Genomic DNA, 85,427 nt, shown 5'->3' with positions numbered 1-85,427 from the left:
TGTGGGAGAGTAGGACACCGCCGGACTTCTTTTGAGCGAAATGGCCACCCAGTGCTGGGTGGCCATTTCGTGTTTATCGGGTCGTTTTTGCCGAGGAGCCATGCTCCGCAGCGTCGCACGTCAGGTGCGGCGCTTTTTTTATTCGCGTTTGTCGTCGTCCCAGGGGCCTTGCCACCAGCCGCGGTCGTCGGTCTTGCCGTTGCGGCTGCGGAAGGCCTGGACGATGATCACCACCAGCGATGTTGCGGCGATGGCGATCATGACGAGGAACATGATGTCGCGTTCACTCATCGGGATACACCTCCTCTCGGTGCCGTGGCGCCCCGCGGGCGCCCGACGTCAGAGAGCCCGTTCGCGGTGCTGCTGATCCAGATGGCGTCAGCGGCCTCGGCCGGAAGCGGGCAGCGCCTGCCGTCGTCGAGCTCGACGCCGTGCTCGCGCACGACGACCCGCTCGCCGACGCGCAGGCCTGCTGCGTGCAGAGCACGCAGCAGGTCCGGGTCGCGGTCGCTGACCCGCAGCACGCGACCGGTATGGCCGGGGTCGGCGTCGGAGAGGCGAAGGAACGGCTCCCGCACGATGCGTCCGCCGGCGTCCGGAATGGCATCGCCGTGGGGATCGAACAGCGGCCGGCCGAGACGATCGTCGATGCCGTCGAGCAGTCGATCGCTGATGGCGTGCTCGAGGACCTCGGCCTCGTCGTGCACCTCGTCCCACGCATAGCCGAATTCCTCGACCAGCCACGTCTCGATCAGCCGGTGACGTCGGATGGTCGCCAGGGCGCGGGCCTCCCCCTCGGGAGTCAGGCGCACCGCGCCATAGGGCACATGGCTGACGAGGCCGGCGGCGGCGAGCTTCTTGACCATCTCGGTCACCGACGACGGGGAGACGCCGAGCGCTCCGGCCAGCACGGACGGCGTGATCGGCGCGTCCTGCCACTCGGTGTGCGCGTACACCGTCTTCAGGTAGTCCTCTGCTGCGGGGGATGCCACGCTCCCAGCCTACGGCGCCGCCGCGAAGAAGGCGCCCCCGCCTGATCAGCGGGGGCGGTGCGGAGTGAGATCTCGGTTGGGGTTACGCTGGCCGGATGCGTGACGAGGTGAAGACCCCGGCGGAGACGGCGGAGGCCGGAACGTCCCCGGACGATTCCGGGGGAGACCTGTCCCCCGCGCACGGCGTGGGACCGTGGCCCGGCGGGACGGCGAGCTGGCCGGACGACCCGCGTTACGACCCGGAGCTGCTGGCCGCCGGCGACACCCGGAACGTGATCGACCGGTACCGGTACTGGCGGATGGACGCCATCGTCGCGGACCTGGATGCGCGACGCCACCCGTTCCACGTCGCCATCGAGAACTGGCAGCACGACATGAACATCGGCTCGATCGTGCGCAGCGCCAACGCCTTCCTCGCCGAGACCGTGCACATCGTGGGCCGGCGGCGGTGGAATCGGCGGGGCGCGATGGTGACCGATCGGTACCAGCACGTGCTGCACCACGAGGACGTCGCCGCGTTCGCCGCCTGGGCGGCTGAGGCGGGCCTGCCGATCGTCGCGGTGGACAACGTTCCCGGATCGGTGCCCGTCGATGCCGCAGACCTTCCGGAGCGTTGCGTCCTGCTCTTCGGACAAGAGGGGCCCGGCCTGTCGTCCGAAGCGATCGCGGCGGCGTCCCTCGCGGTCGAGATCACCCAGTACGGATCGACGCGCTCCCTCAACGCGGGAGCAGCGGCCGCCGTCGTGATGTACGAATGGTGCCGGCGTCACGCCTGAGATGCCTGACGTGCGTGGTGGCGCGGCGGTCAGTGCCACCCGGCGATGGCGGGGGCGACGTTCTCGTTCCACACGTCGAAGCCGATCTTCGCGACCAGCACGAAGACGACGACGAGGAAGATCACCCGGATGAACGCACTGCCGCGGGCGATGGCCATCCGCGCGCCGAGATAGCCGCCCGCGACATTCGCGCAGGCCAAAAGCGCCCCGAGCACCCAGAGCACCGCGCCGTGCGGGATGAAGAGCATCAGCGCTCCCAGGTTCGTGGCGAAGTTGACGATCTTCGCCTTCGCGCTGCCCTGGAGAAAGTCATACCCGAGGATCGAGACGAGCGCCAGGACGAGGAACGTACCGGTGCCGGGCCCGATCAGGCCGTCGTAGAAGCCGACCCCCGCGCCGATCCCCATTGATGCGGCGAGATGGTGCCGGCCCTGGTAGCGCAGCTCCGTGCTCTGACCCAGCTGGGGGCGCAGCGCCGTGAAGATCGCGACGGCCATCAGCGCCACCAGGATGATCGGCTTCAGCAGTGCGCCCGGCAGGACGGTCGCCACCGCCGCGCCCCCGAAGGACGCGGCCAGGGCGACCACGGCCATCGGCACGGCCGTGCGCAGGTCGGGTTTCGCGCGCCGGTAGAACGTGGTCGCCGAGGTGGCGGTGCCGAAGATCGAGCCGAACTTGTTCGTCGCGAGCGCCTGCAGAGGCATGATGCCCGGCAGAAGGAGAAGGGCCGGGAGCTGGATCGCGCCGCCCCCGCCGACCACGGCGTCCACCCAGCCGGCGGCGAAGCCCGCGAGGAGAACCAGGATCAGGGTGAGCCAGGTGAGCTGCTCGAGGCCGATGATCGCGCCGATGTCCATCGCGCCTCAGACCATCCGGCGCGGGGGGAGGGGGCGTGTCACCACAGAAGCCTACCCCCGTTCCCGGGGCACCCCGCGGGGCTAGCTGCGGGCTGCCGGTTCCGTTCGGCGGCCGTGCCGCAGCCGGGACACGACCGAGACCGCGCCCACGATGCCAGAGCCCCACACCAGACCGAACACCGCCGAGAGGCCGCTGTCGATGAACCAGGTGACGATGCCAGGTGCGTGCACCGCATGGGTGATGGCGTGCAGGATCTCATGGGGAACGCCCACCCCGACCTCGGCGAGGTTGACGATCAGGATATGGCCGCCGACCCACAGCATCGCCAGGGTGCCGATCACCGTGAGCGCGCGGAACACCACCGGCATCGCCTTGACCAGCCACGTGCCGAGGACCTTCACCCAGCGCGGCCGGCGACGCCGCATCCAGAAGCCGATGTCGTCCATCTTCACCAGGATCGCCACGGTGCCGTACACCGCGGCGGTCATCAGGATGCCGACGGCGATCAGGATCGCCAGGCGCATGCCCCAGAAGTCTGCCTCGATGTTGGCGAGGGAGATCAGCATGATCTCCACGGACAGCACGAGGTCGGTGCGCACGGCACTCGCGACGATGCTCTTCTCATCGACCTCGGTGCGCTGGGTCACCTCCTCGACGGTCGGGTCGTGGGCGACGCCGCGCAGTTGCGCGATCCAGTGCCACACCTTGTGTGCGCCCTCATAGGCGAGATAGGTGCCGCCGATCAGGAGCAGCCACGGGAAGACCCAGGGCGCCCACACGCTCAGCAGCATGATCGCGACGATGATGACCGCTTTGTTCGCGAGCGAACCGCGGGTGATCCGCCACACCACCGGCAGCTCGCGCGCCGGGCGAATGCCCTGTACGTACTGCGGTGAGACTGCGGCGTCGTCGATCACGACACCGGCGGACTTCGCCGAGGCCTTCAGCGCACCGGCGGCGACGTCATCGAGGGAGGCCGCGGCCGCGCGGGCGAGAACGGCGATGTCGTCGAGCAGGGCGAAGAAGCTGGATGCCACGTGTTCTTCGATCGGGACGGGAAGCGGTGTGCGGGGTGCGCGCCGTGCGATAACACTACCCGGCGGACCCGGGCCCGACGGGCTGCGCCGCAACTCCGGCAGAATCCGCGCCCCGCCCCCCGGCACGCCGGTTTCCGGCCGCCGCGCGGGATCGTGCCTGAGTTCGGAATACGGGGTTGGTGCGACCGTGCCGCGGTGCCGGTGTCAGGCGGGCGGCACGACCGTGAACTGCCCCATCATGCCCTGATCCTCGTGCCAGAGCAGATGGCAATGGAACATGTACGGGATCTCCGGGTCGGGGTTGTCCGCGAACCGCATGGCCAGCCGCAGCACCTTCCCCGGTGGCGTGTAGACGGTATCCTTCCAGCCGGTGAGCGCGGGCGGCGGATCTTCTCCGTCGATCTTCAGCACGAGGAACTGCACGTCGTGCACGTGGAAGTTGTGGGGCTTCGTGTGGGTGTTCTGCACATGCCACACCTCCACGGCACCGGCAGGGATCTGCATGTCAATGCGGTGCATGTCCATCGGGCGCCCGTTGATACGGTTGTCGCCGAGGTTGAACACACGAGGAGTCTCCGCCCCGGCGGGGTCGATGCTGCCACGGACGTCCTGCTCGTCGGCCAGTGTCGCCGGCAGCGCCAGGCCGGGTCGCAGCTCGCTCCCGGCACGCAGCAGCAGGATATCGAGCTCGTCCTTCGCGCCGGTGCTGTCGGCGAGACGGTCGGCGATCCCGAGGTCCTGCGGGTACGAGCGGAGCACGACCTCCTCGGCGGCTCGCATGCGCACGATCACCTCGGCGCGTTCGCCCGGGGTGAGCAGCAGCCGGTCGAGCTCCACGGGCGTCGAGAGCAGGCCGCCATCGCTCGCGATCATGGTGAAGGCCCGATCGTCGGCGAATCCCAGCAGGTAGCTGCGCGCGGCGGAGGCGTTGAGCACCCGCAGCCGCGTGAGCTCGGCGCCGACCGAGAGCACCCCGCCCACCGTCGCGTTGACCATGACCGTGTCGCCCAGCATGCCGTTGTCCTGGCGCTCGGTCTCGACGATGTCGCCGCGTTCCGAGAAGGTGCGGTCCTGCAGGATCAGCGGGATGTCATCGACCCCGTATTCGCGGGGCAGATCGAGGGCGCGCTCGACCTCGTCGTCCACGTAGAGCAGGCCGCCCAGCCCGCGCAGGACGTGCAGCTCGGTGCGCCCGTGGGGGTGGGGGTGGTACCAGAGGGTCGCGGCGGGCTGGTCGACCCGCCAGGCGGGCGACCATGTCGCTCCGGCGTCGATCATCTGGTGGGGGCCGCCATCGGCCGATGCCGGCAGGCGCATGCCGTGCCAGTGCAGTGTGGTGTCCTCATCGAGACCGTTCGTCACGTCGATGCGCACGTTCTCGCCGCGCTCCACGCGCAGCGTCGGCCCGAGCACCGGTCCATTGATTCCCCAGGTCGGGGTGTCGCCCTGCGGCACGATCGTGCTGTGTCCGGCCTGCAGGGCGAGGGAGAACACGCGCTCCCCGCCGACGACCCGGGACTCGGCGAGCGGCGGGATGCGCAACGGCCTGTCGAAGGCGACCGTGTCGACGGTGCTGATCGGACGGCGTCCGAGGAGGGTGCTGCATCCGCTGGCTGCCGCGACGACGATGGCGCCCATGCTCCACCCCGCTCCGCGGAGGAGAGTGCGCCGGTCGATCATCCAGCCCGGCGAATGTGCGGCGGGTGTCATGATTCCTCCTGCGTGGCGAGCGTCGAAGCCGCCGACCATCTGGGCGGTAGGCTACCCGACGCGCTGATGAGCCGTTCCGCGAAGCCGCACCCCGTGCGGGTGACGTGCGGTTGCCGATCGGGTGAACTCTCGGGGTTTTCGGGCGGATGCGACGCCGCGCGGGGCGCGGGCTGGCCACCATGGAGTCGTGAAGATCGCGATCCTCGCCGAATCCTTCCTGCCGCACATGAACGGCGTCACCGGCTCTGTCCTCCAGACGGTGGCGCGCCTGAGGGAGCGCGGCCATGACCCGATGATCGTCGCCCCGGATGCCGGCCCCGTCGACCGCGATGCCAGAGCCGATCTGCACGGGGTCGATCTCGACGGCGTCCGGATCGAGCGGGTGCGCTCCCTGCCGCTTCCGGCGTACCCGGAGGTGCGGGTCGCGGCGGTCACCGCAGCGCGGCTGGAGCGCACGCTGCGTTCCAGCGGGGCGGATGCGGTGCATCTCGCGTCCCCGTTCGCGCTCGGGTGGGCCGGTGTGCGGGCCGCGGATGCGCTGCACCTGCCGGTGGTCGCCGTCTATCAGACCGATGTCGCGGCCTATACCGAGAAGTACGGCCTCGCGGTCACGACCGCGCTGGCCGAGGCGCACATCACCCGGCTGCACCGGCGCGCGACCCTGAACCTGGTGCCGTCGGCATCGGCCCATGCGGTGCTCGCCGGGCTCGGCGTGGACCGTCTTCGCCGCTGGGGGCGCGGCGTGGACGCCGACCGCTTCGCTCCGGAGCGCCGTGACGACCGCTGGCGGCGCGCGGTCGCCGGCCAGCGCACGATCGTCGGCTATGTCGGCCGGCTCTCGCCCGAGAAGCAGCTCGAAGACCTCCGGGCACTGCACGACCTCCCGGGCGTTCAGCTGGTGATCGTGGGAGACGGGCCGAGCAGAGCCGATCTGGAACGGATGCTTCCCGCCGCGCACTTCACCGGTTTCCTCGCCGGATCCGACCTGGCGCGTGCGGTGGCGAGCTTCGACGTGTTCGTGCACACCGGGGAGAGCGAGACGTTCTGCCAGACGGTGCAGGAGGCACTGGCCAGCGGTGTTCCGGTGGTCGCCACGGGGCGGGGCGGACCGCTCGACCTCGTCGACAGCAGTGTGAACGGCTGGCTCTACCGGCCCGGCGACCTCGCGGACCTGCGGGCCCGCGTGGTCGATCTCGTCGGCGACGACGCCAAGCGGGCGGCGTTCGCGCGAGCGGCGCGTCTGTCGGTGCGCAACCGCAGCTGGTCTGCGGTCTGTGATCGTCTCATCGATTACTACGCCGAGGCGATCGAGCTGCGGCGGATCGACGACGGCCTGCGCGTGCGGCCGACGGTGCGTCCCTGCAGCGCACCGACGGCGCCGGTCGCACCCCCGCCGCGGCGCGGGCGTTACATCGCTCTGGGCGACTCCATCACCGAGGGTCTCGGCGACACCTCGCGGATGCCAGAGGGGGAGCTCCTCGGGTGGGCTGCGCGGCTGGCGATGCTGCTCGCCGACGGGACCGGGGATGAGAACGAGGTCGCCTTCGCCAACCTCGCGGTGCGCAGCCGCCGCACGCGGCACCTCGCCGATCAGGTGGATCGTGCCATCGCCCTCGAGCCGGAACTCGTCTCCGTGCTCATCGGGTCCAATGACCTCGTCAAGGCGCGCGTCGACGTGCCGGGGCTGCTGAGCGCGGTCGAGCACGAGGTCGTGCGGCTGCGACGGGCCGGTGTCGAGGTGCTGCTCGCCACGCCCTTCCTGCCCCGTCGCGCCGTCGCGCGGGTGTTCGCGCGACGGTTCGCGCAGTTCGCTGCGGGGCTGCGGGGTATCGCGGTCCGGCACGACTGCGCTCTGCTCGACACCGACGCGATCCCCGAGGTCGGCGATCTCGGGATGTGGGCGGACGACCGGGTGCACCTGAACTCTGCGGGTCACCGGCTGCTCGCGTACCGTGCCGCCGAGGTGCTTGGCGTCCCCCATGCCGCGCTGCTGCGCGATCTGGAGCGGGCTCTCCACGACGACACCGAGGCCGATGACGCGAATGGCGTCGGCTGGTTGCGTTCGCATGCGCTTCCCTGGGCGTGGCGCCGGGTGCGTGGTCGCACCGCCGGGGACGGCCTCTCGGCCAAGCACAGCCGCTATGTGGCGGTGACGCCGGTGCGCTGACGGCGGCGCGGTCAGCCTCCGAGGCGCCGGGTGGACCCGCGCACCACGAGCGACGTCGCCAGCTGCACATGCAGCGCGGCCGGTGGTCTGCCGTTGATGATGTCCAGCGCCGTGCGCACCGCGAGTGATCCCATCTCGGCGAGCGGCTGGTTCACGGTCGTGAGCAGCGGCGATGACCAGCGCGCCGCCGGAAGGTCGTCGAAGCCCACGACGGAGAGCTCGTCCGGGACGAGTGTGCCAGACGAGCGGGCTTCTTCGATCACCCCCAGCGCCACCGCATCGCAGAAGGCGACCACCGCGGTCGGCGGCGACGGCAGGCGGGAGAACTGCTTCCAGATGCGCCGGCCGTCGTCGAACTGGGCCAGACCGGATCCGCCGTACCCGACGTACTCACCGTCGATCGGGATGCCGGCACGCTCCAGGCTGCTGCGGTAGCCGCTGTAGCGTTCCAGGGAGAACTCGCTGGTCATCTCCATGCCGGCGAACGCGATGCGCCGGTGGCCCAGCTCGATCAGGTGAGCGGTGGCCGCCGCCGCGCCCGCCCAGTTCGTCGCGCCGATCGTGAAGATCGACGCGTCGTCCTCGTTCTTGGGGTCGATCGCCACGAGGGCGAGGTGGCGCTCTGCGGCGGTGTCGATGAGCTCATGGGTGATGTGCGGTGTGATGAGGATCGCGCCGTGCACACCCGCGGAGGACTGCCGGAGGATCCAGTCGCGCTGGTCTTCGCCGCGCAGCCCGGACGGAGCCTGATCGACGACCACGCGGATGCCGGCGGCCTGGGCGGCGCTCATGACCCCGCCCAGCAGGACCGTGCCGTAGTCGTGCCCCCAGGTGTCGAACGCCACGATGAGCGTGGTCGTGGGGGGCGGTGCGGGGCGCCCGACCGGAATGTAGCTGAGGTCGTGCAGTGCGCTGCGGACGCGCTCTCTGGTGCCCCTGCTCACATCGCTCTGGTCATGAAGGACCTTCGAGACGGTGGCGATCGAGACCCCGGCTCGCTGGGCCACATCGCCCAGGGTCGTCCGTCTGGGGCGTCCGGTGGGTTCCATGGCGTCATGTTACCCGAAAGAATTTCGTACGCATCGTTCCGGCAACAGATGCAACCGTGCCGGTGACATCCCCGTCCGCCTCGGTCATGCTGTCTAAAACATTTCGGGGTACGAAATAGTTTCAGAACGATGACATCAACGACGATGGAAGGGGACCGATGATGGTCTATCGAAGAGGGCGCGTGCTCGCGATCACGGGCATCGCCGCAGCTGCGCTGGCGCTCAGCGCCTGCGGAGGCAGCCAGCCGGGACAGGCCGAGGGCGGGAGCGTCACCGCGTGGGCGCCCAGCGGCGGAGTGCATCAGCAGCTGTGGACGGACAGCTTCGCGCGCTGGGACGCGGCGCACGACGACGCGTCAGCGAAGGTCGAGTTCTTCGCCAACGACGCGCTGAAGGAGCGGATCCGGACGTCCATCGGGGCGGGAACCGACCCGACGCTGATCTTCAACTGGGCGGGCGGGACCCTCCAGGAGTACGTCGACAACGGCAGCGTCCTTCCCCTCACGGACGGCGTCGCTGACGTGATCGATCGGGTGCTGCCGTCGGTCGCGCAGCCCGGCATCATCGACGGAGAGGTCTACGCGATCCCCAACGCGCAGAGCCAGCCGGTGCTGCTCTACGCCAACCAGAAGCTGTTCGACCAGGTCGGGCTGGGCGTCCCCGCCACGTGGGACGAGCTGCTCGCCGCCGTCGCGGTCTTCGCCGAGAACGACATCACGCCGTTCGCCGTGGCGGGGCAGTCGCGCTGGCCGTATCTCATGTGGATCCAGTACCTCACCGATCGCATCGGCGGACCGGAGGTCTTCCAGGCCGTCCTCGACGGGGAAGACGGCGCCTGGTCTGACCCGGCGATCATCTCGGCGCTCGAGCACATCCAGGAGCTCGTCGAAGCGGGTGGCTTCGGCACCGGTTACGGCTCGGTCGCCGCCGATGCGAATGCCGACATCGCCCTGGTGTACACCGGCCGGGCCGCGATGGTGCTGCAGGGCAGCTGGGTCTACTCGAGCTTCAAGAGCGACGCCGCGGACCTCGTCGCGGCGGGCGACCTGATCGTCGCCGGATTCCCCGCTGTCGCCGGCGGCGCCGGTGACCCGGCGAACATCGTCGGCAACCCGTCGAACTATTGGTCAGTGTCCGCCAACGCCAGCCCGGCGCAGTCCGCTGCCGCGATCGACTACCTCAACGACGCCGTCTGGGACGAGGAGTACGCCGACGCGCTCATCAGAGGCGGCGGGGTGCCGCCGATCGCGGGCATCGAGGACAACCTCGCCGCGCAGGAGGACGCCGCCTTCCTCACGCTGGCCTACGGCCTGGTCCGAGACGCGCCGCACTTCCAGCTGTCCTGGGATCAGGCCCTCCCGCCGAGCCAGGCGCAGGAGCTGCTGACGAACCTCGAGCAGATCTTCCTGATGCAGAAGACGCCCCAGGCCTTCGCCGAGGCGATGAACGCGACCATCGGCCGATGATGTCCTCGACCGTTCTGACCGGTGCGGCGGCCCGCCGCCGCACCGGTTCGATCGCCTGGATGGCGGCCCCCGCGCTCGCCCTGTTCGGCGTCTTCGCTCTGCTGCCGCTGTTCGGCGTCATCGTGCTCAGCTTCATGCAGTGGGACGGCCTCGGTGCGCCGACCTGGACGGGTATCGGCAACTGGACGCGGGTGCTCGCGGACCCCGTGACGCACAACGCGCTGTGGCTGTCGCTGCTCGTGGTGGTGCTGGCGTGGCTCATCCAGGCGCCGGTGAGCCTGCTCCTCGGCGTCTTCATGGCGGGCACGCAGCGGTATCGTGCGCTGCTGTCGGTGCTCTTCTTCCTGCCGCTGCTGTTCTCCTCCGCCGCGATCGCGATCGCCTTCCGCTCTCTGCTCGACCCGAACTTCGGTCTCGGGCCGGCGACCGGAATCCCCTGGCTCCGGCAGGACTGGCTCGGCGACCCCGGGCTGGCCCTCGGCGTCGTGGTGTTCGTCATCGCCTGGTCGTTCATCCCGTTCCACTCGCTGCTCTACCAGGCCGGGGTGCGGCAGATCCCCGTCTCGCTCTATGAGGCGGCGCGCCTGGACGGCGCTGGGCGCGTGGCGACGTTCTTCCACATCACCCTGCCGCAGCTGCGGTACACGATCGTCACGAGCTCGACCCTCATCCTGGTCGGATCGCTCACCTACTTCGACCTCGTCTACGTGCTCACCCAGGGCGGCCCGGGCATCGCGACACGCATCCTGCCGCTGCACATGTATCTGGCGGGCTTCCGCAGTTTCGACATGGGCGCGGCCTCGGTGAGCGCCGTGATCCTGGTGGTCGTCGGGCTCACCATCTCGCTGGTGCTCAACCGTGTGACCAAGACCGACCAGATGGACTCGCAACAGGAGGGGCTGTGAAGAAGACCGCGGGGCAACGCCCCAACATCATCGGCGGCGTCCTCTCGTGGGCGTGGCTCATCATCGTGCTGCTGCCGATCTATTTCATCCTGGTGACGAGCCTGCGCAGGCCAGCGGACTTCTACGTCGAGAATCCCCTGGCGCTGCCCGGCAGCCCGACCATCGACGCCTACGCCCTGGTGCTGCAGAACGACTTTCTGAGGTACTTCGGCAACAGCATGATCGTGACCATCGTGACGGTCGCGATCGTCCTCATCGCGTGCGTGATGGCCTCCTACGTGATCGTGCGGTCGACATCGCGGTTCGCGCGGCGCAGCTTCGATCTGTTCCTCATCGGCATCGCGATCCCGATGCAGGCGACGATCATCCCGGTGTACTACCTGATCGTGCGGCTCGGCCTCTATGACACCCTCTGGGCGCTCATCCTCCCCTCGGCCGCGTTCGCGATCCCGATCACCGTGCTGATCCTGGTGAACTTCATGCGCGACATCCCCGCATCGCTCTACGAGTCGATGAAGATGGACGGTGCGAGCGAGTGGGCGATCCTGTGGCGCCTCGTGCTGCCGCTCTCGCGGCCCGCGCTGGTCACCGTCGGCATCTACGATGCGCTCAACGTCTGGAACGGCTTCCTGTTCCCCCTCGTGCTCACCCAGAGCGCCGAGAACCGCGTGATCCCGCTGTCGCTGTGGAGCTATCAGGGCGAGTTCACCACGAACATCCCCGCGGTGCTCGCCGCGGTCGTGCTCTCCGTCCTGCCGCTGCTCGCGGTGTACATCATCGGCCGCCGCCAGCTCGTCGCCGGCCTGACCGCGGGGTTCGGAAAGTGACGCCGGCGTCGGGCGCGCGACCGCCGGAGGGGGGCAACCAGGGCGCCGTCCTCCACGGCATCGGCGACATCCGCATCGAGGATCGCTCGGTGCAGCCCCCTGGCCCGGGGGAGGTCCTCGTCGCCGTGCACGCGGTCGGCGTCTGCGGGTCGGACGTGCACTACTTCGAGCACGGCCGGATCGGCGACTTCGTCGTCGAGCAGCCCCTGGTCCTCGGCCATGAGGCGAGCGGCGTCGTCGAGGCCGTCGGCGCGGGCGTCGACGGCCGGCGCGTCGGCGAGCTGGTCGCCCTCGAGCCCGGCATCCCGTGCCGTCGGTGCGGGGAGTGCACGTCCGGGCGGTACAACCTCTGCCCGCAGATCCGCTTCTTCGCGACGCCTCCGATCGACGGCGCCTTCGTCCGTCGCCTCATCACCGACGCGGACTTCGCGCACCCCGCGCCCGCCGGCATGACGGCGGAATCCGCCGCGATGGCCGAGCCCGTCTCGGTCGGCGTCTGGGCGTCGCAGAAGGGCGAGATCGCGCCGGGCGCGCGCGTGCTGGTGACCGGAGCCGGGCCGATCGGTCTCATCTGCGCGCAGACGGCCCGCGCGTACGGGGCATCGAGCGTCGAGGTCAGCGACATCAACGAGCACCGGCTCGCCGCCGCGACGTCGCTCGGCCTTGACGCCTTCGACGCACGGGAGCGGCGAACGAACGAGGTGGATGTGCTCATCGAGTGCTCCGGCGCCGCGGCCGCGCTCGCCGCAGCGGTGCCGCGGGTGGCGCGGGCCGGCCGCATCGTCTCCGTCGGCATGGGCGCGGACACGTTCTCGATCGACCTCGGCCTGCTGCAGGGCCGGGAGATCCGGGTCACCGGCACGTTCCGCTACGCGGGTACCTACCCGCGCGCGCTCGCCCTCATCGCCAGCGGCGCGGTCCAGGTCGCCCCGCTCATCACCGGCCGGTTCGGGCTCGCCGAGACCGAACAGGCGCTCACCGCGGCGCAGCGCGACCCGCGCGCCCTGAAGTCCGTCGTGCTGCCCTGGCAGTGACGGCGGCACCATCCCCTGACCAACATCTGAGAGAGGGCAGCATCCATGACAACCCTGCACGTCGCCATGACGGGAACCGACTCCGGGCCCGGTACCGCGGCAGCGCCGCTACGCACCATCGACGCCGCAGCGCAGATCGCGCAGCCGGGCGACACCGTCGTGGTCCATGAGGGGGAGTACCGGGAGTGGGTGAGCCCGCGCCTCGGCGGCACGAGCGAAGCCCGCCGCATCACCTATTGCGCCGCCGACGGCGAGCACGTGGTGATCAAGGGCTCGGAGATCGCCACCGGGTGGGAAGCGCTGGGCGGGGGAGTCTGGCGCCTTGTCGTGGCGAATCCGGTGTTCGGCGACTGGAACCCCTACGCGGAAGAGATCGCCGGTGACTGGGTGGTCTCACCGCCGGGCGCCGCTCGCAAGCACCTGGGCGAGGTCTATCTGAACGGGCGCAGTCTGTTCGAGGTGGCGACCCGCGATGAGCTCACGCCCGCGGTGTATCCGACCGAGGCCTTCGACCAGTGGACCGGCAGGACCGTGCCGATCCCCGATCCCGATCAGGCCCGCTATCGGTGGACCGCCACCGTCGCCGAGGGGGAGACGACGATCCTGGCCAACTTCCAGGACGCCGATCCCAACGCGGAGCTCGTGGAGATCAACGTGCGCCGATCGGTGTTCTGGCCCCGTGAGCACCACATCGGCTACATCACCGTGCGTGGCTTCGAGCTCGCGCACGCGGCAAGCTCCTGGGCGCCCCCGACCGCCGATCAGCCCGGCCTCATCGGGCCGAACTGGGCGAAGGGCTGGATCATCGAGGACAACGTGATCCACGACGCCAAGTGCTCGGCGATCTCGCTCGGCAAGGAAGCCTCGACGGGGCACAACCTCGCGTCCCGCCTCGGCGACAAACCCGGCTATCAGTACCAGCTGGAGTCGGTCTTCCTGGCGCGGGCGCTCGGGTGGGATCGAGAGCTCGTGGGGTCGCACATCGTCCGGAGGAACACGATCTACGACTGCGGTCAGAACGGCATCGTCGGTCACCTGGGCTGCGCGTTCTCCACCATCGAGGAGAACCACATCTACAACATCGCGGTGAAGCGCGAGTTCTATGGATACGAGATCGCCGGGATCAAGCTGCACGCAGCGATCGACGTGCAGATCGTGCGGAACCGCATCCACGACTGCTCGCTCGGAATCTGGCTCGACTGGCAGACCCAGGGCGCCCGGGTGTCGCGGAACGTCTTCTACCGCAACGCCAGGGACATCTTCATCGAGGTGAGCCACGGACCCTTCATCGTCGACCACAACGTGTTCGCCTCCGCCGCGTCGATCGAGTCGTTCAGTCAGGGGGGTGCGTACATCGGCAACCTCGTCGCCGGCACCGTGCGACTCGAGCCGGTCATGGACCGTGCCACCCCGTATCACGTCCCGCATTCGACGCACGTCTCGGGCTACGCCCTCATCCACGGCGGCGACGACCGCGTCATCGGCAACATCTTCCTCGGCGGGAACGCCGCGGCAGCATACGGCCCGCATGCCGAAGGCGCTTCGACACCGGGATACGGCACCGCGGGCTACGACGCCCACCCGCCGTCGTGGGATGCGTACGCCCGGCTTCTCGAGCAGGCGCAGCCCGGCGACCACCAGCGCTTCATCGAGGTGCCGCAGCCGGTGTACATCCGCTCGAACGTCTACGGCAACGGGGCGGCGGCGTATCGGCACGAGAGTGACCCCACCGTGCTCGCCGGTGCGGCGGCGATCAGGATCGTGGAGGATGGCGACGCCGTGCATCTCGAGGCGACCCTGCCGGCGGACCTCGACGATGCCGTCCTCGTCCCGGTCCGCGGAGAGGACCTGCCGCGCGTGCGCCTCGTCGGAGCGGACTACGAGGAGCCGGACGGGCGCCCCGCCGTCATCGACGTCGACCTGATCGGCGAGCGTCGTCACGGCCACCAGGCTCCGGGGCCGATCGCCCGGCTGCGCTCGGGAACGTCCCGGACGCGGATCTGGTGAGCGCGGGGGTCGGTGCGGCCGGGGCCGCACCGACCCCTACCGGACAGGTTCTCCGGAGAGCCGGTCGAGCAGGTCCTGGACGACAAGATCCGCGGCGCCGATCATGAGCAGGTCGTCGCCGAGGTCCGCGGTCGCCAGCGTGACCCCGGAACGGAACATCGCGGGTGCGCCGTCGCGCACGAGGGAGCGCAGCTCCTCCGGCGCCGCGCTCATCAGCGCCGCGAGGAATCCCCCCAGGATCACCCGCCCGGGATTGAAGACGTCGATGATCGTGCCGAGGGCTCCGGCGAGGGCGGCCTGCTGATCCGCCACCAGGTGCTGCACGGCCGGGTTGTGCTGCGCGGCGGGAAGCGCATCGTGCAGCCGGGCTCCCGCGCCGGACGGGAGGCCGAGTGCGTGGAGCAGATCCCGCTGCGTCACGACGTCCTCGAGGTGTCGGCCCGGCGCGCCGCCCACGGGCATGTGCCCGAACTCGCCCGCGAAGCCGTCGGCGCCGCCGTACAGCACACCGTCGACGATGATGCCGCCGCCGATGCCGGACGCACCGCCGTTGAGGTAGATCAGGTGACGGACGTCTCTGCCGGCACCGAACGTCGCCTCGGCGCGGGCGCCGAGGCTGGCGTCGTTGGCGATCAGCACCGGGAGACCGCCCGCACCGGCGCGGATCATCTCGGCGAACGGCACGTCCTGCCACCGGAGGTGCGGGGCGAGCTGGACGATCCCCTCCGCGGCCCGGACGAGGCCCGGGACGGCGACGCCGATGCCCAGCGGGCGTGCGGTGGGGTGTGCGCGGCGGAGCTCGTCGAGCAGGTCGCAGGCGATCCGGGCAGCGTGGGCCGGGCGGGGCGGAGCGTCGAGCCCTGTTCTCCTCCGGCTGAGGACGGAACCGCCGATCGCGACGAGCCCGACCTCGATCCCGTCGACCTCCGGGTGCACGGCCACCGCGACCGCATCGGGGTGAGGGCGCACGAGGAGACTGGGGCGGCCGACGCCCTCGTTCGTCGTCGGCTCCTGCTCGATGACGAGGCCGCGGGCGGCGAGCTCCGCGACGAGCGAGCCGATCGTGGAGCGATTGAGCCCGGTCTGACGGGTCAGCTCCGCACGGGAGCGCCCGTCGTGGTCGTGGATGAGCCCGAGCACTCCGGCGAGGTTGGCCGCGCGCATGCGTTCGATGCCGAGGGGGGTGGCGGCGGGGCGGCGTGGCATGCGATTCATGCTATTCGCCTGTTGTCAGGACCCGGCCCCGGCGATATGTTGGGTCTCGCAACAATTCATCGACGACGCTGAGAGCGGGCACCCATGGACTACCTCCCCACCAAGAACGACAGATTCTCCTTCGGCCTCTGGACGATCGGATGGACCGGGACCGACCCGTTCGGCGGGAACACCCGGCCGCCGCTCGACGTCGTCGAGGGCGTCGAGAAGCTCGCCGAGCTCGGTGCGTCCGGTCTCACCTTCCACGACGACGACCTGTTCGCGTTCGGCTCGACCGACGCTGAGCGCCAGCATCAGATCGATCGGCTCACCCGGGCGCTCGCCGACACCGGCATCACGGTCCCGATGGTGACCACCAACCTCTTCTCTGCCCCGGTCTTCAAAGACGGCGGCTTCACGGCCAACGATCGCCGCGTCCGCCGCTATGCATTGCGCAAGGTCCTGCGCAACATCGATCTCGCCGCCGAGCTCGGCGCGAAGACCTTCGTCATGTGGGGCGGCAGGGAGGGCGCGGAGTACGACTCGGCGAAGGACATCCAGCAGGCGCTCAAGCGCTACCGCGAAGCGATCAACTTTCTGGGGGACTACGTCCTGGACAAGGGCTACGACATCCGCTTCGCGATCGAGCCGAAGCCCAACGAGCCGCGCGGGGACATCCTGCTGCCGACCCTCGGGCACGCGATGGCCTTCATCGCCACGCTCGACCGCCCCGAGCTGGTCGGACTCAACCCGGAGGTCGGTCACGAGCAGATGGCTGGGCTGAACTTCACCGCCGGCATCGCTCAGGCGCTCGAGCACGGCAAGCTCTATCACATCGATCTCAACGGGCAGCGTGGCATCAAGTACGACCAGGACCTCGTCTTCGCGCATGGCGACCTCCACAACGCGTTCTCGCTCGTCGACCTGCTCGAGCACGGCTCGCCCGACGGCGGCGCCGCATACGACGGCCCGCTGCACTTCGACTACAAGCCGTCCCGCACCGAGAGCTTCGACGGCGTCTGGGAGTCTGTCACGGCGAACATGCGCAACTATCTGATCCTCCGGGAGCGTGCGCGCTCCTTCCGTGCAGACCCCGAGGTGCAGGAGGCGCTCGCCGCGGCTCGGGTGGGCGAGCTCGCCACCCCCACCCTCCACGACGCGGAGACGGCCGAACAGCTCGTCGCCGACCGTTCGGCCTGGGAGGACTTCGACCCGTCTGCCTACTTCGGCGGCAACGGGGCCGGGTTCGTGCGGCTGCAGCAGCTGGCCACCGAGCACCTGCTCGGCGTACGCTGACCACTCGCCGGGGCCGCGGCCCGGAAAGGACATGAGATGACGCTCGTCGCTGGAATCGACTCGTCGACCCAATCGTGCAAGGTCGTCGTGCGCGACCGGGCGACGGGCGACGTGGTCCGCGTCGGGGTGGCCGGCCACCCCGACGGCACCGCCGTCCATCCCGACGTCTGGTGGGATGCGCTGCTGGCGGCCGTGGCCGATGCCGGCGGGCTCGACGATGTCGCCGCGGTCTCCGTCAGTGCCCAGCAGCACGGCATGGTCGCGCTCGGCCGCGACGGCCGGCCGGTCCATGACGCTCTCCTCTGGAACGACACGCGTTCTGCGGCTGCCGCCGCCGCGCTCGTCGCGGACGTCGGGGCCGCTGCGTTCGCCGAACGCGTGGGCGTCGTGCCCGTGGCGTCCTTCACGATCACGAAGCTTCGCTGGCTGGCCGATGCGCACCCGTCCCTCGCTGCCGATGTCGCCGCCGTCGCCCTCCCGCACGACTGGCTCACCTGGCGGCTGCGCGGGTTCGGGCCAGATGCGCCGGCGCTCTCGGAGCTCACCACCGACCATTCGGACGCCTCGGGCACCGGCTACGCGACCGTGAGCGGCGAGTGGGACCGCGCGCTGCTCTCGACCGCGCTCCGGCGCGATGCCGGCGAGGTCGTGCTGCCCCGTCTGCTGCCCGCCGGGTCGAGAGCGGGCGTGACAGCACCGCATCCGGGGATTCCCGCCGGCCTGATCGTCGGGTGCGGCTGCGGCGACAACGCCGGCGCTGCCCTCGGAGTCGGGGCGCAGGAGGGCGATGTCATCGTCTCGCTCGGCACCTCCGGGGTCGTCACCGCCGTGTCCGAGACGTTCCGCCCGGACCCGAGCGGCGTCGTCGCGGGGTTCGCCGATGCCTCGGGTCGCCGCCTCCCCCTGGTCGCCACGCTGAACGCGGCGCGCGTGCTCGACGTCGCGGCGCGGCTGCTGGCGGTGTCACACGATGAACTGGGGGCGCTCGCGCTGGCCGCGCCCCCCGGTTCTGGCGGCCTCGTGCTTCGTCCGTACTTCGCGGGCGAGCGCACCCCGAACCTGCCGGATGCGACCGCGACGCTCTTCGGCATGACCAACGCCTCGACGACGCGCGAGTGTTTCGCGCGCGCCGCCGTGGAGGGAATGATCTGCGGACTCGCCGACGGGCTCGACGCCCTGATCGCTCTCGGCGTCTCGCCCCGGAGCGTCCTGCTGATCGGAGGAGCCGCCCAGAATCCGGCCGTCCAGACGATCGCGGCGGAGGTGTTCCCTGTCCCGGTGCGGATCCCCACCCCCGGCGAGTACGTCGCCGCGGGGGCTGCCGTGCAGGCCGCCTGGGCCCTGACGGGCGAACGGCCGGCGTGGCGGACGGCCTCGGTGACGGTGGCGGCCCCGCCGCAGCCGTCGATCCGCGCGGCGTATGCCGCCACCCCGCAGCAGGTCTGAGTCGCGTGCGCGCGGTGCCGCGTTCGGGATGCGCGCGCTCGCGGCCGCTGCCGGGTTCGGCTTGTCTGCGGGATGCCGCCCGGCACGCCATCGGACCGGACGGCATCCCGCAGAACTCTTGATCCGCGCCGATACGGCGGGCTACTTGCGCTTGCTCAGCAGCGACTGTCCTTCGGTCGCCTTCTCACGTTTGGCTGCGCGCTTCTCCTTCAAGCTCAGCGACGCAGGCTTCTTCGCGGCCTTCTGGCCCTTGTCCTTCGACATTGCACCTCCCTTCTCAAGAGGCTCGATGCACGAACCCCCGACCATAGCCCAGAACGGGGAATACTCAAGTCGGGAGGCCGGCGCACCGGAACGGCCCCGCCCAGGGGCGCGCGAACCGAGCGGCGGATGCCGTCGAGGCCGGCGCACGGGGGAGGGGCGGGGCGGACACGGGGCCACCGCCGCCGGCCCTCACCGGGGCAAAGCAAAACCCCCGCCATGTAGAAGCTAGGCGAGGGTTTCTGGGACCGTTGTAACGACGGTCCGTGTGGCTCCGACCGGCATCGATCCGGTGACCTTTCGATTTTCAGTCGAACGCTCTACCAACTGAGCTACAGAGCCGCGCGACCGGCGAACCTGTCGCGTCCGATACGAAAGGCCTTCTCGAAAGAAGGCCCGTCGCTTGGAGCGACCCTGACGGGACTTGAACCCGCGACCTCCGCCGTGACAGGGCGGCACGCTAACCAACTGCGCTACAGGGCCAGAACTTTTCAATTATATCGGATGAGTGACCCCAACGGGATTCGAACCCGTGCTACCGCCGTGAAAGGGCGGCGTCCTAGGCCGCTAAACGATGGGGCCGCAGGTCAACCCAGGGGTTTCCCATGCCGACGCTCAAGCATAAGCGACCCCGCGGCGAAAAAGCGAATCGAGGTCATCGGTCGTGCATCCCGGGCGCGTCGAGGCGGCGTCCAGGATGCACGACCGACCGGGCGCCGACACCCGTCTGGCGGAGGACCCGGTCACGTCAGAAGTCCGAAGTGGCGCAGTTCCGCCTCGTCCAGCATCCGCGACCGGATGAGGAAGCGTTTGCCCGTCGGCCCTTCGACGCTGAACCCGGCGCCCCGGCCCTCCACAGCGTCGATCGTGAGATGCGTGTGCTTCCAGTACTCGAACTGGGCCTCCGACATGTACACCTCGATGGGGGCGTCGAGGCCGACATCGAGCGCGCCGAGAAGAACATCGCTCGGCCCGGTCAGGAACATCCCGATCGGGTAGCACATCGGGGAAGACCCATCGCAGCACCCGCCGGATTGATGGATCATCAGGGGGCCGTGCTGCGCGGTGAGCTCCCGCAAGAGCTGCGCCGCGTCGTCGCTCACATCGACGCGGCTGAAGGTCGCCTCGGACATATCGTCCTCCTCGTCCGGCGGCCCGGTCGCCGAGGAGGGGGATCCTCGGCGACCGGGCGGTCAGTGTCGTTCCGAGCGGATGCTCAGAAGAAGCCCATCGGCCCTTCGGCGTAGGACACCAGCAGGTTCTTGGTCTGCTGGTAGTGATCGAGCATCTTCAGGTGGTTCTCGCGACCGATGCCCGACTGCTTGTAGCCGCCGAATGCGGCGTGGGCGGGGTACTGGTGGTAGGTGTTCGTCCAGACCCGGCCGGCTTCGATCGCCCGTCCCGCGCGGTAGGCGGTGTCGATGTTGCGGCTCCACACCCCCGCACCCAGGCCGTAGAGGGTGTCGTTGGCGATCTCGATCGCCTGGTCGAAATCGTTGAACGAGGCCACGGACAGCACCGGCCCGAAGATCTCCTCCTGGAAGATGCGCATGTCATTGGTGCCCTCGAACACCGTCGGGGTGATGTAATAGCCCTCGCTCAGGTCGCCGCCCAGGTCGGCGCGCTCCCCGCCGCACAGCAGCTTCGCGCCGCCCTGCTTGCCGATGTCGATGTAGGACAGGATCTTCTCGAGCTGATCGTTGGAGGCCTGCGCGCCGATCATCGTCGCGACGTCGAGGGGGTTGCCCTGCACGATCTTCGCGACCCGCTCCAGGCCGTCCGCCAGGAAGGAGTCGAAGATCGAACTCTGGATGAGCGCCCGCGACGGGCACGTGCACACCTCGCCCTGGTTGAGGGCGAACATCGCGAAGCCTTCCTTCGCCTTCTCGTAGAAGGCGTCCTGGCTCTGCGCGACATCGGCGAAGAAGATGTTGGGGCTCTTCCCGCCGAGCTCGAGCGTGACCGGGATGATGTTCTGCGAGGCGTACTGCATGATCAGGCGGCCCGTCGTGGTCTCGCCGGTGAAGGCGACCTTGCGGATGCGCTTGTGCGAGGCCAGCGGCGCGCCCGCCTCGATGCCGAAGCCGTTGACGATGTTCACGACGCCCGGCGGGAGAAGATCGCCGATGATCTCGAACAGGAACAGGATCGACGCCGGCGTCTGCTCTGCGGGCTTGAGCACGACGCAGTTGCCCGCGGCGAGGGCGGGAGCGAGCTTCCACGTCGCCATCAGGATCGGGAAGTTCCACGGGATGATCTGGCCGACCACGCCCAGCGGCTCGTGGAAGTGGTAGGCCACCGTGTTCTCGTCGATCTGGCTGATGCCGCCCTCCTGCGCCCGCAGCACGCCGGCGAAGTAGCGGAAGTGGTCGATCGCGAGCGGGATGTCTGCGGCGAGCGTCTCGCGCACCGGCTTGCCGTTCTCCCAGGTCTCGGCCACGGCGAGCGACTCGAGGTTCTGCTCCATGCGGTCGGCGATGCGGTTGAGGATGTTCGCGCGTTCGGTGGGGGAGGTCTTCTTCCACGAAGCGAAGGCCTGCCACCCGGACTCGACCGCGCGGTCGATGTCCTCTGCGGTGCCGCGGGCGATTTCGGTGAACGGCTTTCCCGTGACCGGCGTGATGTTCTCGAAGTACTGGCCCTTGACCGGCTCGACGAAGTCTCCGTCGATGTAGTGGCCGTAGCGCGGCCGGAATTCGGCGATGGCTCCCGGCTGTCCGGGGGCTGCATACACATGTGTCATCTGCGTCTCCTTCGACATGCCGCGGCCTCGTCGCCCGGCGGCTGATGTGCTCCGCACGCTACGCCCCGCAACGTTGCAGCCCGGTGCGCAACGTTGCAACGGGTTGCGCACGAGCCGGCCGCGGTGAGGCGCGAAGAACCCGCGTCCCGAACTCAGGAGGAAAAGCGGGCGGAGGGCCCCGGCACGGCATATTCGGGGGCTGGTCTCGGAACTGCCTGAGTTGGGGGTGGCGGACGGGGCGGCAGGCGGCGGGGCGGGGGCGGGGTCAGCCGGCCGCGATCTTCTCGATGCGGCTGACCAGCACGGCACGCTTCGGCGACCGGGCCGGCAGCATGCCCAGGCACAGGTGCAATACCTCGGGGTCGTCCGCACCCTCGGGGATCTCGGCGTACGCGAGCAGCACGTCAACGCTCGCCTCGGCGAGCATCGCCTCGCGCAGGGCGGAGCGCACGGTCTCCCGGAACTCCTCCACTCCGGGTGCGGTGGAATCGGGCAGCACGGGTCCCGGGTACGCCGTGAGCGCCACGCGGTGCGCGCCGCGCTCGAGCAACGACAGGAGGTCTTCCGCGTCGGTGCCGAGCGGTGCGGTCAGCCGGTACGGTCGCGACTCCGGCACGAGCGCCGTCGCTCCGCGCTGCTGCAGCACCCGACGGAGCCGCACCATCTCGGGCCGCAGCGTGTCTGGTGATGCGCCGTCACCGTATACCAGCTCAGCCAGGCGCTCCGCCGACAGCCCCTGGCGGTGCACCGCGAGCATGAGCAGGATCTCAGCGTGCCGGGCGCTGAGATCGATCACGGTCTCCTGTGCGTCGCCCACGAGCTCGAGCCGCGCTCGGTCGCGGCCGAGCACGCGCAGCGTCGCAACGGTCGGTGAGCGCCGTCGCCTGTGCCGCGCGGCGGGGGCGTCGGCCCGGGCGCGCAGCCGGGCCACCAGCAGCTCCGACTCGACGGCGCGCGCGGTGGCGTCCACCAGCATCCGCGCCTGGGACGTTGCTGCTTCCGGGCCACCGGTCACGTCGATCACACCCAGGATGCGGCGGGTCTCCGGATCGTGCACGGGCGCGGCGGTGCACGACCACGGGTGCACCAGGCGGTTGTAATGCTCTGCGCCGTGGATCTGCACGGTCGTGTCGAGTTCGAGGGCGGTGCCGGGCGCCGTGGTCCCCACGACGTGCTCCGACCAGTTCGCTCCCGACACGAACCCCATGTCGGTGGTGAGGGAACGCAGGCTGGTATCGCCCTCCACCCACAGCAGCCGCCCGGCCTGATCCCCGACGGCCACCACGACCCCGGAGTCCTCCGCGGCGCCGGGCAGCAGCAGTGCCCGGATCATGTCCATCGCGCTCGCCAGCGGATGCGCGCGCCGGTAGGTCTCGAGCTCATCGGCGACGAGGTCGGCGGAGGGAGCGCCCTCCGCGCGGACACGCCGTCGCCAGGATCGCTCCCAGGACGCCCGCACGAGCGGACGGACCTGCGCCAGGCGGTGATCGCCGAGATTTCCGGCGATCAGCTCTTCATGTGCGCGCTCGACGAGCAGACGGGATGTCTCAGGGGAGCCACCCCGGGAGGGGGACCACGGACCGGTGGGGGGCCGATCTTCTCCGGTCCACGCTGACGGAGGCATCTCACCAGTGTAGGGAGGTCGTACGCCCACCGATATGGGAAAACGGACCGGACGGGTCCACTTTCAAGGTGAACTTGATAGTGTATCGCGGGGTGGGCCGAGCGCCCGCCTCTGACCCGCCCCGAGCATGGCCGTCTGGAGGATCGATGACCGTCGACGACTGCGGCTGCGCCCCGACACCAGATGAGCGTCGCGCGTTCCGCTCAGGACGCGTCTCGCGTCGCACCGCCCTCGGGCTCGGCATCGCCGGAGCCGCCGCGATCGGACTGATCGGCGCTGCCGGATCAGCGCCGGCCTTCGCCGCCGACTATCCCTCGTGGGACGACGTGCAGGCCGCCAAGGCGAATGAGGCCGCGAAGTCGAGCGAGATCGGTCGTATTCAGGGACTCATCCAGGGGCTCCAGCAGCGTGTCAGCGAGACGCGGGCCGCGGCCAAGGTCGCCGCCGACGAGTTCTTCGAGGCGCAGCAGGCCTTCTTCCAGGCGGCGCGCCGGGCGGATGAGATCCAGCAGCGCGCCGACGACGAGGCCGCGCGGGCGGAGGACGCCGCCCGGAAGGCCGGTCAGGTCGCCGCCCAGATGTCGCGCGTCGGGGGCGACAACACCTCCCTGGAGCTGTTCTTCTCCGAATCGGCACAGGATGCCGACGGGCTGCTTCAGCGCCTCGGTGAGATGGACCGCCTCCTCGCCCGTAATGATTCGACATATCAGGAAGCCCTCGCGGCGCGCGATTCGGCACAGCTGCTGAGCGACCAGGCCGTGGTCGCGCGCGATGAGCGCGACCGCCTCCAGCGCGAGGCCGAGGACAAGATGGTCAAGGCGCAGGCGGCGGCCAACGCCGCTCAGGCCGCCCTCGACGAGCAGAACGAGCATCTCATCGTGCTCGAAGCGCAGCTGGCCGCGCTCAAGGACGAGACGACCCGGACGATCGCCGATTACGAGGCGGGTGTCGCTGAGCGCAAACGCCAGGAGGAGGAGCGCAAGCGCCGCGAACGCGAGGCTGCCGAGGCCGCCGCGGCGGCCGCCGAGGCGGCCCGGGAAGCTGCCGCGTCCGGGGGCGGCGGGGGCGGCTCCTCGTCCGGTGGCGGCGGGGGCGGGTCGTCGTCCGGTGGTGGCGGCGGCGGGGGCGGCGTCGTCTCGTCGGGATGGGCTCGGCCGCATGGCGGTTCCATCTCCAGCGGCTACGGCCCGCGGATTCCCGACTGCGATTCCTGGGGATGCTCGTCGAGCTTCCACGAGGGCACCGACCTCGCCAACGGATGCTGGGCCCCGATCTATGCTGCCGCGTCCGGAACCGTCGACGCCGCTTTCTACAACGGCGGCTACGGCAACTACATCCGCATCCAGCACGGCAACGGCATCGCCACCGGCTACGCGCACATCTCCGATGGCGGTTACAACGTCAGCTCCGGTCAGTGGGTGCAGGCCGGGCAGGTCATCGCCTATGCCGGCAACACCGGTGGATCGTTCGGCTGCCACCTCCACTTCGAGGTCTATGTGTGGGGCGGCACCACCAACCCGGTCCCGTTCATGGCCGACCGCGGCGTCTACCTCTGAACCGCTGAGCCGGCCCGTGCGTGCGGCGTTCCGCCGTGAGTTCCTGGCGCCTGCTCGGCGCCGATCCAGCCCAGACCCGGGCGCCCGGAACGCAGCGGGCTCCCGGTTCCGCAGAACCGGGAGCCCGCTGTCTGGTCTCAGTGCGCGTTCGGCTTGAAGCGCGCGATGGCCTCGTCGAGGATCCGCTGCGCCTCGGCGGCCCCGGCCCAGGCGTCGACCTTGACCCACTTGCCGGGCTCGAGGTCCTTGTAGTGCTCGAAGAAGTGCGCGATCTCCTTCTGGGTGTACTCCGGGATGTCATCGATGTCCTGGATGTGCTGCCAGCGCGGGTCCTTGGACAGGACGGCCACCAGCTTGTCATCGCCGCCCGCCTCGTCGCTCATCTTGAGCACGGCCACCGGGCGGACGTTCACCACGACACCCGGGTAGATCGCGTGGTCGAGCAGCACCAGCACGTCGAGCGGGTCGCCGTCCTCGCCGAGCGTGTTGTCGAAGTAGCCGTAGTCGGCGGGGTAGCCGAACGTCGTGTAGAGCACGCGGTCGAGGTGGACTCGACCCGTCTCGTGATCGACTTCGTACTTCACGCGGCTGCCGCGCGGGATCTCGATGACGGCGTCGTGTGCGCCCATGCGTGTGCTCCTCAGACAGAAAGGGTCGGATGCCGCGGATAAGCCTACTCGGACCCGCCCGGCCCCGATGGCGCCGCCGGCGTCATCCGGCGCTTCACGGCTCGGGCAGCCAGACGCATACGACCGAGTCGTCGGTCTGCTCCTCGGGGAGGAAGCCGGTGATCCGCCACCCGGCCGGCTGCTGGAACGGGTAGGGCTGCAGGGGGCTGTAGAGCTTCTCGCCGGTGGCGCTGGTCTCCGGGGCATCCGGCGCGGGCGCAACCCTGCCCTGGGCCGTCGCGCGTACGCCTTCGGTGTACACCTTCACCGGGCAGTAACCGCCCCACCCCGCCCCGTCGGCCGTCATCGGCCAGGAGCCGTCGCCGGTTCCGTCTCCGACGACGACGATCTCGCGCACCCGGCTCATCGTCCCGGACACCGCACAGGGTTCGTGGTGCTCGAGGGAGCTGCGCATCACCTCGTGCACGCGGAATCCGGTCGGCATCGGGTCCAGTTCGGCAGCCGCGTCGCCGCAGCGGGCCTCGGTCGCGATCGGATGCGGGATCTGCTGGGGCCGCATCGGGTCATCGGGCTGAGCGAGCCAGATGAACCAGGTGGTCGCGATGCCGTTGCCGGACTCCGCTGTGAGGGGGACGGCGGCGTCCTCGCGTCCGTCTCCGTTCGCATCGGCGTACACGGCCCGGCCGACGGTGAAGCGGGCCGTGTCATCGGAGGAGGGGTCGTGTGCTTCCCCCGTGCCGCCAGACAACGACACCGGGTAACGCTCTCCGAGCGTGTCCCAGATCCAGGTCTGCTCGCCGAAGTCGACGTCACGGATCGTGCGGGTGCCGTCCGCCGTCGGCGACGGGGCGGGGGCGTCCGAAGGCGCGGTCGGGACGGGGATCGCCGTATCGCCGGTGCAACCGGTCAGCACGACGGCGAGCGCGGCCGCCGCGGCGGCGAGAACGGCCCGAACCCTCATGTTCCGAGGCTAGCGGCGTCGCCGCGGCGTTCCCAGGGCACGTCGCGTGCCCCGGGGCGGATAGCGTGGAGGAATGCCTGCGCTCTCGCCCGCCGTCGCCGAGGTCCGTCGAGCCGTGCGGGGTGCTCTCGAGCAACGGGACGACGCCACCGTGATCGTCGCGCTCTCCGGGGGCCCTGACTCGCTTGCGCTCGCCGCGGCCGTCGCGTTCGAGGCCCCGCGCGCGGGGGTCGCCGCTCAGGCTGTGGTCATCGATCACGGCTTGCAGACCGGTTCGGACGCGGTCGCCGCGCGCGCGGCGGATCAGGCCAGGGCGCTGGGCCTCGATGCCCGCGTGATCGCGGTGAACGTCGACCGGCAGCACAGCGACGGCCCGGAGGCGGCCGCCCGGGAGGCGCGGTACCGTGCCCTGCGGCAGGCCGCGGCCGACGCCGGAGCGGACGCCGTGCTGCTCGGCCATACTCTCGACGATCAGGCGGAGACCGTGTTGCTCGGCCTGTCCCGGGGATCGGGAGCCGGGAGCCTGCAGGGGATGGCGCCGGTGCGCGTCGACGAGGATGTGCGGTGGTTGCGTCCGCTGCTGGCGGTGCGCCGGGCGACCACGCACGAGGCGTGCGCAGCATCGGGGCTGGAGGCCTGGACCGACCCGCACAATCGAGACGACCGCTACGCGCGCGTTCGCGTGCGCGAGACGGTGCTGCCCGTTCTCGAGGCGGAGGTCGGCCCCGGCGTGGCCGAGGCGCTGGCGCGCACGGCCGAGCAGCTGCGTGAGGACGCCGCGGCGTTCGACGAGATGATCCAGGAGACGATCGAGGACATCGTCGAACCGGCCGAGGCGGGAATCGCCGTGAGCGTCGCCGCCCTCGCCGCCAACCCCGCGGCTCTGCGGCACCGCATCATCCGGTTCGTCGTCGACAGCGAGTTCGGGGTGAGTCTCACCCGCGTGCAGACGCTTGAGGTGGCCAGGCTCGCCGTCGACTGGTCCGGGCAGGGCCCGATCGACCTGCCCGGCTGCACGGCGCGCCGCGAGGGCGGCCTGGTCGTCTTCACCGCCCGCGCCTCCTCCTGACCTCCTGGCTTCCGGAGCCCGGCACCTCTCGGCCCGGACGACGATCCCGTACTCAGGCAGAATCGGCGGCTGGCCGCCGGCGGCCCCGCCATTCTGCGGCAGCCGCCCGCGCAGCGCGCACTGTGCCTGAGTACGGGAAAGCGCCGGCGGGCGTACCGCGCCGTAAACGGCCGAGCGCCGGGCGGAGAATGCTCCGCCCGGCGCTCGGTGAAATCAGATCAGCGCTTGCCGCCGAACAGGCCCCCCAGGAGGTCTCCGATGCCTCCGCCGGAGGAGCTGTTGGACGAACCGGAGCCGCCGCCGAGGAGACCGCCGAGAAGGTCGCCGATGCCGCCGCCCAGGCCGCCACCAGACGCGTTGCCGTTGCCGCCGCCGAGGAGACCGCCGATGAGGTCGCCGATGCCGCCGCCCGAGCTCGGGGTGCTCTTCTGCTGGCCGGCCAGCAGGCCCATGATGACCGGCGCGATGATGGGCAGGAGCTTGCCGAAGTCGATGCCCGCGGTCTTGGGCTCGTTGGTGAGTGTGTCGACGACCGTCGTCGACTGGTCTCCGAGCACGTGCTTGACGATCTTCGCGCCGTCCTCGGCGTCGATGTCGTCGACGCTCGTCGCGCCGGAGAAGCCGCCGTGCTTCCCCAGCGCCTTCTCGATCGCCGCGGAGCCCTCCGCGGTCTGGGCGTTCTGGGCCAGGCCGCCGAGCAGGACGGCGCCGCCCTCTTGCACCGCCTGGCGGGCGGTGTCTGCGTCGACACCGAAGCGCTGCGCGATGTCATCGACCGGGACGAGCTTCAGGATGTCGTCGATGTTCATGGATTCTCCCCTCACCGGGCGCGAGCCCGCCGTGCGACGCCGGTGCGCGTTCGCACCGCTCACAATACTGCGCGCACCGGTGCCTGCAGAGGGCTTTTGCGCGGATCGGCACGTCACCGCGGTCGCGGATTCGGCAGGGGGATGCGTCTTCTACAATCGATCCATGCGCGCCGCGGATATCCAGGACGACCTCGCACACATCCTCGTGACAGAGGAGGAGATCCTCGCGAAGCTCGACGAGCTCGCCGCCCGCGTCGCGGTGGACTATGCGGGCAAGGATCTCGTGCTCGTCGGAGTGCTCAAGGGCGCGGTCATGGTGATGGCTGATTTCGCCCGCGCACTGCCGATCCACGCACCGATGGACTGGATGGCGGTCTCGAGCTACGGGGCGAGCACCAAGTCGAGCGGTGTGGTGCAGATCCGAAAAGACCTCGACACCGACATCAGCGGCAAGCACGTGCTGATCGTCGAGGACATCATCGACTCCGGCCTGACGCTCAGCTGGCTGCTGGACAACTTCGCGTCGCGCGGCGCCGAGTCGATCGAAGTGCTCGCGCTGCTGCGCAAGCCAGAAGCGGCGAAGGTGCACATCGACTGCCGCTATGTCGGCTTCGACATCCCGGCGGACTTCGTCGTCGGCTACGGCCTCGACTACGCGGAGCGCTATCGCAACCTGCGCGACGTCGCCGTGCTCGCACCCCACGTGTACTCCTGACACGTGCGCTCCGGAGGGCGGGGAGATCGTCCCTCTTCCGGGTGACCAGCGTCACTTTGCGCGGCTTCGGACACCGTCGGGTACGCCGTCGGCGGAATCCCAGCGCGGGCAAAGAGGGCCGCGATACGCTCGCAGGCGATGAACATGAAGAAGATCGCCCGGAATCCGCTGATCTACATCGCGCTGATCGGCCTGCTGCTGTTCGGCGGATTCATGATGATCAGCAGCCTGGGCGCCGCATCGCAGATCTCCACGCAGGAGGGCATGAAGCTGCTCGCCGGCGACACGGTCACCGAGGTGACCCTGACCGACGGAGACCAGCGCGTCGACATGACGCTCGCCGAGCCCTATCAGGGCGCCACAGACGTGCAGTTCTACTACGTCCAGGCCCGTGCCGACGAGGTCGTCGCCGCGGTCACGGCCGCAGAGCCCCAGGACGGTTTCAACGATCGCGTGCCGCGGCCGTCGTTCTTCGACGGCCTCCTGTCGCTGCTCATCCCGATCCTCCTGCTCGGCCTGCTGTTCTGGTGGCTGCTGTCTTCCGCTTCGGCCGGCGGCGGGCGCATGATGCAGTTCGGCAAGTCGAAGGCGAAGCTCGTCAACAAGGAGACCCCCACGGTGACCTTCGCCGACGTCGCCGGAGCGGACGAGGCGATCGAGGAGCTCGAGGAGATCAAGGAGTTTCTCCAGGACCCCTCCCGCTTCCAGGCGATCGGTGCGCGGATCCCGAAGGGCGTGCTGCTGTACGGCCCTCCCGGAACCGGAAAGACCCTGCTGGCCAGGGCCGTGGCCGGAGAAGCTGGTGCACCGTTCTACTCGATCTCGGGTTCCGACTTCGTCGAGATGTTCGTCGGCGTCGGTGCCTCGCGGGTGCGCGATCTGTTCACGCAGGCGAAGGAGAACGCCCCGGCGATCATCTTCATCGATGAGATCGACGCGGTCGGGCGGCATCGTGGCGCCGGCATGGGCGGCGGCAACGACGAGCGGGAGCAGACGCTCAACCAGATGCTCGTCGAGATGGACGGCTTCGACCCGAACGCCAACGTCATCGTCATCGCCGCGACCAACCGTGCCGACATCCTCGACCCGGCGCTCCTGCGTCCCGGCCGCTTCGACCGGCAGATCCCCGTCGAGGCCCCCGACATGAAGGGTCGCCTGCGGATCCTCGAGGTGCACGCCAAGGGCAAGCCGCTGTCGCAGAACGTCGACCTGGACGCCGTGGCGCGCAAGACCCCCGGCTTCACGGGTGCCGACCTGGCGAACGTGCTCAACGAGGCGGCGCTCCTGACGGCCCGTTCGCACGCACAGCTCATCGACGATCGCGCACTCGACGAGGCGATCGACCGGGTGATCGCCGGACCGCAGCGTCGCACCCGCGTGATGAAGGACCGCGAGAAGCTCATCACCGCCTACCACGAGGGCGGGCATGCGCTGGCCGCTGCGGCGATGAACTATTCGGATCCTGTCACCAAGGTCACGATCCTGCCCCGCGGGCGCGCGCTCGGCTACACGATGGTGCTGCCGCTGGACGACAAGTACTCCGTCACCCGTAACGAGCTGCAGGACCAGATCACCTATGCCATGGGAGGCCGGGTGGCCGAGGAGGTCGTGTTCCACGACCCCACGACGGGGGCGTCGAACGACATCGAGAAGGCCACGAACATCGCCCGCAAGATGGTCACCGAGTACGGTATGACCACCGAGGTCGGCCCGGTCAAGATCGGGTCGGGGTCCGGCGAGATGTTCGTCGCTCGCGACATGAATCGCAGCCGCGACTACTCCGAGACGATCGCGGAGCGCGTCGACGCCGAGGTGCGTGCGCTCATCGAGCAGGCCCATGACGAGGCGTATCAGGTGATCAACGCGAACCGCGACGTGCTCGACCGTCTCGCCCTCGCGCTCCTGGAGCACGAGACGCTCGACCACAATCAGCTCGCCGAGATCTTCCGCGACGTACGCAAGCTCCCGGAGCGCCCGATGTGGCTGTCCAGCGAGGAGCGGCCCGTCTCGGCGCTGCCTCCGGTTGATGTGCCGCGCCGTGCCGTCGAGGAGGGCCGTGCGGCGGCGTCGACGGAGAGCGCCTCCGGCGTCACCGCGGCGGGCGCCAGCGATCAGCGCGGCTCTGCGGGCCAGGCCCGTCCCGCCACGGCGTAGTCATGGCGGTCGACACCGAGCGCGTCGTCCGTCTCGTGCACGAGCTGCTCGAGGCGATCGGCGAGGATCCTGCCCGCCCCGGTCTCGTGCAGACCCCCGCGCGGGTCGCGGACCTGTACGCGGAGCTGTTCGCCGGCGTCGGCCAGGAGCCGGGCGAGCCGCTCGCCCGCACCATCAGCGTCAGCCGTGGACCGGCTCCGGACACCCTGCCGTCGGGGGCGGTGATGCTCCGCGACATCCGGTTCCGTTCGGTGTGCGAACACCACCTGCTGCCGTTCGCCGGGCGCGCGCATATCGCCTACCTTCCCCGTGAGCGGGTGGTGGGGCTGGGCGCGCTGCCGCGCGTCGTGGACGTCCTCGCCGCGCGGCCGCAGGTGCAGGAGCGCCTGGGCGAACAGATCGCAGACGTCATCGCAGAACGTCTCGACGCGCGGGGCGTTCTGGTGGTGCTCGACGCCAGCCACGGGTGCGTGACGATGCGGGGCGGGCGGCAGCCGGAGGCGTCCACGCTCACCATCGCGGCGCGCGGGGAGCTGGCAGAGCCCGCAGCACGGGCCGAGCTGATCGCGCTGATCGGAACCGGGTCGTGACCGCGATCTGGGGCATCGTCAACGTCACCCCCGACTCGTTCAGCGATGGCGGGCGCTATCTCGATCCGGTGCATGCCCTCGTGCACGCGCGGCGACTGCGCGAAGACGGTGCCGCCGTGATCGACGTGGGCGGAGAGTCGACCAGGCCCGGTGCCGAGCGCGTGGGAGCCGAGGAGGAGCAGGCGCGCGTGCTGCCGGTGGTCTCGGCCCTCGCCGATGAGGGCATCCCGGTGAGCATCGACACCCTCAACGCCGCGACGGCGGTGGCAGCGGTGGCCGCCGGGGCGCGGATCGTCAACGACGTATCCGGGGGGCTGGCAGACCCCGAGATGCTGGCGGCGGTGGCAGAGTCCGGCGCTGACGTCGCTCTCGGGCACTGGCGCGGGCCGTCGGCCGACATGTACGCCCGGGCCTCGTACGGCCGCGTCGCGCGGGAGGTCGCCGGCGAACTGCGTGACCGGATCGAGGCGGCCGCGGCGGCCGGCATCGCCCCGGCCCGGATGATCCTCGACCCCGGTATCGGCTTCGCCAAAGCTGGCGCGCAGAACTGGGAGCTGCTGCGTGACCTCGAGGAGATCACCGCCCTCGGGTCTCGGGTGCTCATCGGGACCTCGCGCAAACGCTTCCTCGGCGATCTGCTGGACGCCGCTGGTGCCCCGGCGACGCAGCAGCAGCGCGACATCGCCACCGCGGTGACGAGCGCGCTCGCCGCGCGCGCGGGGGTGTGGGCAGTCCGCGTGCATGACGTCGCTGCCACCAGGGACGCGCTCGCGGTCGTCGGCGCGTGGGACGGTGCCGCCTCCGGGCGTGGCTGACACCGGCGCCGCACCACGCGGGATCGGCGCCGCGCGGCCCCACGGGCCGGGAGTAATCCACGGGAGTTGCCCGCGGACGCTCAGGGGGCGCCGCGCCGGCCGTAGGGTGGAGGGGTGACCGACGAGATCAGGCTCACCGGGCTGACGGTGTTCGGCCGGCACGGAGTCTACGACCACGAGCGCGAGGACGGGCAGGAGTTCGTCGTCGACGTCGCGCTGCGGATGCCTCTTGCGCCCGCCGCGGCGTCCGACGATGTGGCCGACACCGTCCACTACGGGGAACTCGCCGAGCGTATCGCCGCCGTGGTGGGGGGAGAGCCGGTCGCGCTCATCGAGACGCTCGCCGAGCGCGTCGCCGCGATCGCCCTCGCCGACGTCCGCGTCGTCAGCACCGTCGTGACGGTGCACAAGCCGCACGCGCCCATCCCGTTGACCTTCGCCGACGTCGCCGTCACGATCGAACGACACCGCGCGGCCGAGGACCACCGCCCGCACGAGGGGAGCAGCGCATGAACCGCCGTCTGACCGAGGCCATCCCGCCCCTTCCCGCACGACCGGGGCGCGAACCCGTCACCGCCGTCGTCGCGATCGGATCGAATCTCGGCGACCGTGCCGAGACGGTCGACCGTGCGGTCGCCCGTCTTCGCGGATTGCCGCTGGTCGACGATGTGCGGGTCTCCGCGCCGATCTCCTCCGTCGCGATGCGTCTGGACGGGCCCGACCCCGATGCGCCGGAGTTCCTCAACGCCGTCGCCCTCGTGACTACCCGTCTGGCCCCGTCCGTGCTGCTGGGGATGCTCCACGCCATCGAGGCGGAGCAGGGCCGCGTGCGGGCCGAGCGCTGGGGCGACCGTACCCTCGACCTCGACCTCATCTCATATGGCGACCTCGTCAGCGACGACCCGGCGCTGACACTGCCGCATCCGCGCGCCGCCGGCCGGCTGTTCGTGCTCGAACCGTGGGCGAGTATCGAGCCGGACGCCGAGCTGGTCGGGCACGGCAGAGTGGCCGGCCTCATCGCTGCGCTCAAGGCGGACGCCGCGGGGCAGGGATGATGAAGCGCTCCTCGGTGCCGGTCCTGCTGCTCCTGGCGGGGCTGGGGGCTGCGGTCGGATACTCGGTCGACCACCTGCTCACCTCGCGGGGCGGGCCCTCCTTCACCCCGTCCGCACTGCTCCCGCTCATGCTCGTGCTGCTCGCGGCCGGAGTGCTGGTGCTGGGCTGGCAGGTGCGGCGTGCGGTCAAGGCGCGAGCGGAAGGCCGTGCGGACGCCCATGTCGACCCGTTCCGGGCCTTCCGCACCGCCGTGCTCGCCCGTGCTTCGAGCCTGCTCGGGGCGATCATGACCGGTTTCGGGGTGGGACTCGCTCTTTTCCTGCTCACACGTCCGGTTCCGCCGTCGGTAGGATCGACCGTGGCGATTGTCGCCGTGATCGCGGCATCCCTCGCCCTGGTCATCGCGGCTCTCATCGCCGAACAGTTCTGCACAATCCCAGGGGGCCCCGATGACCGAGAGCCAGACGACTCCGCCTCGCCCGCAGGACCCGCTGCCTGACGAGGGGCGGGGCCTCGCCGAGAGCCCTGATGCAGCCGCCGCACGCGGAGGTGCGGACGGCGGTCACGCCTTCGGCGCTCCGTGGGGTGCATCCCAGCCGGTTTCTGCGCCGGCCGGATCCGAGCAGCCCGCGCCGGCTGATCCTGTTGTCGCCGCAGGGGCGGAGGCGGCCGTCGGCGCAGGGCCAGAGGCGGCTGTCGCCGACGGCGTGCAGGGAGAGGCCGCCGCCCCCGCAACGGCGGATCAGCCCGCCCCCGCAGCCTCCGGCGCGCCGACGACGCCGCCGAGCCGCGCATCGCTCCGTCAGGATGCTGCAGCGCAGCGGCCAGAGGCCGCAACGTCCCATCTGGACACCGGCACATACACAAGCCTCCGCGAGCCGCGGCGCGCGGGCGCCCTGCGCCTCGACGGCACGTGGCACCAGATCTCCCGGCGCTACGTCATCTCGCAGGTGCTGCAGAGCGCGATCCTGATCGCCGTGGTGCTGGCAGCGGCAGCGGTGCTCGAGATGATCACCAGGTCGCTGTGGCCGTGGATCCCGGCCGGGATCATCGTGCTGATCACGCTCGTGACGATCATCATCCTGCCGCGGCAGGCGCGGGCGATCGGCTACATGCTGCGCAAGGACGACATCGTCTTCCGGCGTGGCATCCTGTGGCAGCGCATGGTCGCCGTTCCCTATGGCCGTCTGCAGCTCGTCGACATCACCCACGGCCCGCTCGACCGTGCCTTCGGCATCAGCCAGCTGAAGATGGTCACGGCGGCCGCGACGACCGGCGTGCAGATCCCGGGTCTCACGCGCGCAGGTGCCGAGGAACTGCGCGACACGCTCATCGCGGTCGCCGAGACCCGGCGGACCGGGCTGTGACCACTCCCGTTCCCGGTCCGGCAGCGCCGCACGACCCGGCGGGTCACGGGGCGGCGGGTCACGGCGCGGCGGGGTTCGGCTCGCACGACCCCGGCGCGGCGGCGCCGCGGAGCCCGTACGGTGCGGCACCGCAGGCGGCGCCCGGCGCGGATGGTCAGCCCTCGCGCACCCCCGCAGCGGGAGGTTTCGCCGACGGGGAGTGGCATCGCCTGCACCCGCTGACGCCGCTGTTCCAGGGCGGCCTGGTGCTGGTCATCATCGCGGGCATCATCATCTCCAACCTGCGTGACCAGATCACGTACTGGCTCATCGACGTGTTCGCCCCGCGCGGTGCGCACGTCGACGACTACAGCGGCGACCCGATCAGCTGGGCGGCCTCGAACGGGTTCCTCCTGCTCGGAGCGCTCGCGGTCCTGGGCGTCGTGCTGGTGCTCATGGCGGTGTTCTGGGTTGTGTGGCGGTTCCACCAGTTCCGCATCACCGGCGAGCACGTCGAGGTGCGCAAGGGCATCGTGTTCCGCTCGCAGCGGCGTGCCCCGCTCGATCGTGTGCAGGGCGTGAACCTGACGCGACCGTTCCCGGCGCGCCTGATCGGGATGGCCAAACTGGAGATCGTCGGCGCGGGCACCGACGCCAACGTCCCGCTCGAGTACCTCTCCACCTCGACGGCCGAGCAGGTGCGCGCAGACATCCTCCGGCGCGCCTCGGGCGCACGGGCTGCCCGTCACGCCGCGATCGCGGCGCAGGACCCGAGCTATGTGGTGCCGGGTGCCCCGGGTGCTGGCGGCTACGGCGCCGGGCTCCCGGATCCCGGCCGTCCGGCCGGGGCGCTCGCGACCACCGTGAGCGGGGGCGTGAACGACCTGATCGTGGGCGTGGACCTCGACGACGTCGCCGCAGAGAGCGTCGTGAAGATCCCGACCGGGCGCCTCATCGGTTCGCAGGTGCTCGGCATGATTCCGGGTCTCGTGATCGGTCTCGTGATCGGTGGCGTCGCGGCATCGATCGCGATTCCGCTCATCCTGCGCAGCGAGGGTTCGCGCGCCTGGGTGGCGATCGTCGCGATGCTCCTGGGCATCGGCATCCCGCTCGTCCTGAGCCTGGCTGCGGTCGCCTGGGCGCAGATCTCGCGGTCGTTGCGCTATTCGATCGCGCCGACGCCCGATGGGGTGCGCATCACCTATGGCCTGTTCACCACGGTCACGGAGACCATCCCACCGGGGCGCATCTTCGGTGTCGAGGTCGTGCAGCCCCTCCTGTGGCGGCCGTTCGGCTGGTGGAGCATCCGCATCAACCGGATGAGCGGCAAGAGCGCGTCGCAGCAGCAGTCCGGCAGTGCGCAGCAGTTCAACATCGTGCTTCCGGTGGGGCGTCGCGAAGACGTGCAGCGGGTGCTCGGACTCATGCTGCCCGACGCCCCGTCGGTCGACAGTCCTCTCGTCTGGGATCAGGGGATCCTGGGTCCGCAGGACGGCGACGCCTACCTCACGGTCGCCACACGCGCCTGGTGGCGCCGGCCGCTGTCGTGGCGTCGCCACGGTCTGCTCCTCACGCGTTATGCGCTGATGCTCCGCCGCGGACGCATCTGGCGCAAGTTCGCGATCTTCCCGCTCGCTCGGATGCAGGGCGTCTCCGTCGCGCAGGGGCCCATCGATCGCATGCAGCGTGTCGGCTACCTCACGGTCCACTCCATCAACGGCCCCATCAGCGGCGACGTCGTGGGTATCGACCGGGATGCGCTGCTGCGGGTTCTCGACGAGGTCGTTCGCGGTGCTGCCGTTGCTGCGGCGGGCGATCGCGCGCACCGCTGGGCGGAGGAGGGCGTGCGCGCCCCCGATGCCGGTGACGCGACTCCCGCGGGATCCTCCGGGGGTGCTGGGGTGTATGCGGGTCCGCTGACCACCGCCGGTGACCCGTCCGGCCATGCTCCGGTCTCGACAGCGCCGCCAGAGGCACGGCCGGAGGGTGCCCATGGCGCGTGAGGGTCGTCTGGGGGTCGGCATCGTCGGTGCCGGTCGGGTCGGTCCCATGATCGGTGTGGCCCTGGGCGGCGCTGGTCATGCGATCACCGGCATCACCTCGGGCTCCGACGACGACCGCGTGGCCGCCCTGCTGCCGGGCGTTCCCGTGCTGGAGGTTCCGGAGGTGCTTCGGCGCAGCGAGCTGGTGGTGCTCGCGGTGCCTTCCGCTCAGCTGCCGGGTCTCGTGTCGGGGCTCGCTGAGCTCGGGTACTGGCAGCCCGGCCAGCTCGTGATGCACACCGATCCCGCTCATGGTCTGGCGGTGCTCGAGCCCGCGGCGCGCGCCGGTGCGATCCCGCTGGCCGTGCACCCCGCGATCTCGTTCACGGGCACCTCGATCGATCTGCGCGTGCTTCAGGGCGCGTATGCCGGGGTGGCGGCTCCGGCGCCGGTGCTCCCGATTGCGCAGGCCCTGGCTGTGGAGCTTGGCTGTGAGCCGGTCGTCATCGCCGAGAAGGATCGGGCGGCCTATGCCGAGGCCGTTGGTGTCGCGTCCGAGTTCTCCCGCTCGATCGTGACCCAGGCGGCTGGTCTGCTGCAGGGGATCGGTGTGGCCAACCCCGGGGGCTATCTCTCTGCGCTCGTGCTGTCGACCGCCGAGCGTGCACTGCGCGAGGCGACTGATCCTCGTCCGCCGCTCGAACCCTGACGGCTCGCCCGCCACCACGCCCACCCGGACGCCACGAGACCAGGCGCCCAGCCCCGGAACAGGCAGCTGCGGCGACCTTCTGCCTGTTCCTGCGCTTTCTGCCTGTTCCGGCGCCATCTGTTTGTTCAGTGTCGGCTGCCGATACGGCTCAGGGCGCCTGCACTATGCCCGATAGGCTGGGAGACGACTTTCTGGAGGAGCCCCCGCATGACCGACGCACCCGAGAACACCCCTGCCGATGAGGCTGCCGAAGACGACGTCTTCGAGCAGAAGGCGGTGCGTCTGGCCAAGCGCGAGCGCCTGATCGCCGAGCGGGTCGATGCCGCGGGCGGGGCGTTCCCGGTGGCGGTGCCCGTGACGCACACGATCGCCCAGCTGCGGGCGGAGTACGGCGAGCTCGAACCCGATACGCAGACGGGGCTGGTGGTGGGGGTCGCCGGACGCGTGGTCTTCAGCCGCAACACCGGCAAGCTCTGCTTCGCGACGTTGCAGGCGGGGGATGGAACGCGTATTCAGGCGATGATCTCCCTCGCCAACGTCGGTGAGGATTCGCTGCAGCGGTGGAAGGAGCTCGTCGACCTGGGTGACCATGTCTTCGTGCATGGCGAGGTGATCTCCAGCCGCCGCGGCGAGCTGTCGATCATGGCCGACGACTGGAAGATCGCTTCGAAGGCGATCCTGCCGCTGCCGAACGTGTACGGAGAGCTGAACGAGGAGACGCGCGTGCGCAGTCGTTTCCTCGATCTCATCGTGCGGGAGCAGGCCCGCACGACGGTGCGCGCCCGAGCCGCGGTAAATGCGAGCCTCCGCCAGACCTTCGCCGCACACGGCTACGTCGAGGTCGAGACCCCGATGCTCCAGGTGCAGCACGGTGGCGCATCGGCACGGCCGTTCATCACGCACTCCAACGCTTTCGACACGGAGCTGTACCTGCGCATCGCGCCGGAGCTCTTCCTCAAGCGTGCCGTGGTGGGCGGGCTGGAGCGTGTCTTCGAGATCAACCGCAACTTCCGCAACGAGGGAGCGGACTCCACGCACAGCCCCGAGTTCGCGATGCTGGAGTTCTACCAGGCCTACGCCGATTACAACGTGATGGCCGACCTGACCCAGGAGCTGGTGCAGAACGCGGCGATCGCCGTCTCCGGTTCCACCACGGTCACCTGGGCAGACGGCACCGTCTACGACCTGGGCGGGGAGTGGGATCGCATCTCGATGTATGCATCGCTCTCCGAGACCGCCGGGCGTGAGGTCACGCCCGAGACGCCGGTGGCGGAGCTTGCCGCCTGGGCCGCCGAGGTGGGCGTCGAGGTGCCGGAGAAGATCGCGACGCACGGAAAGCTCGTCGAGGAGCTCTGGGAGCACTTCGTGAAGGGGTCTCTGGTGCGCCCCACCTTCGTGATGGACTTCCCGCTCGACACGAGCCCGCTCGTGCGTGAGCACCGCTCCATTCCCGGCGTCGTGGAGAAGTGGGATCTCTACATCCGCGGCTTCGAGCTGGCGACGGGATACTCGGAGCTGGTCGACCCCGTCATCCAGCGGGAGCGCTTCGTCGAGCAGGCGAAGCTCGCGGCCCGTGGCGATGACGAGGCGATGCGCGTAGACGAGGAGTTCCTTCGTGCGCTCGAGCACGGCATGCCGCCCACCGGCGGGCAGGGCATGGGCATCGACCGGCTGCTGATGGCGATCACCGGCCTCGGCATCCGGGAGACGATCCTCTTCCCGCTGGTCAAGTAGCGCACCCTCCCGAAGACCCCGGTGCGGGCGGACGACCAGCGCGGCCGCCCGGATCGGACGGGGGGACGGGTGCCGGTCCGCGGGTCCGCCGCCCCGGGGGAGCGCGGAGTGTGCCCGGGAGCGCGCCTCCCGGGAGATCAAGGCGTGTCTCCTGCCCTCGGCGCCGGCCGTGGCGAGAACGCCCACTCCGGGAGCATGCCCGCGTCGATCATCGTCGTGAGCAGCGCGGCGAACGAGTGCTCGGGGTCGATGCGTCGCGCCGCGGCGACGTGCGATGCCGCTTGCGATGACCGACCCAGTGCCCAGGCGAGCCATGCGGCGGCGGTCAGAGCACCGCTGCGCCGCCGCCGCGGCGCGAGCGAAGCCGCCGCTCTGGCCCGGCCCAGCGCGAGCAGCAACCGGTCGGGATCAGGCCGTGGCGCACGGCCCATCAGGATGCCGGAGAGGGCCGCGGCCCCTGTGCCGTCGCCGGCGAGGAACGCGAGCTGCGCGGCGAGGGCGGCCGCCCCGGCGTCTGCGCCTCCGGCCCAGTGCAGAAGGGCGACATCGCGCAGCATCGGACGATCGAGGCACAGGATCAGCCGGGCGTCGGTTTCGGCATCGGGGATCGGCCGATCCAGCACCTGTTCGAGCAGGCCGGGCAGCGTTCGGGCGAACGCGGCGACGCCGCCGGGAGCGTTCCAGCCGCGTTCGATGGTGTGCAGGTGCGCCGCGACAGCCGCTTTCTCGCTCCGTGCCGCGGCGGGAAGCCGGGCGCCGGCCGTCTGATCGCCGGTGACGTCGCCGATTCCGGGTACGGTCACCGCGGTGATCTCGCTGAGCGGGTGCGGCCCGGGGGCGGGGTCGAGGTAGCTGTTCCACCCCGTTGTGCCAACGCACAGGGCGTCGAGGACCGCGAGTCCGCAGCTGTCGGCACGGCTGTGGAGCTCGGCGACGATCCCGCCGCCGGGCAGCGACGGCCCGGCGGCCGGGGCGTCGACATACGCGATGATGACGACGGCCTCCGTCTCTGGCACCCGGCACGCCAGGCCGATCGCGGTGGCGGCGAAGGCTGCAGATCCGGGCGGACGCGCCCCGGTCGCTCCGGGCGGAAGGTCGAAGCGGATGACGCCGTGCGTGCGCCCGCCGCCGAAGGGAAGCAGCACGAGGCTCTGCCGGGGCGTGCAGCCGGCGAGGGCGGGGACGGCACCGAGCAGATCGGCGGAGGATGAGGCGTGGACGACGGTTGTCATGCGTCGAGGATCGCGCGTCTGACCGGGCGGGACCGGCCGGATTCCAAGGTCTGTGAAAAGGGCTTCGCGTACCCCCGGCTGTGGAGGGGCCTCGTCCCGTCCCGTCCCAGCGGTGCCCGCGGCGAGCGAACCCCGCGTACCATGGGACCCATGCAGGGCGACTATTGGCTGATGGCGGTGTGGGCGGTTGTTCCGACCGCCGTCGTCGCGGCGATCTTCTTCGTCATCCTGCGCGGGATCATCCGCGCGGACCGCACCGAACGGCGGGTGCGCGCGGAGATCGAGGCCGAGGAGCGCGCTGCACGCGGGCTGCCACCGCGGACGTCCTGACCGGATCGCACAGGGGCACGGGCCGCCGCATGTCGTGGCCCGCCGGTACTGTTGAGCGCAACCGCTGACGCGGCGCGAAGGGTGAGGCATGGACTGGCAGCTGTGGGTCGCCGGCATTACCCTCTTCATCGACCTCGTGATCCGCATCACGGCGATCATCGTGGTGCCGCGCAACCGTCGCCCGACCTCCGCGATGGCGTGGCTCCTGGCGATCTATTTCATCCCGCTGATCGGCGTGCTGCTGTTCATCGTCATCGGCAATCCCCGGCTGCCCCGGGCGCGGGTGAAGAAGCAGGAGCGCATCAACGGCTTCATGGATCTCGCGAGCAGCCAGCTGCGCGCCGGGAGCCTCCGGCCGCATGCGCCGGCGTGGTTCGCGCCGCTCGTGCACATGAACAAGAAGATGGGCGCGCTCCCGATCACCGGAGACAACGGCGCCCATCTCATCTCCGACTACCAGGAGTCGCTCGACGCGATGGCCGATGCCATTCGGCACGCGGAGAGCTATGTGCACGTCGAGTTCTACATCCTCCAGTCCGATGCATCGACGGACAACTTCTTCCGCGCGTTGGAGGAGGTCGCGGCACGCGGCGTGACCGTGCGGGTGCTGCTCGATCACTGGGCCAACCGCTGGAAACCGCGCTACAAGCACACCATCCGCCGGCTGGATGCGATGGGAGCGCAGTGGCAGCTGATGCTGCCGGTGCAGCCGCTGAAGGGGCGGACGCAGCGCCCGGATCTCCGCAACCACCGCAAGCTCCTGGTCGTCGACGGCAGGGTCGCCTTCCTGGGCTCCCAGAACGTCACGGACTCCAGCTACAACCTGCCCAAGAACATCCGTCGCGGGCTCCGCTGGGTCGACCTCATGGTGCGCATCGACGGTCCGGTGGTGGCGAGCGTCAACGCGGTCTTCCTCGGCGACTGGTACAGCGAGACCGATGAGGTGATCGATGTCGAGGAGATGATCAGCATCGAGCCGGGCAGCGGCGACCTCGATTGCCAGATCGTGCCATCCGGGCCGGGGTTCGAGGTCGAGAACAACCTGCGGATGTTCCTGACCCTGCTCTATGCGGCCAAGAGCAAGATCATGATGGTCAGCCCGTACTTCGTGCCGGACGAGTCGCTTCTTCTGGCCGTCAGCGGAGCGTGCGACCGGGGTGTGGCCGTCGAGCTCTTCGTCTCCGAGGAGGGCGACCAGGCCACGGTGTACCACGCGCAGCGCAGCTACTACGAAGCGCTGCTGAAGGCGGGCGTGCGGATCTGGATGTATCGCAAGCCGTACATTCTGCACACCAAGAGCCTCACCATCGACGATGACGTCGCCGTGATCGGCTCGAGCAACATGGACATGCGCTCCTTCGGTCTCAACATGGAGATCTCGATGCTCGTGCGCGGCGAGGAGTTCGTGCGCGAGGTGCGCGGCGTCGAGGACATGTACCGCTCGCTCAGCCGTGAGCTCACCCTGGCCGAGTGGGAGCGGCAGCCGCTGCGCTCGACGGTGCTCGACAACCTCGCCCGGCTGACGTCCGCCCTGCAGTAGCCCGCGGGCGCCGTGACCTGGACGTGATGCAGGCGATGCTCAGCTGAACGGCTGGGCGCGCCGGGTGCGGAACGATACTGTTGCGGCATGCGCCACCCCCTCCGTGCCCTCGCTCTCCTCGCCGCGGCCTCGGCCCTCCTGCTCACCGGCTGTGCGACCGCACAGCCACCGGCCGGAACACCGGAGCCCGCAGAGCCGTCCCCGGATCAGACGCCGGCTGCGGAGGCCTTCCAGGCGCATGCCGCCTGGCTCGACGGCGGCCGCCTGGTCGGCATCGTGACGTGGGGGTCATCGTCCTGCCCGCCGGTCGAGGGCGAGGTGACGGCGTCGGGTCAGGACGTGACCGTGACGCTGGAGGAGCTCCCCGAACGCGCCTGCACCGCGGACTTCGCCCCGCGCTCATCGCTCGTCGGATTGCCGGAGGGGGTCGACGCGGCCGCGGGTGTCACGCTCACGGTCGTCTACGGCGAGGACGAAGCGGTGGTCGAGCTTCCCGCCCACCCGGCGCCGGCGACAGATCCCGCCACCGACTATCAGCCCTCTGCCGGCTGGTTCGACGATGGCACGGGCATCGTGCTGCTCACGTGGGGCTCGTCGTCGTGCCCGCCGCAGGTGCAGGACATCGTGTCGGACGCCACCACCGTGACGGCGACCTTCGCCGAACAGACCGGTGCGTGCACGATGGACATGGCGCCGCGCGTGACCATGCTCTCGGCCGACCCCGGTGCGACGGACCGGACGCTCACGCTCGTGGGCGACAACCTGGACGGTGTCATTCCCGTCGTCGGCTGAGGGACAGGGCGTCCGCGTCCGCAGCGCCGTCCGGCGTGGGCGGGCCGGTCAGAGCGTGGCGACGTCGTGGCCGGCGGGCAGCGCGACGATGAGGGCGCCGGAGTCGATGCGTGAGCGCATCCGGACCACCGTGCCGAACTCATCGCCGTCGAGTTCGATCGACGCCGGCTCGACCGCCGCCACCTCCGCAGACCCCGCCGTATAGAACGTCACAGAGGCGTTGCGTCCCCGCTGATGCAGGATGCGTCGGCCGGTGCGGGTGCGCCGCAGCACGGAGTTCTGCCACCACACCGTTCGCCACACGGCCAGCCATCCCAGGGGGCCGCTGGGGGAGAAGAGGGCGACATCGAGCAGTCCGTCCGTGACCGACGCCCCGGGGATGAGGGAGATGCCAGCGGGCAGCATCCCGCAGTTGACGAAGAGCATGCTGTGCGCCTTCGTGGAGTGCAGCCGGTGCCCTTCGACCTGGTAGACGATCGAGAAGGGGCGAGCGCCGATGAGTGAGCGCGCGGCGCCGTCGACATAGGCCACCCAGCCGATGTTCTTCTTCAGATCCGGGCGGGTGTTGGCGACCATCTCGGCATCGAGCCCGATGCCCGCCATCACGACGAACGCGTGCTCCTCCGTGGTGCCGTCGGCGCGGGTCAGGCTCGCCCAGCCGACGTCGACGGGGTGTCGCCGGCCGTCGAAGAGCGAGCGGATGATCGCTTCCTGATCGTCGAGGGGGAGGTGCAGGTTGCGGGCGAAGACGTTGCCGGTGCCGCCGGGCAGGATCGCGAGCGGGACGCCGGTGCCGGCGAGCGCCTCGGCCACCGCGCGCACTGTCCCGTCGCCGCCGGCGACGACGACGGCATCGGCTCCCAGCCGCAGCGCCTGTTCCGTGGCGCCGCGACCGGTGTCGTCGATCGTTGTCTCGCGGAAGATCGGAGGGAGCCACCCGGCGGCGGACGACAGGCGCGTGACGGTCGCCCGCAGGGCGGGTCCATCGACCTTCACCGGGTTGTAGACCAGCGCGACGGTCCCGCGGGCGGGCGTCTGCGGTGTCTCGGGCGGCATGGCGTCACTCTAGGCGATTTCGGGGCCCTGTTCGCGGCGACGGTCCCGATCCGTGCGCGTCTGAGGCGACGCAGAGTCGACAAGAACGGCCTCGGGGTCTGGATGCGGACGCGATGACCGGAGGGCGGGTCACCGCCCCTGGGTAGACTGGCGAGGTGATCGACCTCGCGCTCCTCCGGGAGGACCCCGAACTCGTCCGACGCAGCCAGGCCGCACGCGGCAACGCGCCGGAGACCGTCGATGAGGCCCTGGAGGCGGACCGATCGCGCCGCGCCGCGATCGCGGCCTTCGAGGAGCTCCGCGCCGAGCAGAACGCCTTCGGCAAGCAGGTCGCGGCAGCCCCCAAGGACGAGAAGGCCGCTCTCGTCGCGCAGGCAAAGGAGCTCGCGGAGCGGGTCAAGGCCGCCCAGCAGGAGGCGGCGCGCGCGGAGGAGGCGGCCGCGGTCGCGCTCGCGCGGGTCGAGAACGTCATCGTCGACGGTGTTCCCGCCGGTGGCGAAGACGACTACGTCGTGCTGCGTCACGTCGGCGATGTCCCCTCCTATGACTTCGAGCCTCGCGATCATCTCGCCCTCGGGGAGATGCTCGGAGCGATCGACATGGAGCGCGGCGCCAAGGTCTCCGGCGCGCGGTTCTACTTCCTGCGCGGTATCGGTGCTCGCCTGGAGATCGCGCTCATGAGCATGGCCCTCGACCGCGCGCTCGCCGCGGGCTTCGTGCCGCTCATCACCCCGACGCTCGTGCGCCCGGACATCATGCAGGGCACCGGCTTCCTCGGTGAGCACGCCGACGAGGTGTACCGTCTCGAGGCGGACGACCTGTATCTGGTCGGCACGAGCGAGGTGCCCCTCGCCGGATACCACAAAGACGAGATCCTCGACCTGACGGACGGCCCGTTGCGGTACGCGGGATGGTCGACGTGCTATCGGCGCGAGGCCGGTTCGCACGGGAAGGACACCCGCGGCATCATCCGGGTGCACCAGTTCAACAAGCTGGAGATGTTCGTCTACACCACCGTCGAGGACGCGGCGGCAGAGCACGATCGCCTGCTGGCGATGCAGGAGTCGATGATGGCAGACCTCGGGCTGTCGTACCGCGTGATCGACACCGCCGCCGGCGACCTCGGGTCGAGCGCCGCGCGCAAGTTCGACATCGAGGCCTGGGTGCCGACGCAGGGCGCGTACCGCGAGCTCACCTCGACCTCCAACTGCACCACCTACCAGGCTCGGCGCCTCGACATCCGGCACCGCCCGGAGGGCGAGGGAAAGACCCGCCCCGTCGCCACCCTGAACGGCACGCTCGCGACGACCCGGTGGATCGTCGCGCTCCTGGAGACGCACCAGCGCGCAGACGGCTCCGTCGTCGTGCCGGAAGCGCTGCGCGGCTACCTCGGGGGTCTCGCGGTGCTGGAGCCGCTGTCGTGACGATCGAGCGCACCACGGCGCCCTGGCTCGTCGGTCTGGACGTCGACGGCACGATCCTGCTCGAGGACGGGCAGATGAGCCCGGGTGTTCCCGACGAGGTCGCCCGGTTGCGCGACGCCGGACACGAGGTCACGATCGCCACGGGGCGCAGCTGGGAGATGACGCACGCGCTGCTCGATGAGCTGGGGCTCACCCCACGCTTCGTGATCTGCTCGAACGGTGCCGTGACGATGCGGCGCGGCGAAGACGTGGCTGGGCTGCCCGCTGCCGACGCCTACGACCGCTGGCATGTGGAGACCTTCGATCCTGGCCCCGTGCTGCGTCTCCTGCACGAGCGCCTTCCGGATGCCCACTACCTCGTGGAGCTCGCGGACGGGCACCGCTTGTACACGGACAAGCTCAGCGACTGGAACGTCACCGGCGGAACCCGGGTTCCGTTCGAGGACCTGGCGAAGCACCAGGTCTCGCGGGTCGTCGTCGTGGCTCCGGGCAAGGCGGAGGAAGACTTCCACCGCATCGTCGAGCAGGTGGGCCTCGCCGATGTCTCCTACGCCATCGGCTGGACGGCGTGGCTCGACATCGCGCCCCACGGCGTCAACAAGGGCACCGGGATGGAGCGTGCACTCGTCGAGATGGGTCTCGATCGCCGCCGCGTTCTCGTGGCGGGCGACGGCCGCAACGACATCGAGATGTTCGGGTGGGCGCGCATGATCGGCGGCCTCGCGGTGGCGATGGGGCAGGCGCCCGACGTGGTCAAGGAAGCTGCGAGCGAGGTCACGCGCGATGTCGAGCGGGGCGGCCTCGCCGATGCGCTCGCACAGATCGCCTGACGCCCCGGGCGACGGTCGTTCGCCTGGCGGCGGATCAGGAGCGTGGCAGGAACGGCGGTCGGGGAGCCCCGACGGCTGCGCCTGTGGACTAGACTCGATCCCTGCCCGGACGCTCGCGTTCCGGCAGGGAGAGTTGTCCGAGCGGCCGAAGGATCCGGTCTTGAAAACCGGTGGGCAGAAATGTCCCGTGGGTTCGAATCCCACACTCTCCGCCACGTGCGCCCCGCCCTCAGTTGCTCTGTCGTTCGGACCCGGAACCTGGGGCGCGACGGGCGAGACGGGCCCTGCACCTGTCATGATCCGGTCAGGAAGCGGGCGAACGGGCCTTCTTTCAGGGTGAGTTTCTAGAATGGGGTCTTCCGCGCACCCCCGCGTCCGCAAAGATGCGGTTGCGACGGCATCCCGCCCCGACCCGAGAGGCAACCGAGTGAGTACGAAGCGCGTCCGCCGGACGGTGGCCCGTCATGGCCAGCTGCGCTCGCCGAGCGCGCTCTCGCAGCTGGTGAAGATGGTGGGCATCGCGGTGGCGGTGCTCGTGGTGAGTGTCGTCGGCGTGGCGGGCTATGTCGCGGTCGACCTGTCGACCACCTGGGCTGCTGGTCATCAGGAGCTCACGGGCCAGGAGGCCATTCCGCCGAACCTCAGCGAGATCGAGGGCGGCGTGAGCCTGCTGCTCGTGGGCGTCGACGCGTGCGAGGAAGAGTACAAGCACCTGTTCGGAGACCGGTGCAACGGCGAGGATGCCGAGGAGGGCACGCGCAACGACGTCAACATGCTCGTGTACATCTCCGACGAACCGCGGCGCGTCACGGTGATCTCCTTCCCCCGCGATCTCATGCTCGAGATCCCGGAGTGCACCGACGAGGACGGCAACCCGACCGAGCCGTGGTACCGCGGTCAGCTCAATGTGACCTACGAGGTGGGCGGCATCGACTGCGTCGCCAAGACGATCCGCGACCTCACCGATCTCAATGTGCCGCTGGCTGCGACGGTCACCTGGGGCGGGGTGATCGAGATCACCAACGCCATCGGCGGCGTCGACGTGTGCATCGAGAACGGCATCTCCGACCCGCACACCGGGCTCAACCTCGCCGCAGGGACTCATACGCTCAAGGGTCTCGACGCGCTGAACTTCTTGAAGACCCGTCATGGTGTCGGTGATGAGAGCGACCTGTCACGCATCAGCAATCAGCAGGTGTACATGTCGTCGCTGGTGCGCAAGATCGTCAGCGACGGCGTGCTGGGCGACGTCGGCACCCTGATGCGGCTGGCCGACACGGCGATGCACAACATCACACCGGCGGGCCAGCTCAACAACCCGATGCTGCTGGTGCAGATCGCGCAGGCGCTGCGGAGTGTGCCCTTCGAGGACATCAACTTCGTGCAGTATCCGGTGTTCGACGACCCGGACGACCCGAACCGGGTCGTGCCGGACTATGAGACGGGCGCGGCGCTGATCGCGGTGCTCAAGGCGAACGAATCCTTCCAGGCCGCCGGGCCGTCGGGTGGCGCGGTTCTCGCGACGCCCACGCCCGAGCCGACCGGCGAGCCCGCCGACGAGGGGGAGGCCACGCCGGCACCCGATGCGACTCCGAGCGGCCCGGTGCAGCTGAATGTGCCAGGAAGCTCGGCCGCGGTCACCACGTGCTCCAACGGCGGCGGACTCTTCGAGGACGACGGCTGGTGAACCGCATGACCGCCGCGCGGCGATCCGGCACGCTCGGTTCGCCGGAGAGGCGTCTGACCCGTTAGGATATTCAGGTGTGCCCGTCGTTTCGACGGCCGGGCGCCTGGAGACGTCGCATAGTCAGGCCTAGTGCACCACCCTGCTAAGGTGGAGTCCCCTCACGGGGACCGAGGGTTCAAATCCCTCCGTCTCCGCCATTTACTTCCTGGTCAGAGCCTGCTTTCTTACTTGGCTTGCTGTCACCTTCGTGCTCGTTCCCGTTCTCAGGAATGTCGCGAGGGTCCTGTGGGGGTCCCGACGCCAGTTGGTTGAGACGACGCAGCCCTTGGATCGGCTGCTGCTCGCCGAGGACGTGCGCGTCGACCTTGAGTACCGTGCGCGGATCATCGCCCAGCCATTCGGCGACCTGATTGATCGGGATGCCGGCGTGCAGCCACTGTAACGCGCAGTAGTGCCGCAGCATGTACGGGCGTTTGCGCGGCGCTGTCATCGACCAGCGCGTGAAACGACGATAGAGGTTCATTCGCAATTGCCGGCCCTTCGGGCTTGTAAACAGATGCGCTTCGGGGAGCTTCCCGGCTGCCGTCTCGTGGGCGAATTGCCGCGCGCGATCGGTGAGCGGCACGGCGCGGTCGCCGTTGGCTGTCTTGGGTGCCTTCTCGTCATAGCCCTCCGAGTGCGCCCTCCGCACCCATACCGCGGGAAACGGTACGTCTTGGAGGTCGGCCACCCCCAGTGCCCGTGTCTCGGACCACCGCAGGCCGGTGAAGGAGATCCACTCGGTGATCGTCGCGTAGTGCGCCGATGCCTCGCGCTGCGCCGCGAGCGTCGCGGCGAGGCTTTCCGCCGTGTACCCCTCGTCGGCGGGCTTCTGGCTCGCGCCAGGTGGTAACTCGACGCCGCGAACGGGATGCGCGGCCACATACTTCTCGCGCACCGCATAGGTGAACAGGGCGCTGAGCGTCTTACGCATCCGTGCGACTGTTGAGTGCTCCTTGATCTTGAGCTGATCGGTGAGGAAGTCGAGCACGTCGGCCTCGCTGACGGAGCCGATGGGTCGTGCTCGGAGCTTCGCGGGGAGGGCGGCGAGGTTGTCGCGGTCGGTGCGGTGCGAGTGCGCCGACACCTGCGAGGTGCGTGCCGTGAGGAACGAGGTGACAACCTCGCCCAGCGGAGCCTTGGCCTTCTGCGGCGGAAGGAAGGTCCCGAGATGGATCGCCCGGATCTGCTCGCGCTCCCACGTCTCGGCGTCGCCCTTAAGTCGGAACGTTTGCTGGGCGACGACCGCCCCGCCGTTCTTGATCCGCGCCTTCCAGCGCGCCGAGCCGTCCTTGAGGACGCGCTTCTCGATCATCTGCTGGTCCTCGGGTGTGCCAGCGCCTCGATCGCTGCGGCCGGGTAGAGACGGCGGCTTCCCGTCATGACGGGGGAGACGGGGGGCGGCACTTCTTCGCCAGTCGTCCGAGCGTGGAGGGATGGACGCGCAGCGCGGCGGCTTCCGCCTCCCGCGCACGCCACCGCGCGCGGGCTCGGCAAGCGTCGCGCCGCTCGTGCCCTGTCCGCGGTCAGTCAAGAGCACCGCGCCATTGAGGCGAACGGACGTGCGCGCTGGGACACCCTGCCCGAGACGGCGGCAGGGGTCGAGTCGTGGGCGGCATCCGTAGGGCAGCGAGAAGCTGACACTGACTCGCGTGTAGAGGCGGCCGAGGAGCAAGCAGTCGAGGCCCGGCAGGAACAGCACCAGCTCATTGCTCGGCAGATGCAGGAGCGCGCGAACCTCCGCCGCCAGGTGTTTGGCGACCGCAAGCCGAGCGACCCCCGAGCTCACGCTGCTTGGTGGCAGGAACGCGCTGCGACGGCCCGACGCGACCTCGCTGCGATCGAGGTGTTGCCCGTTGCTGAGGCTGCGGAACTCATTCGCTGTCGCGCCGAGCGGGAGCGAGCCCAGCGTAAGGCCGCCGAGCGCGCTCTCGTCGAACGGAAGGTACGGGCAGCGCAGCTTGATGACTTCACACGCGGTGCGCGAGGTCGCGGTCACGAGCCACCAGACCGAGGCCTGAGTCTGTAGCTGATGGGTCCAAGGCGTCGCACGCGAAACATCCCTACAGAGCGGGTGCGGTGATGATGAGGAACACCGCGAGAATGATCGTGATCCACGACCCCGAACGATGGGCTATCTCCGATCGTGAAGAAGCCCGTCCAGTGCACAGCGATGTCGGCGAGGATGATGACCACGCCCACGATTGAGAACGTGCGTCGTCGTTCCCGCAAGGAACCCGGCGATCCAAATGACTTGGATCGCTCGGCGGATGCGGTCCGAGGTTGTACGTGCGATGGGTCAAGGCCAGGACATCGTGTCCGCTGCTCGGCGGAGCCGCTTCTTGGCTACGCTCGATCCAAGGACCGAGCCAATTGAGGGGGCTTCATGGACGTATCGCCCGAAGTCGTTGATCTTGGTGTTCGCCTGGCCGAGAGCTTGGCGAGGAACACTGCAACCGCGATCTCTGACAAGGTTCGGGGGTTGAAGGCCGCCGGAAAGAAGGACGAGACGATCGCCGGTCTGGAGGAACTCGTCTCTGACCTCATAGCCGACAAGGCTGAGCTCACTCGTATAGCGCAGTCGTATCAGCAGGAGCTCGTCTCCCAGCGCCTTACGCCCGGCGACGTGAAGTACATCGCCGATACCGTCATCCCGCTAATCGAGAACGTCGCGCATGCTTCCGGTGCTCAAGGGGAAGCTCTGCTCAAGCAGATAGATGCGATCAAGCCGGTACTGTCTGTCGAGACAGCGAACGTCTTACAGATCCTTGGTTTCAACTTCCGCAAGGCGATCGGCGAACCTCTAACTCAACTTCTTGAGCACGCGATCCTCTCTCGCGTTGAGCGATCCGAAGAACTCAAGATTCAGTCCGCCAAGCGGGAGCAGTTGTACATCGAACTGGCGCTCGACGCGGATGCCTATGAGAGGTTTCGAGAGTTGTTCTCCAGGACCTGAATATGAGCAGCTCCGTGAGTGAGGCGAACGGGCGAGCCGACATCGCGCGGCGACGGCTGCGGAAGTTCCTCGATAGATCAGCGCCCGGTCTCGGACAGCCCATCATCGATCTCCGTGACCCTGAGTGCGGCGAGATTGCTCTGACCCTGGCCTGGGAGCGCTCAACCCCCGCGGCTCGCTGGCGTGTCCAGTCTCTTACGCGGCCCATGCTCGACAAGCGGACGCTCGATAGCGTGATCGTTGAGTGTCGCGTGTTTTTCCTGGCTCAGGAAGACTGCTACCTCCCGGGCGTCGTCAAAGCTTTGCAAGCGCTGTTGACGCCTGAGCAAGCTCGTGCGCGCCGCCCGCTTGTAGCCCACGTAGCGCAGATCGTCCGCGGCGGCGAGCTGGTCATGCCAGAAGGCGGTGCGCCCATGTACTCTGGGCGACTCGAATCTGACAATGGGATGGGCCCTGGCCGGCTTCTCGGCGCCGACCAGATCACGATGGACTACATCAATGGAGTGGCCTTCCACGAAGACGAGGAACGGCGGGCACGTATTGCTAACGTTCCCCATGAAGAGAGCGTGAGATTTGCCGTCATCCTGCAACTCGACACTCTGTTGCGGATCACCTCGAATGTCCGCGCCCAAGTGGAACACGACCTCGGTGCCGGATACTTGAGCCTTGACTGAGCGGTTCTCACATCACAATCGCGTCGAGTAAGTACCTGTCGCCGAAGGGCTTGCGCGCTCTCGGCGGCCGAAGACTGTGGTCGACCGAGAGTGTCGAACTCGTGAAGGATCGGGCTGTCCGTAGACTCCGGATTGTGTGCCCAGACCGCGAAGACGTGACGACATGGGAGTTCCTGCGTGTCGAACCTCGCGGCGCATCGGAGAAAGTGTGGCTCTCCGAGCCAGGCGGTTCCTCAACGCATCCTGAGACACATTGGCTCTTCAAACCTGCCACCGTGCAAAGCAATGGCAATCGTCAGGTGGGCGACTGGACCGAAGCCGTTGCGGCGACCATCGCCGACGACCTGGATGTTCCGGCAGCTGAGGCCCGGCTCGCCCTACGCGGCGGGGTCGAAGGCGTCATCACGCGAAACGTGCGGCCGATCGACTACGACATGGACACGGGTCGTCTCGCGATCCTGGATCGGATTGACGTCTACCTTCGTGACTCCCTGCGGGACCGATCCGCGTCCATAGGTCACTCGTTGGACAACATCCGTCGGACTCTGGACGGGTACGTGGCGCCCCCGCAGGCGGCGTCATGGGCCGCGTGCACAGCGTATGACGTGTTCGTCGGGTACCTGATTCTCGACGCGTTGATCGGGAACGGTGACCGCCACGAGCAGAACTGGTCTGTGCTCCGTGCACGGTCCAGCGAGGGCCCAGCAGACGCGCTGGCACCGGCGTATGATATGGAAGCGAGTCTGGGTTTTCAGCTGACGGATGACGCGAGGGCTGCGAGGCTTCGCGATCCGGCAGCGCTTGAGTCGTTCGCCTCGAAGGGTCTCGCACGCCGATTCGACGGGGACTTGAAAACCTCGCTGGTTGATCTCGCGGTACGAGCCACGCAGAACTGCACCGATGCGGGAAGAGCGCGCATCGCGAGCTTGTTGGAGTCTGTGGAACGCTCTGATTTCGAAGCGATGCTTGCCCGTCATGGCGGAGTGTCGGAGGTCACGCGTAGGTTCGCAGGTGCAGTGTTGGAGATCAATGGAAGGAGGATCCAAGATGCCATCCGTGCTTGAAGCGCCGATTGCTGATGTCGTGACCGAGACCGAGTTGCTCGTTGTCTGGCAGCAGCCCACCACGCGCGCGATGATTCCCGTCGGGGTCCTTAGATTCGACGGCGAGACCTACGCGTTCGAGTACCTTCCAAACGTCGCTCACGTCGCAGAGTTCAGGCCGTTGCTCGGCTTCCGCGACCTCACGAAGAGATACGAGAGCGACGAACTGTTCCCGCTGTTCCATGAGCGAGTGATGGACCCTACTCGTCCAGATTTCGTCCGCGTGCTTGATGAGTTGAGCCTCGATCCCGCGTCTGCGACTCCATGGGAGCAGCTCGTGCGTTCAGGCGGATCTTCGGAGGGGGACACGCTCCAGGTCACTCCCTTGCCTCGCGAGAGCACAGAGGGCTGGACCTGCACTGCCCTGGCAGCAGGGGTCCGGTATCTCGCCAAGAAGAGCGTCACGACGACCGCCGGACAGACGCGTCTCTACTCGGATGTCGAACTCGAAGCTCTCTTGGGTGGACTTGTCCCCGGCCAGCCCCTCCGCGTCATCGCGGAGGCCGGGAACGACTACAACGCCGACGCTCAACTGTTCTTCACGGAGCATGGCGAGCCTGTCGGCTATGTGCCTGACTGGCTCGCGAAGCTCACGGCGCCCTGCCTTCACGATGGAACAAGGGTCCGAGCGGTTGTTGACCGTGTCAACGGACTCAGTGCGGGGTGGCATCTTCGCGTTCTCGTAACTCTTCACGTTGGAGAGTCCTTCGCGGACCTTCAAAGTCGGATCGACACCGCCACTAGCTCTTACTGATCCGCGTGCCCGAGGGTCCCGTGGGGGTCCTAGCGTCCGATGACACCACCGAATCCTGTGTGTTCCACGCGCAGGAACTCGCGATTTCTACACCATCTGCATACGTCGCAGGCCCTGCTAAGGCGGAGTCCCCCTACGGGGACCGAGGGTTCAAATCCCTCCGTCTCCGCCATTTCGTCGATTGCCGGAACCAGTGCGGTCCGGCGGTGTTCTTCCGTTTCATGCACTGACCTGAGGTGCGGTTCCCGCGTCACCACCCGTGCATCGAGTGCTGGTGCGAAGCCACGACAGTGTGGATGAGTGACGCTCCACGTGCCGGCGTCGGGGGTCGTCGACCTGCGCGCGTCGGGGGATCGCTGCTCCGCTACGGGGCTCACGCAGGAGGAACATACGCATCGCCCAGGGCTCGGATACACGACAGGAGTTGGTGTGGAGATTCTGAGTTCGGCAGCGCCCCTGACCTGCTTCTGTGCTCACGCTTGTCTCCGACATGCGGAAGAGTGCCGGAGGCGGTTGATCTTGTCGACGGCATCGTCGCCGCGGCAGCCATGTGCGTGCGAACGCGCTTGACCCCACATCGAATGTTTGGCAGGTTAGCCTAACCTAACTGAGCCGGGGGGCATGGGGATGGATCAACGTATCTGGATAGCGGGTATTGTGCTCGCGGCGGGGCTGATGCTCGCGGCGACACCGGTGGTCGCGTCAGCATCGGATCAGCCAGACGGCATCAACGAGGCCGAAACCGTACGACTTCTCGAAGAGAATGACGTTCCACGCGAAGAGCCCTCGGATGCACGTCTCGACGTTGCGATTCCCGATTCGGCGTCTGGAGCTGTGACCATCGCATCGGATCAGGGGCAATTGGCAATCTCGTTGCCTACCCAGGAAGATGCTGGCGCTGTCGGCATCGGCGCGCACGCCTTCTCGTACAGCCTCTCGGACGGCAGTGTTCTCGCGGCCGTTGAGCATGAAGGCGGCGCGCAGATCGTCTCACTGATCGCGGATGCCACGGCCCCGGAAGAGTATGTCTACGAGCTGGCCGGTGACTTCGCCAGGGCAGAAGTCACAGACGATGGAACAGTTCTGCTGTGGCGCGAGGATGGTGCGCTTCTCGGAGGATTCTTCCCCGCGTGGGCGAAGGATGCTTCCGGCAAAGATGTGAAGACCCACTACCGGCTCGATGGTCGAACGCTCGTCCAGGTGGTTGAGCATCACGGGGTCGAGGAGCTGACATACCCTGTCGCCGCCGACCCGAAGTACGGCTCAGGCGTGCTCTCGGAGAGCAAGGCATCCACGTACGCCGGCGGCGGCTATCAGGTCAGCGCCTGGCTGTCCGCGTGGGGGCGTGCTGTGTACTTCACGGACAATCGGATTCTGGCTGTCGAGGGTTGGGGCGTGCTCAGGAAGAATCACTGGCAGGTCGCGGACAACAGATGGAAGACCTCGCTGTCGCAACAGTGGGATTGCCACATCGCAGGCGGATGGCTGGAGTGGTCGTCGTGGGACTTGGAGACCAAACGTCCCGCAAACGCCAAGTGGCGCGACCGTATCCTGAACAACCTGTTCACTCCGTCCGCCGTCTGCAACTGGTAGCGGGGTGACTCGGGCACATGCCAACCGCAACTCGTTTCACTGCTGCGTGTGTCATCACGCTCGTCTTTGTGGGGCTGGTCAGTAACTTCCTGGTCACTCCCGCACTCGCGAACAGCGGGGGGATCGGAGCGTACAGTCGGGTGCCTGTGTGGGCGATGCTCTCGGCGATCTGTTGGACAGCAGGGTGGGCTTTCGGGGCAACCCTCGCGTGGCTTGCTGCTCGATCCTTGCTCGAGCTCGTCGAGATCCGGGTCGACCGGCACGAGGCGCGGGGCGTGTTCACATCGGCGATCGTCGTCGGCGCGATCAGCCTGATCTCGGGCGGCTTCCTTGTTCCGAACATCGCCGCGTCACTGGCGTTCGTTCATGCTGACCGGAGCGCATTCGTGAACCCGGTGCCGCAGATCCTCGGCCTGGTCGCCGTGGTGGGAGTTCTCTTCACCGTCTTGCTCATCGTTCTCGCGGCACTGATGACGCGCACCGCAGCCACCCACCCAAGCGCTGCATCGGGGGACTCACGCTCCGACGACGAGACCGCGCGATCAGCCTCGCCGTCTCCCGCGGGGTCTCGAAAGCCCGCACCGAGGGCATGCTGCTAAACCCATTGGAGTGTTGCGGCGAGGTCGCTCGGCGAGTCACCGATCGCCTACCTCACCGGTTGGAGACTCTGCCTCGCTGCAGACCTGCTTCGCGACACCGACCACACGGTCGAGTCCATCGCCCGCCAGGTCGGCTACTCCACCTCGTACGCCCTCAGCACCGCCTTCGACCGACAGTTCGGCATCCGCCCAACCGGCTATCGCCGTCTTGCCCAGCTGGAGGGTCACCGAGCGCTCACTGCTGGTTCAGGACGTCTGAGCGGCGCGCCAACAGCCGTCTGACGCGCCTGACGATCCGCTGGCGTGACGGGAGTCGAACCAGCGTGTCCATCGTTCGGTCCGGGATGACGGCGGGGTCGCCGACGGGGGAGGACGGTGTCCCCCAGCGCACGGCTGTGCGGGCTACCCCGTCTGGTCCATGGGCGTCGCGGACGGAGCGCAGCACGTGCGACCGGTGTGGCTCAGCGGCCCTGTCCAGAGTCGCTCGCTGGCGCGGCGTTCAGTCTTCTCGTCGTCCGCGCGCTCGTCGTCCGCGCCGGGACATGAGGGCGTAGGTCACCGCGGCGGCAACGATGCTGCTGAGGACGGTGATGATCCATCGAAGGACGGCGTCGATATCGGTGAGCGCGGCGAGTCCGGCGTTCACGGCCAGTCCGACGACCGCCAACGCGAGAAAGGCAGCAACGTCCGCATGTCTGGGTCCTGATGATGTCACGGTGTTCTCCTCCGCTTGTCGTGTTGTCTTTCTCTGACGCGCGTTGCGGGCTCAGTCGATCGACACGAAGCCGAACCGCACGGCTTTGATGACCACCTGGACGCGATCGCGCACCGCCCACTTGACCATCACCCGGGCCAGATGGGTCTTGACGGTGGACTCGGCGATCCCCAGATCGACGGCGATCTCGGGGTTCGAGAGCCCTGTGCAGAGGAGCGTCACCACGGCGGCTTCACGCTCGGAAAGGGGCTCGTCCGGCATCCACGCCCGACGGGAGGCGTCGCGGCAGGACTGCCGGATGAGCGCGCGGATGCTGAGCTCGCAGAGAAAAGCTCGGTGTACTCGTGCCGCATGGATCGCCGGGATGAGCTCGTTCGGCGCGCCGCCCCGCGAGACGACGGCGAAAACGCCCGTGTTCCAACAATCCGTGATCGCTGAGGCGCGGTGGTCGTCGACCACGGCAACGAATGGCACCGCGGGCACGGAGCGAGTCAGGGACTCGAGGGCGGGAATCTCTGAAGCCGTTTGACCCGCGTCGATGACGGCGACTTCCGTGCTCGGCGCCGCCATCTCAGGCCAGGCGCCGCCCGGGCTGTCATCCTGCCCGACGATGCGGACACAGCCGTTGCCGTCAAGGAAGCGGCTCAGGTGCGCGTCCTGGGCAAAAAGATGCACCTGGATGGCGCACTGGCCTGCTCCCTCGATGCAGGCGAGTTGCCAACCCTCGCGCCATCGAGCGCTGTCCCCCATGTGCCCCCCACAGGCTCAGCAACGGCTGTATCGAAAGGTGCGCGACCAACTCCGGGGCAAGATTGGCCGATTCCGTTGCGTTCACTCTACCGCTCGGCGGGCGGCGGTCCAGTGCTGAGGCGCCTTCTCCCTCAAAGTGAATCGGCCTGGCTTTCGTTCCTATCGGGAGCCTTGTCCGGCATAGACCGGATTGGCTGATTCCAGGTCAGCGTAGTACGTGTCCTCGACCTCGGTGGGTGTGCGCATGTCGAGCTCGCCGTGTAGGCGGGAGGTGTTCCACCACCCCACCCACTCGAGCGTCGCCAGTTCGACCTGCTCGACCGTCCGCCACGGACCCCGCTGACGGATCAGCTCGGTCTTGTAAAGGTTGTTCACGGCCTCTGCCATCGCGTTATCGAACGAATCGCCCACCGTTCCTGTCGAGGGGACGGCGCCGAGTTCGACGATCCGGTCGGTGTAGACCATCGCGGTGTAGTTCGACCCGTGGTCCGCGTGATGGATGAGACCGTCGAGCCGTCCGCCGACGTTCCAGGCGGCCATGTCGAGGGCCTGCATCGGCAGGATCTCCGACTTCAGGGTCGAGGCGACGTTCCACCCGACGATGCGCCGCGAGTAGACGTCGGTGACGAACGCAACGTAAGCGAACCCAGACCATGTCGCCACGTAGGTCACGTCGCAGACCCAGAGCCGCCGCGGCGCCGGCGCGGTGAAGCGGCGGTTCACGAGATCGCTCGGCAGCACCGCTGTCTTGTCGGAGCGCGTGGTGAACACCCGTTTCGACTTGCGGAGTCCGCGGACTCTGGCCAGGCGCATGAGGCGTTCGGTCTGGTCGCGGCCGATCTCCCATCCTTGACGGCGCAGGAGGGCGTGCATCTTCCGGCGCCCGTAGACGCTGTAGTTCTCCGCATGCAACCGGGCGACTTCCGGGACGAGCAGTTCGTCCTTCAACTGCCGCGCCGACGGCGCACGACCCACCGCGGCACGATACCCACGAGCGGTGAGGAAACCTTGAACTGCCGGGCGCAACACCCGGCAGATGAGCTCGACCCCGAAACGATCCCGATTTTCGTTGATGAACCGGACCATCTCGGTCAGGGGCGGTCGAGCTCCTTCGCGAAAAACACGCTCGCAGCCTTCAGGATTTCGTTGGCCTTGCGAAGCTCGGCGTTCTCCTTCTGCAGCCGCTTGATCTCCGCGGCCGCGTCAGTTGTCACACCTGGCTTCGCACCGGCGTCGACCTCCTGACGGCGTTGCCAGATCCTCAGCGTCTCGGGGCTCATTCCGAGCAGCCCGGCCACATGCCTGACTGCACTCATCATGTTCGGATGCGACGGCCGCGTCTCCGCGAGCATCCGCAACGCCCGCTCACGCATCTCCGGCGAATACTTCCTGTTCATCGAGTTCCATCCTTGCTTGAAGAACGGAACGAAAACCAGGCCGATTCATTCCGTGCCATCCATCCCAGACGGTTTCGAAGCGTGCGACCCACGCAACTACACCGTCGAATCCCTCGAGAGTCAGGGCAGCCCGGGGTGTGAAATGGCGGGGTCAGGTCTGCTTTTCCCTGATGGAGCGAGCGTGACGATTCCCCCGGTGGGTGCGGTTATCTCTACGCAGCGCTCGGTGGGTTCCTCGGACGGCGACGAGTATCAGGTCGTCAACTGGGGTAGCCCGGGAACGGGCGCTGCGGGCGTGCGGGACGGTAAGTACGCAGATATTTGGGCTTCCACGCCTGAGGCCGGCGACCTTCAGCGCCAGCAGGGTGAGATTGAAAGCAAGTAATCGAGTTCGAACCTGGGGCAAGGGCAGCAAGGGCTCTGACCACGCACGCCGGATCGCCTCGTGTCCGGCGGGCCGCTTCACCTGTCGCCCCCACGCTGGGATGCCCACTAGCTCAGAGTCTTCCATCCCTTCATTTCTAAGCGGTCTCGGTTCTCCGAATGACGACAGAGACGACTCAATGGGCTCCTTCCCGAGTGCATCAGCCGTCCCCTCAGCGCTTTCTCAGGTAGTACGGAGAGCGGCAAGATTTCGGGCTTCGAGAGATCAATGGGAACTCGCTATCTCATCCGTGGCTTGACCGTCATCGACTGGAGCGCTTTGATTGGCGGTGGAACCTGTTCCCCGAAACATAGACACGTCAAGGAGGCGAACTACGTGAAGAAAAGCATCATTGCCGCCGGTGTCAGCATGCTCACCGCGGCCATCCTGGTGTTAGCGACAGCACCGGCGGCCACTGCAGCCTCCCCTACCGCCCACATCTCCAGCGTCAGCCCAGCTCAAAGCCTTAATGAACGCGCAGCGGGTCTCACTGCCCTACTCGAGCAGGCCACTGCCATCCCCGACGAAGTACTTCTCGCCGGAGACGAAGCAACCCACGAGTGGCTGCAAAAGAACGCCCCCACCGCACAAGAGGGAAACGTAAGCGCGAAGGCCAGCGTCCTCGGTTGCGCAGGAGCGATCGCCGTCGCTCTGGCGGGAGTTGCCTTCCCCGCCGCTAAGCTCCTGAAAATCAAAAAGCTCGCCGACGAACTGGGCGGCGTTAAGAAGGCTGTCGACCTCCTCTGGGGAGCAAGCTTCAACTACGAGAAAGTCCAGGCCGCTGGCGGAGCACTCGCATCACTAGGAGCGGAACTCATCGGAGTTGCTTCGATCAAGGAGCAGTGCTTCGAATGACCCCGACGGGACTCACCCATAATCACGACAAGCGGCGCACCCGATCGATTGCAGCAACATTCGTCGGACTGGCGATACTCGCCGGAGCTGTCATCATCGCGGTGACCGGCGGGTCCATGCTCCTAGCGGCCGGGCTCGCTGTCGCAGCCGTCCTTGCCTTTGCGTTCGCTCCGACAACCCTCGGCCGCCCCACCGGGGAGACACGAACCGCACAACCAGTCAACCCTCAGCAACTGAAGCACTGGCGTAGATCGAACCCTGGAACCGACATCAGCGAAGCCGTCCACGCACATACCCGGCCCTGACACGCCGGTGAGGTCCCATCCCACGATGGGGCCTCACCGGCATACCTGCCCCTCTTCTACGACGGTTTTCGCTCGCACGTCTCTCATCTCTTAGCTCTGCGACAACCGAGATCCGGATCAGACGGACGGGTTCTCGCGAAGACAAGACGCGCAGCTAGGGATAGAACAGCTGCTCCGACGCAGGTCGCCAACCCGGGTGGGCGTGATAGATGCGCCGCTCAATCGGGCAAGCCACCAGAGACAGAAAATGCGGCAAAGAACACACCGAGCCCGGCGAGGCCGGACACGAAGAGCGCCATCACAGCCCAGAGCGTGCGCCCGACGCGGACGGCAAGCCCGATCAGGAGCGATGCCGCCACCACGACGCATACGCCGCCCCACTGCAACACCCCGGCAGTATCGAACTGTCGCTGCTCCGCAGCGGTCGCCGGCCACGGGATGTCTCCATCCATGGGGCCAAATAACACGCCGCCGGCAGCGAACAGCAGGAACGACAGCGCTAATACTCCCGCGGCAACGATGAGAAGCTGCATCCGGGTCCCGTCCCGATCTGCGGCCCGATCCCGCGGGCTAACTCTCATGGCGCCCACCCTGACATATGCCACACCCCCTCAGCGTGCGATCCAGCAAACGACGCTGCTGGCTCTGACGGCGCGTCGTATATCCCTTGACTTGCGAGACGTCTCGCACTGGCGACGGACCAGGCGTTGCGTTCTGCACGAATCCGCGACCACCCGGTTCTCATAACTACGTGTCGTAACCAGTCTCCTGTGTGCGGGTATAAGAGGCTAGTTATGAGACAACAGGGGGATGTTCGTGGCCAAACTCATCGGATACGCGCGCGTATCAACTCGCCAGCAATCGACGGACCGGCAGGAAGCCGACCTGATCGCTACCGGGGTCCGCCGTGACGACCTCTACGTTGACCACGGCGTTTCCGGCGCGCGCGCGTCCCGACCGCAGTTCGACTCCGCCCTCGCCGCGCTCGAGGCCGGCGACACCCTCGTGATCACTACCCTCGACCGACTGGGGCGCTCGACTCAGAACATGCTGGCGTTTGCCGACGAGCTCCGCGGCCGCGGAGCTGGCCTTCGTGTCCTCAACCTTGGTGGCGGCGACGTCGACACATCCACACCCATGGGGTCGATGCTGTTCACCATCATGGCCGCCCTCGCACAAATGGAGCACGAGATCAAACGAGAGCGCGTCGTTGACTCCATCGCCAAGAGACGCGCCGCCGGCCACGACCTCGGCGGACGCCCCCAACGCATCACAGACAGCCAAATCAAGAGTGCGCTGCGACTCGTCGAGGCGGGCACACCCGCCGCGCAGGTCGTCCGAGACCTCGGTATGTCCCGCGCCACGTTCTACAGACGATCGCGCGCCCTCCCCGCGGAGTGACCGCACGACATTTATCTCCATCAGAACCGCGCCACAAAGCGTCACGGTTGGGACTGTCTGAATAACGGTGTGTGGGGTCCGGTCTGATCCGAAAGGAGACGGCCGTGACTGACACGACCGAGATGTTGGATGACGCGATGATTGATCCCGTGACGGGAGAGATCATCGATCAGAAGGACCTCGCGGGGCGGTTGCTCGCGCAGGCGAAGGAGCAAGGCGTGAACCTGGTCGGGCCCGGTGGGCTGCTGAACCAACTCACGAAGAATGTGCTTGAGACCGCTTTGGAAGCCGAACTGACGGAGCACCTCGGACACGAGCACGGCGGTACGCCGATCGCGGCGAATATGCGAAATGGCACGCGAGTGAAGACGGTGCTGACGGAGATCGGCCCGGTGCAGATCGAGGTCCCGCGGGATCGAGAGGGGTCGTTCGAGTCGGTGATCGTTCCGAAGCGGAAACGCCGGCTGGACGGCATCGATCAGATCGTTCTGTCCCTTTCCGCTCGAGGCTTGACGACCGGTGAGATCGCTGCGCATTTCGACGAGGTCTACGGGGCGAAGGTCTCCGAGGACACCATCTCTCGCATTACCGAGAAGGTCGCCGGGGAGCTGGCGGAGTGGTCTTCGCGACCGTTGGACGCGATCTACCCTGTGATCTTCGTCGACGCGATCGTGGTGAAGGTCCGTGACGGGCAGGTCCGCAACACCCCGTTCTACGTCGTCATGGGCGTCACCACGGCCGGGGAGCGGGAGATCCTGGGTATCTGGGCCGGTGATGGAGGTGAGGGCGCACGGTTCTGGCTGCAGGTATTCACCGAGCTGAAGAACCGTGGCGTCGAGGACGTGTTCATCGCCGTCTGCGACGGGCTGAAGGGGCTTCCCGAGGCGATCAACACGACCTGGGAGCAGACCGTCGTGCAGTAGTGCATCGTGCACCTGATCCGCAACAGCTTCCGCTACGCCGGCCGACAACACCGCGACGCGATCGTGAAGTCGCTGAAGCCGGTCTATACGGCCCCGAGCGAGCAGGCCGCGAAAGACCGGTTCGAAGAGTTCGCGGGCGAGTGGGGCGACCGCTATCCGGCGATCATCCAACTCTGGAAGAGCAGCTGGGCGGAGTTCGTGCCCTTCCTTGAATACGACGTGGAGATCCGCCGGGTGATCTGCACGACCAACGCGATCGAATCGATCAACGCCCGCTACCGCAGAGCGGTCCGCGCCCGCGGGCACTTCCCGAACGAGCAAGCCGCGCTCAAGTGTCTCTACCTCGTGACCCGGTCGCTTGACCCCACCGGCGGCGGGAGGGCACGCTGGGTGATGAGGTGGAAGCCCGCGCTCAACGCGTTCGCGATCACCTTCGCCGGACGGTTCGAAAGAACCACCTACTGATGAGAACCGCCGGACCCCACACACCGTTTATCGGACAGGCCCTGGATTGGATCCTCCGGGCCCTCGGCCTCGGGTAGGACCACGGTGGGGCGGTGCGGGCGAGAACCTCCGTCCCACCGCTTCCCCCAGCGTCGGGGCGGTGCCGTCGGCGTTCGCACCAGGCGCGACGCCCTTCTTCCCCGCAGCGCTCGGTCTCGATACGCTTTCGATGCTGACTGCGGCGATGCGCGGCTCGGTCAGATCTCGGGCACCGCGGCAGGTTGAGCCGCGATGTTCCGGCTCATGGCGGTGCGGGTGCAGCTGATGGATCCTGTGATCTGTCGCGGGTCACGGGATTCGTCGTGCAGGACTCGTCTGCACGCCGGGATGAGGCGGGAAACGGGTGTCGCGGGTAAGTGTGGCCGACGTCCCGGTCAAGACGTCGGCCACGATTCCTTCGAAACGGATCAGAAGGTGGCTGTATTTTACCAGCGCCGGGGAATCGAGAGCATGTGATGATCGACGGACGTCCCTCTGAACTGCCGCCGGCCGGTGGCGAGCCGGGCGAACTGCACCTCGCGAGCAGCGCGTACGCGTACCTCAACGTACGGGACGCGATCACCGCCGTGCTGAGCAGTGGAGCGCTGGCCGTGGGGGTGATGTTCATTCCCGAGCCGGTGGTCCGGATGGTCGTCTGGGGCGCTCTCGCCGTCCTGACAGCGAGTTCCTTGCTCATCGAGCTGCCGTGGTTGAACCGCATACGGGCGCGAACCACGACATACACGGTGACGCCCGACTACGTCTACATCGCCCGCGGACGCCTCTGGCGACGCACCATCGTCATCGCCACCCGCCATATTCTCAATGTCGAGATCGCCCAGGGCCCCCTCCTTCGCCGGTTCGGAACGGTCACGCTGCGTTTCTCATGCATCACGGACGTCGAGTGGCTGGGTCCGCTCGACCCCGAGGCCGCGGACCGCGCGCGGGCCGTCGTCCTGAGCCTGCCGAGAGCGCAGCGCAGCGCACCGGCGATGTTCCCGACCGAGCGAGGCTCCCGTGGCGAGTGACGTGCGCCTGCCGCGCAGATACCTCCTCGCGGCCTACATCGAGGCTGCGCCGAAACTCGCGGGCACCCTCCTTGCGGGTCTCATCTACGTGTTCAGCCCCGGTCTCTGGCCCGGATCCTGGGCATGGCTCGTGATCGGCCCTCTCCTCGTCGCCACCCTGATCGACCCCGTCTGGCGGCACCAGTTCACGCGGTTCCGCCTCACTGCCGCGCATCTGACGATCATCAGCGGAGCGGTCAGTCGTCGGGAACGGGTCGTGCCGTGGGCCGAGATCAGTGCGATCGATGCGCGGCAGTCGTGGGCATTCCGGTTGTGCGGGGTCTGGTCGCTGACGATCGCGCAGGCGGGAGCCGAGCATACGACCATCGATCTCGCGGGTGTGGATGACCATCTGCGTCGCCGCGTGCTCGCCAACGCCGGTCACTCGTCAGTTCCGTTGGTCGATGCAACGGAACCAGAGGCGGGCCGATCCGGCCTCTCCCCGCCTCGGCCGACGACCCTGTACCGGGCGCGACCGACGCATCTGCTGGTAGCGGGCCTGATCTATGGTCAGGTCGCCGTGCTCGGTGCGGGCGTGGCGATCGCGGTGATGGGCATGCTCAGCCAGCTGGGCGCCGAGGGCCTGATCGACTGGCAACTCCGCACCCACCCCGTCGGGTTCATCGTCGTCGTGAGCCTCACGATCGTGGGCGCCGGGGCGGTCGCGACCCTGGCGCGCTACGGCGGCTTCTGCGTTCGCCGTCGTCTGAATGGCCAGCTGACGATCAGCTACGGCCTCATCGCCACCCGGACCAGGAGCGTGGAGCCGGGAGCGACGATCGGGGTCGTCCTCCACCGGAACATCGTCGAGATGTGCCTGGACCGGGTGCGGTTGGTGCTGATCACCACCGACAACGCCGTGGATGCGGGGGCGAACCTCGTGTTGCCGTCGTTGCCGCGCAGAGTCGTGCGCGACGTCCTGCGCGCCGGCTTCGGCAACAGGGCGGCGGACTCGGCGATCGTCGAGACCCCCGGTATGCGGTCGTTTTGCCGCGCTGTGACACTGCTGGCAGGCACCGTCGTCGTGTCGGTCATCATATGGGCTCTGTGCGTCGCCTCGGGATGTGCCGGCTGGGTCACGCTGGGCCTCGCAGCGCTCGGATTCGTCGTTGAGTCCTGGCTCGGGCGCGTCATGGCCGCACGACTCCGCACGGACCGGCGGCGCGATCTGACCGTCATGACCACCCGGACCATCTCCGACCGACAGCGGATCATCGACAACGCTGCCCTGCACGCTCTTTCGACGGCTCGGCCACGCGGGCGGCTGGTTTTCGTTCGTATCCACTACCTCGCTGGTGCGCCGAGGGCGCTCTCTTCCTTCCGGTTTCGTGCCGCAGAGGTCGAGGCGCTGGCCGTCCGTATCGCCGCCGGCCGCCGCGACATCTGCCGCTCGGATGAAACCGCGTGAGCGCAGGTGACGCCCGTTCCGCCGGTGACCGACCATGCCGTCACGTCCACCGCGGTGAACCCGCCGGCTGTGCGAACCTCCCGGCGCGGAGTGCTCAGGTCGACCGGAGGGCCCCGGACACCCGAGCGATCCGCTCGGCGAGACCGGGAACGCACCCCGCGGGGAGAGCGGCAACCGGCCACCACGAGACCTGCTCGCTCTCATCGCTCGCGGTGGGGCGCGCGGTCAGGTCGGCGGTGAACGCGAAGCCGACGTCCCAGTGCACCTGACAGGTCCCGAAGCCGGCGGAGAGCGCATGTCGATCGAGGTCGACGGGTCCGGGGAGCGCTGCGACGAGCTCATCGATTCCGCTTTCCTCGGCGGCCTCCCGTCGCGCGGCCGCGGCGAGCGAGGCGTCTCGGCGCTCGACGTGCCCGCCGAGCTGGACCCAGAATCGCCCCTTGCCGTGGAAGCACAGCAGGACGTGGTCGAGCGTCGCATCGAAGACGAAAGCGCTCGCGGTGAGGTGTTGAGCGGTCGATGTCTCCCGCAGGGTGTGCGCCTCGTCCTCAGCGAAGGCACGGTACTCCGCGAGGAGGGCGGGGTCGTGCCCCGCCGTCGGGCTCCACGTCGCGAAGGTCTGCGCCGGTGATTCCGTTCGGGTCATTCGTCTTCTCCATGCTTCTCGCCGGTCGGTACCGTCGCCCGGAGCGTCCAGCCGTCGCCGTCTCTGCCCCAGTCAAGCGTCCCGCTGTGCCGTTCGAGGCGTTGGCCAGCCCGCCGCAGACCGCGTCCGCCGCCGCCGGCGTCCGGGGGGATGAGGCTGGCAGGGCAAAGATTGGTGACGATGAGCTCGACGGCGTCGGCGCGCTCATGGATCGCGATGCGCGCCGACGACGACCGGGGGGCGTGCTTGATGACGTTGGTCACTGCCTCGATGGCTGTCTCGGTGAGCAGCTGCTCGACGGCAGGGGCGGCGCCGAGGGGGCTGGACGGTATCGAGACGACGGTGGGGATCCCGGCGTCCGTCAAGAGGGTTCCCAGCGAGGTGGCGGCCTCGACCACGTTGCCCTCGTACCGTGTCGGTCGGCTCGACGGCCCCTCGGTCTTCGTGTCGCGGATCAGCGAGAGCAGCGACTGGATACTGTGCAGCGCCTGTTCTGCCGCGTCCTCGATGGTGGCCAGGGAGACCTGCCGGGCCGCGTCATCCGGCTGCCGGGGAAGCGCGCGAGCGTGGAAGAGGATGAGCGTCAGGTCGTGCGCGATGCCATCGTGCAGTTCATCGGCGATGCGTTCCTGCTCCTCGCGAGCGATCATCTCGAGGTCTTGGGCGACGCGCGTCCGTTCGGCGACGAGGACGGCCTCCCGGGCGGCGAAGAGGCGGAACGCGATGCCCGCGAGGAACGCGATCATCGCGACGCCGGCCACGCCGTACACACCGCCCTTGGCGAGGGTCGACCCGCCCGCAGCGACATATGTCGTGAGCGTCGCGAGGAGCACGACGTGCAGTGCCAGCACCCCCGGAGCACAGGTGGCGGCGACCAGGCTCAGTGCGATCGCGAGTTCCAGCAGATCCCCGCCGCTGCCGGTGAGGATCACGCCGACGCTGCTGACCGCCATCACGATGAACGCCGCGATCGTCGGCTGCCAGGCGAACGCGGCCAGACCCACGTAGAACCCGAGCCCCAGAAGATCGTTGCGGGTGAAGGAGCCGCCGATGATGAAGCCGACGGCGACGCAGAGCAGAACGCCGATGGCGAGGAGCAGCAGGACCTTGACCGCGGGATGCAGGCTGCGCTGCTCCCAGAAGGCGCGGGACCGCAGCATCCTCGTCATCGACGTTCGGGCGATGAGCACCGTCTCCGGTGCATCATGCGAGGATGTGGGGGACTTAGGCACAGATGCCGAGCATCTTGCAGAGCCAGTCGCCCATGTCCGCCCTCCCCCCGGGACTCGTGTGGAACAGTCCTCCGACGCCGTGAACGTTGATCAGTCCCATACCGCACTCCCTCTCTCCGGGCGGCGAACCATATCGGCCGGCGCCATGTCTGTGCTGTTCAGCCTACGAGGCATGCCTTCATGGCCACGGAATCATGGCCTCTGGGCTAGATTTCTGACCGCGCGGGCGCGATACCGTACCGGAGTGAGTGAAGTTGTCCGCGTCCTAGTCGTCGACGATGAGGCCCTCGTGCGGCACGCCCTCCGCGCGTTCCTCTCCGCCGACGACCGCGTCACGCTCGTCGGCGAGGCCACAGACGGCTCCGAGGTGGTCGAACGCTGCCGAGCCTCCCGGCCGGACGTCGTGCTCATGGACATCAAGATGCCGGAGGTCAGCGGGGTCGAGGCGACGCGGCGGGTGCTCGACTGGAATCCGCGATGCCGAGTTCTAGCGCTGACGACGTTCACCACCGAATGGCGGGCGCTCGAGGTGCTGCGGGCCGGTGCCTGCGGCTACCTGGTGAAGAACTCCACGCCGGAGCAGATCATCGACGCCGTCGTGGCCGCGCATGCCGGCGACCGGGTGGTCTCCCCGGAGGTGCAGGAAAGGTTCGTGCGAGCCGCCATCGAGGCCGGCGGGAGCCTCGTCACCGATGCGCCAGCGCTGAGCGACCGGGAGCGCCAGATCATCGAGCGGATCGCGAAGGGACTCTCCAACGCCGAGATCGCCGAGGATCTCCACTACGCGGAGGGGACGGTCAAGGCTGACATCCGCCATATCAACCACCTGTGGCGGGTTGAGAACCGTCTGCAGATCGTGCTGCGGGCGACGGAGCTCGGCATCATCAGCCTCTAGCTCGGGACGCCGAACGTGTCCTTGTCGACAGCGGGTCGGCGGATCACGACAGCCGTGATGACGCGGATCGATAGCCCTGGGGCTACAACGGGCCGGATCGGCTTGCCCATCGTCGCCGGACGCCTGCACGATAACAACAGCCACCGCCGACGGCGGATGGTTCTGTCCTGCTTGAACGCTCTGCCCACCGAGATCTGCTGAGAGGCGACGATGAACCAGACCATGGCCCAGCGCTTGACCGTCACGCTCCCGCTCGTGGGGGCGGCATTCCTGCTCGCCTCGATGTTGCTCTCCGAGTGGTTCGCCGTGACCGCCTGGACGCTCGCGATGGCGTGCTTCGTCGTCGCGCTGACCTCTGCGCTCATCGTCCACCGGCAGCAGCGGAGCTAGCGCCTCCCGCGCTCGTGCCGTCCGCCACGCCCGCCACGGGAGACGCGTGCGCCTGCTGCGCCCGGCCCAGGAAGATCACCCCGCCGGCGCCTGATCGCGCCGCGCTGTCACGCCGAGCAGCCGGGCTCGGCTAGGGTCGTCGCATGACCAGCGCGACGACGCAGAAGCGCGAGGCCTTCGGCTCGCGGAACGTGTTCATCCTCTCTGCGATCGGATCCGCCGTCGGACTCGGAAACATCTGGCGCTTCCCCTACGTCGCGTACGAGGGCGGCGGCGGTGCGTTCCTCATCCCCTATCTGTGCGCGTTGCTGACGGCCGGAATCCCGCTGCTGTTCTTTGACTACGCGATCGGCCACCGCTATCGGGGCTCTGCGCCGCTGGCCTTCCGCCGCATGCACCGTGCCGCGGAGCCGCTGGGATGGTGGCAGGTGCTCATCTGCGTGGTCATCTCGGTCTACTACGCGGTGATCATCGCCTGGGCTGCGATGTACACGTGGTTCTCCGCACGGCTCACCTGGGGAGCCGGCAACGAAAACGACTTCTTCTTCAGCGACTTCCTGCAGGCGGGTGATGTCGCGGAGGTCGGAGTCTCGACCGTCTTCGTCCCGCAGGTCGGCATTCCGCTCCTCGCCGTGTGGGTCATCACGATCGTCATCATGGGCCTCGGCGTGAAGCGGGGCATCGGGCAGGCCAATATGATCCTGATGCCGTTGCTCACGGTCATGTTCGCGATCCTCGTGGTGCAGGCGCTGTTCCTGCCGGGCGCCCTGGACGGGCTCAACGCCTTCTTCGCGCCCAACTGGGAGGCCCTGGCCGATCCCGCCGTGTGGGCGGCGGCGTACGGGCACATCTTCTTCTCGCTGTCGGTCGCGTTCGGGATCATGGTGACCTACTCGTCCTACCTCAAGCGCAAGACCGACCTCACCGGCTCCGGACTGGTCGTCGCGTTCGCCAATTCCGGTTTCGAGATCCTCGCCGGGATCGGCGTCTTCGCGGCCCTCGGGTTCATGGCCCAGGCGCAGGCCACCGATGTCTCCGAGGTCGCCTCCGCCGGAATCGGGCTCGCCTTCGTGGCGTTCCCGACGATCGTCTCGCAAGCCACCGGCGGCTCGATCATCGGCGTCCTCTTCTTCGGCGCCCTCGTCTTCGCCGGGCTGACCTCGCTCATCTCGATCCTCGAGGTGATCGTCGCCGCCCTGCAGGACAAGCTCGGCTGGGGCCGCGTGCGCACCACGCTCACCGTGACGATCCCGCTCGCGGTGATCTCGATGGCGCTGTTCTCCACCACGACGGCGCTGGCCGTCCTCGACACGACGGATGCGTTCATCAACGCCTTCGGCATCATGGCCGTCGCGCTGGTCGCGGTGATCGTGGTCGCGTGGCTGCTGCACCGCCTGCCTGCCCTGCAAGAGCACCTCAACCGGCGTTCCAGCTTCCGGGTGGGGGCCTGGTGGAAGATCCTCGTCGGTGTTCTCGGTCCCCTCGTGCTGGGGTACCTGTTCATCACGGGGCTGGTCGAGAAGATCGTCCAGCCCTACGGCGAGTACCCGTCGTGGTTCCTCGGGGTCTTCGGCTGGGGAATGGTGATCGCGCTGGTGATCCTCGCCGTCGTCCTCTCGTTCGTGCCGTGGAGTCGTCGCTCGCACGCCAAGGACGACCCGGAGTATGACGCTTTCCTCCGGGCCGAGGGGTACGACCCCGACCCGGAGACCGGCGTCGTGCCGACACAGCAGAACGGAGCGCGCTCATGAGCGGAACGGCGATCGTCATGATGGTCGTCTCGATGGTCACCGTCTGGGGCGGCCTGATCGCGGGGATCGTCAACCTCCGTCGGCATCCCGAGGTCGCGGAGCACGAGCCGGACGCTCCGCCGATCGAGCTCTAAGCCCTGGGGCGGGTGGGCAGGCCCGATTCTGAGGGCAGGCGTGGGCAAGCAGCGCAGAGCGCGCACGCTGTCCCCGCCGGGACGCGCGCCGGACGGACGGGCGGTCCGCTTGTTCCGGCGTGTTTCCGAGCGGGAATAACCCCGTCACGGCGGTGGCTGTCCGTGGGGAGCGCCCGCTGCGGCCGACCAGAAGGAGACCAGATGAGAGACGACGTGTCGAGCGTGGACGCCCTGCGCGAACGCTACGGGGCAGAACACGGTGCCGACCTGAGCGGTCTGCCGCGCAACGACGTGCTCCACCTCCTCTACCGGCACCGATCGGTGCGCCGGTTCACCGACCAGGGCATCGACGATGCGACGGTGACGGCCATCATCGCGGCAGCGCAGTCGGCATCCACCAGCTCGAACCTGCAAGCCTGGTCGGTCGTGGAGGTGCGCGACCCGGAGCGCAAGTCACAGGTCGCCACGTTCGCCAACGACCAGGAGTTCATCCGCCGGGCGCCGGTCTTCCTCGTCTTCATCGCCGACTGGGCTCGCGCCGAGAGCATCGCCGCGTGGGAGGACGCGCCCGTCGGCGCCGTCGCCTATCTGGAGAGCACGATCGTCGGTGTGGTCGACGCGGCGCTCGCCGCCCAGAATGCGGTGATCGCCGCCGAGTCTCTGGGCCTCGGGGCGGTGTACGTGGGGGCCGTGCGGAGCCACCCCCGTGAGATCGCCGAGCTGCTGAGCGTTCCGCAGGGAGCGTTCCCGGTCTTCGGGGTGGCCATCGGGCACCCCGATCCGGCAGACGCGGCCGGTGTCAAGCCGCGCCTGCCGCAGACCGTGGTGCGCCACCGGGAGAGGTACGTCCCGGCAGAGCGCGCCGAGATCGAGGCCTACGACGACGCCCTGCGGGCGTACTTCCGCACGCAGGGCGCCGATCGCGGCTGGATCGCGCCGGTTCTTGCCCGGTTGCGTGGCGCCGCGTCTCTTCTGGGGCGGGACACGCTGCGCGCATCGCTGGCGGCGAAGGGCCTCCCGTCCCGGTGACGGGAGGCCGCGGCGCTATCGCGCGGCCAGCGCCAGCCAGGTGTCGACGACCGTGTCGGGGTTCAGCGACACGGAGGAGATGCCCTGGTCCAGCAGCCACGCTGCGAGGTCGGGGTGGTCGCTGGGCCCCTGGCCGCAGATGCCGACGTACTTGCCCTTGCGCTTGGCGGCCTCGATGGCCATCGCGAGGAGCTTGAGCACCGCGGGATCGCGCTCATCGAAAGCGGCCGCAACCAGAGCCGAGTCGCGGTCGAGGCCCAGGGTGAGCTGGGTCATGTCGTTCGAGCCGATCGAGAAGCCGTCGAAGATCTCGAGGTACTCATCGGCGAGCAGCGCATTGGTCGGCAGCTCGCACATCATGATGATCTCGAGGCCGTTCTCGCCACTGCGCAGACCGTTCTCGGCGAGCAGGTCGATCACCGCCTGCCCCTCCGCGAGCGTCCGGACGAACGGGATCATGATCTTGACGTTGGTGAGGCCCATCTCGTCGCGCACGAACTTCAGCGCCTCGCACTCCATCTCGAAACACGAGCGGAAGTCGGGGGAGATGTACCGCGACGCCCCGCGATACCCGATCATCGGATTCTCCTCGTGCGGCTCGTAGCGGTCTCCGGCGATGAGGTTCGCGTACTCGTTCGACTTGAAGTCGCTCATCCGGACGATGACGGGCTCCGGTGCGAAGGCTGCGGCGATCATCGACACCCCCTCGGCGACCCGCTTGACGAAGTAGTCGCGCGGTGAGGCGTAGGCGGCGATGCGCGGGGCGATCTCTGCGCGCAGCTCGGGCGGCAGCGTGTCGAACTCGAGCAGCGCCCGGGGGTGGATGCCGATCTGGCGGTTGATGATGAACTCCAGGCGAGCAAGACCCACGCCGGCGTTGGGCAGCCGAGAGAAGGAGAAGGCCTGGTCCGGTGTTCCCACGTTCATCATGATCTTGGTCGGCGCCGCCGGCATCTTGTCGAGGTGCGTCTCCTCCTCGGCGAAGTCGAGCAGCCCGTCGTAGATGAACCCGGTGTCGCCCTCGGCGCAGGACACGGTCACCTCCTGCCCCTCCCTGAGCGTGCGCGTCGCGCCACCGGCGCCCACGACGGCGGGGATCCCGAGCTCGCGCGCGATGATCGCGGCGTGGCAGGTGCGGCCGCCACGGTTGGTCACGATCGCGCTCGCGCGCTTCATGATCGGCTCCCAGTCCGGGTCGGTCATGTCGGCGACCAGGACGTCCCCGGTCTGGAACTCATTCATCTGCGCGACGCTGGTGAGCACGCGCACCGGGCCTGCTCCGATGCGCTGGCCGATCGCGCGGCCTTCGATGAGCACGTCGCCCGGCTCGTACAGCGTGAAGCGGCGGATGACGCTGGCCGATGCCCGCGAGACGACGGTCTCCGGGCGCGCCTGCAGGATGTAGAGCTTGCCGTCGACGCCGTCGCGGGCCCATTCGATGTCCATCGGACGCCGGTAGTGCTCTTCGATGACGAGGGCGTGGCGGGCGAGCTCCTCGATCTCGGCGTCGGTGATCGAGAAGTGCACACGGTCGGCCTCCGGCACGTCCACGAACGCCGTCGAGGCGCCCACCTGCGTGTCCTCGGTGTAGCGCATCGCGATGGCCTTCTCGCCGACGGAGCGCTTGAGGATCGCCGGGCGTCCGGCCCGCAATGCCGGCTTGGAGACGTAGAACTCGTCGGGGTTCACCGCGCCCTGGACGACGGCCTCGCCGAGCCCGTAGGAGCTGGTCACGAACACCGCCTGGTCGAAGCCGGACTCGGTGTCGACGGTGAACATCACCCCGGATGCGCCGATATCGCTGCGGACCATGCGCTGCACACCCGCGGAGAGCGCGACCTCGTCGTGGTCGAAGCCGTGGTGCACGCGGTAGGCGATCGCGCGGTCGTTGTAGAGCGACGCGAACACGCTGCGGATCGCCGCGATGATGTTGTCGATGCCGCCGACGTTGAGGAAGGTCTCCTGCTGGCCCGCGAAGGAGGCGTCGGGGAGATCCTCGGCGGTCGCCGATGACCGCACCGCCCAGGTGACGCTCTCCGGCTCCGCATCGGTGGAGACGAGCCGGGCGTACGCCGCACGGATATCGCGTTCGAGGTCGTCGGGGAGGGGGTGCTCCTCGATCCAGGTGCGCACGTCGGCTCCCACCCGCGCGAGCGCGGTGACGTCCTCCACGTCGAGACCGGCGATCGCGTCCCGGATGCGCCCGCGCAGGTCGTCATGGGCGAGGAAGCGGCGGTAGGCGTCTGAGGTGGTCGCGAAGCCGCGCGGCACGCGGACGCCCAGATCGGACAGGTGCGAGACCATCTCGCCGAGGGAGGCGTTCTTGCCTCCCACCTGGGCGAGGTCGTCCATGCCCAGGTTCTCGAACCAGAGGATGTTGCTCACGGGGTCTCCTTCGTCGGGATAGTGCTGCGCTCGGCGGGGTGTTGTCAGGGGCGCAGTTTGAGTGCTTGCAGGATCACGGCCGACATCTCCTCGACGCTCTTGGCGGAGGAGTTGACGAAGGGGATGCGGTTGCGGCGATACATCTCCTCCGCACGCCGCAGCTCGAGCGTGCACTGTCCGAGGCTCGCGTACGTCGAATCCGGGCGCCGCTCATGGCGGACCTGGCTCAGCCGCAAGGGCGTCGTGGTCAGGCCGAAGCACCGCGCCCGATAGGGGGCGATCATCGCCGGGAGGGCATCGCTGGGAAAATCGTCGTCGGTCAGCGGGTAGTTCGCCACGAGGAGGCCGTACTGCATGGCCAGGTACATCGTGGTGGGCGTCTTGCCGCAGCGGCTGGGGGCGACGATGATGAGGTCGGCGAGGTCGAGCTGGCGCATGCTCTGGCCGTCGTCGTGCTCGATCGCGTACTCGATGGCGCGCATGCGCTGAAAGTAGTGCTCGGTGTTGCTGACGTTGTGGAACTGGCCCAGCTGCTCGGTCGCGGTGGTCTGCAGCGCCTCTTCGAGGTCGGTGAGGTGTCCGCTGAGGAGGTCGATCCACGTCGCGGGGGAGTCGCGCAGGGCGGCACGCACCCGGGCGTCCTTGGTCGTGGTGAACAGGATGGGCGCCAGGCCGGCGGCCTCCGCCGCCCGGATGTCACGGACGACGGGCGTGACGTCGTCGAGGTCATCGACGAAGGGCACCGTGTGGCGGAGGAAGGTGAACCCCGGGAAGTTCGACAGCAGGGCGTTGCCGAGGGTCTCGGCGGTCACGCCGGTGCTGTCGGACACGAAGAAGACGGCGCGCGTCGCGGCCGCTGTGCCGGAAGGGGTGCTCACGCGTTAACCGTAGGGGAGCCGCGGAAGCGGCCTCTGACCAAATGGGGCGTAAAGAATGCTCAATCTTTTCGATGCGGAAAGCTGAGATATTTGCGGGCGGAAAGAGCGCCTGATTTTGTCCCGCTCAGTGGGACGCCACGTTCGGTGTGCTGGCAGGGGTCGCTGGCGCGCCGGGACCGGGCGGGCACGGGTACGCTTCTGTCGAGGGAGGAAGCGGTGGGAAGAACGCGCGATGCCATCGCCGACGGGGTCGCGATAGCGACATCGGCGGCGCGCATGTCGGTGCGCAATCGCATCCTCGTCGAGACCATCGGTCAGGGGAAGGACTACGACCCCGAGAGCTTCCTCGCCGAGGCTCGTGAAGACCTCCTCCTCCTCGCTCAGGAGGCGGAGGATGCCGCGGAGCACGCCCTGCAGATGCGCAAGCGCGCCACCGGCCGGCACAGCGACTCGCGCGGCACGCACGACTACCGCGACCGCGACCGGCGGAACCTCAGGACGCGCGCCAGGCAGGCCGCGGGAGTGGCCGTCCGCCTGCGCGAGATGGCCGGCGATCGGGCGTCGTTGGGCGAGCTGGTGGAGGCCGCCCGCGAAGCGGCCTGGGGTGACGTGCAGAACAACCTTCAGCGCCGCCTGAGAGTCGAGGGCATGCGTCCGGAGTCCGATCCGGACTATGAGCGCATGAGGGAGGCCCGCATGCAGTCGCTGCGGCTGATCGATCTGCAGGAGCTTGCCGCCGCCCAGCGGGCGCGCGAGCGGGCTGACGAGGACTGAACGCCATTTCGGTTCGGTAACGGTGCGAACAGTTTTCCCTGGTCGCGACGAAAATACCGATGCACTGACTCTATCTATCCGCATGGATCGTTAGACCTTGCGGTGAAGTTAGGTTAGCCTTTTTCACGGGTCGTTTAGGTTTGCCTAACCATCCCCGTCGTGAAGCCGCGTCGTTCAGACCTGCTGCGAGTAGCGACGTTCAGCACTGCACCCACCAAGGAGAGAACTGATGAAGTCGCGCCGTTTCCTGGCCGTTGCATCCCTGGCCATCGCATCCGCGCTCACGCTCAGCGCGTGCGGTGGCAGCCCCGCCGAAGAAGCCGCTCCGGCGGAGACCACGGCTCCCGCCGCCGATGAGAACTACTACCCCATCACCGTCACCGACATGGCGGGCAACGAGGTGACCATCGAGAGCGTTGACAGCGTCGGCATCACCGACAACCGCTTCTTCCAGCTCGCCGCCGACTGGGACCTCCCGGTCACCGTGGCCCCCCGCGACCTGATGAGCCCGAACAACCCGCTCAAGGACGACGACGCGATCCTCAACACCGGCACGCACCGCGAGCCCGACTTCGAGCAGTTCGTCGCCGCCGACCCCGACGTCATCATCAACGGCTACCGTTACTCCGGCGAGACCGGCGACGGCGTGAAGGCCGCCGCCCCCGACGCCGCGTTCGTCGACATGACCGGCCCGGAGGACCAGTCGGTCGACGAGTACGTCACCGAGAGCCTCACCCTGATGGGCGAGATCTTCAACAAGAAGGACGAAGCCGCCGCGCTCATCGACGACTTCCACGCCGCGATCGACGAGGCCAAGGGCGCTTATGACCCGGCCAACACGGTCATGGGCCTGGTCACCTCCGGTGGCGAGATCAACTACTCCAACCCGGTCGACGGCCGCGGTTCGAGCATCTTCTTCGACCTGCTCAAGCTGACCCCGGCGCTCTCCGCCGAGGGCTCGTCCGACCACACCGGCGACAGCGTCTCGCTGGAGGCTCTCGCTCAGGCGAACGCCCACTACTTCCTGGTGCTCGACCGCGACGCGGCCGTCTCCGACGAAGGTCAGAAGGTCACCCCGGCGCTGGAGCTGATCACCGGCTCCGCTGCGCTGTCGCAGGTTCCTGCCGTGCAGAACGACGCCATCTACGTCATGCCCGGCGACTACTACCTCACCGAGGACGTCTTCGCCTACATCACGGTCCTGGAGGGTCTGACCAACCTGTTCAGCTCCAAGTAAGCACGACACCGTCCCCGGTCGTCGAGCGAGCGCCGCTCAGCACGGACTCGCTCGACGACCGGGGCGTTCGTCGTCCTGCAGCCACGGAAGCTCCCGGAAGCCATGTCCTCACCGACGCCCCCCGCGCCGCGCATCACCAACGTCGATGCCCTCTCCCACTCATCCGCCCCAGCGCGCTCCCGTTCGCGGTGGAGCAGAACCTGGCCCCTGCTGATCGCGATCGTGCTCACCGCCGGCCTCATCGCGGTATCGATCTTCACCGGCGTCGCCGACATCACCGCAGCAGACGGCGAGGGCGGCGAGTTCCTCTGGATCACCCGTGTTCCCCGCACCACCGCGCTCATCCTGGCGGGCGCCAGCATGGCGATGGCGGGCCTGGTGATGCAGCTCATGACGCAGAACCGGTTCGTCGAGCCGACCACGGTGGGGACGACCGAGTGGGCCGGCCTCGGTCTGCTGTTCACGTACATCGTCGTGCCGACCTCCGGCGTGTTCACCAAAATGATCGTCGCGATCGTCTTCGCGTTCATCGGCACCATGATCTTCTTCGCCTTCCTGCGCCGCGTGACGCTGAAGTCCTCGCTCATCGTGCCCATCGTCGGCATCATGTTCGGTGCTGTCACGAGTGCGGTGTCCACGTTCCTCGCCCTCCAGTTCAACCTGCTGCAGGTGATCGGCGGCTGGTTCATGGGGCGGTTCACCGGTATCGAGATCGGTCGTTATGAACCGCTCTGGATCGTGGCCTTCGTGGCGGTGACCGTGCTGATCGTCGCTGATCGCTTCACCGTCGCCGGGCTCGGGAAGGACATCGCCACCAACGTCGGCCTCAACTACGAGCGGGTGGTCCTGCTGGGCGTCGGGCTGGTCGCCATGACCACCGGCGTCGTGACCGTCATCGTCGGCGCGCTGCCGTTCCTCGGGCTCATCGTGCCGAACATCGTCTCGATGGTGCGCGGCGACGACCTGCGTTCCAACCTGCCGTGGGTCTTCCTCACCGGCATCTGGATCGTGACCGTGTGCGACCTCATCGGACGCACGATCATCATGCCCTTCGAGGTGCCGATCTCCCTCGTGCTCGGCGTGGTCGGATCTGTCGTGTTCATCTTCATGCTCCTGCGTACGAGGAGGGCCAGTGTCCGCTGAGACCACCGCCGCCACGGCGGAGACGGACGCCGCACGTCACGCCGGTCCGTACACGAGCTCCGCGCACCGGGTCCGCTACGTCGCGGTGCTCATGGGGCTGATCGTCGGCGCGCTGGTGATCACCGCGCTGCTGCTGACCTGGGGAAACCAGTACGAGCTGTTCAGCGAGAAGTGGTGGCGCATCTCGAGCATGCGCCTCTCGGCGATCATCGTGATCGCGCTGGTGACGCTGTGTCAGTCGTTCGCGACGGTGACGTTCCAGACCGCGACGAACAACCGCATCATCACCCCGTCGATCATGGGCTTCGAATCGCTCTATGTTCTGATCCAGACGGCGATCGTGTTCTTCTTCGGCGCTGCGGGCCTGGTCGGCGTCGACCCGTTCGCGCGTTTCCTCCTCCAGAGTGCGCTGATGGTGCTCTTCGCCGTGCTGCTCTACTCCTGGCTGCTGTCCGGCCGGTTCGGCAACCTGCATGTGATGCTGCTGGTCGGCATCATCATCGGCACCGGGATGGGGGCGTTGTCGACCTTCATGCAGCAGATGCTGGACCCCAACGAGTTCGATGTGCTCAGCGCGCGGCTCTTCGGCAACATCGGAAACGCGAACACCGACTTCCTCTGGTTCGTCGTGCCGGTCGTGGTCGTCGTGAGCGGGATCATCTGGATGCTCGCGCGCCGGCTCAACGTGATCGCGCTCGGCACGGAGATCAGCACCAATCTGGGGCTGAACCACAAGCGCCAGGTGATGCTCATGCTCACTCTCGTCTCGGTGCTGATGGCGATGAGTACGTCGCTCATCGGTCCGATGACCTTCCTGGGGTTCCTCGTGGCCACGCTGGCGTACTCGATCACCGACACGTACGACCACCGCCGCATTCTGCCAGTGGCGTGGCTGCTGGGATACGTCATCCTGGCGGGCGCATACTTCCTGCTGCGTCACGTCCTCACCCTGGTCGACGCCGTCACGATCATCATCGAGCTCATCGGCGGCCTCGTCTTCCTGATCGTCATCCTCCGAAAGGGACGCCTGTGATCCGCCTGACCAACGTCCGCAAGCGCTACAGCGACGAGGTCGAGATCGGCCCCGTCTCGATCGAGATCCCCTCGGGCGGGATCATCGGCCTCGTGGGGCCCAACGGTGCTGGCAAGTCGACCATGCTGACGATGATCGGCCGCCTGCTCACGCCCGATGAGGGCACCGTCGAAGTGGGCGGGCTGGACGTGCACAAGACGCCGTCGAAGGTCGTCGCCAAAGCGGTCTCCATCCTGCGTCAGGAGAACCACTTCGTCACGCGCCTCACCGTGCGCCAGCTGGTCGGCTTCGGCCGTTACCCGTACAGCGGCGGCCGGCTGACCCAGGAGGACGAGGACAAGATCTCCGAGGCCATCGACTTCCTCGACCTCGCCTCCCTCGAGCAGCGTTTCCTGGATCAGCTCTCGGGCGGTCAGCGTCAGCGTGCCTACGTGGCGATGGTGCTCGCGCAGGACACCGACTACCTGCTGCTGGACGAGCCTCTCAACAACCTCGACGCCCAGCACTCGGTGCAGATGATGCAGCAGCTGCGCCGTGCCGCAGACGAGCTCGGACGCACCATCGTGATCGTCCTGCACGACATCAACTTCGCCGCCGCGTACAGTGACCACATCATCGCGATGGAAGACGGCAAGGTCGCCGTGCACGGCACGCCGGACGAGATCATCCGCGACGACGTCCTCACGCGGGTGTTCCGCACGCCCGTCGCCGTGCTGGAGGGGCCGCGCGGCAAGTTCGCCGCCTATCACCGGTGATCAGGGCCAGCGCGGCTGCGGGGGATTCGCGGCCGGGCTGATCGCCGGGGAGGATGGATGAGGCGGCGCTCCGAGGCGGTCGCCGGAGAGGACCCCGCATGATCATCCGCGATGTGCGTCCCTGGGGTGGCGAACGATCCGATGTGCATGTGGCCGACGCCACCATCGCCGCGATCGTGCCCCACGACGAGAGCCGAGGGCCGGAGGAGGGCGACGTCGACGGGCGTAGCCGGCTGGTGCTGCCGTCGTTCAGCGACGTGCATGTGCACCTCGACTCCACTCGGATCGGCCTGCCGTTCCGTCCGCACACCGGCGCGCCCGGCGTCTGGGGCATGATGCTCAATGATCGCCGCAACTGGCGTGACGCCGAGGTGGCGCTCCCCGAGCGGGTAACGGGCACCCTGGAGCGGATGATCTCGCGTGGCACCACGCGGGTGCGCTCATTCGCGCAGGTCGATGTCGACTGCCGGCTCGAGAAGCTGGATGCCGTACTGGCCGCCAGAGAAGCCTTCCGCGACCACGCCGATGTCCAGGTGATGATCTTCCCGCAGGCGGGCATCCTGCGCGAGGAGGGCACGGTCGGTGTGCTGGAGGACGCGCTGCGTCGCGGCGGCGTGACGGCGATGGGTGGCATCGACCCCTGCGAGCTGGACCGTGACCCGGTGCGTCATCTCGACATCGTGTTCGGCCTCGCAGAGAAGTACGACCTCGACGTCGACGTGCACCTGCACGAGCCCGGTGCGCTCGGCGTCTTCAGCGCGCAGCTGATCGCGGAGCGCACGCGGGTGCTGGACATGCGCGGGCGCGTCACGATCTCCCATGCCTATGACCTCGGGTCGGTGTCGGATGCCGTCAGCCGATCGCTGCTGGAGACGTTCGCCGAGCTGGACATCTCCCTCACCACAGTGGCGCCGGCGGCAGCCGGGCAGCTGTCGCTGACCGACATCGCTGCGGCGGGGGTGCGCATCGGGCTCGGCGAGGACGGTCAGCGGGACTACTGGAGCCCCTACGGCAACGGCGACATGCTCGACCGTACGTGGCAGCTGGCGTTCACGCGCGGCTTCCGCCGTGACGACCTGATCGAGCACTGTGTCGCTGTGGCGACCGTGGGCGGGGCGAGCATCATGGACCGGGATGTCCCGCGGGTGGCGGGCATCGCCGACCGCCCCGGCGTGCGGGCGGGGGACCGCGCCGACCTCGTGATCGTCGACGGCGAGTCCGTGACGAGCGCCGTGATGGACCGCAGCCTCGACCGCACCGTGGTGCACGACGGCCGGGTGGTCGCCGACGGCGGAGCCGTCCTCTCGACGGTTTCGCAATAGCCGGGATCGTGTTGTAAGCTGTTCTTCGGCCCGCTTGGCGGGTCGCGTCATGAAAATGACAGTGCGCCCCTAGCTCAATGGATAGAGCATCTGACTACGGATCAGAAGGTTGGGGGTTCGAGTCCCTCGGGGCGCGCAGATCAGAAACCCCCGTCGCGGAAGCGGCGGGGGTTTCGTCGTTCCCGCTGCGCGAGAACAGGCACCCAGCACCAGAACAGGCCGTTCTGCTCAGGGGCTGCCTGTTCTGGTGCTGGCTGCCTGTTTCGAGGCAGGGTCAGGGGAGACGCGTGTCGCGCACCAGGGCGACGGCGTGCGTACGGCTGTCGGCACCGAGCTTGGCGAGCACGTTCGACACATGGGTCTTCGCGGTCGGCAGCGAGATGAACAGCCGCTCGGCGATCTGAGCGTTCGAGAGTCCGTCGCGCATCGCGGCGAGAACCTCCCGCTCGCGGGTGGTGAGAGCATCGAGACCCGCCGGGGGAGCAGATGCGACCGCGCGGGCATCGTGCACCGCGCCGAGCGCGCGGCGGGTCACCCGGGGATCGAGCACACCCTCGCCGGCGGACACCCGGCGCACGGCGTCGACGAGTCCCGCCGCATCCACGGTCTTCAGCAGGAACCCGACCGCCCCCGCCCGAAGAGCGCCGATCACCAGCTCGTCCTCGTCGAAACTCGTGAGCACCACGACATCCGCCGTGCCCTCTGCGACGATGCGGCGCGTGGCGGAGACGCCGTCGGTACCCGGCATCCGCAGGTCCATCAGCACGACGTCCGGACGCAGGGCGGCCGCGACGGAAACCGCCTCGGCTCCATCGGCGGCCTCACCGACCACCGCGATGCCCTGCGACTCGAGCATGATCCGCAGCCCCTCGCGGATCATCGCGTGATCGTCGGCGAGCACCACGCGCACCGCGCTCATGACGGCGCTCCTTCCGCCCGGGCAAGCACGGCCCGCACGATCCACCCTCCCGGTGCTGGCCCGGCCTCGAACGCGCCGCCGAGGGTCTCCACGCGCTCGCGCAGCAGTCGCAGACCCCAGCCGTTTCCTTCCAGCCCGGCGGACGGGCGGCCACCGGCCGAGAGCACCGAGACGCGGACCACCTCGGCATCATCCTCGATGCGAACCAGCACCGCCGCCCCCGACGCGTGGCGGGACGCGTTGGCGAGACTCTCCTGCACGATGCGCCGGACGGCCTGGTCCGTCGCACCAGCGAGGGGAGCGGACAGCCGGTCGTCCAGGGACACGCTGAGCCCCCAGCCGCTGGCCTGCGCGACGAGTGCGGGAACGGTCGCGCGACTCGGAACCGGCGCCGCGTCATCCGAGCGCAGCACCGCCACCATCTCCCGCAGCGCAGCGTGGGCGTTCAGGCTCGTGTCGCGGATCGCGCGCAGGGCGCGACGTTCTGGTGAGCCGTCCGGGGTGGTCGTCGTGGACAGCGCAGCCTCGCTGTGGATCGCCACGGCCGACACGTGGCCGGCGACGAGGTCGTGGAGCTCCCGGGCCATCTGCTCGCGCTCCTCGCGCACAGCCTCGGTGCGCTGTCCGTCGGCGAGCGCCGCGGCATCGGCCGCGGCCTGCCGGTGAAGCTCGGCCAGTTCCCGGGACTGATCCATGAGCTCCCGAGACTGCGAGACCGAGTTCGCGAACCAGTAGGTCATGCCGGCCAAGCCCGTCGTCTGGACGGCGACCAGCAGCATCAGACGAATGTCGCCCGTGCGCAGGAGCGCAGCGGCGGCGAAGACGGCCGCCGTCAGGCCGATGCCGTGCAGCGTCCGCCGTCGCCGCTCAGGCGTGGCCGTGACGACGGCGGCATACAGGGCGTCGAGCGCCACCACGATCGGCACCAGGCCGCCCGTGGTGAGCAGGTCGGCCGCGGCGAGCACGGTCGCGACGAAGAGAGCAGCGCGCGGCGCCCGGTGCTTCCACAGCGCGAGGGACGCCGCCGGCAGCGCGGTCGCCAGGGTCCACCACGCCGACACCGGCGCGGGCAGCAGGGAAGCGAAGGCGAAGGTGCCGTCCAGGCCGATCGCGGCGAGCACCACGGCCAGCGCTCCGTAGGAGAGGGCATCGAAGACCGGTCGCGGCATGCCCAGAAAGCGCCGACGCGCGACCTCGGCGGGCAGGGCGAGCAGCGCGGACATGACCCCATGCAATCAGACCGTCATGGTCACGGCATCCGGCAAAAGGATGAGCGCGGAACGGTTCCTCCTCCCGATGTGCGCAGGGGGGACGCGCACGAGGCTCGAAGCATGGACTTCCTCACCGGCATCCCGCTCCCCGTCGCCCTGATCGTGCTCGCCCTCGCCGACGGTCTGAGCGTGGGCACGTTCCTGATCCCGCTCTTCCTGCTGCTGGCACCGGGGCGCGTGCGGGTGCGGCGCATCATGCTCTACCTCGCGACGATCGGTCTCTTCTATCTCGCGGTGGGAATGCTGCTGATGCTCGGCATCGTCAACATCATCGGAGCCGCATCGGCGTTCATCTCCTCGAAGCCAGGACACATAACGATCCTCGTCGTGGGGCTGGGCCTGCTCGTGACCGGTGTCGGCGCGGGGTTGCGCGACCACGCACGCCGCAAGGCCGCGAAGGAGAGCGGGGAGCAGGTGGTGCGCACCCCGGGGCGCGTCCTGCGCTGGCGCGAGCGCGCGCTCGACGACCGTGGACCCGTGCTGTCCGTCGTGGGGGTCGCTCTGGCCGCCGGGGTCATCGAGGTCGCCGGCATGCTCCCGTACCTCATCGGTATGAGCATGATCGCGAGCCAGCCCGTTGGTCTGCTCGCCCAGTACGGGATGCTCGCCGGGTACTGTGCCGTGATGGTTGCGCCGGCCCTCGTCGCCCTGGGCGTGCGACTGCTCGCCGCCGGTGCGGCGGAGCCGCTGCTGCAGCGCATGGCCGACGGGATGCAGCGGGGCGGCGCGGCCAACACGGCCTGGCTCTTCGCGATCCTCGGTCTGGTGCTCGCCCGCAGCGCGGCGGACAGCCTGGGCCTGCTGCCACTGAGCTGAGCTGAGCTGAGCTCGTCTCGGCCGCCGGTTCTCCGGTACTCAGGCAGATCGGGGCCGATGCGCCGCGAAGCGGGCGTATCGGCCCCGCGCGGCGGCTTTTGCCTGAGTTCGGGAAGGTCAGGCCCGTTGCCCGGTGGTCAAGAAGCCCCGGATCAACGCGTCGGAGCCGCGAATGTGCTCGCGCATCGCCGTCTCTGCCGCCTCGGCGTCGCCGGCGAGGATCGCATCGACGATCGAGGCGTGCTGCGCATTCGAGTGCGAGAGGTTCGGCGGGAGCATTGGGATGCGGTCGAGCAGCGCATTCACGCGTGTGCGGGTGTCTGCCACCAGCGGCACGAGGCTCGGCGATCCGGAAAGCTCCGCGATGATCAGATGCAGGCGAGAGTCCAGGCGCCGGTGCGCGTCGGTATCGGCACGGCCGCACTCGTCGAGCGCGGCCGTGAGTGTCCCCCGCTCCGTCTCGCTCAGGGGCCGGCAGGCGGCACGGACGGCGCCCACCTCGAGCACCTCCCGGAGCACGGCGACATCATCGACCTCGGCCTGGAGCTCCTCCTCCGACAGCGAGCCGCCGACCGGCGGCGCCGGGAGCTCTTCGACGACGAACGTGCCCCCATAGCGGCCGCGTCGCGCGACGACGTACCCGGCATCGGCCAGGGTCGCGATCGCGTCGCGCAGGGTGTCCCGGCTGACCTTCAGCATCCCGGCGAGCTCGCGCTCGGGGGGCAGGCGCTCGCCGGGTGCGATGATGCCCAGGCGGATCGACTGGAGCAGGCGCTCGACGGTCTCTTCATAGGCGTTCGCCGGGCGTGCGGTGCGGATGAGCAGATCGATGCCCTCTGCGGCATGTGACATGTCATCCTCCTCGGGCTTCGTCGAAGCCGGTCGTGGGGGGGGGGGGGGGGGGGGGGGGGGGGGGGGGGGGGGGGGAGGAGGGGGGGGGGGGGGGGGGGGGGGGGGGGGGGG

At 68.7% G+C, this 85,427-nt stretch carries 78 protein-coding genes, 6 tRNA genes and 2 pseudogenes; 55 read left to right on the top strand and 31 right to left on the bottom strand.

Annotated features, from left to right (window positions below):
- Positions 1–138: 138 nt before the first annotated feature.
- Together AC3RXY_RS14290 and AC3RXY_RS14285 are read right to left on the bottom strand one after the other, a co-directional pair.
- A complete protein-coding gene (locus AC3RXY_RS14290; protein WP_491511585.1) occupies positions 139–291 on the bottom strand; it encodes a hypothetical protein in 153 nt (50 codons plus the stop codon).
- Complete coding sequence (locus tag AC3RXY_RS14285) at positions 288–992, bottom strand: metal-dependent transcriptional regulator (protein WP_491511584.1); 705 nt, start codon at positions 990–992, stop codon at positions 288–290. The genes AC3RXY_RS14290 and AC3RXY_RS14285 overlap by 4 nt, the downstream gene beginning before the upstream one ends.
- A gap of 95 nt (positions 993–1,087) precedes the next feature.
- On the opposite strand from AC3RXY_RS14285, the gene AC3RXY_RS14280 reads away from it, so the two are divergent.
- The gene (locus AC3RXY_RS14280; RefSeq protein WP_491511583.1) at positions 1,088–1,768 is read left to right on the top strand and encodes a TrmH family RNA methyltransferase; all 681 of its coding nucleotides are present in this window, start codon (positions 1,088–1,090) and stop codon (positions 1,766–1,768) included.
- A 29-nt stretch (positions 1,769–1,797) separates the two neighbouring features.
- Here AC3RXY_RS14280 and AC3RXY_RS14275 read toward each other — a convergent pair whose 3' ends face one another.
- The 3 genes from AC3RXY_RS14275 to AC3RXY_RS14265 form a co-directional block, all read right to left on the bottom strand.
- The gene (locus AC3RXY_RS14275; RefSeq protein WP_491511582.1) at positions 1,798–2,625 is read right to left on the bottom strand and encodes a sulfite exporter TauE/SafE family protein; all 828 of its coding nucleotides are present in this window, start codon (positions 2,623–2,625) and stop codon (positions 1,798–1,800) included.
- An 81-nt stretch (positions 2,626–2,706) separates the two neighbouring features.
- Positions 2,707–3,663 (bottom strand): DUF808 domain-containing protein, encoded by a 957-nt coding sequence (locus AC3RXY_RS14270; protein ID WP_491511581.1) that lies wholly within the window; start codon positions 3,661–3,663, stop codon positions 2,707–2,709.
- Between the two features lie 204 nt (positions 3,664–3,867).
- Positions 3,868–5,373 carry a multicopper oxidase family protein gene (locus AC3RXY_RS14265; protein WP_491511580.1) on the bottom strand — a complete coding sequence of 502 codons (1,506 nt, stop codon included), beginning with the start codon at positions 5,371–5,373 and terminating at the stop codon, positions 3,868–3,870.
- Between the two features lie 187 nt (positions 5,374–5,560).
- On the opposite strand from AC3RXY_RS14265, the gene AC3RXY_RS14260 reads away from it, so the two are divergent.
- Positions 5,561–7,540 carry a glycosyltransferase gene (locus tag AC3RXY_RS14260; RefSeq protein ID WP_491511579.1) on the top strand — a complete coding sequence of 660 codons (1,980 nt, stop codon included), beginning with the start codon at positions 5,561–5,563 and terminating at the stop codon, positions 7,538–7,540.
- An 11-nt stretch (positions 7,541–7,551) separates the two neighbouring features.
- Here the strand turns inward: AC3RXY_RS14260 and AC3RXY_RS14255 are convergent, their stop codons facing one another.
- Entirely contained in the window at positions 7,552–8,589 is a 1,038-nt protein-coding gene (locus tag AC3RXY_RS14255; RefSeq protein WP_491511578.1) for a LacI family DNA-binding transcriptional regulator, read from the bottom strand.
- Positions 8,590–8,747: 158 nt separating this feature from the next.
- Between AC3RXY_RS14255 and AC3RXY_RS14250 the strand changes: the two genes are divergently transcribed.
- The 5 genes from AC3RXY_RS14250 to AC3RXY_RS14230 are packed head-to-tail and all read left to right on the top strand — an operon-like array spanning position 8,748 to position 14,828.
- Positions 8,748–10,055: an extracellular solute-binding protein gene (locus AC3RXY_RS14250; protein WP_491511577.1), complete on the top strand. Its 1,308-nt coding sequence runs from the start codon at positions 8,748–8,750 to the stop codon at positions 10,053–10,055.
- Positions 10,055–10,960, top strand: coding sequence for a carbohydrate ABC transporter permease (locus tag AC3RXY_RS14245; protein ID WP_491511587.1), 906 nt, complete (start codon positions 10,055–10,057; stop codon positions 10,958–10,960). Before AC3RXY_RS14250 ends, AC3RXY_RS14245 begins: the two co-directional genes overlap by 1 nt.
- Complete coding sequence (locus tag AC3RXY_RS14240) at positions 10,957–11,787, top strand: carbohydrate ABC transporter permease (RefSeq protein WP_491511576.1); 831 nt, start codon at positions 10,957–10,959, stop codon at positions 11,785–11,787. The genes AC3RXY_RS14245 and AC3RXY_RS14240 overlap by 4 nt, the downstream gene beginning before the upstream one ends.
- On the top strand, positions 11,784–12,821 hold the full coding sequence (locus AC3RXY_RS14235; RefSeq protein WP_491511575.1) for an NAD(P)-dependent alcohol dehydrogenase: 1,038 nt from the start codon (positions 11,784–11,786) through the stop codon (positions 12,819–12,821). Before AC3RXY_RS14240 ends, AC3RXY_RS14235 begins: the two co-directional genes overlap by 4 nt.
- A 45-nt stretch (positions 12,822–12,866) precedes the next feature.
- A complete protein-coding gene (locus AC3RXY_RS14230; RefSeq protein WP_491511574.1) occupies positions 12,867–14,828 on the top strand; it encodes a right-handed parallel beta-helix repeat-containing protein in 1,962 nt (653 codons plus the stop codon).
- A gap of 36 nt (positions 14,829–14,864) precedes the next feature.
- On the opposite strand, the gene AC3RXY_RS14225 is transcribed toward AC3RXY_RS14230, so the two are convergent.
- Positions 14,865–16,034: an ROK family transcriptional regulator gene (locus tag AC3RXY_RS14225; RefSeq protein WP_491511573.1), complete on the bottom strand. Its 1,170-nt coding sequence runs from the start codon at positions 16,032–16,034 to the stop codon at positions 14,865–14,867.
- A 93-nt stretch (positions 16,035–16,127) separates the two neighbouring features.
- Between AC3RXY_RS14225 and xylA the strand changes: the two genes are divergently transcribed.
- Together xylA and AC3RXY_RS14215 are read left to right on the top strand one after the other, a co-directional pair.
- Positions 16,128–17,318, top strand: coding sequence for a xylose isomerase (gene xylA / locus AC3RXY_RS14220; RefSeq protein WP_491511572.1), 1,191 nt, complete (start codon positions 16,128–16,130; stop codon positions 17,316–17,318).
- A 36-nt stretch (positions 17,319–17,354) separates the two neighbouring features.
- Positions 17,355–18,764 (top strand): FGGY family carbohydrate kinase, encoded by a 1,410-nt coding sequence (locus tag AC3RXY_RS14215; RefSeq protein ID WP_491511571.1) that lies wholly within the window; start codon positions 17,355–17,357, stop codon positions 18,762–18,764.
- 141 nt (positions 18,765–18,905) lie between these two features.
- Here the strand turns inward: AC3RXY_RS14215 and AC3RXY_RS14210 are convergent, their stop codons facing one another.
- The 7 genes from AC3RXY_RS14210 to AC3RXY_RS14180 form a co-directional block, all read right to left on the bottom strand.
- Positions 18,906–19,028 carry a hypothetical protein gene (locus AC3RXY_RS14210; protein WP_491511570.1) on the bottom strand — a complete coding sequence of 41 codons (123 nt, stop codon included), beginning with the start codon at positions 19,026–19,028 and terminating at the stop codon, positions 18,906–18,908.
- Between the two features lie 266 nt (positions 19,029–19,294).
- Positions 19,295–19,367 (bottom strand) — tRNA-Phe (locus AC3RXY_RS14205).
- Between the two features lie 67 nt (positions 19,368–19,434).
- Positions 19,435–19,508, bottom strand: a tRNA-Asp gene (locus AC3RXY_RS14200).
- A 26-nt stretch (positions 19,509–19,534) separates the two neighbouring features.
- Positions 19,535–19,607, bottom strand: a tRNA-Glu gene (locus tag AC3RXY_RS14195).
- A 161-nt stretch (positions 19,608–19,768) separates the two neighbouring features.
- Entirely contained in the window at positions 19,769–20,158 is a 390-nt protein-coding gene (locus AC3RXY_RS14190; protein ID WP_491511569.1) for a DUF779 domain-containing protein, read from the bottom strand.
- 83 nt (positions 20,159–20,241) lie between these two features.
- Positions 20,242–21,768: an acetaldehyde dehydrogenase ExaC gene (exaC, locus tag AC3RXY_RS14185; protein WP_491511568.1), complete on the bottom strand. Its 1,527-nt coding sequence runs from the start codon at positions 21,766–21,768 to the stop codon at positions 20,242–20,244.
- A 265-nt stretch (positions 21,769–22,033) separates the two neighbouring features.
- A complete protein-coding gene (locus tag AC3RXY_RS14180; protein ID WP_491511567.1) occupies positions 22,034–23,392 on the bottom strand; it encodes a GAF domain-containing protein in 1,359 nt (452 codons plus the stop codon).
- A gap of 146 nt (positions 23,393–23,538) precedes the next feature.
- On the opposite strand from AC3RXY_RS14180, the gene AC3RXY_RS14175 reads away from it, so the two are divergent.
- A complete protein-coding gene (locus tag AC3RXY_RS14175) occupies positions 23,539–24,948 on the top strand; it encodes a peptidoglycan DD-metalloendopeptidase family protein (protein ID WP_491511566.1) in 1,410 nt (469 codons plus the stop codon).
- A gap of 137 nt (positions 24,949–25,085) precedes the next feature.
- Here AC3RXY_RS14175 and ppa read toward each other — a convergent pair whose 3' ends face one another.
- On the bottom strand, positions 25,086–25,577 hold the full coding sequence (gene ppa, locus AC3RXY_RS14170) for an inorganic diphosphatase (protein ID WP_491511565.1): 492 nt from the start codon (positions 25,575–25,577) through the stop codon (positions 25,086–25,088).
- 94 nt (positions 25,578–25,671) lie between these two features.
- Positions 25,672–26,538, bottom strand: a complete 867-nt coding sequence (locus AC3RXY_RS14165; RefSeq protein WP_491511564.1) for a hypothetical protein — start codon at positions 26,536–26,538, stop codon at positions 25,672–25,674.
- A 73-nt stretch (positions 26,539–26,611) separates the two neighbouring features.
- On the opposite strand from AC3RXY_RS14165, the gene tilS reads away from it, so the two are divergent.
- Positions 26,612–27,607: a tRNA lysidine(34) synthetase TilS gene (gene tilS, locus AC3RXY_RS14160; protein ID WP_491511563.1), complete on the top strand. Its 996-nt coding sequence runs from the start codon at positions 26,612–26,614 to the stop codon at positions 27,605–27,607.
- A 218-nt stretch (positions 27,608–27,825) separates the two neighbouring features.
- On the opposite strand, the gene AC3RXY_RS14155 is transcribed toward tilS, so the two are convergent.
- Positions 27,826–28,416 (bottom strand): DUF937 domain-containing protein, encoded by a 591-nt coding sequence (locus tag AC3RXY_RS14155; protein ID WP_491511562.1) that lies wholly within the window; start codon positions 28,414–28,416, stop codon positions 27,826–27,828.
- A 163-nt stretch (positions 28,417–28,579) separates the two neighbouring features.
- On the opposite strand from AC3RXY_RS14155, the gene hpt reads away from it, so the two are divergent.
- The 11 genes from hpt to lysS all read left to right on the top strand — a co-directional run bounded on the left by hpt (position 28,580) and on the right by lysS (position 39,517).
- Positions 28,580–29,131: a hypoxanthine phosphoribosyltransferase gene (gene hpt, locus AC3RXY_RS14150; RefSeq protein ID WP_491511561.1), complete on the top strand. Its 552-nt coding sequence runs from the start codon at positions 28,580–28,582 to the stop codon at positions 29,129–29,131.
- Positions 29,132–29,269: 138 nt separating this feature from the next.
- On the top strand, positions 29,270–31,285 hold the full coding sequence (ftsH, locus tag AC3RXY_RS14145) for an ATP-dependent zinc metalloprotease FtsH (RefSeq protein WP_491511560.1): 2,016 nt from the start codon (positions 29,270–29,272) through the stop codon (positions 31,283–31,285).
- A 2-nt stretch (positions 31,286–31,287) separates the two neighbouring features.
- A complete protein-coding gene (folE, locus tag AC3RXY_RS14140) occupies positions 31,288–31,875 on the top strand; it encodes a GTP cyclohydrolase I (RefSeq protein ID WP_491511559.1) in 588 nt (195 codons plus the stop codon).
- The gene (folP, locus tag AC3RXY_RS14135; RefSeq protein WP_491511558.1) at positions 31,872–32,690 is read left to right on the top strand and encodes a dihydropteroate synthase; all 819 of its coding nucleotides are present in this window, start codon (positions 31,872–31,874) and stop codon (positions 32,688–32,690) included. Before folE ends, folP begins: the two co-directional genes overlap by 4 nt.
- Positions 32,691–32,804: 114 nt before the next feature.
- The gene (folB, locus tag AC3RXY_RS14130) at positions 32,805–33,203 is read left to right on the top strand and encodes a dihydroneopterin aldolase (RefSeq protein WP_491511557.1); all 399 of its coding nucleotides are present in this window, start codon (positions 32,805–32,807) and stop codon (positions 33,201–33,203) included.
- Positions 33,200–33,745, top strand: coding sequence for a 2-amino-4-hydroxy-6-hydroxymethyldihydropteridine diphosphokinase (folK, locus tag AC3RXY_RS14125; RefSeq protein ID WP_491511556.1), 546 nt, complete (start codon positions 33,200–33,202; stop codon positions 33,743–33,745). The genes folB and folK overlap by 4 nt, the downstream gene beginning before the upstream one ends.
- On the top strand, positions 33,742–34,245 hold the full coding sequence (locus AC3RXY_RS14120; protein ID WP_491511555.1) for a DUF3180 domain-containing protein: 504 nt from the start codon (positions 33,742–33,744) through the stop codon (positions 34,243–34,245). The genes folK and AC3RXY_RS14120 overlap by 4 nt, the downstream gene beginning before the upstream one ends.
- Positions 34,246–34,591: 346 nt before the next feature.
- Positions 34,592–35,113, top strand: a complete 522-nt coding sequence (locus AC3RXY_RS14115; protein WP_491511586.1) for a PH domain-containing protein — start codon at positions 34,592–34,594, stop codon at positions 35,111–35,113.
- Positions 35,110–37,095: a PH domain-containing protein gene (locus AC3RXY_RS14110; RefSeq protein ID WP_491511554.1), complete on the top strand. Its 1,986-nt coding sequence runs from the start codon at positions 35,110–35,112 to the stop codon at positions 37,093–37,095. The genes AC3RXY_RS14115 and AC3RXY_RS14110 overlap by 4 nt, the downstream gene beginning before the upstream one ends.
- On the top strand, positions 37,085–37,783 hold the full coding sequence (locus tag AC3RXY_RS14105) for a Rossmann-like and DUF2520 domain-containing protein (protein WP_491511553.1): 699 nt from the start codon (positions 37,085–37,087) through the stop codon (positions 37,781–37,783). The genes AC3RXY_RS14110 and AC3RXY_RS14105 overlap by 11 nt, the downstream gene beginning before the upstream one ends.
- Positions 37,784–37,990: 207 nt before the next feature.
- Positions 37,991–39,517, top strand: a complete 1,527-nt coding sequence (gene lysS, locus AC3RXY_RS14100; RefSeq protein ID WP_491511552.1) for a lysine--tRNA ligase — start codon at positions 37,991–37,993, stop codon at positions 39,515–39,517.
- A gap of 137 nt (positions 39,518–39,654) precedes the next feature.
- Here lysS and AC3RXY_RS14095 read toward each other — a convergent pair whose 3' ends face one another.
- Entirely contained in the window at positions 39,655–40,749 is a 1,095-nt protein-coding gene (locus tag AC3RXY_RS14095; RefSeq protein ID WP_491511551.1) for a DUF4192 family protein, read from the bottom strand.
- A gap of 150 nt (positions 40,750–40,899) precedes the next feature.
- Between AC3RXY_RS14095 and AC3RXY_RS14090 the strand changes: the two genes are divergently transcribed.
- The 3 genes from AC3RXY_RS14090 to AC3RXY_RS14080 all read left to right on the top strand — a co-directional run bounded on the left by AC3RXY_RS14090 (position 40,900) and on the right by AC3RXY_RS14080 (position 43,411).
- Positions 40,900–41,079 carry a hypothetical protein gene (locus AC3RXY_RS14090; RefSeq protein WP_491511550.1) on the top strand — a complete coding sequence of 60 codons (180 nt, stop codon included), beginning with the start codon at positions 40,900–40,902 and terminating at the stop codon, positions 41,077–41,079.
- An 88-nt stretch (positions 41,080–41,167) separates the two neighbouring features.
- On the top strand, positions 41,168–42,619 hold the full coding sequence (cls, locus tag AC3RXY_RS14085; protein WP_491511549.1) for a cardiolipin synthase: 1,452 nt from the start codon (positions 41,168–41,170) through the stop codon (positions 42,617–42,619).
- 87 nt (positions 42,620–42,706) lie between these two features.
- On the top strand, positions 42,707–43,411 hold the full coding sequence (locus AC3RXY_RS14080; protein ID WP_491511548.1) for a hypothetical protein: 705 nt from the start codon (positions 42,707–42,709) through the stop codon (positions 43,409–43,411).
- 48 nt (positions 43,412–43,459) lie between these two features.
- Here the strand turns inward: AC3RXY_RS14080 and AC3RXY_RS14075 are convergent, their stop codons facing one another.
- Positions 43,460–44,467, bottom strand: coding sequence for a diacylglycerol/lipid kinase family protein (locus AC3RXY_RS14075; RefSeq protein ID WP_491511547.1), 1,008 nt, complete (start codon positions 44,465–44,467; stop codon positions 43,460–43,462).
- 155 nt (positions 44,468–44,622) lie between these two features.
- On the opposite strand from AC3RXY_RS14075, the gene serS reads away from it, so the two are divergent.
- The 5 genes from serS to AC3RXY_RS14050 all read left to right on the top strand — a co-directional run bounded on the left by serS (position 44,623) and on the right by AC3RXY_RS14050 (position 48,605).
- On the top strand, positions 44,623–45,891 hold the full coding sequence (gene serS, locus AC3RXY_RS14070) for a serine--tRNA ligase (protein WP_491511546.1): 1,269 nt from the start codon (positions 44,623–44,625) through the stop codon (positions 45,889–45,891).
- Positions 45,888–46,721 (top strand): HAD family hydrolase, encoded by an 834-nt coding sequence (locus AC3RXY_RS14065; protein WP_491511545.1) that lies wholly within the window; start codon positions 45,888–45,890, stop codon positions 46,719–46,721. The genes serS and AC3RXY_RS14065 overlap by 4 nt, the downstream gene beginning before the upstream one ends.
- A 127-nt stretch (positions 46,722–46,848) precedes the next feature.
- Positions 46,849–46,936, top strand: a tRNA-Ser gene (locus AC3RXY_RS14060).
- Between the two features lie 212 nt (positions 46,937–47,148).
- Complete coding sequence (locus tag AC3RXY_RS14055) at positions 47,149–48,408, top strand: LCP family protein (RefSeq protein WP_491511544.1); 1,260 nt, start codon at positions 47,149–47,151, stop codon at positions 48,406–48,408.
- A 105-nt stretch (positions 48,409–48,513) separates the two neighbouring features.
- Positions 48,514–48,605 (top strand) — tRNA-Ser (locus AC3RXY_RS14050).
- Here AC3RXY_RS14050 and AC3RXY_RS14045 read toward each other — a convergent pair.
- Positions 48,584–50,446, bottom strand: coding sequence for a tyrosine-type recombinase/integrase (locus AC3RXY_RS14045; protein WP_491511543.1), 1,863 nt, complete (start codon positions 50,444–50,446; stop codon positions 48,584–48,586). The genes AC3RXY_RS14050 and AC3RXY_RS14045 overlap by 22 nt on opposite strands.
- Before the next feature lie 387 nt (positions 50,447–50,833).
- Between AC3RXY_RS14045 and AC3RXY_RS14040 the strand changes: the two genes are divergently transcribed.
- The 7 genes and pseudogenes from AC3RXY_RS14040 to AC3RXY_RS14010 all read left to right on the top strand — a co-directional run.
- Positions 50,834–51,403, top strand: a complete 570-nt coding sequence (locus AC3RXY_RS14040; protein WP_491511542.1) for a hypothetical protein — start codon at positions 50,834–50,836, stop codon at positions 51,401–51,403.
- Between the two features lie 14 nt (positions 51,404–51,417).
- Positions 51,418–52,077 (top strand): hypothetical protein, encoded by a 660-nt coding sequence (locus AC3RXY_RS14035; RefSeq protein WP_491511541.1) that lies wholly within the window; start codon positions 51,418–51,420, stop codon positions 52,075–52,077.
- Between the two features lie 101 nt (positions 52,078–52,178).
- Entirely contained in the window at positions 52,179–53,141 is a 963-nt protein-coding gene (locus AC3RXY_RS14030) for a HipA domain-containing protein (RefSeq protein ID WP_491511540.1), read from the top strand.
- The gene (locus tag AC3RXY_RS14025) at positions 53,125–53,934 is read left to right on the top strand and encodes a hypothetical protein (RefSeq protein ID WP_491511539.1); all 810 of its coding nucleotides are present in this window, start codon (positions 53,125–53,127) and stop codon (positions 53,932–53,934) included. Before AC3RXY_RS14030 ends, AC3RXY_RS14025 begins: the two co-directional genes overlap by 17 nt.
- Positions 53,935–54,561: 627 nt before the next feature.
- Positions 54,562–55,527 carry a hypothetical protein gene (locus AC3RXY_RS14020; protein ID WP_491511538.1) on the top strand — a complete coding sequence of 322 codons (966 nt, stop codon included), beginning with the start codon at positions 54,562–54,564 and terminating at the stop codon, positions 55,525–55,527.
- 68 nt (positions 55,528–55,595) lie between these two features.
- Positions 55,596–56,126 carry a hypothetical protein gene (locus AC3RXY_RS14015; protein ID WP_491511537.1) on the top strand — a complete coding sequence of 177 codons (531 nt, stop codon included), beginning with the start codon at positions 55,596–55,598 and terminating at the stop codon, positions 56,124–56,126.
- 33 nt (positions 56,127–56,159) lie between these two features.
- Positions 56,160–56,408: pseudogene (locus tag AC3RXY_RS14010) on the top strand (helix-turn-helix domain-containing protein); the annotation flags it as partial.
- 217 nt (positions 56,409–56,625) lie between these two features.
- Here the strand turns inward: AC3RXY_RS14010 and AC3RXY_RS14005 are convergent.
- The 3 genes from AC3RXY_RS14005 to AC3RXY_RS13995 all read right to left on the bottom strand — a co-directional run bounded on the left by AC3RXY_RS14005 (position 56,626) and on the right by AC3RXY_RS13995 (position 58,988).
- Positions 56,626–56,841, bottom strand: a complete 216-nt coding sequence (locus AC3RXY_RS14005; RefSeq protein ID WP_491511536.1) for a hypothetical protein — start codon at positions 56,839–56,841, stop codon at positions 56,626–56,628.
- Positions 56,842–56,892: 51 nt separating this feature from the next.
- Entirely contained in the window at positions 56,893–57,591 is a 699-nt protein-coding gene (locus tag AC3RXY_RS14000; RefSeq protein WP_491511535.1) for a helix-turn-helix transcriptional regulator, read from the bottom strand.
- 159 nt (positions 57,592–57,750) lie between these two features.
- A protein-coding gene (locus AC3RXY_RS13995; protein ID WP_491511534.1) for an IS3 family transposase occupies positions 57,751–58,988 on the bottom strand; the annotation gives its coding sequence in 2 pieces (ribosomal slippage) (positions 57,751–58,709 and positions 58,709–58,988; 1,239 coding nt in all).
- A 679-nt stretch (positions 58,989–59,667) separates the two neighbouring features.
- Between AC3RXY_RS13995 and AC3RXY_RS13990 the strand changes: the two genes are divergently transcribed.
- Positions 59,668–60,267, top strand: coding sequence for a hypothetical protein (locus tag AC3RXY_RS13990; RefSeq protein ID WP_491511533.1), 600 nt, complete (start codon positions 59,668–59,670; stop codon positions 60,265–60,267).
- 523 nt (positions 60,268–60,790) lie between these two features.
- Here the strand turns inward: AC3RXY_RS13990 and AC3RXY_RS13985 are convergent.
- Positions 60,791–61,105, bottom strand: a complete 315-nt coding sequence (locus AC3RXY_RS13985; protein WP_491511532.1) for a hypothetical protein — start codon at positions 61,103–61,105, stop codon at positions 60,791–60,793.
- A gap of 283 nt (positions 61,106–61,388) precedes the next feature.
- Here AC3RXY_RS13985 and AC3RXY_RS13980 point away from each other — a divergent pair, with 283 nt between their 5' ends.
- From AC3RXY_RS13980 to AC3RXY_RS13965, 4 genes and pseudogenes are all read left to right on the top strand, one after another.
- Positions 61,389–61,973, top strand: coding sequence for a recombinase family protein (locus AC3RXY_RS13980; protein WP_491511531.1), 585 nt, complete (start codon positions 61,389–61,391; stop codon positions 61,971–61,973).
- Positions 61,974–62,110: 137 nt separating this feature from the next.
- Positions 62,111–63,361: pseudogene (locus tag AC3RXY_RS13975) on the top strand (IS256 family transposase).
- 494 nt (positions 63,362–63,855) lie between these two features.
- Positions 63,856–64,407: a PH domain-containing protein gene (locus AC3RXY_RS13970; RefSeq protein ID WP_491511530.1), complete on the top strand. Its 552-nt coding sequence runs from the start codon at positions 63,856–63,858 to the stop codon at positions 64,405–64,407.
- On the top strand, positions 64,397–65,854 hold the full coding sequence (locus AC3RXY_RS13965) for a PH domain-containing protein (protein ID WP_491511529.1): 1,458 nt from the start codon (positions 64,397–64,399) through the stop codon (positions 65,852–65,854). The genes AC3RXY_RS13970 and AC3RXY_RS13965 overlap by 11 nt, the downstream gene beginning before the upstream one ends.
- A 94-nt stretch (positions 65,855–65,948) precedes the next feature.
- Here AC3RXY_RS13965 and AC3RXY_RS13960 read toward each other — a convergent pair whose 3' ends face one another.
- Positions 65,949–66,500, bottom strand: a complete 552-nt coding sequence (locus AC3RXY_RS13960) for an NUDIX domain-containing protein (RefSeq protein ID WP_491511528.1) — start codon at positions 66,498–66,500, stop codon at positions 65,949–65,951.
- Positions 66,497–67,732: a sensor histidine kinase gene (locus AC3RXY_RS13955; protein ID WP_491511527.1), complete on the bottom strand. Its 1,236-nt coding sequence runs from the start codon at positions 67,730–67,732 to the stop codon at positions 66,497–66,499. Before AC3RXY_RS13955 ends, AC3RXY_RS13960 begins: the two co-directional genes overlap by 4 nt.
- Positions 67,733–67,976: 244 nt before the next feature.
- On the opposite strand from AC3RXY_RS13955, the gene AC3RXY_RS13950 reads away from it, so the two are divergent.
- The 5 genes from AC3RXY_RS13950 (at position 67,977) to AC3RXY_RS13930 (ending at position 71,931) form a co-directional block, all read left to right on the top strand.
- Positions 67,977–68,627 (top strand): response regulator, encoded by a 651-nt coding sequence (locus AC3RXY_RS13950; protein ID WP_491511526.1) that lies wholly within the window; start codon positions 67,977–67,979, stop codon positions 68,625–68,627.
- A gap of 210 nt (positions 68,628–68,837) precedes the next feature.
- Positions 68,838–69,017, top strand: coding sequence for a hypothetical protein (locus AC3RXY_RS13945; protein WP_491511525.1), 180 nt, complete (start codon positions 68,838–68,840; stop codon positions 69,015–69,017).
- A gap of 143 nt (positions 69,018–69,160) precedes the next feature.
- A complete protein-coding gene (locus AC3RXY_RS13940) occupies positions 69,161–70,768 on the top strand; it encodes a sodium-dependent transporter (RefSeq protein WP_491511524.1) in 1,608 nt (535 codons plus the stop codon).
- Positions 70,765–70,902: a methionine/alanine import family NSS transporter small subunit gene (locus AC3RXY_RS13935; protein WP_491511523.1), complete on the top strand. Its 138-nt coding sequence runs from the start codon at positions 70,765–70,767 to the stop codon at positions 70,900–70,902. Before AC3RXY_RS13940 ends, AC3RXY_RS13935 begins: the two co-directional genes overlap by 4 nt.
- Positions 70,903–71,103: 201 nt before the next feature.
- Entirely contained in the window at positions 71,104–71,931 is an 828-nt protein-coding gene (locus AC3RXY_RS13930; protein ID WP_491511522.1) for a nitroreductase family protein, read from the top strand.
- A 15-nt stretch (positions 71,932–71,946) separates the two neighbouring features.
- Here the strand turns inward: AC3RXY_RS13930 and ppsA are convergent, their stop codons facing one another.
- Positions 71,947–74,316 (bottom strand): phosphoenolpyruvate synthase, encoded by a 2,370-nt coding sequence (gene ppsA, locus AC3RXY_RS13925; protein WP_491511521.1) that lies wholly within the window; start codon positions 74,314–74,316, stop codon positions 71,947–71,949.
- Positions 74,317–74,360: 44 nt separating this feature from the next.
- On the bottom strand, positions 74,361–75,194 hold the full coding sequence (locus AC3RXY_RS13920; RefSeq protein WP_491511520.1) for a pyruvate, water dikinase regulatory protein: 834 nt from the start codon (positions 75,192–75,194) through the stop codon (positions 74,361–74,363).
- Positions 75,195–75,410: 216 nt separating this feature from the next.
- Between AC3RXY_RS13920 and AC3RXY_RS13915 the strand changes: the two genes are divergently transcribed.
- The 7 genes from AC3RXY_RS13915 (at position 75,411) to AC3RXY_RS13885 (ending at position 81,594) form a co-directional block, all read left to right on the top strand.
- On the top strand, positions 75,411–75,968 hold the full coding sequence (locus tag AC3RXY_RS13915) for an asparagine synthase (protein WP_491511519.1): 558 nt from the start codon (positions 75,411–75,413) through the stop codon (positions 75,966–75,968).
- Positions 75,969–76,197: 229 nt separating this feature from the next.
- Positions 76,198–77,205: an ABC transporter substrate-binding protein gene (locus AC3RXY_RS13910; protein WP_491511518.1), complete on the top strand. Its 1,008-nt coding sequence runs from the start codon at positions 76,198–76,200 to the stop codon at positions 77,203–77,205.
- 102 nt (positions 77,206–77,307) lie between these two features.
- Positions 77,308–78,348 carry an ABC transporter permease gene (locus tag AC3RXY_RS13905; RefSeq protein ID WP_491511517.1) on the top strand — a complete coding sequence of 347 codons (1,041 nt, stop codon included), beginning with the start codon at positions 77,308–77,310 and terminating at the stop codon, positions 78,346–78,348.
- The gene (locus AC3RXY_RS13900; protein ID WP_491511516.1) at positions 78,338–79,381 is read left to right on the top strand and encodes an iron chelate uptake ABC transporter family permease subunit; all 1,044 of its coding nucleotides are present in this window, start codon (positions 78,338–78,340) and stop codon (positions 79,379–79,381) included. Before AC3RXY_RS13905 ends, AC3RXY_RS13900 begins: the two co-directional genes overlap by 11 nt.
- The gene (locus AC3RXY_RS13895; protein ID WP_491511515.1) at positions 79,378–80,136 is read left to right on the top strand and encodes an iron ABC transporter ATP-binding protein; all 759 of its coding nucleotides are present in this window, start codon (positions 79,378–79,380) and stop codon (positions 80,134–80,136) included. Before AC3RXY_RS13900 ends, AC3RXY_RS13895 begins: the two co-directional genes overlap by 4 nt.
- Positions 80,137–80,234: 98 nt before the next feature.
- The gene (locus AC3RXY_RS13890; protein WP_491511514.1) at positions 80,235–81,458 is read left to right on the top strand and encodes an amidohydrolase family protein; all 1,224 of its coding nucleotides are present in this window, start codon (positions 80,235–80,237) and stop codon (positions 81,456–81,458) included.
- 63 nt (positions 81,459–81,521) lie between these two features.
- Positions 81,522–81,594: transfer RNA gene (locus AC3RXY_RS13885), tRNA-Arg, on the top strand.
- A 138-nt stretch (positions 81,595–81,732) separates the two neighbouring features.
- On the opposite strand, the gene AC3RXY_RS13880 is transcribed toward AC3RXY_RS13885, so the two are convergent.
- Together AC3RXY_RS13880 and AC3RXY_RS13875 are read right to left on the bottom strand one after the other, a co-directional pair.
- Complete coding sequence (locus AC3RXY_RS13880; protein WP_491511513.1) at positions 81,733–82,377, bottom strand: response regulator; 645 nt, start codon at positions 82,375–82,377, stop codon at positions 81,733–81,735.
- On the bottom strand, positions 82,374–83,600 hold the full coding sequence (locus AC3RXY_RS13875) for a sensor histidine kinase (protein WP_491511512.1): 1,227 nt from the start codon (positions 83,598–83,600) through the stop codon (positions 82,374–82,376). The genes AC3RXY_RS13880 and AC3RXY_RS13875 overlap by 4 nt, the downstream gene beginning before the upstream one ends.
- A gap of 108 nt (positions 83,601–83,708) precedes the next feature.
- Here AC3RXY_RS13875 and AC3RXY_RS13870 point away from each other — a divergent pair, with 108 nt between their 5' ends.
- Entirely contained in the window at positions 83,709–84,464 is a 756-nt protein-coding gene (locus AC3RXY_RS13870; RefSeq protein ID WP_491511511.1) for a GAP family protein, read from the top strand.
- Between the two features lie 117 nt (positions 84,465–84,581).
- Here AC3RXY_RS13870 and AC3RXY_RS13865 read toward each other — a convergent pair whose 3' ends face one another.
- The gene (locus AC3RXY_RS13865) at positions 84,582–85,316 is read right to left on the bottom strand and encodes a FadR/GntR family transcriptional regulator (RefSeq protein WP_491511510.1); all 735 of its coding nucleotides are present in this window, start codon (positions 85,314–85,316) and stop codon (positions 84,582–84,584) included.
- Positions 85,317–85,427 lie beyond the last annotated feature (111 nt).

It is taken from the genome of Microbacterium longlingense (genome assembly GCF_058349825.2).
This window is presented reverse-complemented; position numbering and strand designations above follow the sequence as displayed.

Excerpts from the sequence above, each read along its gene's own strand:
- AC3RXY_RS14040 (WP_491511542.1), top strand. The coding sequence starts at position 50,834 with ATGGACGTATCGCCCGAAGTCGTTGATCTTGGTGTTCGCCTGGCCGAG.
- AC3RXY_RS14210 (WP_491511570.1), bottom strand. The coding sequence starts at position 19,028 with ATGTCGAAGGACAAGGGCCAGAAGGCCGCGAAGAAGCCTGCGTCGCTG.
- AC3RXY_RS14165 (WP_491511564.1), bottom strand. The coding sequence starts at position 26,538 with ATGAGGGTTCGGGCCGTTCTCGCCGCCGCGGCGGCCGCGCTCGCCGTC.
- AC3RXY_RS14025 (WP_491511539.1), top strand. The coding sequence starts at position 53,125 with ATGCCATCCGTGCTTGAAGCGCCGATTGCTGATGTCGTGACCGAGACC.
- xylA (WP_491511572.1), top strand. The coding sequence starts at position 16,128 with ATGGACTACCTCCCCACCAAGAACGACAGATTCTCCTTCGGCCTCTGG.
- AC3RXY_RS14180 (WP_491511567.1), bottom strand. The coding sequence starts at position 23,392 with ATGCCTCCGTCAGCGTGGACCGGAGAAGATCGGCCCCCCACCGGTCCG.
- AC3RXY_RS13875 (WP_491511512.1), bottom strand. The coding sequence starts at position 83,600 with ATGTCCGCGCTGCTCGCCCTGCCCGCCGAGGTCGCGCGTCGGCGCTTT.
- AC3RXY_RS14075 (WP_491511547.1), bottom strand. The coding sequence starts at position 44,467 with ATGCCGCCCGAGACACCGCAGACGCCCGCCCGCGGGACCGTCGCGCTG.
- AC3RXY_RS13935 (WP_491511523.1), top strand. The coding sequence starts at position 70,765 with ATGAGCGGAACGGCGATCGTCATGATGGTCGTCTCGATGGTCACCGTC.
- lysS (WP_491511552.1), top strand. The coding sequence starts at position 37,991 with ATGACCGACGCACCCGAGAACACCCCTGCCGATGAGGCTGCCGAAGAC.
- AC3RXY_RS13870 (WP_491511511.1), top strand. The coding sequence starts at position 83,709 with ATGGACTTCCTCACCGGCATCCCGCTCCCCGTCGCCCTGATCGTGCTC.
- AC3RXY_RS14095 (WP_491511551.1), bottom strand. The coding sequence starts at position 40,749 with ATGACAACCGTCGTCCACGCCTCATCCTCCGCCGATCTGCTCGGTGCC.
- AC3RXY_RS14175 (WP_491511566.1), top strand. The coding sequence starts at position 23,539 with ATGACCGTCGACGACTGCGGCTGCGCCCCGACACCAGATGAGCGTCGC.
- AC3RXY_RS14120 (WP_491511555.1), top strand. The coding sequence starts at position 33,742 with ATGATGAAGCGCTCCTCGGTGCCGGTCCTGCTGCTCCTGGCGGGGCTG.
- AC3RXY_RS13865 (WP_491511510.1), bottom strand. The coding sequence starts at position 85,316 with ATGTCACATGCCGCAGAGGGCATCGATCTGCTCATCCGCACCGCACGC.
- AC3RXY_RS14250 (WP_491511577.1), top strand. The coding sequence starts at position 8,748 with ATGATGGTCTATCGAAGAGGGCGCGTGCTCGCGATCACGGGCATCGCC.
- AC3RXY_RS14020 (WP_491511538.1), top strand. The coding sequence starts at position 54,562 with ATGGATCAACGTATCTGGATAGCGGGTATTGTGCTCGCGGCGGGGCTG.
- AC3RXY_RS14245 (WP_491511587.1), top strand. The coding sequence starts at position 10,055 with ATGTCCTCGACCGTTCTGACCGGTGCGGCGGCCCGCCGCCGCACCGGT.
- tilS (WP_491511563.1), top strand. The coding sequence starts at position 26,612 with ATGCCTGCGCTCTCGCCCGCCGTCGCCGAGGTCCGTCGAGCCGTGCGG.
- ftsH (WP_491511560.1), top strand. The coding sequence starts at position 29,270 with ATGAACATGAAGAAGATCGCCCGGAATCCGCTGATCTACATCGCGCTG.
- AC3RXY_RS13940 (WP_491511524.1), top strand. The coding sequence starts at position 69,161 with ATGACCAGCGCGACGACGCAGAAGCGCGAGGCCTTCGGCTCGCGGAAC.
- AC3RXY_RS13905 (WP_491511517.1), top strand. The coding sequence starts at position 77,308 with ATGTCCTCACCGACGCCCCCCGCGCCGCGCATCACCAACGTCGATGCC.
- AC3RXY_RS14155 (WP_491511562.1), bottom strand. The coding sequence starts at position 28,416 with ATGAACATCGACGACATCCTGAAGCTCGTCCCGGTCGATGACATCGCG.
- cls (WP_491511549.1), top strand. The coding sequence starts at position 41,168 with ATGGACTGGCAGCTGTGGGTCGCCGGCATTACCCTCTTCATCGACCTC.
- AC3RXY_RS14105 (WP_491511553.1), top strand. The coding sequence starts at position 37,085 with ATGGCGCGTGAGGGTCGTCTGGGGGTCGGCATCGTCGGTGCCGGTCGG.
- ppa (WP_491511565.1), bottom strand. The coding sequence starts at position 25,577 with ATGGGCGCACACGACGCCGTCATCGAGATCCCGCGCGGCAGCCGCGTG.
- hpt (WP_491511561.1), top strand. The coding sequence starts at position 28,580 with ATGCGCGCCGCGGATATCCAGGACGACCTCGCACACATCCTCGTGACA.
- folE (WP_491511559.1), top strand. The coding sequence starts at position 31,288 with ATGGCGGTCGACACCGAGCGCGTCGTCCGTCTCGTGCACGAGCTGCTC.
- AC3RXY_RS13910 (WP_491511518.1), top strand. The coding sequence starts at position 76,198 with ATGAAGTCGCGCCGTTTCCTGGCCGTTGCATCCCTGGCCATCGCATCC.
- AC3RXY_RS14265 (WP_491511580.1), bottom strand. The coding sequence starts at position 5,373 with ATGACACCCGCCGCACATTCGCCGGGCTGGATGATCGACCGGCGCACT.
- AC3RXY_RS13880 (WP_491511513.1), bottom strand. The coding sequence starts at position 82,377 with ATGAGCGCGGTGCGCGTGGTGCTCGCCGACGATCACGCGATGATCCGC.
- AC3RXY_RS14190 (WP_491511569.1), bottom strand. The coding sequence starts at position 20,158 with ATGTCCGAGGCGACCTTCAGCCGCGTCGATGTGAGCGACGACGCGGCG.
- AC3RXY_RS14280 (WP_491511583.1), top strand. The coding sequence starts at position 1,088 with ATGCGTGACGAGGTGAAGACCCCGGCGGAGACGGCGGAGGCCGGAACG.
- AC3RXY_RS14215 (WP_491511571.1), top strand. The coding sequence starts at position 17,355 with ATGACGCTCGTCGCTGGAATCGACTCGTCGACCCAATCGTGCAAGGTC.
- AC3RXY_RS14090 (WP_491511550.1), top strand. The coding sequence starts at position 40,900 with ATGCAGGGCGACTATTGGCTGATGGCGGTGTGGGCGGTTGTTCCGACC.
- AC3RXY_RS13945 (WP_491511525.1), top strand. The coding sequence starts at position 68,838 with ATGAACCAGACCATGGCCCAGCGCTTGACCGTCACGCTCCCGCTCGTG.
- AC3RXY_RS14290 (WP_491511585.1), bottom strand. The coding sequence starts at position 291 with ATGAGTGAACGCGACATCATGTTCCTCGTCATGATCGCCATCGCCGCA.
- folK (WP_491511556.1), top strand. The coding sequence starts at position 33,200 with ATGAACCGCCGTCTGACCGAGGCCATCCCGCCCCTTCCCGCACGACCG.
- AC3RXY_RS14225 (WP_491511573.1), bottom strand. The coding sequence starts at position 16,034 with ATGCCACGCCGCCCCGCCGCCACCCCCCTCGGCATCGAACGCATGCGC.
- AC3RXY_RS14080 (WP_491511548.1), top strand. The coding sequence starts at position 42,707 with ATGCGCCACCCCCTCCGTGCCCTCGCTCTCCTCGCCGCGGCCTCGGCC.
- AC3RXY_RS13985 (WP_491511532.1), bottom strand. The coding sequence starts at position 61,105 with ATGCAGCTTCTCATCGTTGCCGCGGGAGTATTAGCGCTGTCGTTCCTG.
- AC3RXY_RS13930 (WP_491511522.1), top strand. The coding sequence starts at position 71,104 with ATGAGAGACGACGTGTCGAGCGTGGACGCCCTGCGCGAACGCTACGGG.
- AC3RXY_RS14000 (WP_491511535.1), bottom strand. The coding sequence starts at position 57,591 with ATGGGGGACAGCGCTCGATGGCGCGAGGGTTGGCAACTCGCCTGCATC.
- AC3RXY_RS14275 (WP_491511582.1), bottom strand. The coding sequence starts at position 2,625 with ATGGACATCGGCGCGATCATCGGCCTCGAGCAGCTCACCTGGCTCACC.
- AC3RXY_RS13890 (WP_491511514.1), top strand. The coding sequence starts at position 80,235 with ATGATCATCCGCGATGTGCGTCCCTGGGGTGGCGAACGATCCGATGTG.
- AC3RXY_RS14255 (WP_491511578.1), bottom strand. The coding sequence starts at position 8,589 with ATGGAACCCACCGGACGCCCCAGACGGACGACCCTGGGCGATGTGGCC.
- AC3RXY_RS13960 (WP_491511528.1), bottom strand. The coding sequence starts at position 66,500 with ATGACCCGAACGGAATCACCGGCGCAGACCTTCGCGACGTGGAGCCCG.
- AC3RXY_RS14230 (WP_491511574.1), top strand. The coding sequence starts at position 12,867 with ATGACAACCCTGCACGTCGCCATGACGGGAACCGACTCCGGGCCCGGT.
- AC3RXY_RS13970 (WP_491511530.1), top strand. The coding sequence starts at position 63,856 with ATGATCGACGGACGTCCCTCTGAACTGCCGCCGGCCGGTGGCGAGCCG.
- exaC (WP_491511568.1), bottom strand. The coding sequence starts at position 21,768 with ATGACACATGTGTATGCAGCCCCCGGACAGCCGGGAGCCATCGCCGAA.